The organism is Halorhodospira halophila, assembly GCF_016653405.1.
Taxonomy (GTDB): Bacteria; Pseudomonadota; Gammaproteobacteria; order Nitrococcales; family Halorhodospiraceae; genus Halorhodospira; species Halorhodospira halophila_A.
Genome location: NZ_NHSN01000008.1, coordinates 1 through 109,452 on the forward strand (window position 1 = coordinate 1; position 109,452 = coordinate 109,452).

Consider the following 109,452-nt stretch of genomic DNA (forward strand, 5'->3'; position numbering starts at 1 on the left):
GCAAACCCTTGCGAATGATGTTTGGCACTACAGCCTCTCACGGTGTGGCGCGCAATAAGTCTCTGACGCGCAAAGAGAGCCGCCGCTAGTACCCGGGCTCAACCGGCCGTTACCTGTTTAACTTGGGGGGGCAGGACATGCTCGATGGTAAGAATGCTGGGCTCGTAGGAGGCAGCCCCGTCGGAAAGGAAGGAATCAAGACGGAGAAGCAAATAATTCCGCCGGCGTGCGGTCAACCTATAGATTTCACCATTCAGAGCCCATCGCATGCTGGCCTTTTCATAATCTGTCAGTTCCACTGCCTGCACCGGATTTCTGGGCCCGTGCTCCCCTTCCAACGCGGCAAGGAGCTCTGCATAGCGTTCGATCCGCTGGTTAATATTGCGGGCACAAATGTGCATGTAGGCAGCCAAGCGCTCCAGCCGCTGAAAGAACCACAGCGCATATTCGGGTTCGTGCCGAAATCGGGAAAGGAACAGGATGGCGGGCGGGACCCAATCAGAGTTGTCGATGCGGTTGAGCCATCGAAGATAGGTATTCACCCCTTCCGCATTGCTTTCCGCCGAATAATTGCAATGCCGAGTGATGAACTGGGCCTCGGAGTAGGGCTCCAGAACGTCTTCAATGAGCTTAGACGGAGAACTCATCTGACTCTGAACCTGGTCCCGGAACTCCTCAAGCAAGGTCTTCTTGGCCTTGCTCTTGGCAAAAATCATCCGGGTATAGGCAAAAAGGTCATTGAAACCAGCCCGGCCGACCTTGGCCTCCATTGCCTCCCAGCGATCCGTGTAGTCCGCCTGCTCCGCTTCCGGCAGCTGGCCAATTATCTGGGCCTTGACGATATCCGTTGGCTGCAGATCCAGCCCCCGGTTGTTCATGACTGAAAAGACACGGAAGGCCGATTTTTGGTTTGGCGTGGAAACCGCCACTAAATAGCAACGCTGAAGTAAGAAACTAGCAAATTGTTTCAGGGATTCGGAGCCCTCACCAAACCGAATCTCCAGACGCCTCAATAACAACCGGCTATTGACCTGAATGTTCTGCTGGGCTTCATTATCCAGGGAGGTTTGGTCCAAACTCTCCAGACCTTCGAAATCTAATTGCTGCACATATTTGCCAAAAAACGCCTGATCCCGCGGTCGCAAGCTGAGCCTGGGCTTGGGCTCAAGCCCCTCCAGAGGATTGCCCGGTTCCTGGATATATTGGAGAACGGTTGACCGTAGCTCACCCGAAATCTTCGAAGCGATAGCGGCCAGGAGGATTGTGAGGGTAGTCAGGCGCTGCTGGCCGTCGATAACCTGGGCTTGGGGTTCGGCCTCCTGCTTGATCAGCACAATGCTGCCCAGGAAATAGTCGTCTTCTGCTTCGGTCCGATGGAACTCGTAAAGGTCGTCGAAAAGCTCCAGGGTTTCGTCGTCAGTCCAGGCATAGGGGCGCTGGTACGCCGGGATCTCGTACTGGAACTCGGCGCTGAAAATTTTCGCAAGTGGGTACTCCGCCCCACTGATCTTTTTGCTCATACGAACCTGCCCTTCGGTATCAGTAGGTTCGGTTATTCCTGCCCGCTATTGGTCAGGCCGCATCCAAGCCCAGGCCTCTCGGCTACATTGCAACTTGGACTCTTCGCCGCCTTCGATCCGCTCCAGGATGTCCATCCAGTCCATAGGCACTCCCTAGAACCCGTATTTCAGGCGGCGCAGCCGAAAGGCCTCATCCCCACCATCCACGGTCCGCACAATGGCATCGCGCACTTCCGGTTCCTCGATGGCCCCGGCGCAGGCCACCCGACCGTGACTGCCGCTGGCTTCAAGCTGGATCACTTGGTCGGCATCCCCGTTCACCACGATGTTGGCGTTGTGGGTGGCCACGATGATCTGCCGCTGCCCCTTGAGGCTCCGAAGAGCCGGAAGGACATCCTCGAACAGGAAGCGGTTGTCGAGCTGATCCTCCGGCTGATCGATCACCAGGGGCCGCTCGTCGGCGGTCTTGAGCAGGAGGGAGAGGAGCACACTGACGCGGCGGCCACCCGACAGCATTTCCAGGCGACGGTATTCCCCTTCCGAGCCCTCCACTTGGTGCTCAAGGACATACCGGTCCGGATTGCGCAGAGCCTCCAGTTCCCGTTTCTTCCCTGGCGTCATCTGCTCCCGGAAGCTTTCCTGCACCGAGGAAGACATCCCCCAATCAGCCAGCCGATCTTCCGCCAAAGCCCGGACCAGCCCGTCCGGCGAAGGGCGGGCTTCCTCAGCGAGCCCATTCCACCACCGGCTAATTCCTTTTTGCTTGAGGCCCTGAAGAAACCTGTCCAATGGCTCACTGCGACCATTTTCGATCCGCCGCGCCCGGATACGGCCCTCGAAATCGATGGCAATGCGAGCCATGACCCGGTCGAAGGCCTCCCGCTGCTCGCGCACGACATCCTGGCGCTCCGCCAACAGGCTCCGGAAGCTGGCTTCCGCATTCTGGCACTTTTGCTGGACCTTCCGGAGGTTGTCCCGGTAGCTCTCCAGGAGCGAAGCCTGCCGGTTAAGGGACGTGAACTCCTGGATACGGCTGGCATTGAACCCTTGTTCGGCCAAGGCCCGTTCCACGGAGGTCCGAAGCTCCTTTTCGCGAGCCTCCAACGCCTGCACGACGTTTCCGGTTCCCTCGCGCCAGGCTTCCAGCTCCTGCCGCAGGGCATGCAGACTATGCTGGATAGCTTGCCAGCGGCGTCCGCTTTCCTGGGGATCCGCTCCCTGTTCCTGTAGGTGACGGACCAGCGCCTCGTCTGTCTCGGGCAGCTCGAGGCCTCGGGCTTCCTCCACCAGCGAGCCCAACTTGGCCTGGACGTCCTCCCCGCCTCGCAGGGCCTCCTGCCACTGCTGGCGTCGCTGGGAGACGGCATGAAGATCCTCCACCCCGGCCTCGGAAAAGGCCTCCAGTTCCTTTTGCGCCCCCTGAGCCCGCTCGAAGGCCTGCTGGGCCTCCGCCTGCTCCTCATCCAGCCCATTCAACTGGTTGGCCAGCCGCTTGGCCTCGTCGTCTATACTACGGAGGCGTTTTTCCCGCTCTCGGATGCTTTGGGCTTCCCTGGGAACCAACCGGGCCAGAATATCTTCCACAGAATCCGGCTGGTCGGCGAGGCGCTGCAGCTCGTTCTGGGTGTAGAAAACCGCCGGCCACTGCTCGTGCAGGGGACGGGTGCGATCCTGGCCCGGACAATCCAGGCTTACTTCCGCGGAGCCGGCCCGGAGACGCTGCCCACCTCCTTCCACCTGCTTACGAAGGCTTTCATAGTGCGGCAGAGGGGCATCCACATGGGCTCGCAAACCATCGAGCAGGGTGCTCTTTCCCGTCATGCTGCCGCCAATGATGCAGGTTAGGTCGGGGCTAAATTCGAAAACGGCCTCTTCGCCCTCGGCCCCGAAGAATGAGGCCGACCCGTGCACGGTGACCGAGCGCAGCCACGGTCGTTCGCTCGTCGTCACATCAGGGGGATTGGCAAGGGGGCGAAGCTCGCCGGATTCATCCCGCTCGAAGCCGATCCGGACGCGGGATTCACTGGCGATAAACGCCTGGCGCAGGGCCTCAATCGTCGGGGAGGCCAGCTTTAGCCAGGTATGGCGTTCCCCGATTCGGTCGACCGTATAGGCGTCGCTGTTGTGGCAGAAGGCTTGGCGATGGTCCTCCATTCCCTGTACCAGCCAGTGCCTACCATCCACGGTTTCTTGGGGAAGTTTATTGTCCCCAAGCTCAAGGCCCCGAACCTCTTCGTGCTCAAAGAGTTTTAAAATCTCTCCCTTCTTAGCACCTAGCAAACCCGTTTCGTTATCGATATGGGGGGCAAGGACCAGATAATGCCAGAGATATGAACCATCCTCCCGCTGACCACATTCCCGCTCAACAAAATCTCTAAGGTTGTTGAAGCCGTCCTTCGCTGTATTGCTAGAAACCCGCAGGCTAGTCCCGTCCCACGGGGAGGCACCCCCCATCAGGACATCAAACAGCCTCAGATACCGATCGCGCCCGATTTCCGGGTCGAACAAGAACAGAAGATGCAACCCCTTTTTTCCGTCCTTGAAGCTCGGCTCGAAACCTGGAAAAACAGCATAGATTTTGTCGCGGAAAGCTACGCCGTCATCATCGGAGCCGGATCCCCACTCCTCCAAGATCCGCCACACGGCGCTCGCATCCGAGCCACTACCCGCTCGGGGGGAATGCGGCGTAACCCCCAGTACATGAATCTTGTTGGCAATGGCCGCTTGCAGATAACGGCGGGCATAAGCCTGGAGGGCTTCCGGATTACCGGGATCCGCGTTCAGCCCATCTGGCCATTTCGCGAGCCCACCCGGATGGTCATCAATGGTATGCAGGTGGAGGTCGGCCTTGAACCAGCGGGCCCCGGGGACCTCCTGGTGCCAACGACTGTCCGCGTTTCGGTAACCGCTCATGTCGCTTCCCCCTTTTCCGCCTGTTTTCGGGCCGCCTGCTTGTCGGCCAGGCTCAGGTGGTGGTCGTTGATGCGGTCACCCTCTTTGCCCCCGTATTGCGGTCCCAAGTGGTACCAGGGGGCGGACTCCACGTCCCGGCCCCGGTCCTTTTTCCAGTTGATGTTGGGCTTATCACGCAGGATGCCGGCGCCCTTTTTCCGGACATCTTCCACTGTCATGAAGGGTCGGATGTTGAGGCGAACGCCATCGTTGAGGTCCGGATTCCAGCCGATGGGCTGCTCTCCGAGCGGCTTCCAGCGGACGAAGATGTCGTAGGGGGCTTCGCCTTCCAGAATCAGCTCCAGGCGCTTCTGGAGCTGCTCCGCCGCCGCAAGGCGCTCTCCGGCCCCATCAACGCCCTGATCCTGATCCTGCTTTTGGCGGGCGATCCAGTCGCCCAGGTAGGTGTAGGTCAGTGTCTCGAGGTTCTTGTAGCCGAGCTTGTGGTAGTTTACCAGGACGGAGAAGCCGTCTTTGAGGCCGTCCCAGAGGTGCCAGATGAAGGGACGCTGCTGGAAAAGCTTGCAGTGCTGGGCGAAGAACTTGTCCCGCAACCAGGATTCCAGGGTTTTGCCGCCGTGGTCGACGCTCTGGAGGAGCCGGCTTAGGACATCGTTGGACCAGTCGTCGCCGTAGGCGGCGGCGAGCAAGTTCAAGAGCCGGTCCCCGGCCGCGGCCTCACCGCCCACCGGGGGAATGCAGACGATGCCGTCGTTATCGGTATAGGGGCGGAGCGCCTCGCAAGCCGCCACCCACTCCCGCTGCTCCGGCGCCAGCTCCATGTCCGGATCATATTCGGCTGGCCACCGGTAGCCCAGGAGGCGGGCGACGGCCACCTGGAGAACCGTATCGTCGGTGCGCTTGTCCCCGTAAGCAGTCCACTTGGCTTCCTCGTCCCAGACCACCGAGCCGCAAGGGTGGCCGTGGAAGATCCATTGGGTGGGATCGTTAGAGTAAGGGTACGGAAGGCCTTTAGGGTATTGTTCTTCGGCGACTTTGGTCCAGTAGTCAAGGTCGAAGGGGACCTTTACCAAGGTAGGGTATGTCACCTTTAAGGTTTGATCTAAAGCTCGAACTGCTCGATTATACTCCGGGGACGAGCAGAAACACCATAATGGCAATAAGTGTTTAGACTCCTTTGGGACCAAAACTGCCGTATTATCATCAAAGGCGTTGCCCGTATATATAGTAACAGGCAAATGTCGCATCTGCGTTACTGCTATACCGCATTTTTCCCAAGCTTCGAGCCCGGTAATAACCACCGGTGCCTTAGTCTGTTGGCGGGCCTTTAGGGCCCCTCTGCCTTCTTCCCATAAAAGAATATTATTCTTGCCTGAAAAATGTTTGGTTTCTCGAATTGTCGTCTGCTGATAAACCCATTTTCGGGTTTTAGCAGGAAGTTCCCAATAGCACTTTCCGAAGTAGGCATAATCAGTAGTGGAGATCCCATGGTATGGATAAGCAATTACTGAAAGGAACTCTGTATGTTCATATTCAACAAATTGAACTGCAGCATCTGGATTGCCCAACTGCTCCCTCTGCTCGACCTCCTTCACCTCATCCGCAACCAACTCCGCTGCTTTGTCCCGTGCGGTAGGCGCTTCGGCCACATCCAACCCACGAATCAAGTTCCCGCTGGCTTCCTCGCCAAAAAGCCCTTCTACATCCTGTGATTCGGTACTACCCCGCCCCAAAGTCAGCAGTATCCCCTTGACCACCTCACCACTGATGGTCTCAAACGCCCCTGCCCCCAACCGTGCCACTAAAAGCCAGCGTTCCTGCTTCAGCAGCTTCTCCCGGAGCTTCTTATAGCTCGTCAGGAACAACCAGTTCTGCGGCAGCACGAGGCTAGTGGTGCCCTCCTCCCCGCAGAACGCCAAGCACCGCTCCAGGAAGACGGTGGCCAAGTCGTTCTTGGCCGCCGGATAGTTGCTCCCGCAAAAGTCCCGCAGCCGTTCCGACTGCTTACCCCTTTGCAGGTAAGGCACATTGGTAATCACCCAGTGGTATTGCCCCGCCAGCAGCGTGGCCGCCCTCGCCACCCCCTGGGCCGCCACGCCCGCCTCGAACTCCTCGTCACTATGCCCATTGGCCGCCAAAGCCTCTTGCAGGGTCTGCTCCAGCTCGGACCACTCCACCACCTTGGCGGCATCGCTGCGGGCCGGGTCGATGAGGCTGCCGAGCACCGGGGCGTTGCTGAAGGTTTCGTGGAGCCAGTCCATGCCGATGCGCAGGTTCCGGCGGTCCGGGGCGAGCTGCTTCCATTCCTCCTTGGCCACGCCCACGGAGAGGCCGCTGCAGGCGAGGTTTAGCTCGGGGAGGGACCGATAGCCGCCCGCTTCGGGATAACGCCAGGCGGTCAGCGCCAGGGCAAAGGCGGCCAACTCCACGCAGCGCTGGTCGATCTCCAGGCCGTGCAGGTTCTCGGCCAGCACCCGATCCACGGCCTGGCGGGCCTCCAGGCCCTCCAGCTCCATGCGCATGGGTACCAGCATGAAGAAGGCGGCCACCAGGAAGTGGCCGGAGCCGCAGCAGGGGTCCATGACTCGAAATTCGGCCAGGTTCTCCGGCCATTGGTCGAAGGTGCCCGCAGCAGGCGTCCAAGTACCGTCCTCCTGCTGGACGAAGCGCAGGTAGGTCAGCGGTACGCCGGGCAGAGCCGCCTTGTTTCGCAGCTCCTGCTCACTGGCCGCAGTTCGGAAGTCGTCCTCACCCAGGCGCCGCGCCGCCCACCAAGCACCCAGGCCGTTGTCGAGCTGGAAGGCCACCATGTAGGGCTCGGTGAACAGCTGGGTAACGGCGGGCAGCTCCCGCTCGCCGATCTTGACCTCGGCCGCATTAATTTCGTCTTTCCGGGCGGACTGCCAGAACTGGTAGACCCAGCCCAGGGCGTCGGAGGCGGTGAATACGGCCTGGGGCAGCTCGGCGATCAGCCGTTCCAGCCGCTGTTCGTGCTCCGGCGGCAAGGCCAGCTCCAGCGCAGGGGAGTCGGCGCGGAAGATCTGCGGCAGCATGCCGGAGGCGTAGCGGGCGGCCAGCTCCCAGCCGTTGCGGGCCCCCTCGTCGGCGGCCAGGTCCTCGCACTCCTCGAGGGTGATGGCCACCGGTTCGTCGGGATCCGGGTACATGAGTAGGTCGTTCTCGGCCAAGAAGCGGGCGAAGAGCATGCGATGCCAGTGCTCGTAGGCCACCTCCTCCACCAGGCGCTCGATCTCCTGGGTTTCCTTCTGCGGATGGCGGTGATCCCCGAGCTGGCGACCGTGGGCACGAAGCCGCCGGCGGCGTTCGCGCTCCGCCTCGCTGAGGTGCGGGAACGGGGCCGCCTCCCCTACGCCGAGCTGCTCCAGGGCGGCTTGACCCCCCGTCTCGGCGGTCTCCCGTGCCTGTATGATGGTCTTTTCCAGCTGGCTGCGTAGATCTCGATCCAGGGGTTGCATCCACTTCCTCTCGGGGCGTTTTCCGTCGTCGTCAGCCATGGTCACTTGAACCGAAGGAGGCGGTGCCTATCGGGGTCGGATGGGCCCGCGGGCCAGGGCTTCCACCAAACGGCTACGCACCTCCTGGAGCCACTGGTCCACTTCCGCCTCACTCTGCAGCGTGCGCCTGGGCGTAGCCACCTCTTGCACTTCCGGCTGCAGGAGTTCGGCGGCCTCCTGGGCAACCTCCTCGAAACGGGCCGGTAGGGCCGCGACCCGCTCGCTCAGGGCATCTAGGGGCTGGCGCCTCAAGGTCTCCAGGATCTCGTCTGTCGAGCCCACCTGGATCGCCGGCCAATCCGCATTGGTAAGGCGCTGCTGGGCCAGAAGCTGATTGCGCTGCTCCGGCTGCAGCTGTTGCCAGCTCTCGTCCTGCTCGAGCCGCTCCATGCCGGCCTGGTGGCGCTGGGTGAACTGCTCGGCGAGTTGATTGAGCCGCTCGCGCAAGGCCTGGCTGAACCGGTCGATCAACGGCTCGACGGGATCGGGATCGGTCAATAAACGGCGGTGGTCGCGGATGGCCTGGACCTGGCTGAGCAGGGCCTCGCCATCCGGCAGCTCACTAGCCGGCTGGGCCAACTTCTCCAAGGTCTGCCAACGGGGGAGGCGCTCCTCAATCGCTTCACCCCGCTGCCGCCAGTCCTCGATGGCCTGCTTGATCTCGTCCCGCCGGTTATAGATGGCAAGGAGTTGCTCGTTGCCAGCGCTCAGGCGGATCTCCTCGAGGAACGCCGTATCGGGCCTTTCGGGTGACGGCGGCTCGCCACCGGCCCTGTCGGCCAGGTTGTTCAGCCGCTGGATGAACTCTCCGGCGACGCTGCCTTCGGCACCTTGGGCCACCGACATCCCCAACTTCTGGAACACCTGCCGGATCTGAAGTCGCTGGCTGGTGGATATGGTGGTCGCCTCCACCTTAAAACGCGTCTTACCGATCGCTTGGCTATTCAGCTCCGCGGGCTCGACAGCACGGCCGTTTTCGTCTTCTGCGCGGATATCGCCGGACACCAGCAGCGCCTGGAGGGCGCCGTGCACGGCGTCGCGGGGCCAACCGTAAGGGGGCGCCTCAAAGTGCGCCCGGATCTCGGCCCCCTTCTTGCCCGCGGCGATATAGGCAACCACCTCCTTGCACACCGGATTCTTGGCCACTTCGCCCTCGTACCCCACGGCCTGCAAGGCATCCGGGACCCCTTTGCGAGCCTTGTCATAGACCTTATCCCACCCCTTGTGGTCGGCCAGGTGGAATTTGGGATAGAGCCGTTGAAGGGCATTACGAGCAGCCTCTTCCACCGCCGCAGCTAGATTGTTCCCGAGCACCTCGTTGCCGCCTCCCTGGAAGACCCGACCCCCGGAAAGGGCCTCATCGAGGAGCTCGCTGATGCGAGTCTCAGCTTGGTTGCGTGTAGTCTCCATGGCCGCCTTGGCCTCGGTACCAGCTGGCCCTTCCGGCGTTCCCCGCTTGTCGAGCGTAGCCTGGGCGGCCTTGTAGTCGATGAGCTGGTTATGCAAATCGTCCACAGACCGCTTGGGGATAAATACAAAGACGGTCGGAGACTGGCTCCCCGCCTGGCGCGCATCAGCCAGGACGGAATTCTCATCCGTCACCCATCCGCTACGGACCCAGATACAGACCTTTTCTTGGCTGTCCTTGGGCAGATCCGATTCGAAAATGGGGTGGAGGACGCGAGGAACCTTGGCCTCACCCTGATTCAGCGAAGATCGCCCTACGGCCTCCTGGAAACGTCGGCGGAGGCGATCGTCCCGCTCAGCATGGATGCGATGAGCCTGGCTGTTCAGGTCGCCACGCTGCCTTAGAAACTCATCCTGCCAAGCCTGGCTCTCCTCTGTCTGGATACGATATTCGTCCCCGACACGCAGCAGGAGCTCGCAATCGTCCATGAGCGCCGGTAGCTTGGCGCGAAGGGAACCGCTCCCTTCCCCGAGCTCTTCCACCATTAGGTCAGCGACAGTATCCACATCTGCCCGCAAATTGGTTTCTTGGCCCTCAGAAGCAACTTTGTTGATCAAGAATACCAGGGCACAGGCTCTCGCCTTGAGCTGCTCGTCTTCAGAACCGTAATACCAAGACAGGGTCTGATCATGGACGTTCCGGGGCAGGATGCGGGCCTGGAGGAGCCGGTCGGCGGTATCAAAGTAGAGGTAATCCCCGGCCACCACGGTGCCCAGTGGTTCATCCAGATTGGTCTGAATAGCCTTATGGACCATACTCAGCTGGTTGCGAAGCTGGCTCTCGGTACCGGTCTGGTCGAGCACCCGGAGGGCTCGCTCCCAGAAGCGGCGCCGTACCGGCAGGATGGGGTAATCGGCCGTGAAGACCTCCTTATCCGATTGCCGATGCTCGAATTCGGTACCGGCCAGGTGCCGAGAGATCTCTCCCAGGTTCGTCTCCAAAGTTTGCTGGATCGCTTCCTGGGCCTCGGGTCTCTTAGCGAGTATGACCTGCCGGATAACCGCGTCCACGTCCGTATCCGAAAGCTCAATGCGGACGGTGAAACGGCCCTCTAACTTCTTCAGGTTGCTCGTACCCGTAATGGCAGTTTGACCTGTGCCGACGAACATCAGCTTCCCGCCGAACTGCTTGGAACACGCTTCTACTGCCTCCTGCACCTCGATGGAGCGCTCGGTGTCCCCGCCGATATATTGCTGGATCTCATCGAGGACGATGAGGGTCAGAGGAAATTTTCCATCCCCAGCCAAGGCCTGCCTGATGGACTTAACCATCTCGTCGCTAGAGACATCATCGACATTAGGATAGAGATGGAGCAGGACCTCTGCGCAGCTTTCCGCTTGAGGAAAGATGTTGGGCTTCACCTGAACCAGCGTTTCATGCAGGTCCTCGGATACATAGAGATTGTCCAACTCTTCCTGCCAGTCCAGCCCAGCACCCTCGATCCGGCGGCGGACTTCCTCGTAGATGCCCTCCGACTTCAGCCACATGACGAAACGGGCCTGGGGGTACTGGGGCGGCAAACCGGCCGCACGGAAAATAACCGCGAGCAGAGCCAACCGCACGCTCTTGTCCCGCGAGCTGGCCCCCAAGGTCCCGGACGCGGCAAACAAGCCTCCGTGGCGTTTACCCTCATTGTTCAATTCGGTGAATAGATCGGCGACCCCTTGAGGCAGGTTGGTAACGCCCCGCGCCGCTGCCCCGTCGGGGAAGCTTTGGTCCACCCAAAGGGTACGCAGCACCTTGACCAAGTGAGATTTGCCGGATCCGAAAAAGCCACTGACCCAGACGGCAGGCTGCTCCGCTTTATCAATATTCTTCAGGAAGGTGTCCAGGATATGGGCCATGCCCTCCCGGTATTGGCCGTCGCAAACAAAGGTCTCCAGCTCATAGCGGAGTACCGAAAGCGCCTCGGAGGTGGTGGCGTCGTTAACATTGGCGACGCCTTCGTTGGCTAGCTTGCGCTCGGCGGGATCGGTTAAATAGATGTCCCGGTTTTTCATCACCATGAATCGCCCTTATCTGCCTTGGTCCGGGGTAATCGGGGTGGCGTGGTAGTTCCAGCCGTCGTAACCGTCCAGCAGCCGGTAGTTATTCTCTTCATAGCCCCCCGGGAAGAACACCAATAACCGCCCCGCGACTTTTGGGGCCAAGATATCCACCACTTCTTTTACCTTCAGGAAACCAAACAAGCTGCCTACGCCCTTGAGGGCGATAACCGCATTTTCGTCAGCCAGATCTTCGCTAAGCAACTCTTCGAAACGTCCTACGATATAAGACCGGTATCTCGGTAGCAGCATGGACAAAAGGTGAGGGGACCGGAAGTACTTTTCCTTGTGCCGTTGCGAGGCCATCCACTGCGGAAAAGTATCGGTCAGGTCGAATTCAGCCCATCCATGACCAGCCTCTCGTGTGGCCAGCTCAAACTCACCGATTTTAGCCCGCAGCCTTAGCTCTTCCTGCTCCGGATAGACGCAAAACATAACCCGCTGGACAGCGGCTGTGTCATCCCGCCACGGGAGCTCGATAAAGGACCGGTAGGACTGGATCAGGCGCTGGGTCTTGCTCATGGAGTTCCTCTTAATCGCCCTGATGCAGAATCTTGGGAAAGCCCACCTCGATCACCTGACCGATGCGCTTGAACACCATCCACCCGCGCCGGGAAGCCTGCTCCGCCAGATCCATTATCTTTTCCGTATCGCAATCAAGGAGTTGGGCGTACTCCGTTTCCAGAAGCAATTCGCCACGCACACCCATTAAATGACCGATAAAAAGGGCATAAGCAGCAGATCCGGGTGTAGGGGCCGGCTTTGATCGAATCTTCCGATACCGACCCTGCAAAAGGCCGGCCTTGGTAAAAGTGGCATTAATATTCTGAGCGACCGACTTGCGCGTCGCCTCACTGAATCGATCGGGGTAATTATCAGATAAAAAGCCTTGAAGATCCTCTGTAGTAATCCGTTCACCCTGTTTCTGGCGAAGAATAAAGGGAGCGCCCGCCCGTAAGACCTCATCGCGGGCAAAGGCACACAACAAAGCTAACAACCGGTGCCCGTCCGGATCCAGTTGCCAGAAAAATTGAAGACCCCGGAAAAGCGGCACCGATGAATCCAGGGCATATAACTCAACCAAGTGACGGCAGGTAAGGATACGGCTCCTACCGGACCTTTTGCCTAAGCAATTCTCTTCCTCGATGGCGTAACGGTAGGCTTCAGGAGGAACCTCGCGCTCAGGGAATTTAGCCAGTAATTGCTCAAGTTCCGTCAGCATCATAGAGCGCGCCCCGTGAGCACCACCGGTGCTGACGCGAAACCCCTGCGACTCCAACTCGCTCATCATCGTATGCTTTCCCGTAACGGTTCCGAAGGGCCATGGGGCCGCTTCATTCGGAGTCGCACAATGATATTGCACTATCACCCCATCCGAAACTCCACCGCCCCCAGCGACAGATAGTCCATGGGCCGGCAGGTGAGCACCAGGACCTGGTGCCGCTGGGCCGAGCGGGCGAGGAGGTGCTTCATGGTGTCGAAGCGCTCCTGGTCGGCGTAGACCAGGGCGTCGTCGAGGATCACTGGGGGCGCCTCGCCGCCGGCCTCGGCGAGCAGGTCCGCGAAGGCCAGGCGGGTGAGCACCGCCACCTGCTCCCGGGCGCCGATGCTGAGCTGGGTGAAGGCCTCCGCCTGGCCGCCCCGCTGCAGCCCCTCCACGGCCAGGGTGTCGCTCAGCACGGGCTCGGCACCGGGGAACAGGTAGCGCAGGTACGGGACCAGGTAGCGGTTCAGGGGGGCGAGGTAGGCCTGCCGGGCCTCCCGCGCGGCCTCCTCCAGGGCCCCGGCGGCCCGCCAGACGGCCGCCGCCTCCCGCTCCACGGCGGCGGCCTGCCGCTCGGCGGCCTCCTCCTCGCGGGCCAGCTCGGCCACCTGCTCGCTGAGGCCCTCGTCGCCCGTCTCGCGCAGGGCCCGGCGCAGGCCGTCGGCCTCCCGCTCGAGCTCCTGCTCGCGCTCCTTGGCCTTGGTCACGGCGGCCCGGGCGTGGGTCACCTCTGTCTCGATGGCCTCCGGGTCCAGGGCGTCGAGGGCCTCCCGCGCCTCCCGGGCCGCCACCGTGGCCGCCTCCTCCTGGCCCTGCTTGTCGCTCAGGGCGCGGGCGAGGGTCTCGTCGTCGGCCTCGGCGCGGGCCTCGTTGAGCTGGCGCTGGTGCCGCGCCCGGTTGCGCTGGATCTCCTCCAGGCGGGTGCGGGCCTGGGTCAGGCGGTTGTCCGCCGCCTGGACGGTCTGCTGCTGAGCGTCGAGGGCCTGGCGCGCCTGGTTCCGGGCGGTCTCCGCGCCCTCGCGCTCTTGGCGGGCCTGCTCGCAGGCCGCCGCTAGCGCCTCGCCCTCGGGGTCATCCTCAGCGGGCGTGGGCAGGCCGGCCAGCTCGGCGTCGAGCTGGTCCAGGCGCTCCCGGAGGCCCGCCAGACCGCCCGTCTCCTCCGGGGCCAGGGCGGCGAGGCGCTGGGCCTGGTTGCTGGCCTCCTGCTCGTGGGCCTGCTTGCGGGCGAGCTGGTCCTCGGCCTCGGCCAGGGTGGCCACGCCCAGCGCATCGAGAGCCGCATCCCGCTCCCGCCGGGCGCGGCGGGCCTGCTCCTTCTGCTCGGGCAGCTCGGCGCCGCCGGCCTGCACCTGGATCCGCCCGACCCCGTCCAGCATCACCTCGGCCTCGCCGGTGATGCGGTAGCCGGTGCCGTCGCCCTGGGCCTCGCCGGTCACCTGGTAGGCCACGTTGACGGCCAGCTCCATCTGGGTGGCCGCGCCCTGCAGGCGGGCCTCGGCCTCGCCGAGGGCCTGCTCCTGGCCGCGCAGGGCCTGGAGGGCCTGGTCGGTGACGGCCAGGGCGTTGGCGGCCTTGCGGGCCTCCCGCGCCGCGGCCTCCGCCGCGGCGGCCTTGGCCAGGGTGTCGGCGACCCGGTTACGCTCGGCCTGCACCGTCTGGCGGCGCCGCAGGCCCTCGAGGTGGCGCTCCCGGGCGCGGTGGCGGTCCAGGGCCGTCTCCGCCGCCTCCAGGGCCCGGGCCAGGCGGTCCCGCTCGGCACCGGCCTGCTCGGCCTCCCCCTGGCGGGCGGTGACGGTCTCCTCGGACTCGGCCTCCTGCTCCGCCAGCTCGGCCACGGCGTCGCGCAGGGTCTGCCGGCCCTGCCAGCGCTCCTGGGCCTGGGCCCGCTCGGTAGCGGCGAGCTTGGCCTGCTGCTCGGCGTCGTCAACGGCCCGACGGCGCTGATCCAGCTCCTGCTGGCGCGCCTCGGCCGCCTGCTGGCGCGTTTCCATCTGCGCCACCACGCCCTCCGCGCGCATGCGTGCGCGCTCCTGCTCCACCCGCTCCAGCCGCTCGCGGCGCTCGGCCTCCTCGTGGAGCCGCTGCTCGGCCGCCTCCCGGGCCGCCCGGGCCCGCTCCTGGGCCGCTCGGGCCTCCTTCAGCTCGCCCCGCGGCTTGCCGGCCTTGGTCCAGAACCGGTCGCGCTCCGTGGCGAACTCCTGGAGCAGACGGGGGCCGACATCACCTCCGAGGACCTCGCCCACCTCCGTGTCGAGGACGCCCGCGAGCGAGTCGCGGGCCGTGGCATTGGGAACGACGGGCTCGAAGGTCTCGCCCTGGGATACCCACAGCAGGCCCCACAGGCCGTGGTGCTCGAGCTTGCTAGCCCCCTTGCCGGGGCGCTGGAAGCCGAGCAGGGCCTGGAGCTGGTCCTCGGCCGCGTCGTCGGCCCAGGCCTGCCCGCCCCCGCGCAGCTCGGCGGCGGGCTTGCTCACGAAGCGCTTCCAGAGGCGGTATTCCGTGCCGTCCACGGTGAAATCCAGCTCCACCTCGGGCGCCACGGCGGCGCCCAGCGGCTGCATGGCGCGGGCGGCTTCCCCCATCAGGCCGTGCTTCTCGAACAGTGCGGCGCGGATGGCCTCGAGGAGGGTCGACTTGCCCTCCTCGTTGCCGCCGCCGATGACCGCGAGGCCAGACGGCAGCTCGGCGATCTCCACGGGCCCCATGAGCTTGCGGAAGTTGGTGACGCGGACGCGCTGAAGCTGCACGGCTCAGCCTCCCCCTTGGCGGCGGTAGGCGGCCAGGAGCATCTCCAGGGCCGTGGCATCCGCGGGCTCGCCGGCCTCGGCCCCCTGCCGCAGGCGCTCCGCGGCGGTGGCGACGAAGCCGGCGCCGTCCAGGGCGGCGAGATCGGCCTCCGAGGCGCGAGTGGTCAGCTCGGTATCGTCCACGCGCAGGTGCCGCAGACGCCCCCGCCAGGCGGCGAGAAGCTCGTCGAGGTCGGCCTTGTCGGCCAGGGTCAGGGCGCCGCGAAGGGTCAGGTCCACGACCTGGTCGGTGGTGGGCTCGCCCAGGCTGGCCAAGCGATCGCCCAAGGCGACCACGTCGTCGGCCTCGTGCAGCGGCTGGCTCAGGCGGTGCCAGCGGTAGCGGGTGGTGGCCCGGGTCTCCACCGCGGGGGAGCCGCCGTCGCCGGGCAGGGTCACGAGCAGGGCGCTACTGGGATGGCTGCTGGTGAAGCGGTCGGTCTCCGGTGTACCGGCGTACCAGGTGCGCTCGTCCACTTGCAGGGTGCCGTGCCAATCGCCCAGGGCGAGGTAGGCCAGGTTGGCTGTGGCGGCGCGATCCGGGGCGATGGGATTGGCCGCCTCCGCCTCGGCGGGCAGGAAGCCGGTGACGCTGCCGTGGGCCAGGCCCACCGGCGTATAGCCAGCGGGGATCTCGGCCGCGTCGAGCCAGGCGGTCACATCGGCGGGCTCGTGGCGCCGCTGCAAGGGGGCCGGCAGGACGGCCAGGCCGGCCTCCTCCAGCAGGATGGGAGCGGGTTCGGTGGCGAGGTAGACGTGCTCCGGCACCGCGCCGAGCCGGCGGGCCCGATCCCAGACACTCTCGGCCACGGCGGCGTCGTGGTTGCCGGGCAGCAGGATCCAGGGCCCCGGGAAGGCACGGAGCCGCTCGAAGACCTGCCGGATGGTGCGGTCCGAGACGGACTGGGCATCGAAGACGTCTCCGGCCACCAGGACGGCATCCACCTCCTCCGTGCGGGCCAGCTCCGCCAGGGTGGTCACGGTCTCCAGGCGCTGGTTGCGCAAGGCGGCGCCGTCGTCGCCGGGGATCGGGCCGAAGCCCTTGCCGATCTGCCAGTCGGCGGTGTGGAGGAGATAGATGGTCATGACGCTCCTGCGTCGGTCACTCTGTAGGCCAGTCGTGGCCGATCCGCTCAGCCGATCAGCACGCGCGCCTACAAGCCGTCCGGGCACGTTGAAGTTATCTTACCAACGAGATGACCGGGCCAGCAGCCTGCTGGTGACTCCCCACAAGTTGTGTGGACGTGATTAGAGGGGGGTCGCTTCTCGCCGAGCGCTGCTGCCCGGAACCTTTGGTAGACCCGGGCGATATCATCGATGAGTTGGAGTCCGCGCCAGATGGTTTGGGCACCCGGCTCGCGCTTGTGGCGTAGACTCAATCTCTAAGCGCAACACCGGCCCCGGAAATCCTCGCTCGCCGGCAGGCCATCTACGCGGAAGCTAAGGCCCGTAACCCAGGCCGCTGGGGTGAGCGCCCGACCCGTAACTGGCGGCCGATTGGAGCCGTGTGGCTAAACCCGGAGCGCTCACCCGACGACGCCATCACTGAGGAGTCGTCGTGAATCACGTTCGAAGCGACATCAAGCTTGACAAACACCGCACCGGCGTCATGTCCAAATAGCGCATGCCCGCCTCGTAGGCGAAGGCGCGCACCTTCGCCCGCGTCACCGCCGGCTCGCTGGCGGTCTGCTCCAGCATCCCCTCGATGGCCGCCGGGACGCCGCCGCTGTCCTGCACCACGGCCCGGAGGAAGGCGGCCTGGACGCGGGGCGGCTCGAAGCGCACCGGGTTCGGGGATGGCCAGAGGTGCCAGGCGCCCTCGCCTCGCCGGTAGAGATAACCAACGGCGGGTCGAGTCAGTCCTCGACCTGGAAGAGACGCAGGAAGTTGGTACGTTCCAGTATCTGGGACGCCCCGTGGCAGCAGTGGCGGATGACCACCTCGCCGCCCCGCTCGATAGCGAACTCGTTCAGCAGGAGCAGCATCCCGAGCGCCGAGCTGTCCAGGTACTCCGTCTCGTGCAGATCGACCACGAAGCGCCGCACACCCTCGGCCCCCTCGTATGCCGCCCGGAAGGCCTCATGCACGCTGAAATCGAAGTAAGAAGGCACCCTCAGCACGAGGCTCTCGCCGCCTTCCTCATAGCTCGCGCGGACCGGCATCCCTTATCCCTGGCGCTAAGCGCGTGGTTCCCTCCCAACGCTATAACCTTAAAGCTACCAAGGGACTGATCGCTTCGTCATCCCCTACGAACCCAGGTATTGAGACGGCGCTCGCCCGCACCCCCGTGGGCCATCCGGCGCCGGGCGCGGTACTTGCGCTGGCGCTATCTGCTGGACTTCGCCACCGTCAGCCCTCCCCCAGACGAGCATCCTCCGGCGCTGGTCGGTAGAAGATCCGGGCGGGCCCGCCCGCCCCCGGCCGAAGCACCCCGATCTGGCGCCACGCCGGGCTCTCCTCGAAGGCACGGCGACGGGCATCCAGCCCGGCGCTATAGCGATCTAGCTCGACGATCAGCTTCGCCTCGGGAACGCGGCTGCCGTCGACGCTGCCGTCGATGACGCTGAAGACAAAGTGCAGCATCTGCCACGCCTGGAGGTCCTCCTCGCGCAGTCGGCAAAGCTCCCTCTCCAGCAGCGGCTTGTTCATCAGGGCGTGCTCCCGCGGCCAGTAGGGCGTGCGGCCGAGCACATCCGGAGCCACCTTCCCCAGGTCGTGGAGCAGCGCGCCGAGCAGCACGCACTGCCGAGTCAAGTCGTCGCAGTCTTGGATGATCAGCCGGAGCTTCTCCACCAGCTCCAGGGAGTGCCGGAGCAGACCGCCCGGCTCGGTGTGGTGGCAGTCCCGGCTCGCCGCGCGCCTGACGAACGCCCGCGCCCGCCTAGGCTCGGCGAAGACCCGGTCCAGGAATCGCCACAGGGCCGGACGCTCGACCTCACTGCGCATCACGCAGTACAGCCGGCAGAGCAGCCCAGGCTCCGGGCAGAGGCGGTGGGGCAGCAGCTGGAGCGTCGAGTACGTCTCGATCGGCTCGAGCGCCTCCACGCGGTTGTACCACCCGCCGTGGGCGGCCTGGGCGCGGGTCACCGTGACCCGCACCACATCCCGCTTCTGGGGCGGCCTGGATGTCGTACCCCCACCCGTCGGCGCCCGGTATAGGACCTCGATCCGCCCCGAGCAGTCCTCCAGGTCGATCGCATGCAGGCCGGGGAGCGCGACCCGGGGCACCACCCAGGCGACGCGGTACTTGCCCGTCCAGGTGACGTAGGGCCCGGTGGGCGCACTGAGGACCAGGGTCACGTCACCGACTCCACCCGGCGCTGCAGCCGGTCCACGAGCAGCCGGAACAGGGCCTCCGCGACGGCCCGGTCCTCCAGGTCGAGCTGCCGGAGCAGCCAGTCCTCAACGGCGGCCTGCAGCGGCTGCCCCGGTCGCGCCTCTACGACTTCCCGCAAGCGCTCCGCATCCTCGCCGGCGAAAGTGTCGAGCAGGATCTGCGCCATCTGCTCGATCACCTCCGGCACCACATAGGCCTCGTACCCCGGGGCCTGGAGCTGAGTCATCCGCATCAGGCCTCCTCCTCATCGTCGTCGCCCAGGACCATGCCGGCCGTCTCGGCCGGCCCCAGCTCCGCGGCGAGCAGCCGCTCGATCGCCGAGCCGTCGCGCCGGGTCAGGTTCGGCACGTAGCGCGAGTACACGGTGAAGAGCATCTTCGTGTCGCTATGCCCCATCTGCCGGGCGATCCACTCCGGCGACTCGCCCGAGGCGAGCCAGAGCGTGGCGGCGGTATGCCGGGTCTGGTACGGCCGGCGCCGGCGCAGGCCCACCGCCTCGAGGGTGGGATACCAGACGCGGTTGGAGAGGTTGTTGTACTGGATCGGCCCGCCCTTGGGGGACTGGAAGACGAAGGCCCGCTCGTCACCGCCGGTGCGCTCGTACTGCTTGCGCAGGGCGGCCTCGACCTGGCTGCTCATGTCGATGTAGCGCTCCGAGGCCGTCGTCTTGGTGGACTCGGCGTGCCGCCCCTTCACCAGGGTCTCGCGGACATGGATCTGCTTGCGCTCCAAGTCGACGTAGCGCCAACGCAGGCCGTCGATCTCCGAGGTCCGCAGACCGGTGAAGAAGCGCACCAGGAAGTACTCCCGGTAGGTGGCGTCGACCGTCTCGAGGAAGCGCTTCACCTCCTCGAGCGACAGCGGATCGATCTCGGTCCGCCCCTGGCGCAACGGCTTGATCGCCTCAGCAGGATTGGTAACTTCGTAACGGTCGGCGGCTTCCGCAAGGATCTGTCGCAAGAGCGCCATGACCTGGTTCACGCGACTCGGCGACAGGGCCCTCCTCTGGCTATCGCTTGGTGCTTTGGCGAGCTTGGCGCGATAGTCGAGGAGCTCTCCCTTCGTGAAGTCGCCGACCCTCTTCTGCCCGAAGGCCGGCAGCAGGTGCTTGTTGAGGATGTCCCGGACCTTGTCCTGATAGGACGGCTTCCAGGTCACCTCATACTGGTGCAGCCACTCCTCAACGAAGGTCGAGAAGGTCGGCGTCTCCTCTCCAGCCTCAGCAGTCCGCCCGGCGGTGACGGCCTGCACCGAGGAAGCACTCTCCTGCGACGCCGCCGCGAACTTGTTGGCTCGGGGGCTGCTCGGGAAGTACGCCGCGTAGTCGAACGTCCCTAGCTCGATCTCCGCCTCGATCTTGCGCAGGACCTGCTCCATGCGCTTGCGGTTGGCGCGGGTATCCTTGAGCCGGGTGTACTCGCGACACCGCACCCCCTTGTACCTGAAGTCGAAGAACAGGTAGCCCTTGCGCTCTCTCACGCTAGCCATGGCAAATCCCCCCCAGACACCATCGGAATCCCCTGCTGTGCGACCTGGCTCGGGCCCAGCATCAGCTCCTCGATCGGCTCCCACAGGTACACCACGCGACGCCCGTTGAAGGGGCGGATGTAGTGAACCCCCTCAATGAACTCGCGATCCCTCAGGACCTCGTTGATGTAGCGCGCGCAGTAGGGGATGCGCTCGGATAGCTGCCTTGCCGAGAGGTAGGTATACTGCTGCATCGTCTTAGCCCTCGTTTGTGCCTACAGGGAACACCTTACTACGCCTTTGGTGCCTGTCAAGCACTAAAGAGTCATACAAGCACACCGGGAGAGGGACTGTGATCAGGTTCCGACTGCGGGAAAGGATCTCGGACCGAGAGTTCGAGCTAGGGCGCCGGATAACCTTGAGCGAGATCGCCACAAAGACAGGGATCAATAGGACCGTGCTGTCCAAGATGTCTGGCCCACGGGGCTACAACACCACGACCGATGTCCTGGAGCGGCTATGCCGCTACTTCGGCTGCCAGGTGGGAGACCTTGTGGAGTACGTGCCGGACGACCCGGAGGCCTCGGAAGAGGACGAGGGCCCTTCTTAAGGTGGTGCTCACAGTTTCAGTCGCCCTAGCCGGCCGGCCTAAGGCCCAGGGCTCAGCTCGGGCCCATTTTGGGCCCCAGATGGGCCCAACCCCACTAAAAGAAAGGTTTTTGGGGGCTACGTGACCTAGACCGCCCCCTTTGCCCCTATGCCTACGCAGTGCTCAGGGCAACAAAAGGATCCTTTAAGTTCAGATAGTTGCACGATCTGTTGACATGCGTCCGGGAGCCTGTAGAATGCCCAAGCGTAGTCAACAGGCGCGTAGCTCAGCTGGTTAGAGCGCCACCTTGACATGGTGGAGGTCGGTGGTTCGAGTCCACTCGCGCCTACCAGATACGCTGCACTGCGCCCGGTCGCGACCCCTGACTGCAGGGATATCGCGCCGGGCGCAGTCATTCATGCACGTGGCCCCTCGTATCGGTCACCACTGTGGAGGCTCAGCCATGCCCGCCATCACCCTCCCCGACGGCTCCGTCAAGCAGTTCGATCACCCGGTCACCACCCGCGAGATCGCCGAGTCCATCGGCCGCAAGCTGGCCAAGGACGCCATCGTCGGCCGTGTCGACGGTGAACTGGTCGATCTCGACCGCCCCATCGAGCACGATGCGCGCGTGGAGATCGTCACCGCCAACGACCCGGACGGGCTCGACGTGATCCGCCACTCCACCGCCCACCTGATGGCCCAGGCGGTGAAGCAGATCCACCCCGAGATGCAGGTGACCATCGGGCCGACGGTGGACAACGGCTTCTACTACGACTTCGCCGGTGAGCACTCCCTCTCGGAAGACGAGCTGGAAGCGATCGAACAGCGCATGAGCGAGCTGGCTGAGGCCGACCAGCCCGTGGAGCGCGAGGTCTGGGACCGGGCGGCTGCCCGGCAGTTTTTCCTTGAGCAGGGCGAGACGTACAAGGCCCAGATCATCGACGACCTGCCCGAGAGCGAGACCATCACGGTCTATCGCCAGGGCGATTTCGCCGATCTGTGCCGCGGCCCCCATGTGCCGAGCACCGGCCGGCTGAAGGCGTTCAAGCTGACCAAGGTGGCCGGCGCCTACTGGCGCGGCGACCAGAACAACGAGATGCTCCAGCGCGTTTACGGCACCGCCTGGCCGGACCGCAAGCAGCTCAAGGCCTACCTGGACCGCCTGGCCGAGGCCGAGCGGCGCGACCACCGGCGGCTGGGCCGGACCCAGGATCTCTTCCACGTCCAAGAGGAGTCGCCGGGGATGGTGTTCTGGCACCCGCGCGGCTGGCGCCTCTACTTGGAGGTCCAAGAGTACATCCGCCAGCTGATGCGCGAGAACGGCTACCAGGAGATCCACACCCCGATGCTGGTGGACCGCAGCCTGTGGGAGCGCTCCGGCCACTGGGCGATGTTCGCCGACAACATGTTCGTCACCGAGTCCGAATCGCGGCACTACGCGGTCAAGCCGATGAACTGCCCGTGCCACGTGGAGGTCTTCAAGCAGGGCCTGAAGAGCTACCGGGACCTGCCGCTGCGCCTGGCGGAGTTCGGCTCCTGCCACCGCAACGAGCCCTCGGGCACGCTGCACGGGCTCATGCGGGTACGCGGCTTCGTCCAGGACGATGCCCACATCTTCTGCACCGAGAACCAGATCCAGGAGGAGGTCCGCACCTTCATCGATCTGGTCTACCGCGCCTACCGGGACTTCGGTTTCGACGATGTGCTCATCGCCCTCTCCACCCGCCCGGACGAGCGGGTCGGCGACGATGCGCTCTGGGACAAGGCCGAGTCGGCGCTGGCCACGGCGCTGGAAACGCACGGGCTCGACTATACCCTGCAGCCCGGCGAAGGGGCCTTCTACGGGCCGAAGATCGAGTTCTCGCTGCGCGACTGCCTGGAGCGCGTCTGGCAACTGGGCACCATCCAGGTGGACTTCTCCATGCCGGGCCGGCTGGGGGCACAGTTCGTCGATGACGACGGCGAGCGGCGTACGCCGGTGATGCTCCACCGGGCCATCCTCGGCTCCCTGGAGCGGTTCATCGGCATCCTCATCGAGCACTACGGGGGCGCCCTACCCACCTGGCTGGCTCCAGTCCAGGCGGTGGTGCTCAACATCACCGACCGCCAGGGCGATTACGCCCGCGATGTGGAGAGACGGCTGCTCGAAGCCGGTTTCCGCGCCGAGGCCGACTTGAGGAACGAGAAGATCGGCTATAAAATCCGCGAGCATACGTTGCAGAAGGTTCCCTACATGCTGGTTCTTGGGGACCGGGAGCTGGAAAGCGGTACGGTGGCCGTCCGCCACCGCGACGGCACCGACCTCGGCTCCATGGAACTGGAAGAGCTCGTATCGCGGCTTGGTAACGATATCGCGGGTCACGGGCGCGAACAGGAGGATTAGAGGATCGCAACGAGACCGAAACGCGGGCGTGGCGGCGGCGGCGACAACCGCCGGATCAACGAGCAGATCACGGTACCGCAGGTGCGGTTGATCGGTTCGGACGGCGAACAGGTCGGCGTGCTGCCCACCGAAGACGCCCTTGCGCAAGCCGAAAACGAGGGACTCGATCTTGTGGAAATCGATGGCAACGCGGACCCGCCGGTCTGCCGTGCCATGGACTACGGCAAGTTCAAGTTCGAGCAGAGTAAGAAGCAGCAGGCGGCGCGCAAGAAGCAAAAGCAGATTCAGGTCAAGGAGGTCAAGTTCCGTCCGGGCACGGACGAGGGCGACTTCCAGGTCAAGCTTCGCAACCTGCGCCGGTTCCTCGAGGAAGGCGACAAGGCGAAGGTGACGATCCGCTTCCGCGGCCGGGAGATGGCGCACCAAGAGCTCGGCAAGCGCCTGCTGGACCGGCTCGAGGAAGAGCTCAGCGATGTCGGTACCGTGGACCAGCGGCCGCGAATGGAAGGGCGGCTGATGGTCATGATGATGAGCCCGCGCAAGGGCAAGTAAGGTGTCGAACCACGCTGCGGGCGCGTACCGCTAGTCAGGCGGCGCGCTCGCTTCTTTTTGTGATGAGGGGGAGGCAGTCATGCCCAAGCTCAAGACCAACCGTGGCGCAGCGAAGCGCTTCAAGGTGAAGGCCTCCGGCCGGATCACCCGCGCGCGCTCCAACCACAGCCACATCCTGACCAAGAAGGACCCGAAGCGGAAGCGCCGTCTGCGCGAGCTGACTGAGGTCCACGCGAGCGATGCGCCGATGGTCCGGCGCATGGTCGCCAAGTAAACACGGGAGCGTTCTTCCATGTCACGAGTCAAGCGGGGCGTCACCAACCGCGCCAAGCACAAGAAGGTTCTCAAGGCTGCCAAGGGCTACTACGGCATGCGGGGCAGCGCCTTCCGCATCGCCCGCCAGCAGGTGATCAAGTCCGGGCAGTACGCGTACGCCCACCGCCGCCTGCGCAAGCGCGAGTTCCGCAGCCTGTGGATCCAGCGCATCAATGCGGCAGCGCGTCAGCACGGCCTGTCCTACAGCCGCCTGATGAACGGCCTGCAGCAGGCCGGCATCGAGGTCGACCGCAAGCAGCTGGCTGACCTGGCCGTCCACGAGCCGCAGTCCTTCGCGGCGCTGGCCGAGCGTGCCCAGGGCGCCCTCAGCAACTGAGGGCGGCTCGCCAGGGCATGGGTGCCGACTACCAGGACGAACTCAACGCGCTGACCCGGGAGGCAGAGGACGCCGTAGACGGCGCCTCTGACCTGGCGGGTCTGGATCAGGTTCGGGTCGCCTATCTCGGCAAGAAAGGCAGGCTGACCGCCCTGCTCAAGGGTCTCGGTCAACTGCCCGCTGAGCAGCGGCCCGAGGCCGGTGCGGCCATCAATGCCGCCAAGGAGCGCGTCAGTCAGCGTATCGAGGCCCGGCGCGCCGAACTTGAGCGAGCCGCTCTCGAGCAGCGTCTGGCCGCCGAGCGGATCGATGTCACCCTACCCGGCCGCGGCACCGAGCGCGGCGGCTTCCATCCGGTCACCCGCACCCTCGAGCGTATCTCCGCGATCTTCGCCGGTGCCGGTTTCCACGCCGCCGACGGGCCGGAGGTCGAGGACGACCGGCACAACTTCGAGGCGCTGAACATCCCCGCTCACCATCCGGCGCGGGCGATGCATGACACGTTCTACTTCGACGCCACACGGCTGCTGCGCACGCACACCTCCCCGGTGCAGATTCGCGTGATGGAGCGCGACGGCGTGCCCATCCGCGTCGTAGCCCCGGGACGGGTCTACCGCTGCGACTCCGATCTCACCCACACCCCGATGTTCCACCAGGTCGAGGGGCTGCTGGTCGATCGCGATGTCAGCCTGGCGGATCTCAAGGGCGTCCTCCACGAGTTCCTCAACGCCTTCTTCGAGCGCCCGGTCGCCGTGCGCTTTCGGCCATCGTACTTCCCGTTCACCGAACCCTCGGCCGAGGTCGACGTCGAGTGCGTGATCTGCGGCGGCGATGGCTGCCGGGTGTGCAAGCACTCCGGCTGGCTGGAGGTGCTCGGCTGCGGCATGGTTCATCCGGCGGTCTTCGAGCACGCCGGCATCGACGCCGAGCAGTGGACCGGGTACGCCTTCGGCATGGGCGTCGAGCGCCTGGCCATGCTCCGCTACGGCGTGGACGATCTGCGCCTGTTCTTCGACAACGATCTGCGCTTCCTCGGGCAATTCCGGTGAACCATGCGTGTAAGTGAGCAGTGGCTGCGCGAGTGGGTGAACCCGTCGCTCTCGACCGAGGCGCTGGCCGAGGCACTGACCATGGCCGGCCTCGAGGTGGATGCCATCGAGCCCGCCGCCCCGGCCTTCACTGGTGTGGTGGTCGGCTCGATCGTCGACTGCCGGCCCCACCCCGAGGCCGACCGCCTCCAAGTCTGCGACGTGGACGCCGGCGGCGAGCGCCTGGAGGTCGTCTGCGGTGCCCCGAACGCGCGCCCCGGCCTGAGCGCGCCGCTGGCGCGTGCCGGCGCGGAGCTCCCGGGCGGCCTGCAGGTCCAGGCCGCCGAGGTGCGCGGCGTAGCCTCGGCGGGCATGCTCTGCTCGGCCAGCGAGTTGGGCCTGAGCGACGAGGCCGACGGGCTGCTGGAGCTGCCCGAGAGCCTCGCCCCCGGGAGCGATCTGCGCCAGGCCCTGGCGCTGGATGACACCGTCCTCGAGATCGACCTCACACCGAACCGCGCGGATTGCCTGGGCATGATCGGTATCGCGCGGGACGTGGCGGCACGCACCGGGGCCGAGATGCACACCGCCGAGCCGCAGGCCGTGCCGGCGGCCTGCGACGAGCAACTGCCGATCACCCTGGAGGCCGAGGCGGACTGCCCGCGCTACACCGGCCGGGTGATCCGCGATGTCGATCCGCAGGCGCCCACACCGATCTGGATGCGCGAGCGTCTGCGCCGCGCCGGGATCCGGAGCGTCTCGGCGCTGGTGGATATCACCAACTACGTCATGCTCGAGTACGGTCAGCCGTTGCACGCCTTCGACCTCGACCGCCTGAGCCCGCCGGTGACCGCCCGTCGCGCGCGCGCCGGCGAGACGCTGACGCTGCTCGGCGGCGAGCAGGTGGAGCTCGACGAAGGCGTGCTTGTCATCGCCGATGCTTCCGGCCCCGTGGCCTTCGCCGGCGTGATGGGTGGCGAGCCCACCGCCGTGGGCGACGCGACCACAGGCATCTTCCTCGAAGCAGCCCATTTCCATCCGGCCACCATCGCCGGTCGGGCCCGACGCTACGGCCTGCATACGGACTCCTCCCACCGGTTCGAGCGCGGCGTGGACTTCGAGACGCCCCGTGCCGCCAGCGAGCGCGCCACGCAGCTGGTGCTGAGCATCTGTGGCGGCCGCCCAGGGCCGATCAACGAGGTCGTGGCCGCCGACGCCCTGCCCCGCCGCGCGCCCATCGAACTGCGCCGCGAGCGCCTTGAAGGCCTGCTCGGCTGGTCCATCGAAGAGCAACAGGTCAGCGGCATGCTCCAGCGCCTGGGCACGCGCCCGGAATCCACTGAGGCTGGCTGGCGCGTCCAGCCGCCGAGCTGGCGCTTCGACATGGAGCGCGAGGTGGACCTCATTGAGGAGGTGGCCCGCCTCTACGGCTTCGACAACGTCCCCGAACGCCCCCTGCGCGCGCCGCTGCACGTAGCCGCGGCCCCAGAGCAGCAGCTCGACGACCGGCCCCTGCGCACGACGCTGGTCGAGCGTGGCTACTTCGAGGCCATTAATTACGCCTTCGTCGATCCGCAGCTCCAGCAGCGCCTCGATCCCGAGGCCGAGGGGCTGCCGCTGGCCAACCCGCTGTCGGCAGAGCTGGCGGTGATGCGCACCTCGCTCTGGCCCGGCCTGCTGATGGCTGCGCAGCGCAATCAGCACCGCCAACACGAACGGGTCCGGCTGTTCGAGTGCGGGCGCACCTTCCGCGGCCACCTCGACGACCTGGCCCAGACACCGATGCTCGCCGGCGTGGCCGCCGGCCCCCGTTACGCCGAGCAGTGGGATGCACCGCGGCGGTCGGTGGATTTCTTCGACGTCAAGGCGGACCTCGAGGCACTGATCGCCCAGACCGGCGAGCCCGCCTCGTTCACCTTCGAGCCGGCACAGCACGTGGCCCTGCATCCGGGTCAGTGCGCGCGGATCCTGCGTGACGACAGCCCGGTCGGCTGGCTCGGGACCCTGCACCCGGAGCACGCCGACGCCTTGGAGCTCCACGGCGCCCCCGTGCTCTTCGAGATCACGCTTGAGGCGCTCAGCCGCGCCGCGCTGCCGCGTTTCCAGCCCATCTCGCGGTATCCGTCGATCCGGCGTGACCTGGCGGTACTCGTCGACGATAACGTGCCTGCCGGGGCGTTGCTTCGCACCGCCCGCGATGCGGCCGGGACGTACGCCGTCGGCAGCCGACTGTTCGACGTCTACCGGGGCAAAGGGGTCCCTGAAGGCCAGAAAAGCGTTGCCATGGGCTTGATTTTACAGGATTATTCGCGCACGCTTACGGATCGCGACGTCGATGACGTCATGGCGGGGGTGGTTTCCCGCCTGCAGCAACAGTTCGGAGCGAGCCTGAGAGGGGAGTAAGATGTCGCTGACCAAGGCGGATATGGCCGAGCGGCTCTTCGAAGAGGTCGGCCTGAACAAGCGGGAGGCCAAGGAGCTGGTCGAACTCTTCTTCGAGGAGATCCGCACCGCCCTCGAAAACGGCGAGCCGGTCAAGCTCTCGAGCTTCGGCAACTTCGAGCTGCGCGACAAGAACGAGCGGCCTGGCCGCAACCCCAAGACCGGGGAAGAGATCCCCATTTCCGCCCGGCGCGTGGTGACCTTCCGCCCCGGCCAGAAGCTCAAGAGCCGCGTCGAGAGCTATGCCGGAACCCGAGAAGAGCAGTGATGGCGAACTGCCGCCGATCCCGTCGAAGCGGTACTTCACCATCGGCGAGGTTAGCCAGCTGTGTGCGGTCAAGCCCCACGTCCTGCGCTACTGGGAGCAGGAGTTTCCCCAGCTGAGACCGGTCAAGCGCCGCGGTAACCGGCGCTACTACCAGCGTCACGATGTCATACTGATCCGCCGCATCCGCGCCCTGCTCTACGAGGAGGGTTTCACCATCGGCGGTGCCCGCCAAAAGCTCGAGAGCGGCGAAGAGCGCGAGGACGTGGCCCAGAGCCAGCAGATCATCCGGCAGATGCGCATCGAGCTCGAGGGCGTGCTCAACATCCTCAAGCGCTGATCCCTTGTGCGACGCGGTCTCGATCCGTATACTTTGCGGCCTAAGTCGGGGCGTGGCGCAGTCTGGTAGCGCACCTGCATGGGGTGCAGGGGGTCGCAGGTTCAAATCCTGCCGCCCCGACCATATATTCAAGCACTTACCGGACCCGCGACCAGGGCGGGTCAAAACTGGGACAAAACCGGGACAAAACGGCCGGACGTCAGGGAAGACGCCTATGATTGACGAAACCTACCTGCTCAACCTCCTGCGCGAGCTTCGGGTCACCGGAGGGTATCAGGGCATGGGCTCAACGGATCTGGCTGACAGGCTGGGCGCTTTTGAGTACGAGCCGGAAGACGGAGAAGAAGAGCCCCACAAGTTCCGATACCACATAGAATCCGCTCTTCAGGCAGGCCTCATAACGACCGGGGATGGAAGCACGAACTGGGGGCTGAAGGTCGGAGCGGACGGTCATTGGCAAGTGGCTAACAAAACGCTCTGGCTTTCTCCCCACGGCGACCATGCTCTTCGGCAGCTTGAAACGCCACAAGGGATGCAGGCTTTTCGTGACGGTGTTGCGAAGGGCGGGGCAGCCGCTGGGTCCGAAGCTATCCGTCAAGCTGTGTCTTACATGGCGCGCGTCGTAACCGGATAACTGAAGCGAAGGGAGTTGGTCGCTCCCGCGGCCCGTTTCCATGGCGCGCCAGCCTATGTAAAGGTGATGGCTCTAGCCTTTGCAGAAGGACCTGCCGATGAAGAGACTTCTCGCCCTCGCGCCCATTGCCCTGGTTTCCATGTCGGCGCACGCAGGGCATGGGATGTTTTCCCTACAGTACTCCGCGCTCTCCTATACGGACGAATGGTCCGGCCAGGAGCTGAACCCCGACGCGGCAGTGGTTCGAGCAGGGCACCTGCCTACCGAGCACGTCGGGATCGAAGGCCGGCTCGGGATCGGACTCAGAGACGAGACAGTCGGCGCCGCCGAGGTAGGGCTTTCCCATCTTCTCGGGGTCTACGGGCAGGCGCGCGCGCCCTTTGATCCCGTCACACCGTACTTCGTGGCCGGGCTTACGAGAGCCCAGGCCGAGTTTTCGGATCCAGGCGGGTCAATGACGGAGGCGGACTCCGGCTTCTCTTTCGGGGTAGGAGTCGATATCGTCCCAGACGATCTCGGCCTCAACCTTGAGTACATGCAGTACCTGGACGAAACTGGGTACGAGTTCGAGGCCTTTTCCGCCGGGCTGGTCGTCATATGGTGAGCGGATGAGCGATCTCTGGTTCGCGGCATCTATCATTACCCTGGTGATCGCCCTCGGCGTCATCTCAACCCTGGGCTATGACCGCGTCGCGGCGTGGGCCGAGCGCCCGAACACCTGGGCGAAGCGGGCCGGGCGAGGCCTCGTTTCCGCCGGGTACAGTGTCGCGGCCGTGGCCGTCATCACTGCATCGGTCGCCGGCGCCATCCACCTCCAGACCGAAAGCCAGGAGCAGGACGACATCCAGGAGATCAAGGATTTCCTCGACGAGGAGCCGACGCCCATACCGCTTGAGGCCGTCCCATCGTGAACGAGAACAGCGGCGAACTGGCTGATATCACCCGGGCGCTGCCGTACATCATCGCCGCCCCGTTTCTTTGGGGCGCGGCCATGTCGGCCTGGTTGTGGGTGATCCGTCTCGGCGGAGAGTATCTGCCGGGATTCCTGCAGTGGGCGTGGGCGATCGTAGCGGTGGCCGGCATGCTCGCCATTGCCGTGATGCCGATCTTCTTGGTGCCAGCGCGGCACGACCCCAGGGGAACGATTGGCGGCGTCCTGTTTGTCGCCTGCCCCCTGCTGGTCGTGCCGGTGGCCCTCTCCTTCTACTGAGGTCGGAGCAGACCCTGCCTCATCATGCGAAGGCGGCGCTCGCCCTCGCCCATGGGCTCGTCGCCACGCTCGTGCTCCCAGTCCTGGCGCATCTCCTGCAACGGGTCATCTTCCGGCATGAGGCCGGCCTGCTGCGCAGCCTCCCGGAACCGCTCGTCGGTTTGCCGGATGCGCTGGTAGGCCTCCGGGCCGACCCGGCCCTCCACCCAGCGCAGGAAGTCCCGGCGCTCGGCGTCAGAAGGTGATTCGATGACCCGGGCCGGCTGATACGCCCGGACCGAGGCCTGGATGGCGCGCATCGTGCGGTCGAAGTCGTTGCGCGTCTCCGCCTGCTCCAGGCGCTCTACCGCGATCTCCCGCGCCGCCTCGGCGTTGCCGAGCAGGAGCTCCTTGTTGATCCGGCGCGTGATCGGCGTCATCTCGGAGTGAGCAATCCGATCCGGGGCTCTGCGTCGGCGCTCGATGTTGGCCTCGTCGGCGTACCGGCGGACCATCTTGCGCACGTACGAGCGATCCCGCTGCACGGATTCCCACTCGGCCTGGCGCCAGTCGGTGACCTGGTTAAGCGCGATGAGCGCGGCCCGGTTGCCCGTGCGGTACTGAGAGCTAACCCCTTCCAGGAAGTCGTGCGCATCCCGCCAGTCGAGATATCCGCCCTGCTCGAAGAACCGCATGCCCATATCCACGGTCTCAGTGACCGGGGACAGGCCGGGCGGGTCCAGCGGGCTCTTCACGCGCTGGCGATCAGCCACGTCGTGGAAGAACTGCGCGTAGTTGCCGAAGAAGCCCAGGCTGCCCACGGCCATGTTGGAGTGCCAGAAGCGCCAGGCGCCCAGCACCGCGGCCTCGGCCCACTCGCCGCTGGCGAGCTGCTTCTCGATTTCCTCCCACTCCGGCCCTGGGTCCTGGTAACCGAACGCGCCCTCTCGGATCATCGCGAGGATCGACCCGCCAACAGCGCCTACCATGAAGAACCGGATCAGCGGCGTGATCGTGCGGACCCGCTTCTGGTGCATCTCGCCACCGATCTCGACGTCGACGATCTCACCGCCTTGGAACAGGCTATCGATCGCCGGCTTGAGGTGGTGGCGCCAGAACATCCGGGAGAGCTGGGTGCCGAACTTCTGGTACTTGAACAGGAAGCGCCCGGCCGGCGTGTCCGTGAACACGGGCACCTGGTTGACCCGGTACGACCCCTGCGTCAGGTTCACGCCCTTGCGCAGGAACCGGTCGGTCTCCGGCCCCTCCCCGTTCTCCTCGAGCAGGCGCCGGTAGTCGAACCCTTCGCGCTGGAAGAACGCGATATGGCGCAGGCTGCGCTTGCTGCTCGGGTTTCTGTTCCACAGCGCCAACGACTGGTCCAGGAATGCCTTGGCCGTGAGCATCGCGTGACTGCGGATGAACACCTCTGCCGGCGTGTACCCGCCGAGCTTGAGCATGGTGGAGGTGAACTTCGATAGCCGCTCGGGCACGCCCTGCTGCTGAGCGTCATGGAGCACGGTCAGAAAGTCATGGACAAGGATCCCCTTCTGCGTGCCCATGTCCAGCGTCTGCCCGAAGCGCGACACCTCGTGGGCGAGGGCCTTGATGCCCGGCCAGGCCCCGTAGAGCTGGAAGTTCAGCCCAGAGCCGCCGATCAGGTTGAGCACCGCCGTCGCCGGGTTGCCGAGCATCGCACCCGTGGCGAAGGTGTTGGTCACGCCCATGAACTGGGTCAGCATCGACGTGTCGATGTTGTTGTAGACCCGCTGCTGGACCTGATCGATATACCCCTGCGTGTGGTGGTCCGTGGTCAGCTTCTTGGCCTTGTCGAAGATATCGCCCTCGGGGTCGACCTCGGCCTGGCCGAAGAACTCCACCTGGCTGATCCGGTCCGCCCAGCGGTCCTTGTAGATCATCGCCGCGTCCCAGGAGTAGTCGTAGAACCACTCGGGCAACGGCTCCTTGCGGGCTTTCTCGATGCCGGCGAAGTAGTCCGAGCCCCGCTCCCGGGCGAAGTGGTTGTTGATGTAGCGCTCGGCCTCGCGCGGGTGCTGGATGTAGCCTGCCGCGAGCAGCTCTTCCTGGATGCGCGCCCAGGTCTCCGGCTGCCCCTTCGGGTGCATGAGCGCCTGCTGAACCTCCTTCTTGAGGACACGGGGGAAGAAGTCGCGGGCCTGGCCGATATCGCGCCACCCGCCCTTTCTCGGCAGATCCGGGTGCGAGTGCAGGAGCTCCGACTGGGGGTTCTGCCGGCGCACCAGCTCAGCCCACTTGGCCGGCTGCTGCTTCCGCGGCACGCCGCGCAGCTGCCGCTCGCCCGCTGGGCCAACCCGCTCGCGCACGGCGTTCCAGTCGATCATGTTGTCGTCCCAGACCTTCACGCCGACCTCGCGGTTCTGGTCGCCGGTCAGTCGCGCCACCTTCTCCCAAGCGTGAATCAGCCCGCGCACTGCCTCCGGCCCCTCCTCGCGGATCTGCCGGGCCTCTTCCTTGCGGCCGTTCTCCTTCGCTGCCTGGTAGCGCTCGAAGAGGCGGAACGTCTCCCGGTACGCGCGGCGGTTCAGGCGGCTCGGGACCTGCTGCATGGCCGGGCGGATGATCGAGTTCACCTCGCCGAGCCGGCGGCGGCTGGCATCGAAGTAGCCGTCGATCGCATCCGCCAGGTGGCGCAGCTGGGGCTGCCGGCGGAGCACGTCCGCAGCTCCTTCCCAGAACCCCCGGAGCCGGGCCAGCTCCGCGTACCGGTTTTCGATCGCCGGCATGTCGTCGAACTGAGGCTCCGCCGGGTCGGTCGTCTGGCCGCGGCCAATCTGCCTGCGCTCAGGCATGGCGTACCGGATCACGCTCATCCGGGACGGCTGACGCGGGGCCATGTCCATGCCGCCCTGCTCCACCGCCTGCCGGGCCCGCTGCAGGATCTCCGCCAACTCTGAGTCGGTCAGGTTGACCCGCATACCGGCGCGACGAGCCCAGTTGCGGACAGCCTGGATGAAGCGGCGGACGATGCCCTGGCGCTCGCCCAGGCGATCGCCCATCTCGGCCATCCGGGCTAGCTTTTCCTCGGCGACGAGGTGCCGGTGCTCCCGGTTGTCTGGGTTGAAGTCACCCTGCGGGAAGTAGGTGTCGATGACATCCTGCAGCCCGGTGCGGCCGTACGACGCCCAGACCTGGTTGAGCAGCGGGTTCAGCTCCTGGCCGAGCATGCGCCGTAAGCCATAGTGACCGATGCTCTCGTGCAGCAGCGTCCTCTCGAGGTCCTGGATCGTCCGGTGGCGACTGGCGACCAGGTAGACCTCGCCCTGGTGGTAGACGCCTCGAACATCCGCAAGCGCTCCCTCCTCGAACGCCTGCCGGGCGACTGCGGCCGGAAGGTCCAGACCCGTCTCCACCACGCGGATGGCCGGGGCGTCCGCCCAGTTGGCCGTCACCTGGTCGACGTGCGCCTGGCCCTCGCTTGCGCTCATCTGCGACGGGGATTCCGCCAGGTGCGCCGGGGCGCGGTGCTCAGTGCCGCGGAACACCACGATGGCATCGGCGTCACCGACGTCCTGGGTCTGCTCCGGCGCAGTCTCGGCCCGCTCGTCTGCGCTCATATGCTGGCGATGCTGGACGTTGCGGGCCTCCACCTCACCGTAAAGGGCTCGGTACAGGCGCTCGGCCTCGCTCCGGCTCACGCCTTGCTCCAGGCGCTTGCGCTCCTGGTCGAGCAGGTTGGCGCGCTGCAGCCGCTTAGTGTCCTGCCGAGACAGCCGGCGCCGGGCGTTGCGCGCCCGGTTCTTGATCTCGTTGCGGCTGTACTGCTCCAGGATGGAGCGCACATCGGGGCCAGCTTCCCTTTGCATCTGGCCAGCCAGGAACGCGCCCACGTCCTGAGCCCATTGCAGGCGGCCACGCTTCGGCGGCTCGCCCGCATGGTCGTGCGCGGCGGACTTGTTCTCCTGGTAGACCTCGCTGCGGAGAACCTGGCGCGGCTGCTTCACGTTGCGCAGATCCGAGATGGTCTCGGCCTGCGTCCAGACGCCCATCTCATGGATCGCGCTGGCATGCTCGCGCAGGGCTTGGTACGCGCCGGTGTCAGCCATCTCACGGCCGATCTGCCGGCTGATCTGGCGAGGTGCTTGGTCCGAGTTGCCACCCTCTGCAAAGCCTTCTCGCACCTGGATGGCGTGCTGGACTTCGTGCAGGATCGTTGAGAGAATGCGGCGCTCGATCCCCTGCTGCCCGGCCACTTCCCCGGATTCAAGCTGAGCGCGCAGGCGGCTCAGCTCGAGGTCACGGAACCGACGCTGATGTTTGATGGCGTCTTCGACGGTTGCATACGGCGACCCATAGGGGTTGTCGACCTGCTTCGACAGCTCGAAGTTCTCGCGACCCTCGGCCTCCACGTCTTGGTTTTCCAGCTTCTCAATCCGTTCACGCAGAAACTTGAACGCATCGCCGTCCTCGGCGTAGCTGTCGATCTTCCGGCGGAGGTCGTCCGAAAGGCTGATCATGTCCACTGCCGGCGAGTACGAGCTGTCCCTGGAGCGCGAGGTCGCCACATCCATGTCCGCCAGACCGGGGTAGGCCGCGAACAGCTGCGGATGATCCAGCAGGTCGCCCAGACGTGCCTGCCGCTGCCAGCCGCCCTCGAACCTTTCCAGCGCCTCCAGGTTCACGCTCGCCTGGCTGTCATCGATCTCGAACCGCCACCGCTCATCCGGGCCACGGTGCCAGCCGGTCTCCCGGCGCACGGTCTCGGCATTCTCCCCGGCCTCGAGGCGGCGCACCGCGTCGGCGAGACTGTGATGATCGGCCGTCTCGGCGCGCTCGCCGCCAAAGGCGTGGCGCGACCCCTCTGTCTGGGCCGATCTAAAAACCTCTTCATCAACAACAACATCGTTGTCGGCGATTACCGACGCGCCATCATCAAGCGCCGCTTGTAAGTCGAAAGTGTCGGCGTGCTCTGGATCGATTTGCAGCCTATCCCTGGGCACCTCCACCTCAAAGACCACACCCTCGGCGTCTGGGTCGTTTGCATCCGCGAACTCTTGTGCCACATCACGCCTCGGCGTCAATGAGACGCCGCGAACCCCCATGTATGGTCCGCCCGACTTAATATCCCCGGAAGCGCGAATGGCGTCCGCCCCCTCTTGGTCTGTACCGTGATACAGGGTTACTAGATCCTCCCCTTGGCCGGAGACTATCGGATCGCCACGTCCCTCTCTCGTTTCTAACGAGTGCCGCGGAGCTTCCGCGCGCTCTGCCGGGGTTGTCGTGTCCCCCGATTCCAGCCACGCCTTGAAGTCGTCCAGGGAGAGCTCGCGGATCCCGCCCAGGCCCTGCCAGCCGTCCTCGTAGTTGGCCAGATACCCGTCGCGCGCGGCCTGCTCGTCCGGGTATCCGAGCATGACCTTGTGCTCATCGAACGCGCCGCTCTCGGGGTCAACCTGGTCGACCACGAACACCGGGAGGTCAGGGTCGTGCGCCTGCTCGCCCAGGAATACATCGACGTGGTCACCGTCGGCACCCTCGCTTCGCCGGATATAGCCGTAGTGGTCAGCCATCGTGGTTTCCCACGAGGTGCCGTCCGGCGCCGTTCCGCTGCGCGTCGAGCCCCTGGGGTTCTCGATGCTGATATCAAGGCCGTGCAGGGACAGTCGGCCCTTGCGGTAGTTGCCCGCCTCGGCCTGGGCCTCGGTCGGGTCGGTGTCAGTCTCCGCCGCCGCCTGATCGATGCGGCCCTGGGCTTTCCCAGCTTCTGTGCGTGATGGATCCGCGTCGGTGTCGTGACGCACGATGTCCTGATCGATGACGACCACTTCCTCGCCGGTCGGCGTGATAGCGGCATCGTAGCCAGCCTCTCTTAGCTCTCGAGCGATAACGCTATCGCTGCCGGCAAGCGCGTCGTCGGATTTCACGATCAGGGGGCTTGACGGGGTGATGCGGTACGGAGCCGCTTCTGTCCTCCCCATGGTCTCAGCGTACTCGCGGCTTGCGCTAAAGTAGGCCGGCTGTTCGTCATTGGCCGTAGGGACAACCCCTTCTTGCGACGCCATTCCGCTGTGGTAGTAAATCTGACGGCCTAATGCGTCCGCGAGGGCCTGGTAGTCCGCGTCCGGAATTTTGAGGCGGATTTGCTCTGTCCAGCCGCCCTCATCCTCCATCGCCTCGATAGCATCGAGGTTATTGTTTTCGTACTCGAAGTACGCCTCCTCGTTGAAAACGACGGAGCCATCATCTCTCTGCGTGAAGAAGCGGGAATCGTCTCCACGGTCGGGCCGGGTCGCGGGGCCCGTCGTGCGCTCTCGGGCGAACATGGGACGGCCAGCATCCGCGCCCGAGCCTGCACCTTCGACAAACTCGGGGCGACGAACTTCTTGCTGCAGGCCTGACTGCTCGGCAAAACCTCGCCCGCCCTCGTAAACCGCCAGGACACCCTGGTCGGACCGCATCACAACGGCGTTGGAGTCACTAATCTGCGGAGCGATTTCCGACAGCAGTTCGTGGGCAATGCCTGCCTGGCGGCGCCGATCATCCGGATCAAGCTGCTCATCCAGTCGGACGACGGTCACAGCCCCGTCATCTGCGTAGTTCTGGCGCTGAACCTTTTGCGGCCTCACGCCCTCGCCTCTGAGGAGACGCCCCAGCGGCGCGGTGTAGCGGCCTCGCTTATCCGCGCTGATCGTTCTTTGCGGATCAGCGGCTGGTTGAGCGGCCTCGGTCTCCGGGGCTTCGCCCCTATCTGCTGTGCGCCCCTCTCGGGCAACCCCCGGCCGGCCGGCAACGTCCTCGACGTCCATCTGCGCCTGGCTGCCGTCGAACAGGCCGCCCGGCCCTTCACCCGGGTCTACGGCGTCGCGATCTCGCCCGGCCAGGCGGTCATCCACGGTGCGCTCGGCGTCCGCGCGCTGCTGCGCCTGCTGATCCACGGGGCCAAGCAGGTCCTCCTGGCCGGCCTCCGCCTCCTCCGTGGTGGGCTCAGCCACCGGGTCGACACCTGGCTCCGGCGCCACATCATCCCCGAGCTCGCGCCGGATCTCGGCGACCAGTTCCGGGTCCGTCTGCCAGTTTGCCCAGCGCTCACGCTCTTGCTGCAGCTGCTCGATGCGCTGGTTCACGGCCTCGGGGTCGCTGACGTCGACACCCTCGGATCGCGCCACATCCGGGCGCCGGGCGGCACCGCGGATGGCGGAGAGGCGCCGGCCGATCTCCGACTGCCGGCGAGAGGCCACCCGGGACATATCGCGAGCCCGCTCCATGGCGGACTCGTCGAGGCCGAACATGTCGCCCTGCTGGGGGTCGGCGCGCTCACCCATGGACTGGACGGCGCGTATGGTGTTGGCCGCCTGCTGGATGCTTCGGCCATCACGGAGCTCGGCCAGGCCGAGCGCCTGGAGGGAGTCGTCGCCGGGGGCGGCGTTGGCGATCTGCGCAGCCGCCTCGTCGGTTACTTGGTCGGCCGCGTGCGCTTCAGCCAGTACGTCGCTACCTCGCTCGGCGATCTCGAACCCGCGGCGCCCTTTTGCCCGCGCTGTGAGGCCTTCTTGGTCCGCTTGCTCGCGCGGGATGTTGTGCGACCGGAAGAATTGGACATAGTCCTTCACCTCGCCCTGTCCGTCTCGGATGTTGAGGATAGCATCGAGCGCCCGGGCGTCCTCCGCCGTGAAGCCCTCATCCTCGCGGTGGATCTGCGCAGGGATGGTCTCCTCGCCCGAGCGCCGGGCCAGGTCCAGGCGATGCCGGCCGGTGACCACCTCCTGAGAGCCGTCGCTGCGCTCCCAGATCTGGATCGGCGCAACGCCCCGCCGGTCGAACTCGCCGCCGAGGGGATCCACGACGCCGGTGTCTTCATCGGCGCCCGCCTTGAACTGCGGCACCTCGTCGGAAAGGCGCAGCCGCTCGACGGGAACCTCCTGGACCGGCAGGCCGTCGGTGACGCCCTGGTCGGCCGGGGCCGTTTCCTGGGCGGGGCCTTCCTCTACGCCAGGCGCATCGACGTCCGCGGCCTCCACAGGGGCGGCCGCCGGGTCTGCTACATCGGGGGCACCCATAGCCTCCGGCTCTCCCGGGGCCTCAGCTGCCGGGGCCTCGGCAGGCATTGCCGCATCCGGGCGGCGCAGCACCCAGCCGTCTGCGGCCTGGGCCGGCTCGTAACCCTCGAGGCGGCGGCCGCGGGCGGCCAGGCGGGCGGCGGTCTCCGTCGGGTAGGCCGTGCCGTCAGTGCGGCGCACCTCGTCGCCTTCAGCTGGATCCGCGGGCATGGACTCCGGCTGCGCCTCCGGGTCGGCCAGGTGCTCCCGGGTCATCCGGTCGACCTCAATGTCCGGGGCGCTCTCCGCCTCCGGGGTCTGCGCGGCGATGCCTTCCGGCTGCTCGGCCTCAATGCGCTGCCCGGCTTGGTCCGGGGTCGGGTCGGTCGCCTGCGTGACCTCCATGAGATCGAGGATGGTATCGGCGGCCTCGTCCGGGCCGAGCTTAGACAGGCCGTCCCGAGCGCGCTGCAGCTCCGGGTCAGACTCGACCACGCTGTCGAGCTCACGCTCGAAGTCGGTCGGGTCGCCCTCCCAGAGGCCGCGGCCACGCTCCACTGCAGCACGGCCCGCCTGGGTGATCCCCGCCGAGCCCGCACCAATGCCGGCCCGGTAGAGCACGTCGTCGAACAGCTCCTGCTGCTCGTCGTAGCTCATCTGGCCCCAGTTCTGGACCAGCGCGCCCGCGCCCTCGACCCCGGCCTCATTGGCCATGGAGCTGACAATCTGGCCGCCCGCGCGGTCGAACAGCTTGCGGCGCGCCTCCTGCGGCATGCTCCTGAGTAGGAAGCCAATGTTCGCCACCTGGACCGCGCCGCCGCCGAGGCCAAACTGCCGGGCCACCGACTGCGCCTCCTCGTCGTCGAGGCCATGGGCCTTGGCGCGCTCGAACGCCTCATCTGCGCCGGCAGCGGCAGCCGTGGGCACGGTGGCGCCGTACTGGCCGCCCGTGGTCGCCCAGCGCTGCCCACGCTGACCGGCGCCGGCAACCCGGGAGAGACCGCGAGCAGCCGCGCCGCCCCCGCCGCCGAGCGGGAGGAACATCGCCATGGAGCCGACGCCGCGGCCCAGGTCTGTGGCGGGGTCCGCCTCGTACATCGGGTCGATGTCGATATCCTCGGCCCGGTCGATCAGGGCCTGGCCGGTTTCCGCCAGGCGCCCCTCGCCAAGATCCTCGGGCGATGAAATGGCCCGGTCTGCGCCGCGCAGGGCGCCGCCGGCAGCGCCAAGGAGGCCCTGCGGGACGCCTTGCCCGAAAGCCTTGGCGCGGCCCGCGGCCGTGCGCTCGGGGGCTTCATCCCCGCGAGCGAACGACGCGATCTCTTCGTCCTCGAAGGCATCGGGCTGAGAGGCGGGAACAGACGGGGTCTGCTGCTCACCCTCCTGGGCGAAACCCAGAATCTCATGGTCGATGTCGTCCAGGCGCTGCTCGCCGCCCTCCTGGGGAGCCCCTTCTGCAGAGGCCTGGTCGCCCTCGGCCGCAAAGTCGAGGATCTCGCGGTCCAGCTCGTCCATCGGTTACCTCGCCTGCTGCTCTTGGGCGTAACGGCGCGCCCAGTCGCGCACCACGCTCTCGGCTTCGGGCGCGAGAAGCCCCTCGCGGGCCGCCCGAACGGCCTCTGCCAGTTCGCCGCGCTCAGGGCGCTCCCCTTGAGCGACCTTGTCGAAAAACGGTTTGGCCCGGCGCAGCTCGCCGCGCATCTGAGCGCTCGAGCCAACGCCAAAACCCCACATGCCGCGCTGGGTGACGCGGGCATCTTGGTCGGCGAACCGCGGCACCTCGATGCCACCCTCGGTCTCTCGCATGCCCTGAAGATCCTCGGGGAGAGTAGGACGCCCAGTGCTCGCCGGCCCCGCTTGCGGCTGCTCCCGGCGAGGCTGTTGCGCGGGCTGCCCGGCGCGCAGGCCTCGCTCATGACCCAACTGGGCCGCCGCGTACTGCGTCGCGTGCGCCGGATCGTCGTCCGGCAAGTTCTGCATGTAGGGTGATCGCTCACGCATGCCGGAAAGGTCCAGACCTCCACTCTGCGGATGACCTTGGGGCTGCCCTTGCGTCTGCGGTTGCCCCTGGGGCTGCCCCTGCATTTGGGGCCGCATATCCCGGACAAACACGCCGGTCGAGGGATCGACGCCGTACTCCTCGGTAGCGAACTCCCGCAGCGTGGGCACACCCTCGCCGGCGCGCTCGCGTAGATACCGGTCACCAGCCTCTTCGCCCTGCGTCTGGTAGACGGCCATGAGCTCATCGCCGTCAATGCCGTACCGGTTGGAGTAGTCGCTGCGCATCTGCGCCCAGACCGAATTGGGGGCCTCGGTCCCCGGGGCCCCGGGAGCGCCACCCCCGCCCTGCGCGGCCGGCCCCTCGGCGTCGATCGAGTGCCACTGCCCGTCCGGGCCTACCTGGCCATACCCGAGCTCCGGGTGCATGTGAGGGTCGCTGTACCGGTCCGACCCCGCAAGCTGCTCCTGAAGAAGCTCCGGATTCCGGGCGATCGACATCTGGGCGCCAAGCTCCTCCACGTCGAACTCTTCCTGGTTCCCCTCTTGGTCGCGGAGGCGAAGGATCTCGCGGCCGTCTTCGGTGCGCTCGATGCCCCCTTCGACGATGGGTGGCTCCTCGGTGTTGACCTCGTTGTGCCACCCGATGAGGCCGTCAACATCCCGCTGCGCCAGGGCCCTCAGACCCTGGTCGTACATCTGCTGGCGCCTCGCCTCCTCGACCTCCATGCGCGAGGCATCAACCTTGAGCCCGGTCTGCTCGCGCTCCATCGGGCGCATCGTCTCCCGGTGGGCCATCTCGTTCCGAGTCTGCTCAAGACCCAGCTCCCCCTGATCCATCTGCAATCCATGAGCCTGCTCGGCGCGCTTGTTCTGCTGGCGCTGCATGCGCCGCTGCTGGCCCGCCTGCAACCCCTGAGCGAAACCCTGTCCCATCTGTGGCATGCGTCACCCCACGTTGCTTTGCGGCATTTGCCCGAACCCGAACCGGGTATCGCTCCGGGATGAAGGGGAATGCAGCCCCCAGCCCGGCTGCGCTCCCTGTGATTGCCCAGAAGCGTCGTCCTGGCCGGTAAACAGGTTCCAGCTGGGCAGCCCGTCGTCGTCGTCCAACGCGGACGAGAAGTGATCGACCGCCATCCCGTACATCTGTCCGGCGCCCTGGGAGTGCTGGGCGGCCAGCCCGCCGTGCACCTGGGCCTGCTGGCCTCGCATATTGCTCAGGTTTTGGTGGGCCTGGGACCTAAGGCCTTCTGCGGCCTGGCGCTCCTGTTGGCCGACCTGGAACACCGATCCGCGTAGGGCGTCAGTGCGCTCCGCAGCGCTACGCCTGGCCTCGCCACGCGCCTGAGTCCGGGCCGTCGCTTCTTGCAGGCCCGCCATGCGGTCCTGCCCCTGAAACTGGCCGCTCGTAGGGTCGACGCCCCGGCGCTCCATCTCTCGGCGATGCTGGTCGCGCTCCCTTCCGGCCGCCAGCGCCACGTCAGTGTCGGCGCGGGCGAGGTGGCCCTCGGCCCGGGGGTCAATGCCCTGCTCGGCCTGCGACACCATCTGGTCGCGCAGGCCGCCGTACGTCTGCTCGTAGTCACGCCACCGCTCGCGCGCGAAGTCGAGCTGATCCTGGCCCAGCTGAGTCTGCTCCTTCATGGCCTCGACCATGTCCTCCCGGGCATCCGCCGCCTGCTCTTGCTGACGGTGCCCGAGATACCCTGATACGCCGGCAACCACCAATGTGCCCAGCATTACGCAGACCTCCCGATATCGCGCATTTTCTTTTCGTAGAGCCGCTCCCATTCGCTAAACGAGTCCGGCTCGTCGTACAGGTATTGCTTCACCCTTTGGATGGTTCCGCCTTTGATGGTTGCTCCATAGCAGGTCTTGTACTTGCCCCGGCGCGGCGGAAGTCCGAACTGGTCCTCGATCTCCCGAGGGGGGCCTACGAAGTAGATGTCCTTGAAGGCCATTATGCCTTGTGGCGCCGGCCTACCCCACTCCTCATCATTGATGGACTCGGCAATAACCGTCGCCTTGTTTGGAACCCATCGAGGGATGTCGCGGGGAAGGCGATAGATCCTCGCATAGGAAGTCTTGCTTTCGATGCAAAACTTCCTCGCAAAACACATGACGTCGGGGCTGAAAAAGTTTTTCAGAGCGATACCTGGAAGCAGGGCGGTGATGACCTCCTCATTCAGAATGGCATGGCGGGACGGCATCGACAGCGCGACATACTGCCCTGTTCGCTCTCTCGGAAAATGCCGGCGAAGCACATCTGCGGCTTCTTGGAAACCCGGGCTACCAAAAGCGTACGACGCTCGAAACCCATCTCGAGTCGCCTGGACTTCCGTCATTCGATCCACTCCGCCGATCGTAGGCGCGCCGCGAGCTCCTGCTCGATATCGACATTATCCGGAAGATCGATCGTTGCCGTTAGCTTCTTGGCGCGCCCGCTTCCCGGTCCGTCGATTGGCCCTTCGACCCACACCACCCGGTAACACACGCACACGTACCCTTTCCCCAGGTTTCGGACGCGAACAATCTGGAACGAGGAAATCACCGGTATCTCTCCAGAGGCGTCCGCAGGATGGGCACATCGAAGGTGTTGAGGGTTTCGTCTGTGTACGGGGGGAGACCTTGCTGAACCCTGTACGAGTAATCATCGAAGTCAGCGCGGAGGCCGCCGATTCCAAACGTCGTCTCTTCTTCGTAGTCGCTTACACAGCCGAAATCCACGGTGATCCATCCCGCTTCCAGGTAGTCACCGTTCCTACGGATGCCGCTTCGGTAGAATGCCCAGTACACGGACACCCAGGCTTCATAGACCATGCGGCCTACGCATTCGCCGTAAGCGTCGATGTCTTCGCAGTACTCGTCCTCGTCCTCGAACATGCCCTCGCGGTAGGTCTGGGCCATGCTCGAGAAGAAGTAGGCCGGCTCGGACTCGACTTCGGGGGACCAGTATCGGTTTTGCTCCGTGGGTTGCAGCTGATTCCCGGCAGACGAGTTGGAGGACCGGCAGTGCTTGGCGCTCAGCCCACTGATCGCGCTCCCCAGAACACCCGACGGGGGCGATGCCATTGTGGTGTCGGTGATAATTAAAGGCTGCAGGCGGGAGTCGAACGTCTGCCCCCCGTCTTCGTCGTACACCACCATTCCCCAGCCCTCATCGGGCTCGGCAAATGCCCGCACGTCAGCAAAGGCATGGACCTCGGGGCGCGCGGACCCTGTGCCGGAGCGGATGATCTCCACATGCCAGATCCCGCTCGACGACTCGCGGATCGACGCAATGCCGTAGTAGTCCGACGTCGGCATAGTGAAAAACGGCATCGGCGCCACGGGAGAGCGGACCTCGTAACCGAATCGGCGGTATCCGCCGTGGGTGTTGAAGCCGCTCATCTGGCCGAGGTAAGTCGCTTCGCCCAAGTGGTGCAGCGTCCGAGAGTCCGACGACACTAGCACCTGACCAGCATCGTTGACGGCCGTGAACCCGAAGCTCATCGCATCAGCACCAGAATCAGCTCGTCTTCGCTCCCCCCGCCGATATCAACCTGACCACTGGATGAGTCGACGCTCACATCGTGAGCCACGGCCTTGCGGTCCGTCGGTGGTGGGTTAATGAAGACCTGCGCGACCCTGACTTCCCGGCCGATGAGGACCGGTCTCGTGATTGACTGCGACGCCCCTCCGGGAACCGTCAGGAGAGCCACTTGGTTCCAGGTCACGTCCTGGGTCGAGTAGGCGAGCACCCCGCCCTCTCTCCGCGTCTCCAGGCCGAACATCACAGCCTCCCGATGCGCACGCGCAGCGTGCCGTTGCCGTCGTAGACGCTGATCCGGTCGTTGCTCACCGACATCGCGCCATCGTCCCGACTCCGGGTGATGGTGACGTTCCCGTTCGGGTCCACCTGGAATCTGCCGTCGCCGATGTCGATCTGACCGGCTGTGATCGAGCCCAGGTTGGCGCTGATCGCGCTCAGGGCGTCGGCGGTGATCTTGTCGGCGGCCACGCTTCCGATCTTCGCGTTCTCAATCGAGGCGTCGGCGATGTAGGCGACGTTGATAACCACTGCCTCCTCGCCGTCGACCTCACCAATCAGGAACGGGACGCTATCCTTCGCCGGGACCGTGAGCCAGGTCACGGAACCATCCTCGACCTCCAGGCCGGGATCGCTCGGCCATTCCGGCTCGACAGGCCCGCTGACCCCGGGCGCGATGCACCGGAGCATCACGTCGCCCTCATCCGGCGCGACATAGTTGAAAGCGCGGTACTGGTGATCGGGGCGCCATCGTTCAGCGAGCAGGTTCTCCATGATGTTCTCGGGCGAGCGCGACGTCTCCCCGGTCACGGATTCGCTGACCGGACCCTCGACGCCGGCGTCGCTGACATGCTGGACCCAGTAGCGATGCACAGCGTTTTGACCGACCGCGTTGGAGTACAGGACGCCGGTGCTGGAGCCGATCCGAACCGCCTGGCCAAAGTCCTCACCCTCTCCGGCGCGGTAGATGACCGTGCGGCTGTGGTTTGCATACCCGGGCTGGTCCCAAGAAAGGATGATGGTGCCGAACGCTCCATCCGCTTCAACGCCGCTCGGCTGCGGCGGAGTGGTGACCGTGTCCAGCTGTCCGCGCGGGATCAGGAGGTCAGTTGCTGACATGCCGGCCCGGCGGGCCGCCACCTCTCGGACGCTGGCCAGATCCAAGTCCGCCGCCTCCCGGAGCGTCAGCGATTTGTCGAGCGGGTCACCGCGGTCACCGCGGGACACCTCGACCGTCTCCTTGACGGCTTCCAGGAACTCGCGAACCTGGGGCGAGGCATCTTTCGGGACTGCCGGCATCTTGCCGGTGCGCGTCTTCTGACTCATCCCTGGACCGCCTCCACCGCCTCAGCGATCAGCACCTGCTGGACATGATCCGTGCCCTCCAGCTCGATCTCGGCGTCAATGGCCACGTATCCCGACGGGAGCGGGAAAAGGCGGTTGGTGTCCACGCTCTTGTCCGCGCGCAGCTGCCCGCCGGCATACAGGCGAAAGCTCAGATCGTTGTAGCTGACGGCTTCCACCCGAGCCATTGATAGGTTGATGGGGCGCCGCCAGGAATAGAGCTTGGAGCGCCACCTGTAGCGCATCGGCGCACCCCCTTTGTCCCACTCGAGCAGGGCGCCTGTGTCGGTGAGCAGATATAGCGTGTCGTCGAGGTGGTCCCGGTGCCCGGCCACGATGCCGTCGACCTCAATCTCAACCAGGCCGCTACGCTCATCCCGGGGGTCGAGAAAGAACGCGCCCCCGTCATAGAAAGCCAGATACCCGCCGCGCCACTCGTACGCATGGATGGTGTCCGGCTTGTACTCCGCCCAGTCCCGGGGCGCGAGCAGGCCCTCAGTGATGACGCGCGCCCCACTCGAGCGGTCCACCATCACCAGGCCGTCCGGTGCGGGATAAACGACCGCATAGCCCAGGGACACGATCCCGCGCTTTGATAGGCAGCCCTGATTTACTTCCAGGCGAGTCTGCTGCATGCCACGGGGGTCGGATCCGGTCAGCAGAACCGGCTCGTTCTCCGTGCACACCACGACGTGCTGGTCGAACACGCCCAGCCCCACCACCCTGTCGGACACGGTGACCTGATAGCTGCCGGGCCAGGCGTGAGGCATGTACGCCTCACTGACCCACACCCCTTGCCCCTCAAAGCCGGCGAGCATGCCGTTCGGCAGATTCACGAGACCCTGCAGCCCCTCGGGCGGCGGATCCCACTCGACGCTTGGCAGGGGCTCCCCCAGGGCGCCGCTGTCCACCGTGTCTTCGTACTCCGTGACCGACGCGTCGATCTCGTCCACGAAGAAGAACTCCGCCTGGCTGGTGCCGGCCTCCGTGCGGTAGATGCGGATGCGCTCGATCAGCCGATCCGACCCCGCGCTGCTGTCGACGTGGATGTCACCCACCGTGACGCCCTGCCCCGGGGCCGCCGGAGCATTCCCACTGGGCGGGCTCGGCGGACCTTCCTCGCCAAGGGCGGTGACGTAGGTGTAGACGTAGAAATGGTCGCGCAGATCTGCTTCCTCGGCGTCCTCATCGGGCTCCATGGGCTCCGCCGTAGGCGCGGCGCTCGGAGCCGGAACGCCCAAGGCATAGCTCGTCACCGGATACTCATCGGCTCCGCCTTCATAGACCGCGGGGGTGTAGCTCATCCGCGGCCCGCCATACCGCTCATCGCCCGTCCAGTACACGCGCCGTCGCGCGTCCTCATTCAGGGGCGAGGTGGCAACGTCCACATCGCCCGGGAAGCGCAGCCAGTAGGAATCGTCCCCGGCCCTCCACAGGGCGAACGAGCCGACGCTATAGCCGGGCAGTTCCAGCGAGCCAGCCTCCCGTGGCTTTCGGAACGGCCTCAGCTCTCCAGAGTCGAGCAGGCAGTTGACCGCCTTCTGCGCCTGGTATGCTTCCAGCAGGCGGGGCCCTACCCGCGGCGCCATCCCGCCGAAAACGCGCACCGCGCGATGCTCCATCAGGCCGCCTCCCTTATGAGGACAACGTCGTCGATAACGGATTGAGTGACTCGGGCTGCGTCGCAGTGCTGGGTATGCCCCACAAAGCTGGCAACCCGCTGGCGCACCTCCTCAAGGCTCATGCGCCCCTCTCCGTACAGCCGGGCTGCTCGCTGCAGGCGGCGCCGGGCCGCCACGATGTTTTTCCGTCGAGGCAACATGTGCGTCGACCAAGTTCGGTATCCGGCCCAGTCGACGCCCTGGGTGGTGGGGTAGACCAGGGCCTTGCTGAGCTTGAGCCCGAGCTCGTCGCGGAGCAGATCCTCGAGCAACCGCTTTGTCCGCCACGCCTCGTCCTTGCTCGTCAGCAGCAGAACGGCATCGTCCATGTACCTGGCGTACCCCTTGACCCCCATCTCGTCCTTGACCATGTGATCGAGCCAGTCTAGGTAGATGTTGCCGCTGAGCTGGCTGGTCAGCGCGCCGATGGGCAGCCCCACGTCGCGGCCAGCGCCCCGGATGATGCGCTCCCAGATGGTCAGCACGCGCCGGTCGGAAATCGTGCGGGCGATCTGCTCCAGGAGACGGTCGTGCTGGATGCTCGGGAAGTACTTGCTGATGTCAATCTGGAGCGCGTAGACCCGGCCCCAGCGCGCCTCCGCCCTACGCAGATGGCGCTGCATATCGGCAGCGGCCCGGTGCGTTCCTCCGCCCTTTCGGCACGCATAGCTGTGGCGGATGAAGCGCCGCTCGAAGTGCGGCTCTACGGCGGCCACCAGTGCGTGGTGGACGATTCGATCCCGGAAAGTCGGGGCTTCGATAATCCGGTATTTCGGCTCGTAGACCGGGAAACTGGTAAACGGATCCGGTTGCCACGTTCCGGATACGAGATGCTGCTGTATCTCAACCAGACGTTCTTCCCAGCGGGCGTGGAAATGCACCGCCTTCGGCTGATCCCGCTTCCCTTTTCGACACCGCTCATATGCAGAAGTCAGTGCAGGCCATGAGGCGACCTGCGGCCACAGTCCCGTGACCGTCCTGGGCATCCCGCTCCCTTTCTTCCGGTGGGTAAAAGGCCCGCCGCCACTTTCCCCGGACAGGTACTCGCCGCGACGGGGTGTTCATCTTTCCGCTTCCCTGCGGCGGTACGCAGCCCCGATTCTCTGGAATCGCCGCGGAGCGAGCCGTAGCCCCACCCCGTCGAGGTGACTTTGCCACCAGGCGACCCTGGAGGGTCGCAGGCGCAGCGCAGCCCGACATTGCTATTCACATTCCACGGGTTATTGCGATTGACATACCGGGCGCCGGCCTCGTCCGTGTTGGACCAATTGCCGCCGGCATTGAGCACTCGCCTACGGCTGCGCACCTTGGGCAATTCGCGCCTGCAGGCCGCCTATCATCTTGCCAATCTCCATGAGGAGCTTCGTCGCGTGCCTGTGGGAGCGCTGGCTCAGCATTCGCCGAGAAGCTGCGATCCTCAGGCGCAGGCGAAGGAACTCCAGCTCCTCGTCGAGCGCCATCACGGCGCCCGCTTTGCGCTTCGGTATCCGCCGAGGCGTTTTCTGGACGCGGATCGCGTTCCATTGGAGCCGGTACACGCTTCGCTTTATCTCCAGCGCTGCTGCCCACTTCTCAGCGCGCGGGAAGGAATCGAGGCGCGGCATGACCCACGCCTCGAAGTCCTCCAGGCGCTGGAGTAGCTTGAACTCCTCCACGACAGGGACCCAGGGATCAGATCACAGAGAATCGCAGGCGCAGCGCAGCCCGACACTGCTAGCCACACGCCACGGGTAAGCGCGAAGGACACACCGGGCGCCGGCCTCGTCCGTGTGGGACCAATAGCCGCCGGCACCGAGCACTCGCAGGTCGGTGCCATACGCCTGGCCGTGGTCCTCGCTCTCGTCCTTGCCGGCGTTAACACTGTCCGTGTAGTTGTTCGCCTCGGCCTCCAGGAACAACTCGGCAAGCGTCTGGCGCAGATTCCCGGAGGGCTGGTCGAGGTTAAGGCAGCTGACCGCCTCGAACCCGTAATCGCTGTGCTCGCCTGTGCTGACCCTTCCTCCGGCGTCGGTCGATCCCTGCGGCACCCCATACGCGGCGGCGTGCCACTCCTGTGCCGTAGGCAAACGCTTACCGGCGTTACGCGCGAGCCTGAGATAGTCGTAGAACAGCGCATACCCCTCGGAACCGCTCAACGGCGTTGCACCGTAAGCGGACAGCGGAACCGTGTCCGGCCAGCCCTGCCCGTCCTCGCTGGCGAGGTAGATGTCCAGCCAGAGCCGATCCGGGATGATCTCGACCATGCCCGTCGGGTCGCAGGTTGGGCGATGCCGGAGGTCCCAGGCCGAGTTCGGGATGATCTTCTGATCCAGGGTGGTACTGGAGTCGTAGGCCTGGTCCAGCGTGCGGACTCGGCCGTAGTGGAAGCCGCCGATGCGCCGGCTCTCGGTCGTGCCGTGCCCGTCGGGAGCCGTCTTGTTTTTGCTCGCCACCAGCTTGGCGATGCCGGAGTCCTGTGCGACGGCGTAGATGTAGACGCTATCCCCGAGGCTCATCTCGCCGCCCAGGGTGCCGTCCTCGTTCTCGTGCGGCTCCCAGTCAAGAGTCTCTCGGATGATGAACCCCTGCCCGTGGCCGCCGATGTTGAGCGCCATGTCAGGGACGTCGACCCTGGTGTCGCCGGACGTCTCCATCCTCCCCATGATCTCGGCGACGGCAGGCATCTTCGCTGCTTCGATGCTACGCATCAGCTCAGCTCCTTGATCTTGTTCTCGACCTCATCGACGCTGAACCCAAGGCGATGGATCAGCGCGCGGTCATCCTCGACGCGGATGTGCTGGACGCGCCCTTCTTCCTCGTCCTCGATGACGCGATACTCCGGCTCCTCACCGTCCGGCTCCTCACCGTCGCCGAGAACACGGTCACGGTCATAGCGCCAGCGGCCATCCAGTAGCGCCTGCCAGTACCGATGCAGTCGATCGATATCCCGCGGGCGCAGCTCCCCGTCGAGCGCCATCTGGTGGACGCGCTCGTAGTCAGAGCGCGTAGCCAGGGCGGGGCTAGGGATCCCCTTCATGGTCAATTCTCCTCCGTGGCCAGGTATCCATCGATGATCACCAGCCTGTACTGGTTGCCGGTCTCTCGGTCCTTGCCACCGTCAGCTACCCAGCCGATCAGATCCGAGTTCAGGCGAAGCTCCACCGCGGTCCCGGATGGCCAGTTGCGCAGCGTGGTGTCGTAGGCCGCGCGCTCGACGTGGAGGGTGTTCCCGTCGCGCTTGGTGACGCGGCAGGTCTCCCAGTCCACCTCCCGGCCCTTGACCCGGTGCGGAAGGGTGATGTCGAAGAACTCCTCACCCTCCATCGGATCGGGGAAGACGCTGCCGTCGTCGACCTCGATGGTGTCGTCGCCGGTCTCGGCGTACACCGCAAGCCGGGTCACCGCGTTATCGGCTACCAGTCGTTTCATCGTTCACGAACCCTCATGCGAAAATCGATCTGCTTGATGCGCCCGGCGCTGGTGTCCACCGTCACGCTGATGTTGTAGGTGGTCCGGTCCTTACCGCCCTCGAGCCAGAGCTTGACGTACTCGTCGTAGACCGCCTTGCTCTGTAACTGCAGGCCGCCCGATTCGTCCGGGCTTATGTCCACATGCACCTGCTGGATGCCGTCGCTGGTCTCGGCCAGCCAAGGCCGGAGATCGACGTCGTAGTCCAGGACGTCCGACGGCTGCTTGGTGAACGTCTCCATCTACATCTCCACTCGGATGACACGAGGCTCTTCCGGAACGACCACCTGGCGCGGTTCTCGCGCCACAAAGGCCCGGCGGCGGCCCGGGGCCATATGCTCTGCGTTGATCCGAAGAACCGCCTCGATGCTGGGCGAGGAGCGGACGCCCCCCTGGACAAAGACCTGGACGAGCACCACTGCGGAAATTCTGGCCGGCACCAGTGCGCTTGCGCCGGGAGAAGCCACCGGCTTGGTCATGTACGAAGCAGACACCGTCGGCGCCGCGTCGACCTGGGCCTCCGGCCACGCCCTCAATCCGGGCCTTCCTACCAGGTGCAGTCGATGGGAGAACTCACCGCCGGAGAACCTGCGCCTGTCTCCTTTCCCGGTCGTGTACAGCCGGGACGACGGCCGGACCCCGCCTTCAACGGCCCGCTTTGCCGTGGCCGGCGACGCTTCGACTCGGGGCCTCGGGCCGACATGCGCCGAGGCCGTCATCCGCCGGGACGCGCCGGCGGCGACCCATAGCTCAGGCGCCACCTCTCCGGCGTGGGTGACCGGCGGCGGGATGTAAATGAACCGGATTGCGGGCGGGGCTACCGACCCCGCGGCGTACACGCGGCGGATCCCGTCTTCGCGCGTGACGGTTTCAAGCGCGCGGATCGCTGGTTCCGTGTGGATCGAGACGCTTTCGTTCCGGCGGATTCCGCCGACGCCGGCGACCGACACGTCCGGCCGAACGTCAGTGCTCGGCCTGCGATCAACCCACGGCTCGCCCTGCACCTCCACCCTCGCCCGACTCCATGAACGCGGGGTCGGGAGGTGGCGCGCCGCGATTCCGGCCCACACGGCGCCGCGCCCTTCATGGCGCGCCCGCTGGCGCACCAGCCAGCGCGACATGTTGAACCTGACCGTGGTAGCCAGGCGCAGCTGGGCAGGCTTAAACCTCAGCGCACGACCGTAGGTGTTGACCACCAAGAACGAGAACCGGATCTGGCGCGCCTGAACCCAGGCCTGCGCATGCCTGGCGTTGGCTCCGATGGCCGTCCGCCCGATGATGCTGCCGAAGCCATTGAGGGCCGCTGACGCGTGCTCGCTGGACCACAGGTCTGCCAGGCGCGCAATCCGGGGCTGACTCGGGTCCGGCCACAGGCGAGTTAGCGGAGAGGTGAGCCCCAGGGGCTTCGCATGGCGGACGGCATCTCCAGAGACCCGCGTCCAGGTCGCGCGGACTGGGCCCGGGATCGCGTCTCGGATCAGGTTAACGACCCGCCCAAGGTCAGTGACTCGCGCCGGAACATCCAGCCACACCCGGACGCGGGTGTACCGGATGGGGTTGGCGTGGATCCGGGTGCCGTAGTGGTGGCGGGCACGCGCTACGGCAAACCGGATCGGGTCACCTGTTACGCGCGGACGGCCCCAGACGGCTGAGGTCGGCTTGGCCAGGCGAACACCGTTTCCGGACATCGCTGGATTCGCGTCGACCTGGGCCTGGGGCTTGGCGTAGCGGATCGGGTCACCATGAACCTGGAGCTGCGGGGCCGGACCAGAGAAATCGTCCCCGACATTCCCGTTGATCGCTCCAGCGTTGACCGCAGAGCCGAGGGCGCCATGGGAACGCCCCATACCGCCGAGGTACACCTCGGAGAACGGTCGAGCCTTCCGCACCGCACTCCCGCTTATCGAACCCGAAGGGGACGCGGCACTGCGTGGCGGGTGGGCGTTATTGATGGCCTCTCCGGACAGGGCGCCGGCCGTGCGGACCCCCGCATTCGGCTTCGCTCGGCGAACCGCGTCGCCCATGAGCCTGCCCGGCGCGGGCACCGTGGCCGTGGGTCTGCGGACCACATACGGGGATCCGCTGATATCGACCGCAACAGCGCGCCCCGAGAAGGACGCGTCGTTGACGGCCGCGCCATTGACGGCCGGCCCGTTGAGCGCCCCATCGGCCCGGAACGCCCCTGTAATAGCGCCAGCCGCCTCAGGCACGGGTCACCTATCAGCCGTTGTCGATCTTGGACACGACGACCGAGCCCTGGTCCCAGGTCAGTACGTCGCCCGGCTCCAGGGTGCGGGACGAGTAGAGCGGCGCGGCGAACATCAGCACATCGTCGTCCGAGCTCTCACCGTAGCGCCCGAAGATACCGAAGTGCGTAACCGTGACCTCGCCGTCCTCGATCGGGTTGAACTCGATCGACTTGGCGTTCTGGGTCTCGCCCTCCTCGGGCGAATCGAAGGCGTCGGAGACCGGATACCCTTCGTGAGCGGCATCCTTGCGCACATAGTTGCTGTCGCTGAGCTCTACGTTCAGGTCGGCACCGGGGCCAGGGTCGTCCGTAAAGAGCCCGATCATCACGCGATCCGGCGGGTCCTCGCTGGCGCCCCGGAGCAGCATGTTCAGGACCATGTTCGCGGTTTCGTGGGTATAGTAGCCAGTCGCCATCAGTCTTCCCTCATGTAGTTACACGAATCTGCGGGGCTGCACCCGGAGGTTTTTCTCGGTGTGCCCCTTTGCCCGTCGTGAGCGCGCCTCAACGACGCCCCTCCGGAACCGGTTGCTGAAGTATTCCGCCCCGTCGAACGAGCTCCACGGCTTGCCCGGGATCTCCATGACGCGAGCCAGAGCCCCGTCCTGGATATACGTCCCCCAATGACTCCACACCTCCTCGGGGATCCCGCGGGACCGGGATGCCGGCTTCAGTGCAGCGCGCACATAGACGTCGTCGCCGTCTTTGTCGATATCGGAGGCCACTGCTTCCGCTGGTGGGCGGAAGGTAACCTCCAGCAGTTTCCCTTCCTGCTTGGCCTCGGATACGGCAATCACCTCCGCGCTCGAGGTCGGCGGGTAAAGAAACAGGACACCATCCGGCTCCGGTGGAATGGGGTCCAGCTCCTCGACCCAGGCGTGACTCTCCAGAAAGAACCGCTCGGCCGCCCTTTGAAGCTGCTGCTTGACCGTCCCCTTGGGCGCGCCCGGGACGTGTGGCATGACGCCTGGAAGCATGTCGCTCCACCGGACCATCAGTCGTCCTCGCTCTTACGCCGGTACTGCCGATAGGGCCTCGGGCCGACCAGCGCCTCAGCCCGGACCTTGGTCTCTCCGAGCGCGTGGTAGAACGCCTCGTAGTAGTGGCCCATGCGAGATGGCGCGGCCTCGCTCGTGTTGAGGCTGTGCGCGAGGTAGAGCATCCAGTCGCGGACCGGGCCGATGTAGACGGGGTCCAGGTCGAAATCCGGCCAGCTGCCGTTGCCCTCTGGAGGCTTGATCGGCTCCGGGGCCTTCGCGTAGACGAGCTCGACCTTCTGGCCTTCCGCGGCCGGCGGCGTCACGTAGAACTCCCGCGGCCTGCGGTCATCCCAGGTGTAGTGGTCGATGGGCTCATCATCGTCGGGCGACTCGGAATGCCACCCTTCGACCGACGCATCCAGCGTCTCCCTGTCGATCTGCGTCACCGGCTCACCGCCCGGGAGATTGCGGACCACGTCGATCAGCTGCAGGCCGCCACGGGGGATTGTCTGCAGCGTCCCTTTTTTCAGCTCGACCGGCTTGGTGACCGCGTTGGCGTCCGGCCTGACCAGGACAACGGCGCGGCGGGCATCGTTGTAAAACCCAACCAGCTGAGACAGGCCCCAGCGATCATGGCCGGGGTCATTGAGGATGCCGGCCGCCTGGTCGACCACGTCCCGAGCATTCACCGCTTACGAGCCTCCCTGGTCCTCCAGAGCGCGCACCTGCTCACGCAGCGTGTCCACGCTCTGACGCTTGTCCAGATCTGTGTCGTGGTGCTTCTTCGCGTACTCCGCGAGCTCGTCCTTGGTCATGGAGTCGATGGCGGGGTCGTCTTTCTCGCCCTCCGGTGAGGCCTTGAAGTCGGGCTTGGTGCCGTGCTGGGGCTTGTCGATGTGCACCACCTCCATGTCCGCCCGGGTGGCCAGCTGCTCTGCATACGGGAACACGCGGTCCGTGCCCTTTTTGCGAAGGGCCTTGATCTGCTCAGCCATGATTCCTCCTTAGGGGGTAGCCCCGGGGCCGGAGCCCCAGGGCAGCGCCGGTTACTTGGCCACGGCGTAGAAGTGGCCGATCGCCTCGGGGTTGGTGACCTTGAACCCGTAGACGTTGAGGCCACGAACAAACTCGCCGAAGTACTGCTCCGACTTGATCCGCTCCGTCTTGGCGATCTGGCTCGCGTAGGTCAGGCCAGCGCTGTGACCGAACACGCAGTTGAACGCCTTGGAGCCGGTCTCATCGGAGTCGGCCAGGTTGTTGCTGCTGTAGACCTCGAACCGGTCGATCTGGCCGATGCGGCCATTGCGCATGATCGACGTGCCGTCACCGGCCAGGGAGGCGTCCTTCAGGTCGGACTTCTTGATCTTGCCCGCGAGCTTGGGCGGGAGCACCAGCCACCGGCCCTGCTGCGGGATCGACTGCTCGTCGAGCACGGTGCCCATGTCGACGATGTAGTCGAGGATGTTGTCCTTGTCGACCTCCACCGGGGCGCCGGCCTCGCCGAGATTGATGCCGCCCGACCTCTTGCCCGCATCGGCGCCGGTATTGTCCTCGTGGGCATCGCCGTAGATCTCGCCGAGGATCTCCGAGTCGATGCTGATCTGCATCTGCTCGGTGGCGTCGTCCGTGAATTCATCCATGAGCTCGATATCGCTCTGGACCTCGTCCACGTTGTCGACCAGGACGTTGAAGTAGTCGCCACGGTCGATGGTCAGCTCGACGTGGTTGCCCTCGGGCACCTCCGGGTCGAGCTTCTCGCCGCGCTTGTACTTCTTGATGGTGATGTCCGGGCGCATCCGGATCATCACCTTGGACCCCTGGTCGGAGATCTCCCCTTCCCAGTCGGTGTTGGCAATGGAGCCGAAGATGGTTGTCTCGTAGAACTTCGTGTTGAGCTTCGCGCTCCACACCTCCGGGATGAAGTTGCCCTGATAGTCAGGGTGCCCACTGGCTCGATCCACCATGGGTATTACCTCCTTCGATGGTTATCGCCCGCAGACACCCCGACACGGCTGCTGTGTCATGGCGTTATCCGTGAAGTGCCTGCAGGATCTCTCGCTCTTTCGCCTTCGCTTCGTCCTCTTTGCCGCGCCACTTGCCCCGGCGGATTTCTTCCTGCAGAGCGGTGTAGTCCTCCACCGTGTAGCGAGGACGCGACGACGCCGGCTCCGGATTGCGTGACTTGCCCGGAGCGACCTGGGACTGAAGCTCCTCTTGCCGCGATTGCTTCTGCTGGCGACGGGCACCGTCGACCTGCTCGACGAAGGCGTTGAAGATCTCGGCTACGCGCGCGGCGTCCAGGCTCTGGTGGGCGCTGTCCAGGAGCTGCTGTCGGGTCTGCCCGGTCAGCCGGTCGACCTCGCCGAGCCACTGCAGCCAGTCCTGGCGCTGGTTGATCGTCTCCCACTGCGGGCAGAGGGCAGACAGCTCCCGCCAGAACCGCTGCTGGTCGTTCTCCTGCAGGCGCTGCTCCAGGCGCTGGACGTCCTCCTGGACCTTGCTGGATTCGTCCTGCTGGGCCGGGCCGATCTCCTGCTTGGCGACCAGCTTCACGGCCTCGAGGAAGTCCTCGCCAAAGTCCTGGCGGATCTTCTCCAGGCGCTCATCCGAGATGCCCGAATCGTTCCCCTTGCTGTCCTGGCCGGACTGCTCGCTGCGGGCCTGCTCCAGCTGCTCACGCAGGCGGTCGCGCTCCTCGGTAGCCTCGCGGAGCTCCCGCTGCAGGCGGGGCACCTCGCTGTTGTACTTGCCGCGGAGCGTGTCGTGCGCCTGTCGCAGCCGGTCGTACTCGGCCTGCAAGTCGCTGCTGCCAGCGGTGTCACCCTCGCCCTGGGAATGCCCTTCAGGCTCGGTGGCCGCGTCGGCTTGGGGGTGATTCTGTGCACCTTCGCCGCCGGTCTCGCCGGCGGTCTCGTCGCTCTCGGGGGCCGTAGCGGTATCGTCACCGGTATCCCCGTTGTCGTCGCCGCGGAGCCCTGCCATCAGCTCCTCGGCCTTCCGTTCCTGCTCGCGTACAGGCCTCGGCTTGCGTGCCATGCGGCCCTCCTGGGTGTCGCATGTGGATGTCGTCCTGCCGGACACGAAAAAGCCGCCCGGAGGCGGCTACACGGAATCGCTGACGGCCCGCTGGGGTGTCGTCAGCGCTGGCCCCGCTTGAGTGATTCGCGGGCGCCTTGCGTGTGCTCGATGAGCTCGTCGAGGGCCTGCGCCGCCCCTTGAGTCTGGCGCAGCTCCGCCTCGTCGCGCTCTTGAATGGCCGCGTTGACCTGGCGCTGCCGGCTGTCCTGCAGCCACCCGATCACGCGATCGAAGTCTGGGTTGCCGTCGAGCCGGGCCAAGGCCTGCAGGACCTCTCGCCCCGGGCGATCCATGCGCCTCATCCGCGCATCTCCCCGGCCGGGGCGCCGTCGAGCTCGGCCTCACGCGGCGCCGGCTGTTGCTGTGCCTGCTGCTGCGCCTGCTGTTGCTGCTCCTGCTGGATGCGCTGCTCCAGGGTATCCTGGTCCGGCACCACGTCCTCGCTCGGCACGTCGAGGTCCTGGGCAATCCGAGCCAGCAGTGCGCGCCGGCCCTCGAGGCCGACGATTTGCGAGTCCATAGGGTTCGCCGTGTGCTGCAGGAACTCCAGCCGGCGCATCTGCAGCTGCTCCTTGGCCACTAAGGCCATGGCGCCGCGGGCCACTACCTGGGCGTCGCCCTTGATATCCGAGCTCGGGTGATAGCGCATGACCCAGTAGAAGTACCGCCGGACCGTCGGCACGATGATGCCCTGGTCGATGTGGCTGACCACGTTCTTGATCGCCTTCGACGCTGCGTTCATCAGCATCGACAGGCCGCTGGCCGTGCGGCCGCCGCCGCCCACGTCGCTTGAGCCGTAGGTGTAGGCCGGGATGCCGCTGTGCTCGTCGGCGATCTTCGAGTATTTGTCGTAGACGGCCATCAGCGCGTCGGTCATGGGGTTGGGCTGGAAGAAGTGCAGCGGCACCTGCTTCCCGCCCTGGCCGCCCGTGGGGAACTGCATCTGCCAGATCTTCCACGGGTAGATCTGCGTCACGTCCTCCCCGGCCGGGAGAGAATCCACGTCGATGGCCACCTGGGGGCCGGACGCGATGCCCATGTTGTTCACCATGGCCCGGGCTGCGGCGTTGCAGATGTCCTGGCAGTCCGAGATCAGGTCCGGAACGCCGCGCCCCCAGAAGCTGCCCGGCACCTTCTCAAAGCTGGCCTTGCTGTAGGGCTTGCGGCCGAGCGGATCCGGGTTAAGTTGGACCTTGATCACATGCCTGCCGATGAGCCATGCGCAGACAGAGACGTCGCGGTCCGGGTCGCCCACCTCGCTCTCCGGCATGCCCCAGTCGATGAGCTTGCTGCCGGGAACCTCGCCCCAGTACTCCAGGGCGTCGATCCAGTCCTCGTTGAGCGTTGCGGTATCGTCGTCGTTGGCCCGCGCCTCGGCGTCGTCCAGGGTCTGCGCCAGCCACTCGGTCAGGCCGCCGTCCCGGTGCTCGCGCAGCACCTCGCGAATGGCCTCCTCGTCGTACCCAGGCACGCCGATCAGGCCGTACAGGTCGGAGCGCGTCAGCCGGTGGCGCTGGATGACGTAGCCGTCGTCGACGTCCTCGGCGCCCGGGGCCGGGTAGATATCGAACGGAGAGACACGCTCGACGGTGGGGATCAGGTCGGCGTAAACCGCGGCGTCGCCCGTCTCGCTCCAAGTCAGGCGCTCCTGCTGCCGGACGACCGGCCCCTTAAGGATCGCGGCTGGAAAGTCGACCAGGTCGGAGATGACGGCATCGAACTCCCGCGACCAGCCGCCCTCATCCAACAAGCCCTCGATGGTCTCGGCCATGCGCTCGGCGCGCTTCTCCGCCTTTTTCCGGATGCCCTCTCTAAGATTGTCCCGCAGATCTGAGGTCACCTTGCGGATTTGGTCTGGCGCCACCGGGTGGCCGTGAGCCATGGCCTGCTCGGCGTCCGACATCACCCGCTCGACGAGGCGCTGCTCCACCTCCGGCGGGAGGTCTGGCTCGCTGGTCGGTTGCAGATCCCAAGGGCGATCCCCGGCGGGCATGAGCACGTCGCGGATCCATGATTTCGCCGCCCGGCACTTCACGGCTGTCAGCATCATGTAGATCTCGCTGCCGCCCTGCTGCCGGATCGCGGCGAGCTTGTCCGGGTCGTACTCCCCGTTGCGCTGGCGCAGGTTGGAGAGCATGCGCCGCTCGGCCCGCTGCTTGGCGCGGTGCGCGCGCTGCCAGGCGTGGCGGATATGGCCCACCAGCTGGCTCTCGATCGACTCCTGCCGGCTCCGCGCCTCCGCCTCGCTGCGGTGCTGCTGCTCAATGTCGTCGTTGCTGAGGACGACTACCAGTCCGCGTCCGCTAGGCATGGGTCACACCGTAAGTGGGGAGGATGATGCGGCTGCTGCGCTGCTCCTCGGCGCGCTTGCGCTCGAGGTCGATCATCAGGTGGTCCATCATCTCGTCGATGTAGCGCTTGCTCGTCGAGTTGATGTCGTAGTCGATGTCGATCCGGTGCTCATCTGCGGTGACCAACCGGAAGCGGACGATGCCGTTGCGCTTGCGCGAATAGAGCACGGCCACGCCCAGGTCGTCGCGATACCCCCAGAGCTCCTTGGTCAGCCTTCGGGACGCCAGGCGCGACAGCGTCTTGCCTACCGCCTCGATGATCTCACCCACCGCCTGGTGGCCGCGCACAGCCTCAGCCATCGGAGCCTCCAGGCTCTCGATCCACCTCGCCAGCCTTCCGCGCCAGTTCTCGGATCATGGCGTTCTGGTTTTCGATAACGCTCAGAAGACGGTCTACGCGCTGGCGCTCGGCCTTGAGGTCCTGGTTCGCCTCGGCCGCTTTGCCCTCGCGTTCTGCTGGCCTGCCCTGCTGGGCCCGCTTCGGACGAATACCCTGAGCCCAGAGCGAATCGACCAGCTCCTGAGCTGCGTCAACGTCCACCCGAAACCTTGATGCCTCCGGGTCCAGTTGCATCCCTTTCTGGTAGTCGCTCCACACCATTTCTAGGCCGGAGCAATAGCCGGTGATCTCTCCGTTTTCGGTAACCACCGGATAAATCAGAACAGAGTGGGTGTGCCGGTCGTAATAGACTCGGAACTCCAGGTTTTGCATGTTCACGTCCACCCCTTGCTGCCGACCCTCCGCACCGGGCGCGCGGTGCGCCCGCCGGTCAGGCCGGTCTGGATCGCTTCGTCGACCATGGTCGTCACCAGCGCCTCGGCGGCGTCCGGCGACGCATGCCCGCGCCGCTTGATCATGTCCTTGGATTCGATCTGCAGGCGCAGCTTGTTGTCGTAGCCGTACTGAGGCGCGAGCAGGTCCTGCTCGAGTTCATCCGAGTCGGCCAAGTCGCACTCGCCCTGGATCCACTCTCGGGTGCGCCACCAGGCCTGAGCCCGGAGGTTCACGAACTGGCGCGGATCGGATGCCTGGGCTGCGAACTGCACATCCACCACAGGGATGCCGATCTCTCGCAGCCGATCCACCACTCCGGCGCCGACACCGGTGCCATCGACCGTGACCACGTCGGCATTCCACTCCCGGTATTGCTCGGCGACGTGGCCGGCGAGCTCCATGGTGTCGATCTCGCGGTAGATCTTCGGCAGCCACGACTTCGGGCCGCGGCGCGCGATGATCACGCTCCGGTCGTCGCCGAATCGCGCCGGGTCGACGCCAAGGATGAGCGGGTAGCGGTTGTAGACATCAGGCCCGAGCTCGAGCCGCCGGGCTGCTACGATCGCTTCCGGCTCGATCAGCTGAGACGCCGAGACCCTGGGGAACTCCCCTCGCACGCGGACGCGGATGAAGTCGCTATCCTCGCCGTGGTCCTCAACCCAGCGGTCGATCTCCTCCCGGTTGACCATCTTGGCCGAGCGGCTGTCGACCTTCCGGGTGTTCCAGCGGTGCTGGTCCGCGCCGAAGCAGCGCGCGAACCGGCCATCGGTGCGCGTCGGGTTCCCGTAGGCCATCCAGAACGCTCCGGGCGTCGTCATCGCGCCCTCGGAGACATCCCAGATGCTGTCGGCGATCGCCGATGCCTCGTCGTAGATCACCAGCACGTCGTCAGCGTGTAGGCCGGCGAACGCCTCGGGGTTGTTCTCGCTCCAGGGGATCGCATCGATGCCCCAGGTTTCCGGGGCCTCGATCGCGAAGAACCGCGTCGCGGTCCACTTGAACCAGTGGGCGTTGAGCGCGCGCTTGTGCCAGATCGACAGCTCGCGCCAGGTCTTGCTCTTGAGCTGGCTCTGGGTGTTGGCCGTGACCACCCCGGCGCAGTGCGGCCGGGTCGACATGAACCACAGGATCAGCCAGGCGGTCTCGGCCGTCTTCCCGATGCCATGGCCTGAGCTCGTCGCGTCGCGGTAGCTGATCTGTCTCCCGGCCTGAATGTGGTCGCGCACGTCGCGCAGCTGCGCCGCCTGCCACTCGTCCGGCCCGTCCTGGTCTGCCAGGGGTGTGCCGGGCTCGCCCCACGGGAACGCCAGCATCACGTACCGAAGCGGATCATCCCAGCACGCCGCGATCTCTTGGACCAGGTCCGACTCAGCTGTCGTCATCCTGCTCGATCTGCCGCGCTCGCCGCCGTGCCTTGGACAGTGCCTCAGCCAGGCCGCCGGCTTCGTCGCCGGAGTCGTCGTCGATACTGTAGGCCTGGCGCTCCAGGTTGATCAGTCGCTGCATGGACTGCGAGAGGTCGCGCATCACGCCGGCGCGCCCGGGCAGCGACACCGCCTTGCGGATCGTCTGTGCCTCACGCTGACTGGCGCCGCTCTCTTCGATGTGTTGCTCTGCCATGTCGGACAAGCCGGGCATCTTGCACTCGGCCCGGAGCTCGTCGAGCATCATCTCGACCGTCTCTCGACCGGTGCGGATATCGCGTCGATGGAGCGTCACCACCCCGACGACGCGATCCGCGTTCTCCTCGACAGCGCGCTCCTCGTCGACCCGCGTTGCCGTTGCGTCCCCGGTTGCGTCCTGCGCCCCGGACGCGTCCTCGCCGCTTCGTGACAGCTTCTCCTGGGCTCGCGTCTTGACCTTCTGGGTGAGGTCGCGCTCCCAGCCCTTTTCCTTTGCCTTGCGCCGGATCGGCCCTTCCGTGATCCCGTAGCGACGGGCGATCTCACGGACCGAGAGGACGCCGGCGCGGTACTCTCGCTCGATCGCTTCCCAGTCAGCCTTGCTCTTTGCCACGGGGATCCCTCCTGGCCCCGCCCGGAGGCGGGGCATCTGCTGTTACCGGCCCGGCTTCACGGCCCTGCCGACCTCGGTCGCGGACTCTTCGCCGCTGCGCCGGGACTGGCCTGCCGAGCCGAAGCTGGCACTGCGGTCGCCACCGCGGGATCGGGAGTCATTGCGCTCGGCCTTGCCGGTCTCCTGGTGGCCGGACTCGCCGGAGCGCCGGGAGTGCTCGGCGCGGCCGGAGCGCTGCTCCATCTGCTGCGCTTCTTTGTCGTAGCGTTCCATGGGGTGCCTCCTGGGTTGGTTCAGCGTCGATGCTTTTTGGCCGCCTGCTCGATCTGCCGGCGGTCGGTAGCCCGGTGTCCGCACCGATCGCATGCCGCGTACCGGCAGCCGATTGCCTCCGCCCGGCCGGAGAGGGTTGCCCGGATGACGCTCTCGCGCGGCTCCATCGTGCCTTGGCCGCAGATCGGGCAACGCTCATACATCACCGACCTCCTGGTCGACCTGCCGCCTGTAGGCGACGGCGTCCGCCTTGTTCTCTCGCGCCTGCTCGGGCGTGGTCACTTCTGAGCCGCACGCTTGGCACTCCGAGTAAAGCGATGGTCTAAGTGCCGCGCGCCACCGGTGCACGATCAAGCAATTCCCTGTCCGGGCCACGAGCGGGCCGCCATCGCATACCGGGCAGCGCTCGCACACAGCTACTCCACCCGCTCCTCGATAGCCTCACCGGCCGAATCGAACGGCCCGACCTCAGCTTGCGCCATCGTCCAGATGCCGCCGCCGACCAGCGATCCGATCAAGCTCGCAATCAGAACCACCGCAGCCCAAAACCCGGCGCCGCGATCAAGCCGGCGCGCGACCTCATGGACCGCGTTTCGGATACCAGAGAGCTCCTGCAGGATCCGGTGCTGACTCTGCTCGACAGCGCTGAGGCGGCCGTCGAGTTGGCCGACGCGCTCCCAAATTTCCTTGTTCGATTCGCCCGTCATTCGCCGGCCTCGTCGGTTGTCCATTCGCGGATCGCGGCCATCTGAACCCTGCACGTCGCCAGCGCCGTCTCTAGGCGCAGCGTGTAGTCGAGCAGGTCGCGGTTGGTGTCCATGGGTGCCGGCTGTACGGCCGGGCATGTCATCCATTGCGCGGGCGGCGTGACCACCTCAGTCCTCGTCACCGTCACCGGGTCCGGCGTCCCTGTGCAGGATGCCGCGGACACGCTCAGGCAGCTCACGATCAGCCCATTGCGCAGTCTCGTCGTCATCGCTGATCGCCTGCTCTAGCTCGTCCCGGGATTCGCGCAGCGCCTCCAGCCGCTCCAGCCTTTGCTCGGCCACGTCGCTGATCTGCTCACGGCGCTCGCGCTCGCGCTGCAGTTCGGCCTCCGACTCGCGCAGCTCCTGGCGCAGCTCCTCGCCGATCACAGCCTGACGGGCGGCCTCCTGAATCGCGTCGCGCCATGCCCAGCCGGCGGCGATGATCGCGGCCACGACAGCGACAGCGATGGCCGCCTTGATTCGACGGGTCACCGCCTCACCTCCGGCCCGCGCCACCCGGCGCGCAGGTATCGGCCCTGATACCGCAGCATCACCTCGCGCACGTAGTCGCGGTTTTCTTCTTGAGCCGCATCGCCTCGCGTCTGAACGCCCTCAACGCTGCACCACCACCGGGCCGGATCATCGGCCTGCGCGCGATCCCTTTGCAGCCAGCCGATGCCGCCGTTGTACGCCGAGAGCGTCATCGCCCACCTGTCGGCGGCGTCGATCTGCCCGTGCAACCACGCGGTGTATGCGCTCATTGCGCGGATTGCCTGGCGCGGGTCGAGCGGGTCTACCGGCTCGCCGACCAGCTCGCCGATGTGCTCTGCCGTCTGCGGCATGATCTGCGCTAGGCCCTGAGCACCGACCGGGCTCTCGGCATCCGGCCGCCACCGGCTTTCCTGATGAATCAGCGCGCCGTGAAGCGCCACCGGCCCGGACAGGCCATGCTCGGCTTGGACCGCCCGGGTCACTTCCCGCTGCCACTGCCCGGCCTGCTCAGGGATCTCAGCCCGCGCCGGCAACGTCAGCAGCGCGAGCACGACAGCGCCGACCAGCCACGCCAGTCGGTCGCGGCGGTCGAGTCGCTTGTCGCGCATGGCTACAGGCCGATGGTTGCGCCGAGACAGCCGGCAGCGATCAGACCGGCCCGGCGGTAGCGAGCGTGGCGGGCCTCAACGGCGTCGCCATCCACGTCACCGGGCCGCGCATGAGGGAACAGGGCGCGGTCGATCCAATAGCCAGCCATCGCGCCGACGGCCAGCTGCGTCACGATCCAAGCCAGGACCGACAGCTGATGCGGGGCGATCCACGCGAGCACGCCGACACCGGCCGCCGAGGCGATCCACCATTGCCAGCCTTCAGCGACGGATTCGACGCGCATCAAAAAATCCTCTCTACCCTGTTGACCTATCCCACATAGTGGGATACTCTATAGGTGACGGTTAAGGAAACACAGCAAAGAGGACGCAGCCATGAACTACACCACGACCGACGACGCCAAAACCGCCCTCGACAACAGCGGTGTTGTCGAACTCTTCGACGACGAGATCCGAGACGAGGCGATCCGCTGGATGTGGAGCAACAACGCCACACCCGAGCAAGCCGCCAAATTCTTCGGGCTCACTGACGATGACGCCTGACGGCCTCAAGCGGTGGCGCCGCTCGCTGGGCCTGTCCCAGCGTGCCGCCGCCGAAGCGCTGCGGGTGCCCACGCGCACCCTCCAGAGCTGGGAGGCCGGCGAGCGCAACCCGTCCGGCTGTCTCGCCCTAGCCTGCGCCGCAGTATCCGAAGGCCTAGAGCCCTGGCAACAACACGAGACCGAGGAGATCGACCAATGACCGACTGTCGCTACCGCGTCGTGCGCCCGAACGCCGGGATCGTCAGCAACCACCGCAAGCTCGACCGCGCTCTGGAATCACTGGAGCGTCAGCGCCGCGGCGCCCGTCAGCAGGGCGGCTACTGCGACGACTACATCGAGCGCTGGGACGATACCGCTGGACGCTGGGCCACTTGGCACGAGCCGGCCGATGTTGACCCGCAGCGCGAAGCTCGCTCGCCTGTTTGGGACTGGTAAGAAACAAAGGCCCGACCGCAATGGCCGGGCCTTCTATCCTGGATCGCAGCTCCAGTTAGCCGGCTCCCAAAGGAGTCTCACTAGCCCATGACGGGGAACGCGCCATCTGGCCGGAGCCGACTGCCGCGGTTGCCATCAGCGGGATCGGTGCTGACGGGTTTCAGCCGACTCCCCGGATGGGCCTGTCATTAAGCGACAGGTTTCTAATTTCCATATTAGGCAATCAGGTCTTGATAGTCAAGACGCTGACTGCAATACATTTCTCAGCATCGCAGCCACCGCGCCGCGACCCTCCCGGTCCCAATCGTCGATGATGCCTTTCGCCGCGTCTGCATATTCGCGATAGTGCCGCGACCACGATTCGCGCGGAATCCCAATCGCCCGGGTATAGTCGCCGGGTTTCAATGCCCGGTCGCCGTCATTCAGCGTGCGCCTTTTGTCATTCAGGGCCGTCCGCAACAGCTCGGCTTCGCGCTGATCGCTGATGTTCGCGCCGCACCGCTCACGCCACTCCGCACGCAGCGCCAAATGAACGCGCTCCAGCATGGCGTAAGTAATCCACTCCCACGGCGGCTCGGCATACGCGATATAGAGCCAGCTGCGCACGGGCTCGCGCTGCCGATCCACCTCGGCAAGAATCTCGCCGGCACAAATGCCGTGGGCAATACTCCCGGCGGTGTTCGCCGCCCGGGTTTTTTGAATCTTGTGGCCGTACCTGATCTGATCGTCCTCGGCCGATTCGTGCCCGAGCATCGTCGCCCGGATGATTGCGATTCGCGCGCTGCCCGTGTCGATCATTCGCTCATGTCCTCCACTCGCACCTGCCACCTGCCCTTTGAGTCGCGCGCCCAGCCCCAGACCTCGATCCGCCACCCGGCCTCACGGATCAGCGGCAACGCATCGCTTTCACGGATCTTGCTGATTCGCGCCGCCACATTGCTCCGGCTCGTCGCCTGCACGGCCAGGGTTTCGCCGCCACGCAGCGCCAAAACATCGACGACGCCAAACAGATCCCTGCGCCGCCGCGCCTGCGGTATCCACCGCTCGACGACCTCAGCCGTCCAGCCCTCGCGCCGGAGCCGCTGCAGCGTCCGCTCGGTCGGCCCGGCTGCCATCACCAGCGCATCCTCTGGGCCGCCTCTTGACACTCGACGCAGAGCTGCACCCCCGGCACCGCCTATCGCCGACCCTCAGGGATCGGCTCATCGCACTGCTGGCAGTGCTCAGCGCTCTCGCCGGTGTACTGGGTTCGCCCGTCCAGAGCCCGCTGGTTCATGCCTTCCTGGAGCTCTGCCGCATGGTCTGCCTGGTCCACAATCCATCCTCCATTTCGCAAGCCTTCCGCAATCGCTACATCCACGTCGCACCCCCGCTGCCCGGCCGCCTCCTGGCGCAGCCGTCGCACCTCAATGACCAGCCCCACATGGCCCATGGCTTACCCCTCCCGGATCACGCCCTCTTCCCACAGCCGGCGCCAGGTTCGGGCGAGCCCCCGATGGAAGGCCTCGCGCTTCTCGGAATCCGGTGCCGGCCCCTCGTCGAGCCAGCGGTGGCAGGCCGAACAGGCCCGGGCGTGGAAGATGTCGTCTGCTTTCTGGCCGGCGGCCTTGCCGTGCTCGCCCCAGTTGCTGTGAGCGGCCACGGTCGTCTCGGTCCCGCCTTGGCACACCCCGGGCACGCGCAGCTCGCAGGGGCGCCCCCGGGCCGACTCCAGGAGCCGGCGGCTGCGGATGGCCTGGCGCTTAAGGCCCATCGCTACAGCTGCCCGGTGATCCGGATGCCGAACTCGAGGGGCTCGTCCTGGGTGGTGTCCCAGACCAGGCCCCAGAGCCATGAAAGCGGGTCGTCCAGGAGCTCGGTAGGCGCCCACCGGTGCACCACCAGCGGCGCCTCGGTGCCGAGGTCGCCGACATAGACGGGCAAGAGCCCAAAAAGGAGCCCGGTGTGCGTGAGCTCGTTCTCGCGTGCCCACTGCTTGGTTCTGTAGCCGATCAGGTTCATGTCGCCTCCGCTTCTGGTTCCGGCCACCCGTAGGTGGCCGCGTGCTCCCCGGCCGTCGGCAGGTGCACGCCTTGCTCGGCGGCCATGGCCGAGATCATCTCGAGGTACTGGTTGAACTCTGCTGTGGTAAGGCCCGTGGTCGTCGGCTCGCCCTCGCGCAGGATCTCGCCGGTGAACGGGTCGACCACCAGCACGGGCTCCAGGAACTGCCACTTGAGGTAGCGGTGCATCTCCATCGGGGCGACGCCGCAGTGGTCCGCCAGCGGGCGCACGTAGGCCGCCCAGTAGAGCCGGTTCTGCTCGAGGGAGCGCTGGCGCCGGTACTCCCCGATGACCACCTCCACCGGGGCGCCGCCGTCACGCTTGAGCCGCTCGCAGGCCTGACGCAGCGCCCGGGCGCAGCGCTCGGCCACCGGCCAGCCGGACTCCGCATCTTCAGGCCGGATGACGTAGCGGCGCTTTTCTCCCATCGCTACCGATTCCAGGGCTTGAAGGACGCCAGGCCGGCCGGATCCGGGAATGAGCCGGTGAAAGTCACCGCGCGGTCATCCAGCTGCACGATGGCGGGGACCTTGTGTTTCGGCCAACGGATTTGGCGTACGAGCCAGCGGCCCGCGTAATCCGCTTCAACCTCAAGAGGGTCCATTCCGAAGGGATACCCTGCTTGGGCCCATCGGTCTAAGCTCTTGGATTCACGCAAAAAGTCCATCGCCGCTACGCGCGCAATCCACCGCTTCATCGCCCGTCGACCACCAAACTGGTGGCTCCGGGACGAGTGGATCGCAACCTCGAGGCCTTCGGAGAGGCACGCCAGAAGGAAATCGATCGCACCATCAACAGGCCCGTCGGGAATCGTGCGCGGGCCCTTCCAGCCGCTCTCGTATCTATGCAGCACGCCGTCAAAGTCGATCAGCACTGTCGGTTTCATCGGGCTACTCCTATCCCAGCGGGCACCAGTAGACGCCGACGGCCAGGCCGACGCCGATGAGCACCGCGGCCACCGCCACGGCCGACGCGGCAGCAACGACCACTTCCCGGCGCGTGATCACGTCATCCAGCATTGGCCGCCCTTCCTTTTCGCTCGCTCCAGATTTGCTCGACGAGCCGCCGGACCCGGCCGGCCGCCTCCTCTCCGCGGTCACCGTGGATTTTGGCCAGAGCCCGGCGACGTTCTCTGCGATCCGTCATCCGGCAGATGCGCTCCGCATCGAGGCAGTCCCGACGGTGGTGATCCTGTGTGTACTCTGCCGGCCACCAGGACACCCCGAGGCGCCCCGTCTCCGGGTCGCGAACCTGGGTGCCACGGATCACGGCCCCGGCTGTCTCGCACTCCGGGAGGCGCCGGCCTAGGGTGTGGCGGTCGATGCCGCTGCGCCGGGCCAGCTCCGAAGAGGTCACCCCCGGGTTCTGGCGCACCGCCTCGGCCGCCTGCCGCTGCTGGGCCGCCCGGGCCCCGCTTCCGGTGATTTCGCGCTCGGCGTGATGGCTGCTCGCCGGATCGTGTTTGCGGGTAGCTGGAGTCTGGACTTCACAGGTCATCGAATGCCCCTCCTGACTGCTGCTTGCCTGAGCCTTCCTGCTGCGCCGTCCAGAACTGGGCCTTGGCGTCAGGATCCAGCGAGTCGAAGCGAGAGACTTCGCCGCGCCACTTGAGCGGCACTGTGCCGGTCGCGCCTTGGCGCTGCTTGGCGATGATCAGCTCTGCCACCCCCGGCGTGCGACTGGGCGAGTGGTAGACCTCGTCGCGATACAGGAACCCGATCAGGTCTGCGTCCTGCTCCAGGGATCCGCTCTCGCGCAGGTCGGACATCATGGGGCGCTTGTTCTGGCGCTGCTCCAGCGCGCGGTTGAGCTGCGAGAGAAGCAGCACAGGGACGTCCAGCTCCTTCGCCAGCTGCTTGAGCTGACCCGTGATCAGCGCGAGCTCCCGCGCCCGACTCTCAGCTTTCGGCGGGGTCATCAGCTGCAGGTAGTCGATGACGACCAACCCCAGGCCCTCACGGCGCTGGAGCCTGCGGCAGCGGGATGCGATCTCCGGAGCAGATAGCGCGGCCTGTTCGTCGATCCACAGAGGCGCCGGCGCGATCTGCTCCTGAGCGCGACTGATACGCGACCAGTCCCCGTCTTCCAGCGTCCCGCGACGTACGCGATCAAGCGGGACACCGCTCAGGCTGGCCGCGGAGCGGTCGAGCAATGACTCGGTGTCCATCTCCAGGCTGAAAGCCGCCGTCGACTTGCCATCGCGCACAGCGGCATACTCGGCCACGTTGAGCGCGAAGGTCGTCTTGCCCATGGAAGGCCGGGCGGCAAGGATGATCAGGTCACCGCCCTGGAGCCCGGCGGTCATGGCGTCGACGTCCGCGTAGCCGGTCGGCAACCCGGTGATGGTGGACCCGCGCTGGTATCGGGCATCGAGCCGATCCATCCAGGCGCCGAGCTTATCTCCAGCCCGTGCGGGGCCGCCCTGCCCTCGGTCACCGATCGCGAGCATCGCGGACTGGGCTTGATCGAGGGCCGCCACCGGGTCCTCCGCCTCCATGACATCCTTCGACGCCTGCGAAGCGATGGAGGCGGCCTCGCGGCGCAGCCCCTGCCTGCGGACGATCTCGGCATACTGCCGGACGTTGGCCGCTGACGGTACGGACCTGGACAGCGATCCGATGTACTGCATGCCCCCGGCCCGGTCCAACTCGCCCCGCTCTCGGAGCCGGGAGCTCAGCGTGACGATGTCCGCGTGCTGCCCGGTGGCCGCGAGGTCCGCCGCGGCTCTCCACATGGCGCGGTGCGCATCGTTGTTGAAGTCGGTGTCCCGGATCAGCCCGGAGATGTCGTCGAACGCCTCCGGGTCCAGCATTACCGCACCCAGGACGGACTGCTCTGCCTCAGCCGTTATCGACATAGCGGCCCTCCAGGATCTTGACGAAGTTCTTGGGGCTGACGATCCACTCGAGGTCGGCCTGGAAGGGCCGGCGCCCCGGGGGCGGTTCAGACTGGCCGATCAGGAACGGGCACGTCTGACGGATCCGGCGGAAGAGCTTGCGCCACCAGTCCACGTTCTGGCGCTTCTCGTCTTCTCTCCAGCGAGCGCGGAGCTTGGCCGCCCTCTCCCCCTTCCACAGCTCTGGACGAACCTGGGGGCACATCGGCAGCTCGTCGTGGTAGGCCTGGATAATCTCTCGATGAGGGCAATCCGGTGCGGTGCTGGAGGGAGTGGACGGCGCCTGCGAAGCGGCGTCGTCGACAAGCACCTCGTCAGAGGTGCTTATATACCCCGGACCCCCTGACCTCTTGCGGTTGTGCCCTTGCGGCTCATTTGCGGTTCCCCTTGCGGTCCAGTGGTCCTCAAGGCGCACCACGTCTGCACTCTCGCCTGCGGTTGTGCTTGCGGTTCGGCCCTTGCGGTTCTCTTGCGGTCCAGATTTTGGGCACACCTCTGCGTAGGGGGCCGCCAGGCACCTGTATTGCGGCCTCCCGAAACGATCTTCCTTGGGGATCTTCTCGATCAGCTCGGCCCGCTCCAGCTCCGCAATGCGGGCCCGAATGTAGTGATTGGAAATGCTCTCGACCCGGCGCTCCTGGATGCGACTCTTCGGATCGGGGATGGTCTCGATCTTCTGCCTGAGCAAGGCCAGGCCGATCTCGGCGATGCCCGTCTCGAAGTCCATGGAACGGCGAAAACCGCGCATGTATAGCACCTGGGCATCCGCGGTCAGCCCTTGCAGGCGCTGATCCTCTTCATCGGTTATGAGCCAGCGCATGGCCCTCCCCTCAGCGCGGCCTTGCACTTCTGCGCCCACGCCCGAACGGACCGACGCTTGCCGGCGCTGGTCGCACACCGGCTGATCCTTCGGGCCTGCTCCATCGCCTTTTGCCATTGAGGGCTTCTTGGTTTGCATGGCATCATTGCCTCCACGTGGTGAAGCGTGATTGCCCCGGTACGGCCTGCCCGCCTGCCGGGGCTTTTAATTGATCTCTGTCCTGCCGGGCTTTGAGCCCCATCTAGGCCCCATCTCCTCCGCTTACCCGGTCGGCCTTCTGTGTCGTGATGGGGCCATGACCGTAGAGATGCGCCATCACGAGATCGCGGAGGTACGCATCGGGCGTCGACCCCGACACCAGGGCCAGCGCACCCAGCGCATCCCGGGCCCGGCTCGGAAGCTCGGTGGTCAGCTGGGCGTCGTTGTCACCGCTGGGCACTTCGTGCCGAGCGCCCGTGATGCGCTCGAGCTCACCGGCGTAGCGCTGAGCGAGGATCTGCTCCCTCAGGAGCTCCGCCTTGTCCACGCCGCGCAAGGCCGCTTCCGCTGCCAGCGCGTCGTAGAAGCGCTCCGGAATTCGCGCTTTCAGCTCCTCGAAGCACTTGCCCCAGCTGCTCCTCACTCCTTTCGCGTACCGCATTGGCTTCTCCAGGTTCATGCGTGGAAAACGCGCCGGGCGGAATCGAACCGATGCCGGCGAAAGAGGCCGCAGCGGCCCCAGGAGGAGAGTTCAGGCGGCGTCTTCGGGCTTGAGCTCGCCGAAGACGTCTGGACGCAGCTCCGCGCGCGTCACGGCGCCCTTCGTCGCCAGCTCAATGGCCGCGCAGCGCTCGGCCGGGACACGACCGCGCATAAACCAGTTCGATACGGTCGACTGCCTAACGCCGATCGACTGAGCCAGCTCCGTTACCGACCCGACCGCATCTGCCGCTCTCTTGAGTGAGTTCATTTCGCCCATGCGCTTAGAAAATCACGTTACGTGTTTCAGGTCAACACGCTTCGTTGCCATACCGCATCACGCGGAGTGTTGTACTGGGCTCATGTCCATCGGGAAGCGGATCAAGGAAGCGCGTGAGCACCTCTCCGACACGATAGGGAGCAAGGTGACCCAGCGTGGCCTGGCCAAGATGTGCGGCTGGGAAGAATCGCAGTCCCGGATCGGCAACTACGAGCGTGACGCACGAACGCCGTCATATAAGGACATATTGACGATCGCGACAGTGACCGGCGTTCGCCCCGAGTGGCTCCAGTTCGGCACCGGCGACCGAGAGCCCACGTCTGCCCTGGGTGGCCAGGAGCACGAGAACGTCTGCCCGGGCCCGGACCCGGTGCGTGCGATCCCCGAGATCAGCTGGGTGCAGGCCGGCCACTGGCACGAGGCTGTCGACCCCCTGCACCCAGGCGAGGCCGAAGAATGGCACTGGACCCACAAGAACGTAGACCCACGCGCGTTCCTGCTGCGAGTCCAGGGCGACTCCATGACCGCGCCCCACGGCCGGAGCTACCCGCCCGGCTGCCTAATCCTGGTGGACCCTGGCGCATCACCTGACCCTGGTAAGCGGGTGGTTGCACGGCACAAGGAAACGTCCGAAGTTACGTTCAAGGAGTTGGCCTATGACGTCGGAAGGTATTACCTGAAGCCCCTTAATCCTAGATACGACATGATCGAAATCGACGGGGAGTGGGAAGTCATCGGCGTAGTCCGACAGGCGATCATGGAAGAGGAGTGACTTAATGCGAAAACTAGGAAAGCACGATCGCCTCCGTCACATTCAGCAAAATCGCCGCAAGCTTCAAAAACGCCTCCGGCGCGAGCGCCGTGATCTTAGCAAGACACGCACCTTAACTCCGAACCGAGACACACAAAAAAACAGCACCGGCGCAATAGCATGCCCCACCCCAATAAGCCTTTATAGCAATGGTCACTACAAAAGAACTTTGCGCTTTCTTTCACGACTCGAGCAATCTATTTTAGCTCCACGGCCAACCCGTATTGATTTTTCGGAGACCGATCGAGTCTCCGCCGACGGGATGCTTTTATTCACCGCTCGGCTAATGAAACTACAGCATTCCGGACACCTGAGAAACGTAAGGTCGTCACCATCACGCACACACAAAGTCCGCCAGGTTTTTACGCAACTGGAATTAAATGATCTTCTTGGCCTCCGTAATGGGCGCTCTGAGCCAATTGATGACGATGTCATATACTGGATGCAAGCGTCGGGCAATGAAGTAAGCCTTGAGCATCCGGTATCCATAATCGATAAACTCAAAGAGACCGACCAGCTTGACGAGATTTCGGCGCGATACCTTTTTGCGGGTGTAAGTGAAGCCATTGACAACAGTATCTACCACGCGTACGACGATCCCTCATCACCGCCCCAAGAATCGAAAAGTCCAAAATGGTGGGTATTCTCTCGCGTCGAAAACGGTTGGTTGCATTTTCTCCAATGCGACCTAGGCATTGGGATACCTGTATCACTTCCCAAGAAACACTCGTATACCCTTATCGACTCCATAAAAAGGAAGTTTGGTTTGGGTAATGACGATGGGCACGCGATAAAAGCTGCCATGGAAATTGCTACTACGCGAACCGGCCAACCAGCCCGTGGGCGGGGCATGCCACAAATGAAACAAATCATCGAGTCTGAGCAACAGGGGCGCCTTGTCATCTATAGCAACCGCGGATGGTACATGTACAACGCTCGCACCGGGCGCGACTCTTTCGGCGGCAGGCGGAAGTCCATCGAAGGCACTATCATTGTTTGGCAGGTGCCGCTATACTGATCACATGAATGTACAGCTTGTACTTATGGCGGCATAAATATGGGTGAAAAAATAATTTCTATTTCCAAGGATTTTAGTCGCTTCCCTGCTGGCCGCTTCAGGAGACACGGGCCTTACACGGGAGAGGCATTCAGAGAGGATATACTCGCCCCTGCGATACGAGAACACGATAAAGTTACTGTCGATCTTGATGGAACCGCTGGCTTCGGGTCCTCGTTCCTAGAAGAAGCGTTTGGTGGGCTAACTAGGATGCCCGAATTCTCGTCGGTTGACCTAAGAGACCGGGTAGCGATTACCGGCGGGACAAGAGCGGATCGTGCCGAGGTTAAGAAATACCTTAACACAGGTAACGCAGGTCAGTGAGCGAAGAAGTCGTCGCCTGGGCGATCAAGGAAGATTACGTAACGTGGGCGCTGATAGCCGTGAGCATTGGCGTTGCGGCTTACGGCGTTCGACAGACCAAGGCTTACCAAGAAAAGTCTCTAGAGAAAAACTCTAGAAGCAAAATAATCGACCGGTGCTTCTCTCTTGTTGAGGACATAGAAACCCTATCGATTGAATACTGGCACCTTGAAAGACAAACACCCCTGGAAGACACACAGATAGCCTCTAAAATAAAGGCAAAGACTAATAACTTAAACACGGAGGTCGACGCATTAGGCGCCCCCGAAGAGCTGATCGACGCGGTTGTCAAACTGCGCATGACCGCAACCTATCATGACGACTTCATGAATCCATCAAGACGGATTTCTTCAAATCAAGCAGAAAAAATATCTTCCGACGTGGTGCAGGCTTCGAGCGAAGTAAGAACAATCCTCCAGAATCTTTATTAGGCGCACATCTCACCCACCATAGCGCGACGCCTAGTCGGTCTGTATGCCGGATACTACTGCCCCAGGAAATCAGGCTTCAATCTAACTCTTCAATGTTGGGGCGCATAAAAAATAAAGAAGCTCACCACTTTTTGCTAAGCGGTTTTAACAATGGCGCAGCGCAAATTTGAAGACAGAGCCCGATGACTCGGGAGAGCACCCCCTGAAGCACCCCTTCTGCTGCCCGTCAACTCCATCCTCACGGCTGCCCACCACCGGGGCGCCGAAGTAGCCGCCGATCCCCTTAGTTCCAAGGCCACCCTGGCCCCGCGCTCACCGGGCGCCAGTGGTCGGTGCTCGCTCGAGCCCTCCTCTGCGTGCTTCCGGCCCCGGCCAACTCCGGGCGCGGGCGGGCGGCGGGCTGACCGTCGGGCCCGGAGCTTGGGTAACACGCCCCCTCATGGTCCGCGATTTTTAATCACGTTTCGTGTTGACATTAAAACACGTGGCGTGATTAGCTGTGCTTGAAGCTTTGCAACCAGGCGAGCACACGGAGGGCACCACCGATGGCCTACCCAAGCATCAACGCCGGCTACAACCCGATCGCCGACGCCGAAATCCGGCGCGAGCGTGAGGCCGACATGCGCGAGCAGCGCGAGGCCCTGATCGCTCAATGGCTCCGCGAGGGCGAGTTCTCGATCTCTGACGACGACGCCGCGGAAACCCTGGGCGACATGGATGGCGAGGAAATCATCTCGGCTATCCGACAAGCCTGCGAGCACGGCAACACCGCCGCCCTGCATCAGCTCTGGGAGCGGCTGGTGGAGCGCACCTCGGAGCGCCTGGCGTGATCCGCGACGCCATGCAAGCCGCCGCGGCAGTCGCGGCACTGGTTCTGATGATGGGGCTCGAGCGGGCCCTGGGAGGGTGAGATGGACGAGAAAACAGCAGACGAGGTGATCGACCGGATCTTCGGGGCCCGCATGGCCTTGGCCCGTGCCGATCTGGACGAGTGGACGCAGGTGCTGGCGTCGGTGATCGGGGGCCTGAAATCGGATCTCGCCACGGTGGCGACAGCGCCCAACCCACAAGGCGCGCTTCTCAGCATCGCCCACCGCTTGGAAGCACGCGCGGCAGAGATGGAGGCCAACCATGGCTGACTTGATCGACTTCGCGGCAGCAGCCGCCCAGCGCGGCCAGGAGCTCGCCACCGACGGACGAGGAGGAATCACCACGCGACCGATGCGCGGCGACGCTCGCAGCCGGGAGCAGACCGCGGTGATTCACCTGCACCAGCACATGCGCCGGTCCGGCACACCCGGCTGGCTCCGAGCCCGCGCCGAGGAAGCGGCTCGGCAAGCCGCCCGCGACGGCGCCGACAGCTACGACGCCCTGCACCAGGGCCTCGCCGTTATCGCAGATCACGACGAACGCGGCCCGGGCGCCGCGTAGGAGGGAAGACATGGACAGCCTGACCATCGACGACCACCGGCCGGCGGCCCACGCCGCCGAACTCGAGGAACACCAGGGCGAGGTCGACCGGCTCCGCGAGGTGCTCGTCGCCTACCACGCGCTGGCCGCGCCGGGAGCGCACCGGGACACCCGGATGACCACGGCGGCCGCGACTCTGGCCGAGGTCACCGACGAAGCGTTGCGCACGTCGGGGAGCATCCAGGAGGCGCGCACGAAGTTGCGCCGGGCCCGGCAAAGCGTCGTCACCCAGATTCGACAGATCCGAGAGCACTGAGGGCAGCAGCCATGACCGAGAGCAACGTGACACCGATCCGCGGCGGGCAGACCTTCTCGCTGACGCCGCAGAACCTCGACGAGGCGATGAAATACGCCGACATCATCGCCAAGAGCAAAGTCATCCCGAAGGACTACCAGGGCAACCCGGGCGACGTTCTGGTGGCCATGCAGTGGGGCCTCGAGCTGGGCCTGCCGCCTCTCCAGGCGCTGCAGAACATCGCCGTTATCAACGGGCGCCCGGCGGTCTGGGGTGACGCGATGCTGGCCATCGTGCGCTCGCACCCGTCCTGCGAGTACGTCTCTGAGGAGTTCGACGACTCCCGCTGGGTCGCCACTTGTCGAGCCAAGCGACGGGGCGAGCAGGAGCAGATCCGCCAGTTCAGCCACGACGATGCTCAGCGGGCCGGCCTGGCCGGCAAGCAGGGCCCCTGGCAGTCGTACCCCAAGCGCATGATCCAGATGCGCGCCAGGGCGTTCGCTCTGCGCGACGTGTTCCCGGACGCCCTGCGCGGCATCGCCGTCGCTGAGGAGGTCCGGGACATCCCCGAAAAGGACGTCACCCCGGAGCCGGCCCCGGCCGCCAGCGAGCCCGAGCAGCTGCCGCCCTACCCCGATGACCGGTTCGCGGAGAACCTGCCGAAGTGGCGCCAGGCCATCCAGGGCGGGCGCATCAGTGCCGAGGAGGTCATCGCCAAGGCCTCCAGTTCCTACCAGATGACGGATGAACAGGCTGAACAGATCCGCCAGTGCCAGCCGATTGAAGGGGGTGAGTGATGGAGGTTCTCGATCTTGTGCAGGGCAGCCCGGAATGGAACCGCTTGAGGGCAAGCCACTACAACGCCAGCGAGGCCCCGGCCGTGATGGGGGTAGGGCCGATCCCCAGGTCGGACCTGCTCAGCCACAAGGCGTCCGGAACCGAGCAGGAGTTCAGCGAATGGGCTCAGAAGAACCTGCTCGATAAGGGGCACGCCGACGAAGAAGCGGCCCGGCCGATTGCCGAGAAGATCATTGGTGACGAGCTCTTCCGGGCGACGGTTCGGAAGCACATTGAGGGCCTGCCGCTGCTGGCCAGCTGCGATGGCCTGACGATGCTCAACGACGTGGTCTGGGAGCACAAATCCTGGAACCAGGCCAAGGCAGAGCAGGTGCGGGAAGGCCAGGTGCCGGATGAGCACGTCTGGCAGCTCGAGCAGCAGCTGATGATCACCAAAGCCGAGCGGGCCCTGTTCATGCTCTCCGACGGGACTGAGGGTAACTGCGTCTCGTGCTGGTACGAGCCGAACCCGGAAAAGCAGCGGCGCCTGGTGCGCGCCTGGCAGCAGTTCGACGAGGATCTGCGGTCCTACCAGCCGCGCACGGACGCCCCCGAGGTGACCGGCTCCGCGCCCGGCGAACTGCCGGCGCTGCACATCCAGATCACCGGGGGCGTTACCGCGTCGAACCTGGACGAGTTCAAAGCGAGAGCCCTCGACGTGTTCCAGGGCATCAAGACGGACCTGGCCACGGATCAGGACTTCGCGGATGCCGCCGAGACTGCCAAGTGGTGCAAGGAGATCGAGAAGCGCCTCGACGCCGCCAAGGAGCACGCGCTGTCCCAGACGCAGAGCATCGACGCGCTGTTCAAGGCCATCGACGAGATCCGGGAGCAGGCGCGCAAGACCCGCCTGGACCTCGACAAGAAGGTCGAGCACCGCAAGAAGGCCATCCGGCAGGAGGTGATCGCCGAGTGCCAGAACGCCCTGGCCGAGTCCGCCCGCGGGCACGAGGAAGAGCTCGGGCTGCGCATCGACCCGCAGGCTGACTTCCCTGGGGCGATCAAGGGCAAGAAGACGGTCAAGACCGTGCGCGACGCCGCCGAGCAGGAGCTGGCCGACGCCCGGCTGCGCTTGGCCGAAGAGGCCGAGCGCCTGCGCGCGAATCTGACCAAGTTCCGCGACCTCACCGAGGACCACCCCACCCTGTTCCCGGACTGGGCCGACCTGGTGCGCAAGGACGCGGCCGACATGGAGGCCGCCATCAAGGCCCGGATCGCCGAGCACCAGGAGCAGGAGCGCCGGCGCCAGGAGGCTGAGCAGGAGCGGGCCCGACAGGCGGAGCAGCAGCAGGCGGAGCAGGAGGTGCAGCGCGAGGCCGCACCGCCCGCCCACCAAGAGCCCGACGTCAGCGACACCGGTGAAACCACCGAGGCCGGCTGGGACGTGCCGCCGGAGCCCGTCGCTGACGACGGCGCAAGGATGACCCTGGGCAACATCAACGACGCCATCGCGCCGCTGTCGATCAGCGCCGCGGGCCTCTCCGAGCTCGGCATCGAGCCGGTCGGCCGCGAGAAAGCCGCGAAGCTCTATCGGGCGGCGGACTTCCCCCGGATCTGCGAGGTGCTCGCACAGCACCTTCGGGAGGCAGCCAAGGAAGCGAAGGAGGCGGCGTGATGAACATGGACGACCTCAGGGAGATGGAGAGCGGCATCCGCCTCGCCAAAGACAGGGCGTCGGGCCTAGAGCGAGGCGCACATAGGATCGCGCAGCTACGCCGCGGAGGGGATAGCGGGAAGACAGTCGCCCAAGCGCTGCTCAGGTATCACCCCACTGAAATCGGCGCCATCGAGGAGGCCTGGAACGAGCTCGGCCCCGACCTGCTCCGGGTTGCCGAGATGCGCCTCCAGGCTCGGGCCCGCCAAGAGCGGGCCAGGGCGCGCCAGCTGGAAAGCCAGCTCAACTGCGCGCTCGAGGCGGCTGGCGAGGTTGCCGGAGAAGCCCGGAGAACCGACGAGGAGGCGGCGGCCTGAGGCCGCCCAAGGAGAGGACGCCATGTGGTTCCGCAACCTGGTCCCATACCGACTGGCCGAGAAGGTCGACTACGACGCCGAGGCGGCCGCGGCCCGACTGGAGGCGCTTGCCTTCACGCCCTGCGGAGCGATGGAGCTGAGCCGCAGCGGGTTCGTCCCGCCGCTCGGCCCGGGAGCGCCGCTAGTGCACGCCGCCGCCGGCAGCCTGCTCCTGTGCCTGCAGGAGGAGACCAAGCTGTTGCCCGCGTCGGTGCTCCGGGACGCGATCGACGACCGCATCAGCGCCCTGGAGGCAGCCGAGCATCGCAAAGTCCGCAAGCGTGAGCGCGACCGAATCCGCGACGAGGTGGTGACGGACCTGCTGCCGCAAGCGTTCAGCCGCTACAAGAAGACCTGGGCCTGCCTAGACATCGAGTCCGGCTTCTTGGTGGTCGACGCCAGCTCCGACAAGCAGGTCGAGCACTTCGTCGATCAGCTGTGCGAGGCATGGGACGGGCTTGCCTTGGTCCCGCCCGAGACCGAGCTGTCGCCAGGGTCCGTGATGACCCAATGGCTGGCTCAACAGCAGCTGCCCGGCGACCTGGAACTGGGCGAAGAAGCGGTGCTCGAGGATCCCAATGCCGAGGGCTGCGAGGCCCGCGTAAAGCGACAGGATCTGACCTCCGAGGAGATCAGTGCCCACATCGACGCCGGCAAGCGAGTCCGCCGCCTGGCCGTGACCTACTCCGAGCGGATCAGCGGCGTGCTGGACGCCAAACTGTCGCTGCGTCGCGCCAGGTTCCACGACGAGATCCGCGAGCAGGCCGGGGATCTGGAGCCGGAGAGCGAGGCCGAGCGAATCGACGCTGACTTTTCCCTCATGGCCTTGGAGCTGCGGAGCCTGGTCCCGCGCATGCTTGAGTGGTTCGGCGGGGAACGAACAGGGAGGCAGGCGGCATGAGCGCGATCCCTCCCTTCCTGTACGCCGACGCGAACCAGGCCCGCCGTGCGTTCGCCGAGGCCTGGCTCACCGGCGACGGTCTGCGCGACAGCGCTGAGGTGGGCCGGGCTATCGAGAACCTGGAGGACACGGCGGAAGAGATCGCCACCGCTGCCAGCTGTCTCGGTGACCGGCACCAAGCGGCGACGACTCCGGAACAGTGGCAGCCGATCATCTGTGAGGCCGCCCTGCAGTACTGGCACGAGTGGAGGAGCGCATGAACATCGCATTCGTGGGCCGCAAGCACAGCGGCAAGAGCACAGCGGCCCTGATGGCCGCCAGCGAGTTGTGCCGGCGTGGAACGCCCGCCGATGTGTACTCGTTCGCCTACCCGATCAAGCAGATGAGAGAGGCGTTGCTGGGGTCCGCCGGTATTCTCACTCCTGAGAGCAAGGAGGAGCCGATCACCGCCCTCCCCGGCCAGCCGTCGCAGCGCAAGATCGAGCAGGTGCTCGGCACCGAGGCGGCTCGGGATCATTGGCACCCCGACTTCTGGCTCGGCCACATGGCGCTTCGCCTCGCCCGCCGGCCTGCATCCACAGCGGCACTGATCGACGATGTGCGCTTTCCCAACGAGCTCTACTGGGTGCGCGATCAGGGATTCCACGTCGTCTGGATCAACCGCCCGGGCAACGACTTCGACACGCACCTCAGCGAGCAGGCCCTGTCCGGCTACCGCCGGGCTACAAACGAGTGGGCCCTGGCCAGCGACGGCACGTTTGCCGAGCTGGCCGACCGCGTCGAGCACCTTATCGACCAGATGAGCATGCAGCGCGCCATTGACCACAGCAGGAGGGAAACACCTTGACCAATCAGCCCAGCCACCTGATCGAGACCCGGATCCTGGACCCGCGACTGGGCACCGAGTGGCCCGAGCCGGATTACCTCACCGCGGGCGCCGCGGGCATCGACCTGCGGGCCTGCATCGAAAAGCCGCTGATCCTGGAGCCGGGCGAGTGCCAGATGATCGGCACTGGCTTCGCGGTCCACATCTCCGACCCCGGTGCCGCCGGCGTGGTCCTGCCCCGCTCCGGCCTGGGCCACAGGCACGGCATTGTGCTGGGTAACGGCACCGGCCTGATCGACTCCGACTACCAGGGCGAGATCAAGGTCTCGGCGTGGAACCGCAACCCGCCGGTGGACACCTACGGCGCGAGGTGGAGCGACGAGCCATACATCAGCGAGCCCTACATGATCGAGCCCGGAGAACGTATCGCCCAGCTCGTGTTCATGCCTGTGATCCAGGCGCGGCTGGTTCAGGTGTCTGAGTTCACCCCGACGGAGCGCGGGGCCGGCGGCTTCGGGCACACCGGGAGGTGAGCATGGCGAAGAAGACCACGGTCGAGATTATCGAGGAGGCCGCTGGCCGGTCGCTGCAGGAGGTGGTGTTCGCAGCTGCTGACGAGGGCCTTACCTGCTCTGAGCTCGCGGCGGGGTACGGGGTCAAGGTCGGGCCGCTGCGAAGTGCCATCAACTGGCGCGGCCTGTCCGGGCTGCTGGCGAACCCGTATGCACCCCGCTTGGACGCCGAGGACGCCGAACTCATTCAGCAGCTGTGGGCCGAGCACCAGAGGCACAAGGCGGAAGCGACCCGCTTAAAGCGTGAGGCCAGGGAAATGCTGGCCCGCGCCGATGACGAGGAGGAGAAGGCCAGGAGCATTAACGCCACGGCGATCGCCGACAAGATGGGCTGCGGCCTCAATATGGTCTACCGGGTCATCAACGGCGACCAAGGCTCGGTCGGCGACAGCGAGGCGGCCGCGTGAAGCCCGGCTGCCACAGCGACCGCACGCCCCGGCGCCGCCTGCCCTACTGGTCGGTGTCGACGGGGTGCGGGGCCTACGCCTCGCCGGAGAACTACCCCGGCCGAGAGCACTGCGAGAGCTGCCGGTGGCGGGAGCGGATCCCGCGGGAGTCGCGGATCCGGTACTGGTGGCGGGAGAAGCGAACGAAAATGACGAGGTGGTTATGAGCGGAAACCCCGGAACAAACAAACTCGATCTTTGCAAAAAACTATACCGGGCTCTGCGCGTTGCCCAGCGTCACATGCCGTCTGAGCACTCAGCTGAACACGGCTCCGATGAATGGCTTGACCGCAAGATGGCAAACCAGGCTGTGAGCGAAGCATTGCGCGAGGCGGGCATGCTCTTAGGGGAAGGCAAGCGATGACCGTGAACGAGCACGAGTACCTGTCCCTGTTGCGGCTCGCCATGGACCGCGGCCACCACAAGGCCGACCGCACTGGCACCGGCACGCTGTCGGTGTTCGGCCACCAGATGCGGTTCGACCTGACAGCCGGGTTCCCGTTGCTGACCACGAAGCGGGTTTTTTGGCGCGGCGTGGTCGAGGAGCTGCTGTGGATGCTCCGCGGCAGCACCGACGCGACCGAGCTGCAGGAGCGCGGCGTGCATATCTGGGACGAGTGGGCCGGCCCGCACGGCGAGCTAGGCCCGGTGTACGGCGCGCAGTGGCGGAACTGGCAGCCCAGCTACATCGAATCCGTCGGCACCCACTCACGCGACGCCGTGGACCAGATCGCCGAGGTGCTGGACAGCCTGGCCACCGACCCGGATTCACGCCGGCACATCGTCAGCGCCTGGAATCCGGGCGAGCTGCACCTTATGCACCTGCCGCCGTGCCACATCCTCGTGCAGTTTTACGTGGCCGACGGGCGGCTCTCCTGCCAGCTCTACCAGCGCAGCGCCGACCTGTTCCTGGGCGTGCCGTTCAACATCGCCTCCTACAGCCTACTCACCCACCTGGTGGCCCGCCACGTGGGCCTGGGCGTGGGCGATTTCATCTGGACCGGAGGCGACTGCCACCTGTACCTGAACCACCTGGAACAGGCCCGCGAGCAGATAAGCCGGGAGCCGCGGGAGGCGCCGAGGCTGCAGTGGCAGACGAGCGAGACCGACCTGTTCAAGCTCGCGCGGATGCGCCAGGAGGACGTGGTGGGGCTGCACGGATATGACCCGCACCCGGCGATCCCGGCGCCTGTCGCGGTGTAGGAGGGGCCATGAGGTTGATCACTGTAGACCAGTTCCGGCAGCGCTACTTCGCTGACGGGTCCCGGCCGGACCGGCGGACCGTCCGATCCTGGATCGAGTCCGGCGAGATCCCGGGGCGCGCAGTGGGCAAGCGCCATTACGTCGACGAGGAGGCCTGGCTGGCCGACTCCGAACATGAGCTCGTCGAGCACGTCTTGAGGGATACCGCATGAGCCCGAGACCACGGAAGCCCGGGAGCCGAGATCTGCCCGCGCACCTCTACGCGAAGCGCCAGCGCGGGAAGACCTACTATCGCTACCGTCACCCGGTCACCGGGAAGTGGTACGGGATGGGCCAGAACAAGGCCAGGGCGGTGAAGGCGGCGCAGATCCTGAACAGTCGCCTGATGGAGCCCATGGACGCCGAGCGGCTGGCGGCATCGGTGACGGCCGAGCGGGAGACCGCCGGCGAGGTGCTGTCGCAGTACCTTGATGAGGTCCTGCCGAAGCAGCGCAACCGGCACGGGCGAACGATCAGCCCGAAGACCCTCGAGGAGCAACAGCGCGCGATCCGTGACGCCGTCCGAGACCTTGGCGCAACGCCCGTCCAGGAGGTCACCCGGCGCCGGATCGGTAAGCACCTCGGCCAGTACCCGGGACGGTCGGCCAATGCGCGGCGCTCGACCCTGCGAAAGGCCTGGGCATGGATCGTCGCCAGCGGCTACCGCGACGACAACCCCGTCGAGGGGACGCTGCGTGCGGATGAGCACGTCCAGCGCCGGCGGCTGACCCTGGAGGAGTTCCGGCGCATCCGGTCGGCTGCCGAGCCCTGGCTGCAGAATGCGCTCGACCTCGCGCTGCAGACGCTCCAGCGCCGCGGGGACTTGGTGCGCATGCGCTTCGACGACATCGCCGATGGCTGCTTGTACGTCCGGCAGCGCAAGACCGCGGGAGAGGAGTCAGCGAACCTCCGGATCCGGATCTCGCCGGAGCTCCAGGAAGTGATCGCCCGGTGCCGGGACGACGTGGTGAGCCCATTCCTGATCCACCGGCCTCCGGCCAAGCGCCGGCGCGAGTACATGGAGAGCCGAGACCATTGGACCCAGGTCGATGAGCGATATCTCACCCGGGCGTTCGCCGCGGTTCGGGACGAACTCGGCATCGCCTCGGATCTGCCCACCGGACAGCGCCCGTCATTGCACGAGGTGCGCGCCCTGGGCGGCCGGCTGTACCGGGAGGCTGGCTGGTCAGAGGAAGCGGTGCAGCGGCTGATGGGCCACTCGTCCGCGGCGATGACGCGGCACTACCTCAGCCGCCATGGCGAGACCTGGGTGGACTGCGAAAGCGGCCTGGATGCGGGTCAAAACCCCGGTTCAGCGCGGGACAAAACTGGTGTGTAAGTGATTGATCCGTATTGCACCGAAACGGCCTCACATGACCTCGCCCACAGACCCCGATTTCCCTTTTGGATCAGCCTCTTACACGGTATCGAAGACCTATATGGGGTGCAGGGGGTCGCAGGTTCAAATCCTGCCGCCCCGACCAAACACCGAAAGGGCCGCGGAACGGGGACGTTCCGCGGCCCTTTTTTGTGGGGAGGCCCCGATTGTTCCAGCACCCCCTCACCGGGCTCCGGCCTGCCTAGTTCGCCGGTGTACCCTCCGGCCGATTGCCTTCCCGGGCTTCTTCGGCCCGCTCCCGGCCCTCACGGGCGTCGTCTTGGACCGAACGGCCCTGCTCCCGGGCCTCTTCAGCCTGCTGGCGTGCCTGCTCAGCCTGTTCCCTAGCGGCTTCACGGGCCTCCTCGCCTCGCTCCTGGCCGGCTGCACGGGCTTGCTCCCCGCGCTCCTGTCCCTGACTGCGGGCCTCCTCGGCGCGTTCCTGGCCGAACTCCCGGCCGCCTTCGCGCGCCTCATTGGCCGTCTCCAGGCCTTCGGCCGCACGCTCCCGGGCCCGGTCGGCCGCCTGCTCCGGCAACTCGATCTCCTGCGCCACCTCCTCCTCGGTCGCGTCGTCGTCGAGCCGGCGCATGGTGGCATCCCGTAGCGTCTCGCCCTCGGACACGGTCTCCCCGGCGTCAGCGGCGACCTCATCCTGGGCCTCGACCTCCTCGGCGGCCACCGGCACGCTCAGCGAGGCGATCAACAGCCCCACCGGCACAAGCAAGTAGCCTAACCGGCGACTCGCGTTTCTCGGCTTGGTCCTCATCGTTGCCTCCTCCTTCAGCTCAACTCGTCCAGTCTTGGGTGACGCATTTCAGGACTCGCGCTCATGTGGTTGGACGAGGGTGACCGGCAGGCGCAGCTCCTGGGACCGACCCTCGTGCTCGATGCGGGTCACCAACTCTCCCTGCTCGACCTCGGCCCCCGGTATACCGCGCACCGGCAGCGTCAGACGGTTGGCGCCCGGTTCCAGATCACCTTCCCAGCTGACCCGTCGCTGCGACGGATGGCCTTCCAGCTCGAATCCCTCAGGAACCTCGACCTGGAACCGTACCCCCTCCAGTCTTCGTTCGGCGTCGATCGCCAACCGGAACTCCTGAACCTCGCCGTTTTCCGGGCCGGTCACCGGCGGATCCGTTTGTGCGGGCCGCCAGTCGTAGAGCGCCAACCCGCCGCCAACGAGGATCCCCACCGCCGCGACACCGGCGACCAGGCGTTGACGCACCGTGGGCACCCCAGAACCGCTCCGCGCCCGCCGCAGTTGCGTCGCCACCCAGCCGGGCGAGACCGCCTCCTGGCCACCGATTTCTGCCAGTTGCCGACGCAGCCGTAGACCGTCCTGGTACCAGGCCCGACAGGCCGGACAGACGGCCAGGTGCGCATAGCACGCCTCGGCCTGTGCACTATCCAGTTCGTCCGCCTCCAGTTCCAGGAGCGCTTCGCGGCAGCCCAGGCAGTCCATCGTTCGCTCCGTCATCGATCGGTCCCCTTGTCCGCCTCACACGCACCGGCCCCGACATCGGTTCCATCCATCAGGACCTGGCGAAGCCGGTCACGGGCCCGCGCCAACCGCGACTTCAGGGTCCCCTTGCCCACCCCGGTGAGCTCGGCCACCTCGTCCAGCGACAACCCCTCGATGTAATGCAGAAGCACGACCTGGCGCTGCGCCTCGGGCAAGGCGCCCAGGGCACGCTGCAACCGCTCGCGCGTCAGCGCCTGCTCGACCAGCTCGGCGGGGCCGTCGCCCGGCTCGGCAAGGGTGTACGGGACGTCCGGATCGTCCTGAGACTGGTCGTCCCAGGGTGGGCGGGCCTGAGTGCGGCGATGGCGATCGATCCATAGGTTGTAAAGCGAACGCGCTAGCCAGGGATAGGGCCGGTCGAGGGCGGCAATCTCGTCACCACGGGGGTAGAGCCTACTCAGCAGTTCCTGGATGAGGTCTTCGGCCTCGGCATCGTCGCCGCAGAGCCGGCGCGCGAAACCGTAGAGGCTACCCAAGTGGTGGCCGATGACGGTCTCGAACGCGCCCCGCCGGCCACGGCGGCTCCAGAGGTTCAATAGCGTACCCATGCCCTCTCCCACGCACGGAACGCCCCAGTGGTTCCGCCTAAAAGCTGCGATCGACCAACAGACTCACCTCGGTGCGCCGCGCGGTGTAGGTCTCCAGCTCACGCTCTTGCCAGTCGATCCGCAGATCGTCGATAGACTCGAACCGCAGCTGCACCCCAAGCCGCCAAGCCCGCCCGGCAGGCTGATGAATAGCCGTCAGATCGAGGCGATAGCGGGTGTCGTCTCGGCGCTGACGATCGTCATCGACCACGTGGCGATCCCGGTACTCGGCATAGACCCACTCCGGACGCACGGTCAGTGACCAGGACGGCACACCCTGCCAGGTCACCCGGGCACCGAGACGCTGACGCAGCGGCGAGTAGCTGATGAAGGCGTTCTCGTCCGACCAGTCGTCGCGGTCGTGATGCTCGATCTGGTAATACGCCATCCAGCGCAGTGCACCGGCCCGATCCTGGAAGCCCAGCCTCAACCGATGCTCCACCCCATCGAGATAGTCCCGGCCATTACCACCTCGGTGGGCGCGCAGGCGGTAGCGCGCCAGGAGCCAGCCCCGACCCGGGCTGTGCCAGCGCCCCTGGAGCTGCCCCTCCGCGCGTCCATCGACGCCGCCGATACCCCGGCTCAGAGCTCCGACACCGAGACCGTAGCCGAGCTGGGAGCGCCGGACGGTCCGTTCCGCCAGCACGTCCAGGGCAACGTCGGTGAAGTCGAAATCCCCCTCGCTGGCGTAGCCACGGTGATAGAGACTGCCCTGGGCCGACACCCCGTCGCCCCGGCTCCCGCGGGCCTGCCACGCGGCGTGACCAAACAGATCGAGGAACGAATCACCGTCGCCGCTGAAGGCCCTGGCGTTATCCAGTGTCAGGTTGGAGTCGTACCCGATCCCGGCCTGCAGATAGCCGGTCAGGGCCGGCCGGCCCTGCTGGAGCTCGTCCAGACGCGTGGCGATCAGCCGCTGGAGGCGCTCGGCGCGCGCCTGCCGCTGCGCCAAGCGCCACCAGTGCTCCGCCGCGGCCCAATCCCCGCGCTGGCGCGCGGCGCGCCCGAGATTGAACGCGGCCAGTGCGCCGAGTTCCGGATCGCCGATGACCGTCGCGAACGCGCGCTCGGCGGCGCGGTAATCACCGGCCTCGTAGAGGGCCACCCCCTGATTGAAGGCCTCGGTCGGGCGCTCCTCCGCCCCAGCCGGCACGCCGACCGCCGCCGCCACGACCAACAGCAGGATCGCGAACACTCGGTCGAAGAACACGCCGCGCCGAAGGCTCAAGTTATCCGCCGCGAAGCCGATAACTCGGTTAGGCCGCAGTGAATCGCGTTTCACGTCCGCTCTCCAGTCAGGACCGATCGATGAGCATTGTCAGTGGTGTCGGCACGGTAGCCGGTCTGTTCGGTGCCTACCAGGGGTACCAGGCACAGCAGCGTGCTCAGGAGACGCGTGAGGATCAGACCAACCTCCTGCGCGAGCAGCTGGAGGTTGCCCACGAGAAAAAGCATGAATATGCCGATGCCCTGCGCGCCGTCGAGAAGGCGCTCGAGCAGGTCAGCGACAACGGCGTCATCGAGCCGGAGCAGCTCGATGCCCTCGAGCGCAAGGGCATCAACATCGACGAGCAGGCCTGAGCGTGATTACCCGCCACAGCTCCCGCCCTGGCACCCCGGTTTTCCGATCGTTTACAGTCGGGTTGCAGTCTTTACTGCACTGTTCTCCGGTGACCCGCCCGGTCGCCGGGTGAGAGTTGGATCGACAGAGGAAGCGATCAACCATGATGAAAAAGTACGTCGCAACTGCCATGTTCGCTGGTGCGCTCGGCATGGCGGGCACTGCTCAGGCTGACAACACCGGCTGCGGGCTCGGTACCGTCCTGTTCGACGGCCAGTCCGGCATGGGACAGGACATCCTGGCGGTGACCACCAACGGCATCTCCTGGAACCAGCACTTCGGCATCACCTCCGGCACCCTGGGCTGCGAGGAAGGCGCCGTCATCACCGCCGAGGCCTCCCAGTTCATGTCCGAGAACATGGACCAAGTGGCCCAGGACGCCTCCAATGGCGGTGGCGAGGCGCTCTCCACGCTCGCCTCCCTGCTGGAGATCGACGAGGCAGATCACGATGCCTTCTTCTCCCACACCCAGAAGAACTTCGGGGAGATCTTCCCGTCCGCCGACGTTACCGCCGGCGAGGCCCTGGAAAACCTCGAAGCCACCATGGCCGGACACGACACCCTGAGCCGTTACACGGCGTAAGGACGTCCGTCCGCTAACCGGCCCCCGGCCCCGGCCGGGGACCGGTTAGCCGGCGCGCCTTCCCGACCCCTGCCCATGACTGAACGCCCGATGCGTCTAGCTCTGGCGCTGTGCTGCGCCGTACTGCTCAGCGGTGTGCTCTGCCTGCCCCGAGCCGTCGCCGCCCCGATCCACGCCGGCGCGCTGGCTGAGATCCTGGAGCTGGCCGACGATCCCCGCTGGTTGCGACTGCTCGGCTATGAGCATCGAGCCTTTCGGACCGGACGCGAGGGGATGGTGCGCACGCCCGGGTTCTATTTCCACGAGCACGGTCACGAAGATCCGCGCGCCGAGCTGCGCGCCACACTGAAGGCGCTGTACGCCCCGGTGGTACCCGGCGCCGAGGACAGCCACGCCGCCTGCCGCTTTCCGGCGCGCCGCCAGCTGCTGGTCGAAGCCCTCGGGCTGGAAGCCCGCGGTTACCCACTGCCCGATCCGGATTGCGCGGCTTACGAGGCCTGGCGCGAACGGATCGCCACTGAGCGCGTCATGCTCATCTTTGCCGACGCTTACATGGGCAATCCCGCCTCCATGTTCGGACATACTCTGCTCCGCCTCGACGGCGAAGAGGACCTGCAGCGGCCGTTGACCGCCTTCGCCGTCAACCACGCAGCACAGACCGGTGAGGATCAGGGCGTCGTCTTTGCCATGCGCGGGGTGCTGGGGAGCTATCCCGGCAGCTACACGGTCATGCCCTATTACTACAAGGTCAACGAGTACACCCAGCTCGAGCAGCGGGACCTCTGGGAGTACGAACTAGACCTGGACGAGGACGCCATAGACCGGCTCCTGAGCCATCTCTGGGAGCTGGATGGGGTGGGTATGCCGTATTATTTCTTCCTGCAGAACTGCTCCTACCGCCTGCTGTCGCTGCTCGAGATCGCCGACCCCACCCTGAGCCTGCGCGATGACTTTCGCTTCTGGGCCATCCCCAGCGATACCATCCGCGCCGTGACCGAAGAACCGGGGCTGTTACGCGATGTTCACTACCGGCCATCCCGGCGACGTACCCTCGATCATATGCTCGCCGGACTGGAGGACGAGCACACCGATTGGGTCCGCGAGCTTGCCCACGGTGACCGTGAGACCAGCGATGAGGCCATCCAGGCCCTCCCGGAAGCGGACCGAGCACGGGTCCTGGAAGCCGCATCGGCCTATCTCGACCAGCTCGCTCACGTTGAGCCCATCGGTGACGAGGGACGCGAACGACGCCACCGGTTGCTCAGCGAACGAGCGCGCACCGACGGCCCCCGTGCCGAACCACCCCCCCGACCCGACCAGCGACCCGACGAGGGCCACCGCACCGGACGGCTCGGTGTGGGAATCGGTTCCCATTCCCGGGTCGGCTACGGTGAGCTGCAGTGGCGCGCCGCTTACCACGATTTACTCGACCCGGCGGCCGGCTACCTCCGCGGCGCCCAGGTCACCTTCCTGGAGGTGATTGCGCGCATGTACGAGAATCGCTCGCCACGCCAGGGACGCAAACCGGACGGTGGGCTTGAGGTTGAACGCCTGACACTGATGGAGCTGCGCTCCATGGAGCCACGCAACCGCACCTTCCCCGGCTGGGCGTGGGGCGGCAAACTCGGCATCGAGCGAATCCGCGCCGATGACGGCCGCCGACCACTGGCCGCCGTGATCGACGCCGATTTCGGTTCGGCGTGGGCCTGGCTGGACGACCGGTTACGCCTCTACGGCGGCGGAGCCGTTACCCTGCGCGCCTCCCGCGGGCTCGGTGATTCGGCAAGACTGGGCGGCGGTCTGCGCGGCGACGCCGTCTACCAGGGAGGTGACTGGCGCGCCCACCTGACCGGCTCCGGCCTCCGCTTCACCGACAACGAGAACGCCTGGACCCTCTCTGCGGAGATCGGCCGCGACCTGGGCGAGCAAACCGCGCTGCGGCTCGGACTGCATCGCGAGGAGGACTTTGGCATACGCAGCGATCGGGTCCAGCTGACCCTTCACCACTACCTGTAGACCGGAGCCACCATGCTGTCGCGAAGCCTGGCCCCGTGTGTCCTGCTGCTGGTAACCCTGGGCCTGGTCGCTGGCTGCCAGCGGGCATTCTTCTTCCCGAGCGAGACCCACTACTGGGACCCCGCTGAAGCCGGTCTGCAGTACGAAGACGTGACCTTCACAGCCGCTGACGGCACCGAGCTGCACGGCTGGTTTCTGCCTGCCCGGACCGACGAGGTCGAGGGCACGGTCATCCACTTCCACGGGAACGCACAGAATGTCAGCACCCACGTGGCCGCGGTCTGGTGGCTGCCCCGCCACGGCTTTCAGGTCTTTACCTTCGACTACCGCGGTTACGGTCACTCGGAGGGATCGCCCAGCTTCTCGGGCGTTCACCAGGACGCCGAGGCCGCGCTGAGCACGCTCATCCAACGCGACGATGTCGACCCCGAGCGTGTGTTGGTGCTCGGCCAAAGCCTTGGGGCGAGCATCGCGATCACCGCCGTCGCGCGGTGGGACGGCGAACCGCCGGCCGGCGTGGTCGCCGAGAGCCCATTCGACAGCTACCGCGGCATCACCCGCGAGAAACTGGGCAACTTCTGGCTGACCTGGCCCCTCCAGCACCCCCTATCCTGGCTGGTCAGTGATGCCTACGCGCCGGTCGATCACATCGCCGAACTGTCTCCCACACCGCTGCTGCTCGTCGTCGCCGGGGACGACCGGACCATCCCGCCGATCCACGGCGAAAGGCTCTACCAGGCGGCCGGATCCCCGCGCCACCTTTGGACCATTGAAGGAGCCACCCACAACGCCCCTCTGGCCGACGACAGGGTCCGCCACCGCCTGCTACAGACCTTCCGGGGCTGGCTGCAGGGGAAGGCAGAGGCTGCCTCCGAAGAACCACAGGGCCCCTGGCGCCGCGATCCGCCACGCCCTTAAAAGCGCGCGCAGGCCGTCGCGAATCCGCCCTGCGCTAACCGGTCGCCAGCGCCTGCACCACCGCCGCCAGGCCGGCCACGGCCGACACGCCGAGCACGGCGCCACGCAGCCAGCGCCGGTCCAGGGCACGAGCCGTGTACCCGGACAGCCAGAAACCAATGGCGATACCGGGTAACAAGCTCAGGCCGAGGAGCAACTCCGTGGCCCCGAAGCGACCGATCCACGCCAGCGCCCCCAGCGAGCCGAACGCTCCGACTACGAACACCGCCGAGAGCGAAGCGCGCAACCGCGCTCCGCTCACCCCCTGATAGGCCAGGGCCAGCGGCGGCCCGCCGATCGAGGTGGCGGTAGCCATAAAACCGGAGAGGGTGCCGCCGGCGAGCAGGCGTCTCCCGGTGGGCCGGGGCGCCCCCGCCACCAGACTCAGCCCTACGGCGAGCAGAACCAGGGTGCCGAAGATTAAAGAAAGGTGGGATTCGTCGACCCGCGCGAGCACCACGCCGGCAAGCCCGGCACCGGAAAGCTGCCCGGGAATGGCCCAGCGGATGCCGGCGACGTCCAGATCGCGACGTTCCCGAATCAAGATCATCAGCGGTGTCACCATGCCGACGACCAGCATCGGCCCGGGCACCAGAACAGGGTCAATCCAGTAGAGAACGGGCGCGCCCAAAAGGGCCACGCCGAAACCGATGGAACCCTGAACGACCGTGCCCACGATCAGCACAAGGGTTGCGAGAACCCACTCACCGAGCTCGATCACGGGCAGCCCTGTCGTCCAGGGTATTCATCCGTGTAATGGTTCTGAAAACCCGCGAAACCGGAGCCTTCAGGCGTCTGGAATACGCAGCTCTTCGATATCCCGGCCCAGCTCTTCTTCCCAGTGGACGACCCACTTCGGCTTGCGGCCGCGGCCGGTCCAGGTGCGATCCGGATCCTCGGGGTGACGGAACTTCGGCGGGACCTTGCCGCCCTTGGAGGCCTTGCTGCCGCCGGTGCCCTTGCTGACGCCCGAGACAATCTCGTCGAGATCCAGCCCGTATTTCTGGGCGACCTGTTTCATTTCCTGCTGGGCCTGCTTGCGGGCCTCTTTCTCGCGGCGCTTCTGCTCTTTCTCGATCATCCGCGAGGCTTTCTCCAGATCCACGAGATCGAGCTCTTCCGCTGCCTGGCGGATCGTTTCGAGGGCTTCATCGCTCGTCGTCATTTTCCGCTTCCTCCACTTGGAATACCGCTGTACAGCGAGAAATTATCGAAAAAGAGAGGAATTGTAAACGGAGAAGGTTCCGCCGGAGGGACAAAAGGATTCCCCCACCGGGTTTTGCCCTGGGAATCCCCCCCTCAAGAATACCCGGCCTGCTAGAAACCGAGGACGCGCGGGGCGAGTAGGAAGGCGGCGAGCGTGGCGACCCCGGCACCGGCGAAGGTCAGCAGTACACCGGCGCGAACCATGTCGGGCACGGTAATGCGGTCGCTGCCGAAGACAATGGCGTTGGGCGGCGTCGCCACCGGCAGCATAAAGGCCGCCGAGGCGGCCAGTGCGACCGGTACGCCGAGCAGCAGCGGATGGATCCCGATGGTCAGCGCCAGCGAGGTCACCAGCGGCAGCAGGGTCGCTGCCGTGGCCGTGTTGCTGGTCACGTGGCTCATCAGCGCCGCCAGCACGGCCACCGAGAGCACAAGCAGCGGCGCCGGCCAGTCGCCCATGCCGCTGAGCAGGGTGGCAATCGCCCCGGCCAGGCCGCTCTCATCGATGGCCACGCCCAGCGCCAGGCCGCCGCCAACCAGCACCAGAACCCCCCACGGCAGCCCCCGGGTATCCTCCCAGTCGAGCAGGAACTTCAGGCGGCGAACATCGGCGGGGACCAGGAACAGGGCCAGGGCGCCGACGAGGGCGATGCCGGCGTCGCTGATCGCCACTGCCCCGGGCAGAATGCTTTCCAGCCATGGACGCATCACCCAGGCCAGGGCGGTGAGCACGAAGACCACGGCCACCCGTCGCTCGGTCCGCTGCATGGGGCCGATCTGCCGACGCTCCTGCTCGATCAGTTCGCCGACGCCGGCGATCGCCTGCCCCGGCAGCGGGAAGGCCCAGCGGGTCAGGACCCACCACGCCAGGACCAGCATGGTGGCGGAGACCGGCACCCCGACCGCCATCCACTGCGCGAAGCCGATCTGCATCTCGAAACGGTCGCCGATGTAGCCGGCCAGAAAGGCATTCGGCGGGGTGCCGATCAGGGTGCCGAGGCCGCCAATATTCGCCCCGAAGGCGATCCCCAGCAGCAGCGCCAGGGTGAAGTGGCGGTCCGTCTTGCCGCTGCTGCTCTCCACTAGGCCGATGACCGACAGGCCGATGGGCAGCATCATCGCGGCGGTGGCGGTGTTGCTAACCCACATGGAGAGCAGCGCCGTGGCCCCCATGAACCCGGCCACCAGGAGGTCGTCCCGCCCCCCTGTGGCCGACAGGATGAGCAGCGCGATGCGTCGGTGCAGCCCCCAACGCTGGATCGCCATGGCGATCAGAAAGCCGCCGAGGAAGAGGAAGATCATCGGGTTGGCGTAGGCGGCCATGGTCTGCTCGGGGCTGGACACCCCGAGCAGCGGCAGCGCCGCGGCCGGCAGCAGGGCGGTCGCGGCAATGGGCAGGGCCTCGCTCACCCACCAGGTGGCCATGAGCACGGTGAGCGCCGCCACGAACCAAGCGTCCTGCCCCAGGCCGGCAGGCGGCCCGGCCAGCAGCATGCCACCGGCGGCCAGCGGGCCGCCGATCAGACCGATCCAGCGTCTGCGCGTTGCGCCCGGGTTCGTGCTCTTGCTCAAACCTTGAATTGCTCGACGAGTTTGCGCAGGTCGCGGGCGAGCACCTCGAGCTCGTCACCGGCCTGCTTGGTCTCCTGGCTCTCCTGGGCGGTGGTCTCCGCCGCGTCGTTGATGGAGGTGACGTTGCGGTTGATCTCCTCGACCACCTGGCTCTGCTCCTCGGCGGCGCTGGCGATCTGGGTATTCACCTCGCTGATGGTGGAGACCGACTCCTGGATGTCGCCAAGCACGGTATCCGCCTCGGAGGCCTGACTGACCGTCTCCTGGGTCTGGGAGTGGCCCTGCTCCATCGCCGCCTGGGCGCTCTTGGTCTCCTCCTGCAGGGCGCTGATCATGTCCTGGATCTGCTGCGTGGACTCGTGGGTGCGCGTGGCCAGCTTGCCCACCTCATCAGCGACCACGGCGAAGCCCCGGCCCTGCTCGCCGGCGCGCGCCGCCTCGATGGCGGCGTTGAGGGCGAGCAGGTTGGTCTGCTCGGCGATCTCGCGGATCAGATCGATCACCGTGCCGATCTGCTCGCTGTCGTCGGCCAGCTTCTGGATCGCCCCGGCGGCGCGGGAGACGTCATCGGCGAGCTGGTTGATACCGCTGACCGTCTGCTGGACCACCTGCTTGCCCCGCTGGGCGGCCTCCTCGCCGCTCTGCGTGGCCTCGGCAGCGTGCTGGGCGTTGCGGGCGACCTCCTGGGCGGTGGAGGTCATCTCGTTCATCGCCGTGGCCACCTGCTCGATCTCCGAGCGCTGACGATCGATCCGATCGTTGCTCCGGTCCGTGACCTCGGAGACCTGCTGCGCCGAGCGATCGAGCCGCTCGGCCATGTCCACCACCCGGGCGATCAGGTCGTGGAAGACGGCCATGGAACGGTTGAAGGCGTTGGCCGCCTGGCCGATCTCGTCGCCGCTGTGGACATCGAGCCGGCGGGTCAGGTCGCCTCCGCCGCTGGCGATGGCGTTCAGGTTCTCGGTCATATCGTTGATCGGCCGCGTGACCGAGCGCTGGATGAACAGGTAGACCACCAGCAGGAACGGCAGGCTGAGCAGCACGGCGATCCCGAAGATGGTCGTGCCGAAACCGATCACTGCCTGGTTCACATCCTCCAGGGAGATCTCCATGGTCACGGCGCCGAGGACCTCGCCCTCGTTGTCCGGGCCGTGGCACTGGACGCAGGACTTCCCCAGAAAGTCTGTCTCGTTGAAGTTGGGGATGACCGCGCGCAGGGCCTGCCCGCCGTCGATCTGGGCGATGTAGGGCTCGCCGGTCTCCAGCACCCGCTCCTCGATCTCGTCCCGCGGCTGCTCGCCCTCCTCGCCGGGGCCGTACCACGCCTCGGTGAGTTCTGCGCGCAGCACCCGCAGTCCGGAGACATTGGGCAGCTCCTCGATCTGGTCCAGGAACTCGTGGCGCTGGTCCATGGTGTTGGTCCACATCATGGCAGTGAGACCGGCCATGGTCATCTGGTTCATCGTGTCCGTGAACTCGATGGCCTGGTCCACCGCCACATTGCGCTGTTCCCACGCCGCGTACACGATCATGCTCGTCCAGGCCAGGACCAGCATCAGCCAGATACCGACGAGCAGGCGGATCCAGATGCGGACGTCGTGGATGCGGCGCAGCAGCTTCATGGTGATCTCCTGTTGCAACCGGCCGGATGGCGCGGCCCTGCCCGGGTTATCGGCGCGAATCTAACAGACCTTATGGGGGTTCACGCCGCGCGTGCGCCCTAGCGCCCCATCCCCGGCGGCAGTCCACCGGGACCGGCCGGGCCGCCCGGCCCGCCGGAGCCACCACCCATGAGCTGCTGGAACATCCGCTGCGCACCACCCTTTTTCTTCACCTGCTTCATCATCTTCTGCATCTGCTTGAACTGCTTGAGCAGGCGATTGAGGTCCTGGACCTGGACTCCAGAGCCGGTGGCGATCCGCTTCTTGCGCGAGCCGTTGATGATATCCGGCTTGGCGCGCTCGGCCGGGGTCATGGAGTTGATCATGGCCAGCTGACGGCGGACGATGCGGTCATCGAGCTGGTCCTTGACCTTGTCGAACTGCTTGCCCATGCCCGGCATCTTGTCCATCACCCCGCCGAGGCCGCCGAGCTTATCGATCTGCTGCATCTGCTCCTTGAAGTCGTTGAGATCGAACCCCTTGCCGCCCTTCTTGAGCTTCTTCTCAAGCTTCTTGGCCTTCTCCTGGTCAACGCTGCGCTCGACCTCCTCGACCAGGCTGACCACGTCGCCCTTGCCGAGGATCCGCGAGGCGACCCGCTCGGGATGGAAAGGCTCAAGGGCGTCGGTCTTCTCGCCGATGCCGAGGAACTTGATCGGCGCGCCCGTGACGTGGCGGACCGACAGCGCGGCACCACCGCGGGCGTCACCGTCGGTCTTGGTCAGCACCACGCCGGTCAGGGGCAGGGCCTCGCCGAAGGCCTGGGCCGTCTTGGCCGCATCCTGACCGGTCATGGCGTCGACCACGAAGAGGGTCTCGGCCGGGGTCACCGCCTTATGCAGGCGCTTGACCTCGTCCATCATCGCCTCGTCGACGGTCAGCCGGCCGGCGGTATCGACGAGGAGCACGTCGTAGTAGTGGCGCTTGGCGTGGTCGATCGCGTCCCTGGCGATCCGCTCGGGCTTGTCGCCAGAGCTTGACGGGAAGAAGTCCACTTCGACCTGGCCGGCGAGGGTCTCGAGCTGGTCGATGGCCGCCGGCCGGTAGACGTCGCAGCTGACCACCAGGACCTTCTTCTTCTCACGCTCGCGCAGGTAACGGGCCAGCTTGCCGATGGAGGTGGTCTTGCCCGAACCCTGCAGGCCGGCGACCAGTACCACCGCCGGCGGCTGAACATTGAGGTTGAGCGGCACCGCCTCCTCGCCCATGACGCGGACCAGCTCGTCCTGGACGATCTTGATGAAGGCCTGCCCCGGGGTCAGGCTCTTGGCCACCTCGGCACCCTCGGCGCGCTTCTTGACCTCTTCGGTAAAGCTGCGCACCACTGGCAGGGCCACGTCGGCCTCGAGCAGCGCCTTGCGCACCTCACGGACGGTCTCCTGGATGTTTTCATCGGTGATCCGGCCCCGCCCGCTCATGCGCTGCGTGACGGAGTCGAAGCGTCCGGTGAGATTCTCAAACATGGTCCGGCCTATTCGTTCGGCAACCTGAAAACGGGCCGTATTATACGGGTCCGCCGCGCCCGCGTGCGAATCCAATGTACCGTCGCGGCTTGTCGCAGGGTGGTTCCCGGGTGGCACGGTTTATGCCATCATCCCGTGCATTATGGTTATCACTGCCCTGACCCTCGTCACCGTCCTGCTCTATCTGGCCGCCACGGTCGCCCTCGGCGCACGGCTGCTGCTGCACGAGGAACGCAGCCCGGCGCGCTCGACCGCGCTGGCGTTGGCCGCCGCGGCGGTCGGCACGCACGTGGTCGTGGTCGGTGACACCACCTGGGTGGACGACGGGCTGAACCTGAGCATCTTCAGCGCCCTGTCGCTGGTCTCCTGGATCACCAGCACCGGGCTGGTCATCGTCAGCCTGCGCCAGCGGGTCGAGCATCTGGGCATCCTGCTCTGGCCGCTTTCGGCCATGGCGGTCATGCTGACCCTGTTCGCGGCCCCGGAGGCCACCCTGGATCGCGAGCTGGCGGTACAGATCCACATCGTGATCTCCATGACCGCTTACGCCACCCTACTGGCGGCGGTGCTGCAGGCGCTGATCCTCGGCGCCCTCGACTATCGGCTGCGCCACCGGCGGGCCACCGGATTCGTGCGGCAGCTGCCGGCGCTGCGCACCATGGAGAAGCAGCTGTTCTGGCTGATTACCGTGGGCTTTGTCGCGCTGACCGTGGCCCTCGGTTCCGGTTTTCTGTTCTTCCTGGATCGGCTCCTTGAGGGGATAATGATCCACAAGACCTCGCTGTCCATGGCCTCGTGGTTGGCCTTCGCCACACTGCTGATCGGCCATGCCGTGTGGGGGTGGCGAGGACAGACGGCGATCCGCTGGACCCTCGTCGGTTTCCTCGCCCTGATGTTCGGCTACTTCGGCAGTAAGTTCGTACTGGAGCTCATCCTCCAGCAGTGAAGTAGTCGGGCTCATTGCCCTCGCGCCACTTGATGTTGCAGCCGATGCTCGGGTACTGCGGGTCGGGCGGCGCCTCGCCCTGCAACAGCGCATCCACCGCCCCGCGCAGGTCGGCCCCGGTGATCGGACGGTCGTTGCGCGGCGTGCTGTCGTCAAACCGCCCCCGGTAGAAGAGCTTCAGTTCAGCATCGAAGAGGTAGAAATCCGGCGTGCAGGCAGCCCGGTAGGCCTTGGCCACGGACTGATCCGGATCGAACAGATAAGGGAACGTGTACCCGGCAGCCGCCTTCTCCTCGGCCATGCGCTCAGGGCCGTCGTCGGGATGGGTCTCGGGGCTGTTGGCGCTGATCGCCGCCACCGCGATCCCGCGCTCCTGGCACTCCCGGCCGAAATGGGCCAGGTGGTCGCGCAGGTGCTTGACGAACGGGCAGTGGTTGCAGATGAAGGCGATCAGCACCCCTTCGCCGCCGGCCAGATCCCCGTGCAGGGAGACGCTGCGGCCGTCGGTATCGGCAAGGGTGAAGTCCGGAGCCGGGGTGCCGATGGGCAGCATGGTGGATTCGGTGCGTACCATCCTGGTTCTCCTCCTGGCGTACTGCTTGAGGGGGTGGGTCTTCGGTGCGCCGCGACGGGGGCTCAGTCTCCGCCGTGCTCCGCCTCGGCGCGCTCGAGGGCATCGAGCAACCGGGCGAGGATCCGCTCGGCGTCCGGCCCGCCTCGCGCCGTATAGAGCGCCCGCAAGGGGCGGGCCGGATCGGCGAGGGCCTCGCGCTCGGCTGCGTCGAGTTCCTCCACGGCAATATCCTCCGCCTGCCGGATCTGTGCAAGCCGTTGTTCGTTGAGCGCCTGCTGCATCTCATGGGCCCAGTCCACCAGCTCCTCGCCGATCTCGCGCAGCATTCGGCGCTGGCCGCGCGACAGGCGCTGGTAGAAGATATCGCTGGCGACGAAGGCGGATACGTGGGGCGCAGCCCGGGGCGCCGTCCAGTGACGGGTGTGCTCGTAGAGCCCGAGGGCGTCGAGGATATAGATCGGCTGCGCGGTGGCGTCTACCCGGCCATCGGCCAGGGCCGCATGGAGTTCGCCGTATTCGACGTGCTCGGCCTGCGCCCCGTAGGCACGGTAGCTCTCGCGCAGCAGCGGGCTGTCGGCCACCCCCAGGCGCACGTCGCGGAAATCAGCCGGGGCACGCAGCGGCCGGTCCGCGGCCCACACCCGCCAGCCGGTGGGCACCAGCGCCAGCGGGCGCAGCCGCGCGTCTCGGTAAGCGCCCTGCAGCGCGTCGCTATGCAGCAGTTCAGGATCGTTGAGCGCCCGGGCGTTGACGTAGGCGTCGTCGCTGTAAATGAAGTGCAGGCCGAAGACCTGACTCTCGGGGACCGCCCCGGCCAGATCGCCGGAACCGAAGGCGAAGTGCACCGCGTTGCGGCGCACCTGCTGATGGACCGTTTCGGTATCGCCGATGGCGCCGTACGGGTAGATCCGCACCTCCACGGCGCCGTCGGTGCGCTCCTCAACCTCCTCGGCGAAGCGGGCGGCGTACTCGTACTGCACGCCGCCCGCCTTCTCCTCCAGGGCGATTCGCCACTGCTCCGGGGGCTCGTCGCCACAGCCCGCCGCCAGGGCGGCGGCGACAACGATGGCGCTCAGGCGGTGGCGCATGCCCCGGCTCCTGCCGCCGTCAGGAGTCGCCGTAGGCGCCCTCGGCCTGCTCGACCGCCTCGAGCAGCCGCTCCAGTGCCTGCTCGCCGCGGGCGCCGACCTCGTCGATATACGTCTCTCGGGTGGGTAGGGCGCGCTCGCGGAAGGCGGCACGCTCATCCTCGTCCAGGGCAATGACCTGGATGTCCGAGCCAGCCTTCATGTCGGCCAGGCGCTCGTCATTGACCGCCTGCTGCATGTCGTGGGCCCAGTCCACCATGTCGGCGGTGATCTCGCGGATCATCTCCTGTCGCTCGGCCGGTAACCCGTCAAAGAACCGGGAACTGGCCATGAAGCCGGCGATAAACTGCGCCTGACGCGCCTCGATGAAGTAGTCCTGGACCTCGTAGAAGCCCATCTCCTGGTGTGCGAAGTACGGCTGGATGTTGCCGTCGATCACGCCCTGCTCCAGCCCGCCGTAAACCTCGCCGTAGGCCATGGGCGTTGGGTCGGCGCCGTACTGGCGGTAGGTCTCGCGCAGCAGGCGATTGTCCATGGTGCGGATCTGCACCCCGTCGAAATCCTCGGGGGTGCGGATCGGCTCATTGGCGCTCCACACCTGCCAGCCCTCGGGCAGGACCGAGACCAACTCCATGCCCCGCTCGCCGAAGGCCTGCTGGACCGGATCGCTGCGTAGGAAGTGGGGATCGTTCAGCGCGCGGGTATTCACGTACTCGTCATCGCTGAGGATGAAGTTGACGCTAAACAACTGACTCTCCGGTACGGTCCCGCCCAACGCCCCGGAGCCGAAAGCGAACTGCACAACGTTGGCCTGCAGCTGCTCGTAGATATCCTCCATCTCGCCGATGGTGCCGTAGGGGAACAGATCGACCTGTACCTCACCGTCAGTGCGCGCCTCCACCTCCTCGGCGAAGCGCTCGGCGTACTGGTACTGGATGCTGCCCTCCACCTCCTCTAGGGCGATCCGCCACTGATCGGCGTGGGCGGCTCCGGCGAAGGCGACGCTGCCAAGCAGCACGGTGGCGATGGCGTAACGGTGCATGGGGATGATCTCCCGTCAGCATGGTGATCGCCCCGAACCCTAGCACAAGCCGCTGCACTGTACGCATCCCCCCGAGGTTCGATATGTTCACCTCAACGATTCGGTTGGGATCCCCGCATGGGCACACGGAAGCGGACCTGGCTCGAGCGGCTCGACGGCGGTATCGCCCGTGTCGAGGCGTTCCTGCTCGCCGGCGGCGTCCTGCTGCTGGCGGGCCTCTCCATAGCTAATACCCTCTCGCGCAACCTCACCGGCAACACCGTGCCGGGCACCTTCGAACTCACCGAGATCCTCATGATCTGGATCACCTTCGGCGGGCTCGCCTACGGCGTGCGCCGAGCGCGGCACATCTGCATGAATGCCGTCTACGACCAGCTGCGCGGCCTGGCGCGCAAGGGGCTGCTGGTCTTCACCCATGTGGGCACCGCCGGGCTGCTGTTCTACATGGCGTGGCACGCCGGCCACTACGTCTGGGAGGTCCACCAGGGCGGGCGCACCAGCACGGCGCTGGGCATCCCCATGGGGCTGGCCTATTCGATCGTACCCGTGGGCCTGTTCGCCGGCGGCGTGCAGTACGCCCTCAGCGCCTGGAAAAACCTCACCCGCCGGGCGATCTACCGCTCCTACAGCGAGCGCGAGGCCTACGAGTCCGGCGAGGATCCGGCCGGGGATGCGCGACTATGACAGCGCTGGTGATCACGGCGATGCTGCTCCTGCTGCTGCTCGGCTTCCCGCTGATGGTGCCACTGCTCGCCGGCGCACTGCTGATCATCCTCATCGAGCTGCCGTTTATCGGCGCCGACGCCCTGATCCGGCAGATGATTACCGGGATCCAGCCCGTGGTGCTCTCGGCGGTGCCGCTATTTATCCTCGCCGCCGACATCATGACCCGGGGGCGCACCGCCAACACCCTGCTCGACCTAGTGGCGACGACCATCGGCCACATCCGCGGCGGCCTGCCCATCACCACGGCGCTCAGCTGCGCGCTCTTTGGCGCCGTCTCGGGCTCGACCCAGGCCACCGTGGTGGCCATGGGCACGCCGCTGCGCCCGCGCCTGCAGCAGGCGGGGTACAAGGACAGCTTCAACCTGGCGCTGATCGTCAACGCCAGCGACGTGGCGCTACTGATCCCGCCGAGCATCGGCATGATCATCTACGGCGTGGTGGCCCAGACCTCGCCGGCGCAGCTGTTCATCGCCGGTATCGGCCCTGGGCTGCTGATCCTGTTGCTGATCAGCCTGTGGTGCTACATCTACACTCGCTGGCAGGGGATCGGGGGCGCCGAACGGGCCGGCTGGGGAGCGCGCGGCCGCGCCCTGCTGCGCGCGCTGCCGGCGCTGGGCTTCCCGGTGATCATCGTCGGCGGCATCTACAGCGGCGTCTTTACGCCCACCGAGGCGGCGGCCATCTCGGTGCTCTACGCCGCCATCCTCGAGTTCGGGGTCTACCGCAGCCTGGGCGGGCGGGATCTACTGGAAGTGGCCCGCTCCACGGGGCTGATCACGGCAGTGGTCTTCATCCTGGTCGGCGCCGGGCAGGCCTTCGCCTACAGCATTTCGTTCGCGCAGATCCCCCAAGAACTCGTGGGACCGCTGATCGATGCCGTGGCCCACGACCCGACCCTTGCGCTGCTAGCCATTGCGCTGATCTATTTCATCGGCTGCATGTTCGTCGACCCGATCGTGGTGATCCTAGTCTTCACACCGATCCTGGCACCGCTGGTCGAAGCCGCTCAGCTCGACCCGGTCCTGGTGGGTACGCTGGTGGTCCTGCAGGCAGCCATCGGTTCGGCAACCCCGCCCTTCGGGGTCGACCTGTTCACCGCCATCGCCGTCTTCCGACGGCCGTACCTGGAGGTGATCCGCGGCACGCCGCCGTTCATCGCCATCATGATCCTGGCCACGCTGCTGGTGATCTTCTTCCCTGAGATCGCCCTGTTCCTGCGCGACCTCGCTTTCGATTAAGGCGTCGCAAGGGCTTCAGCGCAGCCGGAAGTCGATGGTCACATTCAGCTCCAGGCGCTCGAAGGACTCGTCTTCGGGGATCTCGGGCATCCGCACCGACTGGATCATGCGCTCGACCTCTTCATCGAAGAGTTCGTGCTCTGACGGCTCGGCGATCTCCCACTCGAGGACGTTGCCGTCGGCATCGAGAACGAAGGTCAACCCCACCGTGCCTTCCAGGCGCCGGCGCTCGGCCGAACGGGGATAGCGCTGCTCCGACTGCAGGGCGCGGTGGACATCGGCCAGGAAAGAGTCCGAAACGTCCGATTCGGTGCCGACCTCCGCCTCCTGCGGCGGCCCCTCGTCGGGGTCATCGTCCTCTTCCTCCACCTCGTCCTCTTCCGGCTTGGGCTCCGGTTCGGGGTCCGGTTCGGGTTCGGGTTCGGGTTCCGGCTCGGGTTCCGGTTCCGGCTCGGGCTCCGGCTCGGGTTCCGGTTCCGGTTCCGGTTCCGGCTCCGGCTCGGGTTCCGGCTCGGGCTCCGGCTCCTCAGGCTCCGGTTCGTCCTCTTCCGGCTCTTCGACCACCTCCTCCTCCGGCTGCGGCGGGGCGGCGGAGAGCTGCACCTCCACCCCTTCCGGGGCATGGCGCTCCTCGATCTGCTCTTCGGCGTCCCGGGGCACCCAGGCCAGGATGGCGGCGTGCGCGCCGAAGGCCACAGTGCCCGCAACCACCCAGTGGATCCAGCGCGGCTCCATCTCAGTGCTCCCGCCGGGTCATCAGCTGCATCCGCTCGGCCCCGACCTCGCGCAGGTCGTCCATGACGTCGAGAAGCCGTGCCGAATCGGCATCGGCGTCGGCCTTGACCTCCACCGGGCGCTCGGGCGCCTCTGCCAGCGCAACCTTCAGCCGCTCGCGGAGCTGCTCGCGATCATCGACGACGTCCTGATCCACGGCCATCTGCCCCTCGGCGTCAATCAACACCCGCAGGGGATCTCCCGCCAGCTCCGCCCCCCGCTCGCTCTCCGCCGGATCCACGGAAAGCGGCGAGTGCGGCTCAAGCGTTCCGGCCACCATGAAGAAGATCAACAACAGGAAGACGATGTTGATCATCGGGATGACGTTCTCTTCCGGCTCTCGGCGCGGCGGCTCGGGCAGCTTCATTCCGGTGCCTCCTCACGCAGTACGCCGACATCCTCCAGCCCGGCGGCCGCAGCACTGTCCAGGGCAAGGATCACGGCCCGCACCGGTGCCCCTGCGGCCGGAATGACCAAAAGCCGGCGTTCGGCGTCATCCCTACCGACCTCCTCAAGGCGGCTGCGCAGGGCATCCGGGCCCACCGACTCGTCCCCCAGGCGGTATCCGTCGTTGGTGACGTAGAGCCGCAGCGGCTCCTCGTCCTGCGCTTCCTCGGCGGCCCCGTCGGCCGGCGCATCGACCCCGAAGGCCTGCCACTCGACGAAGGTCGAGGCGAGCATGAAGAAGATCAGCAGGATAAAGACGACGTCGATCAGCGGCGTCAGGCTCACCAGCCGCCGGCGGCGCGGCGCCTCCTCAATCCGCATGGCGCAGCGGCGGCGGCGCCGTGGTAAAGACCTGGGTGACCGAATCCTCGACACGGTGACGGAAGCGCTCGACGATGCGCTCGAGCCAGGTGAGCGCGGCCACCGCGGGGATCGCCAGCGCCAGCCCGGCTGCCGTGGTCAGCAGGGCCTCCCAGATGCCGCCGGAAAGCATGGAGGGATCCACCTGACTACCGGCTGCCTCCAGTTGGCGGAACGCCTCGATCATGCCGAGCACGGTGCCGAGCAGCCCCAGCAGCGGGCTGAGCACCCCGATGGCCTCCAACCCGCGCAGGTAGGCGCGCAGCTGTTCCAGCCGACCGCTGGCCAGCCGTGTCACCTCTTCGCGGATCCGTTCCTGGTCATCGGGCGACTCCAGCCGTCCGCGCATGGCCACGGCCAACGGCTCGGCACCCAGGTGCTTGCTCGCCTCCAGCCGCTGCAGGGCCTCCTGGGTCTGTCCGGCCCGCCAGGCGGCCAGTGCCTCGTTGAGCGTGCGCCGGTCGTAGAGCCGCGCCGCCGTGAACTGCCAGAGCTTGATCAGGATCAGGGCCAGGGTGAACACCGACAGGATGGCCAACAGGGTCAGCACGGGCCCGCCGTCGTCGAGGAGGGCCATCAGCCGCTCGATCAGGCTCCCGTCGGCGAAGGGGCCGGCCGTGTCGCTCTCACTCATGGGGCATTACTCGTGGGGGTTGTCGATAACCGGGATAGGTTAATGCTATTGCGAATCGTTTTCAATGTCGCGGCGGGGCGGCCGGGCCGCCTTGCCGGGACGCCCCCTACTCGCCGTCGGCGGCGTAGGCGAGCAGCTCCCAGCTCAGCTCACCGGCGTCGCTGAGTTCGTAGGCGAGCAGCGCCGAGCCGCCGCCGGTCTCGGTCTCGACGGTGGCGAAGACCCAGTGGTCCGAGAGCACGGCGCTGCGCTCCGTATCGATCACCAGTGGTCCCTTCAGGCGCGCGGCCTGATCGGCCAACCACTCGTCCCGCTCCTGCAGATCCTCAAGCAGGTACTGCTCCGGCGGGGCTTCGATGCCGGCCACCTCGAAGCGACGTACCGCCTCGGTGCTCAGGCCGAACCGGGTCAGCAGCCCCTCGCGGTCCTCGTGGGCGGCCAACTCGGCCTCCAGCTCGTCGGCCCGCTCCTGGGCATCGAAGGCCACGAAGCTCAGCCAGCCGGTGATCGCCAGCAGCATCACCACCGCGGCGCGCCAGACCAGGCGCTCGCGAATCTGCTGCGGATCCCTGGGGTTGTTCGCCGAGCTGCGCTTGTCGTTCACGTCTCACCCTCCAGCAGTCGAAGCAGGTCCTTCTGGGTGGCCACTTGGCGTACCCCCCGGGAAAGCACCCGGTTGACCAGCTCCTCATTCTTCGCCTCACCCGGCCCGAACAGCGCCCGGGTCTCGGTGCTCACCCGGGCCTCTGAACTGTAGCGTTCGCCGTCGACCATGCCGCTGACCATCCACGCGCTCTTCAGGCTGGCCCGGCGGTTGAGGAAGCCACCCGAGCGCTCGTAATCGAAGGTGTAGATCTCCACCTCCAGGCGCCGCTCGGCCTCGCCGTCCCACTCGGTTACCGCAATGCCCTGCCGCTCGAAGGCCGTGGCCAGGCCGTCGCGGACGGCTTCGGCCAGCGCGGGCTCGCCGGCCAGCGTCACGCCGCCGGCCTCGTCCCGGTAACCAAAGATCTCGCGGGGCCGCCGGTCGATCACGCGCAGCGCCAGCCCGGCCGGCTCGGCCCGCTCGCGTTCCTCGATCTGCTCCGTCTCCGGAGCCAGCTTCACGGTCTGCGCGCCGGGGGCGCACCCGCTCAGGGCCAGGGCCGCGGCGCACCCCAGCATCAGCATGACTGCCACTGCTCTCATCGCTCTCGCCTCGCTCGCTGCCGCCGGCGGACGCCGGTGCGGCGTCATCCTACCTGATTGCCGGAGCCTTTTTGGAACAGATCCTGAATGGAGGGGAGCATCCGCTCGACCATGGCCTCGCCGATGCTGATCGCCTCCTCGGCGCGGTGGAACTCGAGCAGGCCGATGTGGGCCAGGCGGGGGGCAAGCATCAGCTCGGGCGGATCGCCGGCCATACGGCTGCGGGTGATGCGGTCCTGCATGATGTTCAGCGACCCGGCGAGAACCTCGAAGACCCCCGGTGCCTCGCTGCGCTCGGCATCCCGCGCCCCGGTCCAGTCGCCCCACAGCCCCACCAGGGTCTTGGCGCGGCTGCGCACGCCGGCGGGCAATTGCTGCAGCCAGCGTTCCGGATCCACACCCGCACCGGCGTGGTGGGCGCTCTCGCGCAGGTGCCGTCCGACCAGATCGCCGTTGAGGTTGACGGCGATGACCACATCGGCGTCGAGGGCCCGACAGACGCTGACCGGGACGGGGTTGACCAGCCCGCCGTCAACGAGCCAGTCGCCGCCTCGACGCACCGGGCTGAACACCCCCGGCAACGCACTCGAGGCGCGCACGGCGTCGGCCAGATCCCCCTCGCGCAGCCAAACCTCGGTACCGCGGCCGAGGGTCGTGGCCACAGCAGCATAGGGCATAGCCAGCCCCTCGATGGCCGCGCCCGAGAGGTGTTCCTGGTAAAAATCGTAGAGCCGGCGCCCCTCGATCAGTCCGCCGGTGGTACGCAGGGTCGGGTCGAGCATGCCCAGCACATCGCGCCGGGTCAGCTTGCGCACCCACGGCTCGAGCTCGTCGAGCTTGCCGGCGGCGTAGAAGGCCCCGACCAGCGCCCCGATGGATGTACCAACCACCACCTGCGGGCGCACGCCGGCCCTTTCCAGGGCGCGGATGATGCCGATGTGCGCCCAGCCCCGCGCCGAGCCACTGCCCAGCGCCAGGGCCACCCGCGGAGTCTCCCGGTTCTGGTTCACCATGCCTGTCTCTGCTGATGTTCCCTCTCCAGTTCACGCAGCATGGCGGGACTTGGCGGCGCATTCCAGAGCTGCAGGGGCGGAAAGCACAACCCGGGCCAACCGGCCACCGCTCGGCGGGGCGTGCTGCCGCCACGCAGCCGGCGGGCCGCCCGCAGCCACACCCCCGGCGAACTCCTCAGCCGCACTTCGACTCCCCGCAGTTGAGGCAGGTCAGACACCCTTCCATCTGCACCATCGCCTTGGTATGACACTTTTCGCACAGCTGCGCCCCCTCCGGGAAGGCACCGGACTCGCCATCACCGTTGTTCGCGGCCGGACCGCCGCCCTCAACCTCAGCCCGTTTCTGCTCGATGAAGCGCCGCTGGTGCTCGTCGAGACCCTCCGGCTCCATCATGCCGATCTCACGCAGGTGGGTCTCGATGACGTCGCCGATCTCGGCCACCAGCGAGGGCATGAACCGCCCGCCACGCTTGAAGTATCCGCCCCGCGGGTCGAAGACCGAGCGCAGCTCTTCGGCGAGGAAGGTGCAATCGCCGCCCTTGCGGAAGACCGCCGAGATGATCCGCGTCAGGGCTACGATCCACTGGAAGTGGTCCATGTTCTTCGAGTTGATGAAGATCTCGAAGGGGCGGCGGATCTCGTGCTCGGTCCCCGGATTAAGGATGACGTCGTTGATGGTGACGTACAGGGCGTGCTCCGAGAGCGGCGTCTTGATCTTGTAGGTCGAGCCGTGGAGCGCTTCAGGGCGCTCGATGTGCTCGTGCATGTGCTGGATATCGGCCTCCGGCTGCCCACCGGCGGCCTCCTGACCCTGCTCCGGCGCATCCGGCTCGTTGCGGACCACCTCGTAGTCGACGATGCTCGTCTCGATTTTCTTGGCCATTGCGTTGCTCCCCCCGCTTCGGGGCTGCGGTTCGGTTTCCGGGCTTAGGCAGTCTGCGGGTACCCGGCGTTGCGCACCGGACGGAGACAACCCCGTCCGGGCGTAGCGCGCCAGGGTACGGCGACTCAGAACTTGCCGTAGTACCCCTCCTTCAGCGCCTCGTAGAGGTTGGCGGCACTGTGGGTTTCGCCGTCGTACTCGATCTCCTCGTCACCCTGCGCCTCGATCACGGTGCCGTCCTCCAGATGGAAGCGATAGGTGGTCTCGGAGAGGTCCTTCTCCTTGACCAGCACGCCCTGAAAGACTTCCGGGTTGAAGCGGAAGGTCGTGCACCCCTTCAGTCCCTGCTGGTAGGCGTAGCGGTAGATGTCCTTGAAATCCTCGTAGGGGTAGTCCGTGGGCACGTTGGCCGTCTTGGAGATGGACGAATCCACCCAGCGCTGCGCGGCCGCCTGGATGTCCACGTGCTGCTTCGGCGTCACCTGGTCGGCGCTGATGAAGTAATCCGGCAGCTTGCCCGCTCCCTCTTCACCGCCCTCGGGTAGCGCGTCGCCGTCGACGAAGTGGCGGTAGGCAAGCAGTTCAAAGGAGAAGACGTCTACCGGCTCCTTGGTCTTGCGCCCCTCGCGGATGACGTTGCGCACGTAGTGGTGGGCGAAGGACGGCTCGATGCCGTTGCTGGCGTTGTTGGCCAACGACAGGGAGATGGTGCCCGTGGGCGCGATGGAGCTGTGGTGGGTGAAGCGCGCCCCCACTTGGGCGAGCTCATCGACCAGTTGCGGATCTTCCGCGGAAATCCGCTGCATGTAGCGCGAGTAGCGGCCCCACAGGACACGGCCCGGGACCTGCTCCCCGACTTCGTAGCCGTCCTCGCGCAGTTCGGGGCGCTTGCGCATCAGCTCCGGGGTCAGCTCGAAGAGCTCCTCCATGATCGGCGCCGGCCCCTTCTCCTGCGCCAGTTCGAGACCGGTGCGCCACCCCGTCAGCGCCATCTGCTTGGCCACTTCCTCGGTGAACGCCACCGAATCGGCGTCGCCGTATTTCATGCGCAGCATCGTCACCGTCGACCCGAGCCCCAAAAAGCCCATGCCGTGGCGGCGCTTGCGCTCGATCTC

At 66.1% G+C, this 109,452-nt stretch carries 125 protein-coding genes and 2 tRNA genes (1 of these 127 only partly in view); 46 read left to right on the top strand and 81 right to left on the bottom strand.

Features of this window, described 5'->3' with window-relative positions; translation table 11 throughout:
* Positions 1-98: 98 nt before the first annotated feature.
* The 14 genes from CCR79_RS02120 to CCR79_RS02185 form a co-directional block, all read right to left on the bottom strand.
* Positions 99-1,520, bottom strand: coding sequence for a DUF262 domain-containing protein (locus CCR79_RS02120; RefSeq protein ID WP_201168220.1), 1,422 nt, complete (start codon positions 1,518-1,520; stop codon positions 99-101).
* Positions 1,521-1,673: 153 nt separating this feature from the next.
* Entirely contained in the window at positions 1,674-4,433 is a 2,760-nt protein-coding gene (locus CCR79_RS02125) for a TrlF family AAA-like ATPase (RefSeq protein WP_201168222.1), read from the bottom strand.
* Positions 4,430-7,948 carry a BREX-1 system adenine-specific DNA-methyltransferase PglX gene (locus CCR79_RS02130; RefSeq protein ID WP_242510794.1) on the bottom strand — a complete coding sequence of 1,173 codons (3,519 nt, stop codon included), beginning with the start codon at positions 7,946-7,948 and terminating at the stop codon, positions 4,430-4,432. Before CCR79_RS02130 ends, CCR79_RS02125 begins: the two co-directional genes overlap by 4 nt.
* A gap of 27 nt (positions 7,949-7,975) precedes the next feature.
* On the bottom strand, positions 7,976-11,422 hold the full coding sequence (gene brxC / locus CCR79_RS02135) for a BREX system P-loop protein BrxC (RefSeq protein WP_242510795.1): 3,447 nt from the start codon (positions 11,420-11,422) through the stop codon (positions 7,976-7,978).
* A 9-nt stretch (positions 11,423-11,431) separates the two neighbouring features.
* Complete coding sequence (locus CCR79_RS02140) at positions 11,432-11,983, bottom strand: BREX protein BrxB domain-containing protein (protein ID WP_201168223.1); 552 nt, start codon at positions 11,981-11,983, stop codon at positions 11,432-11,434.
* Between the two features lie 10 nt (positions 11,984-11,993).
* The gene (locus CCR79_RS02145; protein ID WP_201168225.1) at positions 11,994-12,749 is read right to left on the bottom strand and encodes a hypothetical protein; all 756 of its coding nucleotides are present in this window, start codon (positions 12,747-12,749) and stop codon (positions 11,994-11,996) included.
* 77 nt (positions 12,750-12,826) lie between these two features.
* On the bottom strand, positions 12,827-15,472 hold the full coding sequence (locus CCR79_RS13785; protein WP_201168227.1) for an AAA family ATPase: 2,646 nt from the start codon (positions 15,470-15,472) through the stop codon (positions 12,827-12,829).
* Between the two features lie 3 nt (positions 15,473-15,475).
* Positions 15,476-16,597, bottom strand: coding sequence for a metallophosphoesterase family protein (locus tag CCR79_RS02155; protein WP_207190274.1), 1,122 nt, complete (start codon positions 16,595-16,597; stop codon positions 15,476-15,478).
* Positions 16,598-17,074: 477 nt separating this feature from the next.
* Positions 17,075-17,296 carry a hypothetical protein gene (locus CCR79_RS02160; RefSeq protein WP_201168230.1) on the bottom strand — a complete coding sequence of 74 codons (222 nt, stop codon included), beginning with the start codon at positions 17,294-17,296 and terminating at the stop codon, positions 17,075-17,077.
* Between the two features lie 71 nt (positions 17,297-17,367).
* Positions 17,368-17,673 (bottom strand): STAS domain-containing protein, encoded by a 306-nt coding sequence (locus tag CCR79_RS02165; RefSeq protein WP_201168232.1) that lies wholly within the window; start codon positions 17,671-17,673, stop codon positions 17,368-17,370.
* Between the two features lie 187 nt (positions 17,674-17,860).
* The gene (locus CCR79_RS02170; RefSeq protein ID WP_201168234.1) at positions 17,861-18,811 is read right to left on the bottom strand and encodes an HD domain-containing protein; all 951 of its coding nucleotides are present in this window, start codon (positions 18,809-18,811) and stop codon (positions 17,861-17,863) included.
* Complete coding sequence (locus CCR79_RS02175) at positions 18,808-19,080, bottom strand: hypothetical protein (RefSeq protein WP_207190275.1); 273 nt, start codon at positions 19,078-19,080, stop codon at positions 18,808-18,810. Before CCR79_RS02175 ends, CCR79_RS02170 begins: the two co-directional genes overlap by 4 nt.
* Positions 19,080-20,336, bottom strand: coding sequence for a site-specific integrase (locus CCR79_RS02180; protein ID WP_201168238.1), 1,257 nt, complete (start codon positions 20,334-20,336; stop codon positions 19,080-19,082). The genes CCR79_RS02175 and CCR79_RS02180 overlap by 1 nt, the downstream gene beginning before the upstream one ends.
* On the bottom strand, positions 20,324-20,569 hold the full coding sequence (locus CCR79_RS02185; RefSeq protein ID WP_201168240.1) for a hypothetical protein: 246 nt from the start codon (positions 20,567-20,569) through the stop codon (positions 20,324-20,326). The genes CCR79_RS02180 and CCR79_RS02185 overlap by 13 nt, the downstream gene beginning before the upstream one ends.
* Positions 20,570-20,667: 98 nt before the next feature.
* Between CCR79_RS02185 and CCR79_RS02190 the strand changes: the two genes are divergently transcribed.
* The 15 genes from CCR79_RS02190 to CCR79_RS02260 all read left to right on the top strand — a co-directional run bounded on the left by CCR79_RS02190 (position 20,668) and on the right by CCR79_RS02260 (position 30,413).
* Positions 20,668-20,925 carry a helix-turn-helix domain-containing protein gene (locus CCR79_RS02190; protein WP_201168241.1) on the top strand — a complete coding sequence of 86 codons (258 nt, stop codon included), beginning with the start codon at positions 20,668-20,670 and terminating at the stop codon, positions 20,923-20,925.
* 254 nt (positions 20,926-21,179) lie between these two features.
* Positions 21,180-21,256, top strand: a tRNA-Val gene (locus tag CCR79_RS02195).
* Positions 21,257-21,367: 111 nt separating this feature from the next.
* A complete protein-coding gene (gene thrS, locus CCR79_RS02200) occupies positions 21,368-23,290 on the top strand; it encodes a threonine--tRNA ligase (protein ID WP_201168242.1) in 1,923 nt (640 codons plus the stop codon).
* Between the two features lie 54 nt (positions 23,291-23,344).
* Positions 23,345-23,842: a translation initiation factor IF-3 gene (gene infC / locus CCR79_RS02205; protein WP_201168453.1), complete on the top strand. Its 498-nt coding sequence runs from the start codon at positions 23,345-23,347 to the stop codon at positions 23,840-23,842.
* A 79-nt stretch (positions 23,843-23,921) separates the two neighbouring features.
* A complete protein-coding gene (gene rpmI / locus CCR79_RS02210) occupies positions 23,922-24,116 on the top strand; it encodes a 50S ribosomal protein L35 (protein ID WP_201168244.1) in 195 nt (64 codons plus the stop codon).
* An 18-nt stretch (positions 24,117-24,134) separates the two neighbouring features.
* Positions 24,135-24,494 (top strand): 50S ribosomal protein L20, encoded by a 360-nt coding sequence (rplT, locus tag CCR79_RS02215; RefSeq protein WP_011813241.1) that lies wholly within the window; start codon positions 24,135-24,137, stop codon positions 24,492-24,494.
* Between the two features lie 17 nt (positions 24,495-24,511).
* Positions 24,512-25,543, top strand: a complete 1,032-nt coding sequence (gene pheS, locus CCR79_RS02220; RefSeq protein WP_201168246.1) for a phenylalanine--tRNA ligase subunit alpha — start codon at positions 24,512-24,514, stop codon at positions 25,541-25,543.
* A 3-nt stretch (positions 25,544-25,546) separates the two neighbouring features.
* A complete protein-coding gene (gene pheT, locus CCR79_RS02225) occupies positions 25,547-27,925 on the top strand; it encodes a phenylalanine--tRNA ligase subunit beta (protein ID WP_201168248.1) in 2,379 nt (792 codons plus the stop codon).
* Between the two features lies 1 nt (position 27,926).
* On the top strand, positions 27,927-28,232 hold the full coding sequence (ihfA, locus tag CCR79_RS02230; RefSeq protein WP_011813244.1) for an integration host factor subunit alpha: 306 nt from the start codon (positions 27,927-27,929) through the stop codon (positions 28,230-28,232).
* Positions 28,207-28,569 (top strand): MerR family transcriptional regulator, encoded by a 363-nt coding sequence (locus tag CCR79_RS02235; protein ID WP_201168250.1) that lies wholly within the window; start codon positions 28,207-28,209, stop codon positions 28,567-28,569. Before ihfA ends, CCR79_RS02235 begins: the two co-directional genes overlap by 26 nt.
* 46 nt (positions 28,570-28,615) lie before the next feature.
* A tRNA-Pro gene (locus CCR79_RS02240) sits at positions 28,616-28,692 on the top strand.
* A 91-nt stretch (positions 28,693-28,783) separates the two neighbouring features.
* Positions 28,784-29,203, top strand: coding sequence for a hypothetical protein (locus CCR79_RS02245; RefSeq protein WP_201168253.1), 420 nt, complete (start codon positions 28,784-28,786; stop codon positions 29,201-29,203).
* A 97-nt stretch (positions 29,204-29,300) separates the two neighbouring features.
* On the top strand, positions 29,301-29,807 hold the full coding sequence (locus CCR79_RS02250) for an outer membrane beta-barrel protein (RefSeq protein ID WP_201168255.1): 507 nt from the start codon (positions 29,301-29,303) through the stop codon (positions 29,805-29,807).
* Positions 29,808-29,811: 4 nt separating this feature from the next.
* Positions 29,812-30,114, top strand: a complete 303-nt coding sequence (locus CCR79_RS02255; protein WP_201168258.1) for a hypothetical protein — start codon at positions 29,812-29,814, stop codon at positions 30,112-30,114.
* Positions 30,111-30,413 (top strand): hypothetical protein, encoded by a 303-nt coding sequence (locus tag CCR79_RS02260; RefSeq protein WP_201168260.1) that lies wholly within the window; start codon positions 30,111-30,113, stop codon positions 30,411-30,413. Before CCR79_RS02255 ends, CCR79_RS02260 begins: the two co-directional genes overlap by 4 nt.
* On the opposite strand, the gene CCR79_RS02265 is transcribed toward CCR79_RS02260, so the two are convergent.
* The 9 genes from CCR79_RS02265 to CCR79_RS02305 all read right to left on the bottom strand — a co-directional run bounded on the left by CCR79_RS02265 (position 30,407) and on the right by CCR79_RS02305 (position 47,658).
* Positions 30,407-39,922 (bottom strand): LPD23 domain-containing protein, encoded by a 9,516-nt coding sequence (locus CCR79_RS02265; protein WP_201168262.1) that lies wholly within the window; start codon positions 39,920-39,922, stop codon positions 30,407-30,409. The two genes, CCR79_RS02260 and CCR79_RS02265, sit on opposite strands and share 7 nt — an antisense overlap.
* Positions 39,923-39,925: 3 nt before the next feature.
* Positions 39,926-41,341, bottom strand: a complete 1,416-nt coding sequence (locus CCR79_RS02270) for a hypothetical protein (protein WP_201168264.1) — start codon at positions 41,339-41,341, stop codon at positions 39,926-39,928.
* Positions 41,342-41,353: 12 nt separating this feature from the next.
* Positions 41,354-42,148 carry a hypothetical protein gene (locus tag CCR79_RS02275; protein ID WP_201168265.1) on the bottom strand — a complete coding sequence of 265 codons (795 nt, stop codon included), beginning with the start codon at positions 42,146-42,148 and terminating at the stop codon, positions 41,354-41,356.
* Positions 42,148-42,753: a hypothetical protein gene (locus tag CCR79_RS02280; protein ID WP_201168266.1), complete on the bottom strand. Its 606-nt coding sequence runs from the start codon at positions 42,751-42,753 to the stop codon at positions 42,148-42,150. The genes CCR79_RS02275 and CCR79_RS02280 overlap by 1 nt, the downstream gene beginning before the upstream one ends.
* Positions 42,754-42,955: 202 nt before the next feature.
* Positions 42,956-43,900 carry a hypothetical protein gene (locus tag CCR79_RS02285; protein WP_201168268.1) on the bottom strand — a complete coding sequence of 315 codons (945 nt, stop codon included), beginning with the start codon at positions 43,898-43,900 and terminating at the stop codon, positions 42,956-42,958.
* The gene (locus tag CCR79_RS02290) at positions 43,897-44,181 is read right to left on the bottom strand and encodes a hypothetical protein (RefSeq protein ID WP_201168270.1); all 285 of its coding nucleotides are present in this window, start codon (positions 44,179-44,181) and stop codon (positions 43,897-43,899) included. The genes CCR79_RS02285 and CCR79_RS02290 overlap by 4 nt, the downstream gene beginning before the upstream one ends.
* Positions 44,181-45,263 (bottom strand): hypothetical protein, encoded by a 1,083-nt coding sequence (locus CCR79_RS02295; RefSeq protein ID WP_201168271.1) that lies wholly within the window; start codon positions 45,261-45,263, stop codon positions 44,181-44,183. Before CCR79_RS02295 ends, CCR79_RS02290 begins: the two co-directional genes overlap by 1 nt.
* Entirely contained in the window at positions 45,260-46,903 is a 1,644-nt protein-coding gene (locus CCR79_RS02300) for a hypothetical protein (protein WP_201168273.1), read from the bottom strand. Before CCR79_RS02300 ends, CCR79_RS02295 begins: the two co-directional genes overlap by 4 nt.
* Complete coding sequence (locus CCR79_RS02305) at positions 46,903-47,658, bottom strand: reverse transcriptase domain-containing protein (protein ID WP_345941477.1); 756 nt, start codon at positions 47,656-47,658, stop codon at positions 46,903-46,905. Before CCR79_RS02305 ends, CCR79_RS02300 begins: the two co-directional genes overlap by 1 nt.
* Here CCR79_RS02305 and CCR79_RS13600 point away from each other — a divergent pair.
* Positions 47,554-47,889: a hypothetical protein gene (locus CCR79_RS13600; protein ID WP_242510802.1), complete on the top strand. Its 336-nt coding sequence runs from the start codon at positions 47,554-47,556 to the stop codon at positions 47,887-47,889. The genes CCR79_RS02305 and CCR79_RS13600 overlap by 105 nt on opposite strands.
* Positions 47,890-48,234: 345 nt before the next feature.
* On the opposite strand, the gene CCR79_RS02310 is transcribed toward CCR79_RS13600, so the two are convergent.
* The 24 genes from CCR79_RS02310 to CCR79_RS02420 all read right to left on the bottom strand — a co-directional run bounded on the left by CCR79_RS02310 (position 48,235) and on the right by CCR79_RS02420 (position 64,243).
* Positions 48,235-48,597, bottom strand: coding sequence for a hypothetical protein (locus tag CCR79_RS02310; protein WP_201168277.1), 363 nt, complete (start codon positions 48,595-48,597; stop codon positions 48,235-48,237).
* Between the two features lie 21 nt (positions 48,598-48,618).
* The gene (locus CCR79_RS02315; protein WP_201168279.1) at positions 48,619-49,629 is read right to left on the bottom strand and encodes a hypothetical protein; all 1,011 of its coding nucleotides are present in this window, start codon (positions 49,627-49,629) and stop codon (positions 48,619-48,621) included.
* A complete protein-coding gene (locus CCR79_RS02320; RefSeq protein WP_201168281.1) occupies positions 49,629-49,958 on the bottom strand; it encodes a hypothetical protein in 330 nt (109 codons plus the stop codon). The genes CCR79_RS02315 and CCR79_RS02320 overlap by 1 nt, the downstream gene beginning before the upstream one ends.
* Positions 49,959-49,960: 2 nt before the next feature.
* Complete coding sequence (locus tag CCR79_RS02325) at positions 49,961-50,350, bottom strand: hypothetical protein (protein WP_201168284.1); 390 nt, start codon at positions 50,348-50,350, stop codon at positions 49,961-49,963.
* Entirely contained in the window at positions 50,347-50,631 is a 285-nt protein-coding gene (locus CCR79_RS02330; RefSeq protein WP_201168287.1) for a hypothetical protein, read from the bottom strand. The genes CCR79_RS02325 and CCR79_RS02330 overlap by 4 nt, the downstream gene beginning before the upstream one ends.
* The gene (locus CCR79_RS02335; RefSeq protein ID WP_201168290.1) at positions 50,632-52,599 is read right to left on the bottom strand and encodes a hypothetical protein; all 1,968 of its coding nucleotides are present in this window, start codon (positions 52,597-52,599) and stop codon (positions 50,632-50,634) included.
* Positions 52,600-52,609: 10 nt separating this feature from the next.
* Positions 52,610-53,053, bottom strand: a complete 444-nt coding sequence (locus CCR79_RS02340; RefSeq protein WP_201168292.1) for a phage tail fiber protein — start codon at positions 53,051-53,053, stop codon at positions 52,610-52,612.
* An 18-nt stretch (positions 53,054-53,071) separates the two neighbouring features.
* The gene (locus tag CCR79_RS02345; RefSeq protein ID WP_201168293.1) at positions 53,072-53,632 is read right to left on the bottom strand and encodes a hypothetical protein; all 561 of its coding nucleotides are present in this window, start codon (positions 53,630-53,632) and stop codon (positions 53,072-53,074) included.
* A complete protein-coding gene (locus CCR79_RS02350; protein ID WP_201168295.1) occupies positions 53,632-54,306 on the bottom strand; it encodes a DUF6682 family protein in 675 nt (224 codons plus the stop codon). Before CCR79_RS02350 ends, CCR79_RS02345 begins: the two co-directional genes overlap by 1 nt.
* A 3-nt stretch (positions 54,307-54,309) precedes the next feature.
* Positions 54,310-54,612: a hypothetical protein gene (locus CCR79_RS02355; RefSeq protein WP_201168297.1), complete on the bottom strand. Its 303-nt coding sequence runs from the start codon at positions 54,610-54,612 to the stop codon at positions 54,310-54,312.
* Positions 54,613-54,663: 51 nt separating this feature from the next.
* Positions 54,664-55,581, bottom strand: coding sequence for a hypothetical protein (locus CCR79_RS02360; RefSeq protein WP_201168299.1), 918 nt, complete (start codon positions 55,579-55,581; stop codon positions 54,664-54,666).
* A 64-nt stretch (positions 55,582-55,645) separates the two neighbouring features.
* Positions 55,646-56,653, bottom strand: coding sequence for a hypothetical protein (locus CCR79_RS02365; protein ID WP_201168300.1), 1,008 nt, complete (start codon positions 56,651-56,653; stop codon positions 55,646-55,648).
* Between the two features lie 101 nt (positions 56,654-56,754).
* Entirely contained in the window at positions 56,755-56,997 is a 243-nt protein-coding gene (locus CCR79_RS02370) for a hypothetical protein (protein WP_201168302.1), read from the bottom strand.
* Positions 56,994-59,006, bottom strand: coding sequence for a portal protein (locus CCR79_RS02375; protein ID WP_201168304.1), 2,013 nt, complete (start codon positions 59,004-59,006; stop codon positions 56,994-56,996). Before CCR79_RS02375 ends, CCR79_RS02370 begins: the two co-directional genes overlap by 4 nt.
* Positions 58,999-59,346 carry a hypothetical protein gene (locus CCR79_RS02380; protein ID WP_201168306.1) on the bottom strand — a complete coding sequence of 116 codons (348 nt, stop codon included), beginning with the start codon at positions 59,344-59,346 and terminating at the stop codon, positions 58,999-59,001. The genes CCR79_RS02375 and CCR79_RS02380 overlap by 8 nt, the downstream gene beginning before the upstream one ends.
* Positions 59,339-59,764, bottom strand: coding sequence for a cell envelope integrity protein TolA (locus CCR79_RS02385; RefSeq protein ID WP_201168307.1), 426 nt, complete (start codon positions 59,762-59,764; stop codon positions 59,339-59,341). Before CCR79_RS02385 ends, CCR79_RS02380 begins: the two co-directional genes overlap by 8 nt.
* Positions 59,761-61,203, bottom strand: a complete 1,443-nt coding sequence (locus CCR79_RS02390; RefSeq protein ID WP_201168308.1) for a hypothetical protein — start codon at positions 61,201-61,203, stop codon at positions 59,761-59,763. The genes CCR79_RS02385 and CCR79_RS02390 overlap by 4 nt, the downstream gene beginning before the upstream one ends.
* Positions 61,190-61,837 (bottom strand): hypothetical protein, encoded by a 648-nt coding sequence (locus tag CCR79_RS02395; protein ID WP_201168309.1) that lies wholly within the window; start codon positions 61,835-61,837, stop codon positions 61,190-61,192. Before CCR79_RS02395 ends, CCR79_RS02390 begins: the two co-directional genes overlap by 14 nt.
* A 42-nt stretch (positions 61,838-61,879) precedes the next feature.
* Positions 61,880-62,110, bottom strand: coding sequence for a hypothetical protein (locus CCR79_RS02400; RefSeq protein WP_201168311.1), 231 nt, complete (start codon positions 62,108-62,110; stop codon positions 61,880-61,882).
* A gap of 416 nt (positions 62,111-62,526) precedes the next feature.
* Positions 62,527-62,817: a hypothetical protein gene (locus CCR79_RS02405; RefSeq protein WP_201168313.1), complete on the bottom strand. Its 291-nt coding sequence runs from the start codon at positions 62,815-62,817 to the stop codon at positions 62,527-62,529.
* A complete protein-coding gene (gene lysC / locus CCR79_RS13605) occupies positions 62,814-63,086 on the bottom strand; it encodes an Rz1-like lysis system protein LysC (protein WP_242510796.1) in 273 nt (90 codons plus the stop codon). The genes CCR79_RS02405 and lysC overlap by 4 nt, the downstream gene beginning before the upstream one ends.
* The gene (locus CCR79_RS02410; protein ID WP_201168315.1) at positions 62,986-63,351 is read right to left on the bottom strand and encodes a hypothetical protein; all 366 of its coding nucleotides are present in this window, start codon (positions 63,349-63,351) and stop codon (positions 62,986-62,988) included. The genes lysC and CCR79_RS02410 overlap by 101 nt, the downstream gene beginning before the upstream one ends.
* Positions 63,348-63,959, bottom strand: a complete 612-nt coding sequence (locus CCR79_RS02415; protein ID WP_201168317.1) for a transglycosylase SLT domain-containing protein — start codon at positions 63,957-63,959, stop codon at positions 63,348-63,350. Before CCR79_RS02415 ends, CCR79_RS02410 begins: the two co-directional genes overlap by 4 nt.
* Before the next feature lie 2 nt (positions 63,960-63,961).
* A complete protein-coding gene (locus CCR79_RS02420) occupies positions 63,962-64,243 on the bottom strand; it encodes a putative holin (protein ID WP_201168320.1) in 282 nt (93 codons plus the stop codon).
* Between the two features lie 91 nt (positions 64,244-64,334).
* On the opposite strand from CCR79_RS02420, the gene CCR79_RS02425 reads away from it, so the two are divergent.
* From CCR79_RS02425 to CCR79_RS02435, 3 genes are read left to right on the top strand one after another with little or no spacing between them, the layout of a single operon-like run.
* Complete coding sequence (locus CCR79_RS02425) at positions 64,335-64,502, top strand: hypothetical protein (RefSeq protein ID WP_201168322.1); 168 nt, start codon at positions 64,335-64,337, stop codon at positions 64,500-64,502.
* Positions 64,492-64,701 (top strand): helix-turn-helix domain-containing protein, encoded by a 210-nt coding sequence (locus CCR79_RS02430; protein ID WP_201168324.1) that lies wholly within the window; start codon positions 64,492-64,494, stop codon positions 64,699-64,701. The genes CCR79_RS02425 and CCR79_RS02430 overlap by 11 nt, the downstream gene beginning before the upstream one ends.
* Positions 64,698-64,937, top strand: a complete 240-nt coding sequence (locus CCR79_RS02435) for a hypothetical protein (RefSeq protein WP_201168326.1) — start codon at positions 64,698-64,700, stop codon at positions 64,935-64,937. The genes CCR79_RS02430 and CCR79_RS02435 overlap by 4 nt, the downstream gene beginning before the upstream one ends.
* Positions 64,938-65,174: 237 nt before the next feature.
* Here the strand turns inward: CCR79_RS02435 and CCR79_RS02440 are convergent, their stop codons facing one another.
* The 13 genes from CCR79_RS02440 to CCR79_RS02495 all read right to left on the bottom strand — a co-directional run bounded on the left by CCR79_RS02440 (position 65,175) and on the right by CCR79_RS02495 (position 71,654).
* Positions 65,175-65,735, bottom strand: coding sequence for a hypothetical protein (locus CCR79_RS02440; RefSeq protein ID WP_201168328.1), 561 nt, complete (start codon positions 65,733-65,735; stop codon positions 65,175-65,177).
* The gene (locus CCR79_RS02445; protein ID WP_201168330.1) at positions 65,732-66,052 is read right to left on the bottom strand and encodes a hypothetical protein; all 321 of its coding nucleotides are present in this window, start codon (positions 66,050-66,052) and stop codon (positions 65,732-65,734) included. Before CCR79_RS02445 ends, CCR79_RS02440 begins: the two co-directional genes overlap by 4 nt.
* 62 nt (positions 66,053-66,114) lie before the next feature.
* Positions 66,115-66,369: a hypothetical protein gene (locus CCR79_RS02450; protein WP_201168331.1), complete on the bottom strand. Its 255-nt coding sequence runs from the start codon at positions 66,367-66,369 to the stop codon at positions 66,115-66,117.
* 3 nt (positions 66,370-66,372) lie between these two features.
* A complete protein-coding gene (locus CCR79_RS02455; RefSeq protein WP_201168333.1) occupies positions 66,373-66,690 on the bottom strand; it encodes a nuclease domain-containing protein in 318 nt (105 codons plus the stop codon).
* Positions 66,691-66,692: 2 nt separating this feature from the next.
* Positions 66,693-66,938 (bottom strand): hypothetical protein, encoded by a 246-nt coding sequence (locus CCR79_RS02460; RefSeq protein ID WP_201168335.1) that lies wholly within the window; start codon positions 66,936-66,938, stop codon positions 66,693-66,695.
* A complete protein-coding gene (locus CCR79_RS02465) occupies positions 66,935-67,408 on the bottom strand; it encodes a hypothetical protein (RefSeq protein ID WP_201168337.1) in 474 nt (157 codons plus the stop codon). Before CCR79_RS02465 ends, CCR79_RS02460 begins: the two co-directional genes overlap by 4 nt.
* Before the next feature lie 2 nt (positions 67,409-67,410).
* Entirely contained in the window at positions 67,411-67,866 is a 456-nt protein-coding gene (locus CCR79_RS02470; protein ID WP_201168339.1) for a hypothetical protein, read from the bottom strand.
* A gap of 10 nt (positions 67,867-67,876) precedes the next feature.
* Positions 67,877-67,999 (bottom strand): hypothetical protein, encoded by a 123-nt coding sequence (locus CCR79_RS13790; RefSeq protein WP_274601221.1) that lies wholly within the window; start codon positions 67,997-67,999, stop codon positions 67,877-67,879.
* Positions 67,989-68,477, bottom strand: coding sequence for a MarR family transcriptional regulator (locus CCR79_RS02475; protein ID WP_201168342.1), 489 nt, complete (start codon positions 68,475-68,477; stop codon positions 67,989-67,991). Before CCR79_RS02475 ends, CCR79_RS13790 begins: the two co-directional genes overlap by 11 nt.
* Positions 68,467-69,837: a replicative DNA helicase gene (dnaB, locus tag CCR79_RS02480; protein WP_201168343.1), complete on the bottom strand. Its 1,371-nt coding sequence runs from the start codon at positions 69,835-69,837 to the stop codon at positions 68,467-68,469. Before dnaB ends, CCR79_RS02475 begins: the two co-directional genes overlap by 11 nt.
* The gene (locus tag CCR79_RS02485; RefSeq protein WP_201168344.1) at positions 69,821-70,834 is read right to left on the bottom strand and encodes a hypothetical protein; all 1,014 of its coding nucleotides are present in this window, start codon (positions 70,832-70,834) and stop codon (positions 69,821-69,823) included. The genes dnaB and CCR79_RS02485 overlap by 17 nt, the downstream gene beginning before the upstream one ends.
* 103 nt (positions 70,835-70,937) lie before the next feature.
* Positions 70,938-71,354, bottom strand: a complete 417-nt coding sequence (locus CCR79_RS02490) for a hypothetical protein (RefSeq protein ID WP_201168345.1) — start codon at positions 71,352-71,354, stop codon at positions 70,938-70,940.
* Between the two features lie 72 nt (positions 71,355-71,426).
* Positions 71,427-71,654 (bottom strand): transcriptional regulator, encoded by a 228-nt coding sequence (locus CCR79_RS02495; protein WP_242510797.1) that lies wholly within the window; start codon positions 71,652-71,654, stop codon positions 71,427-71,429.
* Positions 71,655-71,736: 82 nt separating this feature from the next.
* Between CCR79_RS02495 and CCR79_RS02500 the strand changes: the two genes are divergently transcribed.
* The 20 genes from CCR79_RS02500 (at position 71,737) to CCR79_RS02595 (ending at position 84,194) form a co-directional block, all read left to right on the top strand.
* Positions 71,737-72,426, top strand: a complete 690-nt coding sequence (locus CCR79_RS02500; RefSeq protein WP_201168346.1) for a helix-turn-helix domain-containing protein — start codon at positions 71,737-71,739, stop codon at positions 72,424-72,426.
* A gap of 4 nt (positions 72,427-72,430) precedes the next feature.
* On the top strand, positions 72,431-73,483 hold the full coding sequence (locus CCR79_RS02505) for a hypothetical protein (protein WP_201168347.1): 1,053 nt from the start codon (positions 72,431-72,433) through the stop codon (positions 73,481-73,483).
* A gap of 39 nt (positions 73,484-73,522) precedes the next feature.
* Complete coding sequence (locus CCR79_RS13940) at positions 73,523-73,846, top strand: STAS-like domain-containing protein (protein ID WP_201168348.1); 324 nt, start codon at positions 73,523-73,525, stop codon at positions 73,844-73,846.
* The gene (locus CCR79_RS02515) at positions 73,843-74,316 is read left to right on the top strand and encodes a hypothetical protein (protein WP_201168350.1); all 474 of its coding nucleotides are present in this window, start codon (positions 73,843-73,845) and stop codon (positions 74,314-74,316) included. Before CCR79_RS13940 ends, CCR79_RS02515 begins: the two co-directional genes overlap by 4 nt.
* A gap of 545 nt (positions 74,317-74,861) precedes the next feature.
* Positions 74,862-75,146, top strand: a complete 285-nt coding sequence (locus CCR79_RS02520) for a hypothetical protein (protein WP_201168352.1) — start codon at positions 74,862-74,864, stop codon at positions 75,144-75,146.
* An 81-nt stretch (positions 75,147-75,227) separates the two neighbouring features.
* Positions 75,228-75,455: a hypothetical protein gene (locus CCR79_RS02525; protein ID WP_201168354.1), complete on the top strand. Its 228-nt coding sequence runs from the start codon at positions 75,228-75,230 to the stop codon at positions 75,453-75,455.
* The gene (locus CCR79_RS02530; RefSeq protein ID WP_201168356.1) at positions 75,448-75,747 is read left to right on the top strand and encodes a hypothetical protein; all 300 of its coding nucleotides are present in this window, start codon (positions 75,448-75,450) and stop codon (positions 75,745-75,747) included. The genes CCR79_RS02525 and CCR79_RS02530 overlap by 8 nt, the downstream gene beginning before the upstream one ends.
* Positions 75,748-75,757: 10 nt before the next feature.
* Complete coding sequence (locus CCR79_RS02535) at positions 75,758-76,042, top strand: hypothetical protein (protein ID WP_201168357.1); 285 nt, start codon at positions 75,758-75,760, stop codon at positions 76,040-76,042.
* A gap of 11 nt (positions 76,043-76,053) precedes the next feature.
* Positions 76,054-76,818, top strand: a complete 765-nt coding sequence (locus tag CCR79_RS02540; protein ID WP_201168358.1) for a recombinase RecT — start codon at positions 76,054-76,056, stop codon at positions 76,816-76,818.
* Complete coding sequence (locus CCR79_RS02545) at positions 76,818-78,473, top strand: YqaJ viral recombinase family protein (protein ID WP_201168359.1); 1,656 nt, start codon at positions 76,818-76,820, stop codon at positions 78,471-78,473. The genes CCR79_RS02540 and CCR79_RS02545 overlap by 1 nt, the downstream gene beginning before the upstream one ends.
* Positions 78,473-78,829: a hypothetical protein gene (locus CCR79_RS02550; RefSeq protein ID WP_201168360.1), complete on the top strand. Its 357-nt coding sequence runs from the start codon at positions 78,473-78,475 to the stop codon at positions 78,827-78,829. Before CCR79_RS02545 ends, CCR79_RS02550 begins: the two co-directional genes overlap by 1 nt.
* Positions 78,830-78,851: 22 nt before the next feature.
* Complete coding sequence (locus tag CCR79_RS02555) at positions 78,852-79,769, top strand: recombination-associated protein RdgC (RefSeq protein WP_201168361.1); 918 nt, start codon at positions 78,852-78,854, stop codon at positions 79,767-79,769.
* Complete coding sequence (locus CCR79_RS02560; RefSeq protein WP_201168363.1) at positions 79,766-80,029, top strand: hypothetical protein; 264 nt, start codon at positions 79,766-79,768, stop codon at positions 80,027-80,029. Before CCR79_RS02555 ends, CCR79_RS02560 begins: the two co-directional genes overlap by 4 nt.
* Positions 80,026-80,616 carry a hypothetical protein gene (locus CCR79_RS02565; RefSeq protein WP_201168366.1) on the top strand — a complete coding sequence of 197 codons (591 nt, stop codon included), beginning with the start codon at positions 80,026-80,028 and terminating at the stop codon, positions 80,614-80,616. The genes CCR79_RS02560 and CCR79_RS02565 overlap by 4 nt, the downstream gene beginning before the upstream one ends.
* Complete coding sequence (dut, locus tag CCR79_RS02570; RefSeq protein WP_242510798.1) at positions 80,613-81,128, top strand: dUTP diphosphatase; 516 nt, start codon at positions 80,613-80,615, stop codon at positions 81,126-81,128. Before CCR79_RS02565 ends, dut begins: the two co-directional genes overlap by 4 nt.
* A gap of 2 nt (positions 81,129-81,130) precedes the next feature.
* On the top strand, positions 81,131-81,574 hold the full coding sequence (locus CCR79_RS02575; RefSeq protein ID WP_201168368.1) for a hypothetical protein: 444 nt from the start codon (positions 81,131-81,133) through the stop codon (positions 81,572-81,574).
* Positions 81,575-81,740: 166 nt separating this feature from the next.
* Positions 81,741-81,977 carry a hypothetical protein gene (locus tag CCR79_RS02580; protein ID WP_201168370.1) on the top strand — a complete coding sequence of 79 codons (237 nt, stop codon included), beginning with the start codon at positions 81,741-81,743 and terminating at the stop codon, positions 81,975-81,977.
* A complete protein-coding gene (locus CCR79_RS02585; protein WP_201168372.1) occupies positions 81,974-82,816 on the top strand; it encodes a thymidylate synthase in 843 nt (280 codons plus the stop codon). The genes CCR79_RS02580 and CCR79_RS02585 overlap by 4 nt, the downstream gene beginning before the upstream one ends.
* An 8-nt stretch (positions 82,817-82,824) precedes the next feature.
* Positions 82,825-83,028 carry a hypothetical protein gene (locus CCR79_RS02590; protein WP_201168374.1) on the top strand — a complete coding sequence of 68 codons (204 nt, stop codon included), beginning with the start codon at positions 82,825-82,827 and terminating at the stop codon, positions 83,026-83,028.
* Positions 83,025-84,194 carry a phage integrase Arm DNA-binding domain-containing protein gene (locus tag CCR79_RS02595; protein ID WP_201168376.1) on the top strand — a complete coding sequence of 390 codons (1,170 nt, stop codon included), beginning with the start codon at positions 83,025-83,027 and terminating at the stop codon, positions 84,192-84,194. Before CCR79_RS02590 ends, CCR79_RS02595 begins: the two co-directional genes overlap by 4 nt.
* 241 nt (positions 84,195-84,435) lie before the next feature.
* On the opposite strand, the gene CCR79_RS02600 is transcribed toward CCR79_RS02595, so the two are convergent.
* The 4 genes from CCR79_RS02600 to CCR79_RS02615 are packed head-to-tail and all read right to left on the bottom strand — an operon-like array spanning position 84,436 to position 87,573.
* Positions 84,436-85,002 carry a hypothetical protein gene (locus tag CCR79_RS02600; protein ID WP_201168378.1) on the bottom strand — a complete coding sequence of 189 codons (567 nt, stop codon included), beginning with the start codon at positions 85,000-85,002 and terminating at the stop codon, positions 84,436-84,438.
* Between the two features lie 48 nt (positions 85,003-85,050).
* Positions 85,051-85,713: a hypothetical protein gene (locus tag CCR79_RS02605; RefSeq protein WP_201168380.1), complete on the bottom strand. Its 663-nt coding sequence runs from the start codon at positions 85,711-85,713 to the stop codon at positions 85,051-85,053.
* Complete coding sequence (locus CCR79_RS02610) at positions 85,710-86,306, bottom strand: RNA polymerase sigma factor (protein ID WP_201168382.1); 597 nt, start codon at positions 86,304-86,306, stop codon at positions 85,710-85,712. Before CCR79_RS02610 ends, CCR79_RS02605 begins: the two co-directional genes overlap by 4 nt.
* Positions 86,307-86,343: 37 nt before the next feature.
* Positions 86,344-87,573, bottom strand: a complete 1,230-nt coding sequence (locus tag CCR79_RS02615; RefSeq protein WP_201168384.1) for a tetratricopeptide repeat protein — start codon at positions 87,571-87,573, stop codon at positions 86,344-86,346.
* Positions 87,574-87,653: 80 nt separating this feature from the next.
* Between CCR79_RS02615 and CCR79_RS02620 the strand changes: the two genes are divergently transcribed.
* The 4 genes from CCR79_RS02620 to CCR79_RS02635 all read left to right on the top strand — a co-directional run bounded on the left by CCR79_RS02620 (position 87,654) and on the right by CCR79_RS02635 (position 91,483).
* A complete protein-coding gene (locus tag CCR79_RS02620; RefSeq protein WP_201168385.1) occupies positions 87,654-87,926 on the top strand; it encodes a hypothetical protein in 273 nt (90 codons plus the stop codon).
* A 170-nt stretch (positions 87,927-88,096) separates the two neighbouring features.
* Entirely contained in the window at positions 88,097-88,549 is a 453-nt protein-coding gene (locus CCR79_RS02625) for a DUF3015 family protein (protein WP_201168386.1), read from the top strand.
* Positions 88,550-88,624: 75 nt separating this feature from the next.
* The gene (locus CCR79_RS02630; protein WP_201168387.1) at positions 88,625-90,565 is read left to right on the top strand and encodes a DUF4105 domain-containing protein; all 1,941 of its coding nucleotides are present in this window, start codon (positions 88,625-88,627) and stop codon (positions 90,563-90,565) included.
* A 12-nt stretch (positions 90,566-90,577) separates the two neighbouring features.
* Positions 90,578-91,483, top strand: coding sequence for an alpha/beta hydrolase (locus CCR79_RS02635; RefSeq protein ID WP_201168388.1), 906 nt, complete (start codon positions 90,578-90,580; stop codon positions 91,481-91,483).
* A gap of 34 nt (positions 91,484-91,517) precedes the next feature.
* On the opposite strand, the gene CCR79_RS02640 is transcribed toward CCR79_RS02635, so the two are convergent.
* The 5 genes from CCR79_RS02640 to ffh form a co-directional block, all read right to left on the bottom strand.
* The gene (locus tag CCR79_RS02640) at positions 91,518-92,243 is read right to left on the bottom strand and encodes a TSUP family transporter (RefSeq protein WP_201168389.1); all 726 of its coding nucleotides are present in this window, start codon (positions 92,241-92,243) and stop codon (positions 91,518-91,520) included.
* A gap of 66 nt (positions 92,244-92,309) precedes the next feature.
* On the bottom strand, positions 92,310-92,687 hold the full coding sequence (locus CCR79_RS02645; protein ID WP_201168392.1) for an H-NS family nucleoid-associated regulatory protein: 378 nt from the start codon (positions 92,685-92,687) through the stop codon (positions 92,310-92,312).
* Between the two features lie 152 nt (positions 92,688-92,839).
* A complete protein-coding gene (locus tag CCR79_RS02650) occupies positions 92,840-94,300 on the bottom strand; it encodes an SLC13 family permease (RefSeq protein ID WP_201168394.1) in 1,461 nt (486 codons plus the stop codon).
* Positions 94,297-95,922, bottom strand: a complete 1,626-nt coding sequence (locus CCR79_RS02655; RefSeq protein WP_201168396.1) for a methyl-accepting chemotaxis protein — start codon at positions 95,920-95,922, stop codon at positions 94,297-94,299. Before CCR79_RS02655 ends, CCR79_RS02650 begins: the two co-directional genes overlap by 4 nt.
* 98 nt (positions 95,923-96,020) lie before the next feature.
* Positions 96,021-97,424 carry a signal recognition particle protein gene (gene ffh, locus CCR79_RS02660; protein WP_201168399.1) on the bottom strand — a complete coding sequence of 468 codons (1,404 nt, stop codon included), beginning with the start codon at positions 97,422-97,424 and terminating at the stop codon, positions 96,021-96,023.
* Between the two features lie 142 nt (positions 97,425-97,566).
* On the opposite strand from ffh, the gene CCR79_RS02665 reads away from it, so the two are divergent.
* Positions 97,567-98,370 carry a cytochrome C assembly family protein gene (locus CCR79_RS02665; protein ID WP_201168409.1) on the top strand — a complete coding sequence of 268 codons (804 nt, stop codon included), beginning with the start codon at positions 97,567-97,569 and terminating at the stop codon, positions 98,368-98,370.
* Here the strand turns inward: CCR79_RS02665 and CCR79_RS02670 are convergent.
* The 3 genes from CCR79_RS02670 to dctP (CCR79_RS02680) form a co-directional block, all read right to left on the bottom strand.
* On the bottom strand, positions 98,354-98,944 hold the full coding sequence (locus CCR79_RS02670) for a thioredoxin family protein (protein WP_201168411.1): 591 nt from the start codon (positions 98,942-98,944) through the stop codon (positions 98,354-98,356). The two genes, CCR79_RS02665 and CCR79_RS02670, sit on opposite strands and share 17 nt — an antisense overlap.
* A 62-nt stretch (positions 98,945-99,006) precedes the next feature.
* A complete protein-coding gene (gene dctP / locus CCR79_RS02675) occupies positions 99,007-100,032 on the bottom strand; it encodes a TRAP transporter substrate-binding protein DctP (RefSeq protein WP_201168413.1) in 1,026 nt (341 codons plus the stop codon).
* Between the two features lie 19 nt (positions 100,033-100,051).
* A complete protein-coding gene (gene dctP / locus CCR79_RS02680) occupies positions 100,052-101,074 on the bottom strand; it encodes a TRAP transporter substrate-binding protein DctP (RefSeq protein WP_201168415.1) in 1,023 nt (340 codons plus the stop codon).
* Between the two features lie 117 nt (positions 101,075-101,191).
* Here dctP (CCR79_RS02680) and CCR79_RS02685 point away from each other — a divergent pair, with 117 nt between their 5' ends.
* Together CCR79_RS02685 and CCR79_RS02690 are read left to right on the top strand one after the other, a co-directional pair.
* Positions 101,192-101,758, top strand: a complete 567-nt coding sequence (locus CCR79_RS02685) for a TRAP transporter small permease (protein WP_201168417.1) — start codon at positions 101,192-101,194, stop codon at positions 101,756-101,758.
* Complete coding sequence (locus CCR79_RS02690) at positions 101,755-103,038, top strand: TRAP transporter large permease (protein ID WP_201168419.1); 1,284 nt, start codon at positions 101,755-101,757, stop codon at positions 103,036-103,038. The genes CCR79_RS02685 and CCR79_RS02690 overlap by 4 nt, the downstream gene beginning before the upstream one ends.
* A 15-nt stretch (positions 103,039-103,053) precedes the next feature.
* Here CCR79_RS02690 and CCR79_RS02695 read toward each other — a convergent pair whose 3' ends face one another.
* From CCR79_RS02695 to CCR79_RS02735, 9 genes are all read right to left on the bottom strand, one after another.
* Complete coding sequence (locus tag CCR79_RS02695; RefSeq protein WP_201168421.1) at positions 103,054-103,773, bottom strand: energy transducer TonB; 720 nt, start codon at positions 103,771-103,773, stop codon at positions 103,054-103,056.
* Position 103,774: 1 nt separating this feature from the next.
* Positions 103,775-104,179, bottom strand: a complete 405-nt coding sequence (locus CCR79_RS02700) for an ExbD/TolR family protein (RefSeq protein ID WP_201168424.1) — start codon at positions 104,177-104,179, stop codon at positions 103,775-103,777.
* Entirely contained in the window at positions 104,176-104,580 is a 405-nt protein-coding gene (locus CCR79_RS02705) for an ExbD/TolR family protein (RefSeq protein ID WP_201168425.1), read from the bottom strand. Before CCR79_RS02705 ends, CCR79_RS02700 begins: the two co-directional genes overlap by 4 nt.
* Positions 104,570-105,253, bottom strand: coding sequence for a MotA/TolQ/ExbB proton channel family protein (locus CCR79_RS02710; RefSeq protein ID WP_201168426.1), 684 nt, complete (start codon positions 105,251-105,253; stop codon positions 104,570-104,572). Before CCR79_RS02710 ends, CCR79_RS02705 begins: the two co-directional genes overlap by 11 nt.
* Before the next feature lie 106 nt (positions 105,254-105,359).
* Positions 105,360-105,857: a hypothetical protein gene (locus CCR79_RS02715; RefSeq protein WP_201168427.1), complete on the bottom strand. Its 498-nt coding sequence runs from the start codon at positions 105,855-105,857 to the stop codon at positions 105,360-105,362.
* Positions 105,854-106,441 (bottom strand): YajG family lipoprotein, encoded by a 588-nt coding sequence (locus tag CCR79_RS02720; protein WP_201168428.1) that lies wholly within the window; start codon positions 106,439-106,441, stop codon positions 105,854-105,856. Before CCR79_RS02720 ends, CCR79_RS02715 begins: the two co-directional genes overlap by 4 nt.
* A gap of 44 nt (positions 106,442-106,485) precedes the next feature.
* Positions 106,486-107,454, bottom strand: coding sequence for a patatin-like phospholipase family protein (locus tag CCR79_RS02725; protein ID WP_201168429.1), 969 nt, complete (start codon positions 107,452-107,454; stop codon positions 106,486-106,488).
* Positions 107,455-107,629: 175 nt separating this feature from the next.
* A complete protein-coding gene (locus CCR79_RS02730) occupies positions 107,630-108,337 on the bottom strand; it encodes an NrdJb (protein ID WP_201168431.1) in 708 nt (235 codons plus the stop codon).
* A gap of 125 nt (positions 108,338-108,462) precedes the next feature.
* On the bottom strand, positions 108,463-109,452 hold the final stretch of the coding sequence (locus CCR79_RS02735; protein ID WP_201168432.1) for an LAGLIDADG family homing endonuclease. The gene runs 2,301 nt beyond the window's last position; 990 of the gene's 3,291 nt are visible here — the last part of the coding sequence; its start codon lies beyond the right edge, outside the window; its stop codon occupies positions 108,463-108,465.

Coding starts and splice junctions, on each gene's coding strand:
- CCR79_RS02120 (WP_201168220.1), bottom strand. CDS start 1,520: ATGAGCAAAAAGATCAGTGGGGCGGAGTACCCACTTGCGAAAATTTTC.
- CCR79_RS02125 (WP_201168222.1), bottom strand. CDS start 4,433: ATGAGCGGTTACCGAAACGCGGACAGTCGTTGGCACCAGGAGGTCCCC.
- CCR79_RS02130 (WP_242510794.1), bottom strand. CDS start 7,948: ATGGCTGACGACGACGGAAAACGCCCCGAGAGGAAGTGGATGCAACCC.
- brxC (WP_242510795.1), bottom strand. CDS start 11,422: ATGGTGATGAAAAACCGGGACATCTATTTAACCGATCCCGCCGAGCGC.
- CCR79_RS02140 (WP_201168223.1), bottom strand. CDS start 11,983: ATGAGCAAGACCCAGCGCCTGATCCAGTCCTACCGGTCCTTTATCGAG.
- CCR79_RS02145 (WP_201168225.1), bottom strand. CDS start 12,749: ATGAGCGAGTTGGAGTCGCAGGGGTTTCGCGTCAGCACCGGTGGTGCT.
- CCR79_RS02155 (WP_207190274.1), bottom strand. CDS start 16,597: ATGACCATCTATCTCCTCCACACCGCCGACTGGCAGATCGGCAAGGGC.
- CCR79_RS02165 (WP_201168232.1), bottom strand. CDS start 17,673: ATGCCGGTCCGCGCGAGCTATGAGGAAGGCGGCGAGAGCCTCGTGCTG.
- CCR79_RS02175 (WP_207190275.1), bottom strand. CDS start 19,080: ATGCGGATGACTCAGCTCCAGGCCCCGGGGTACGAGGCCTATGTGGTG.
- CCR79_RS02180 (WP_201168238.1), bottom strand. CDS start 20,336: ATGGCTAGCGTGAGAGAGCGCAAGGGCTACCTGTTCTTCGACTTCAGG.
- CCR79_RS02185 (WP_201168240.1), bottom strand. CDS start 20,569: ATGCAGCAGTATACCTACCTCTCGGCAAGGCAGCTATCCGAGCGCATC.
- thrS (WP_201168242.1), top strand. CDS start 21,368: ATGCCCGCCATCACCCTCCCCGACGGCTCCGTCAAGCAGTTCGATCAC.
- rpmI (WP_201168244.1), top strand. CDS start 23,922: ATGCCCAAGCTCAAGACCAACCGTGGCGCAGCGAAGCGCTTCAAGGTG.
- rplT (WP_011813241.1), top strand. CDS start 24,135: ATGTCACGAGTCAAGCGGGGCGTCACCAACCGCGCCAAGCACAAGAAG.
- pheS (WP_201168246.1), top strand. CDS start 24,512: ATGGGTGCCGACTACCAGGACGAACTCAACGCGCTGACCCGGGAGGCA.
- pheT (WP_201168248.1), top strand. CDS start 25,547: ATGCGTGTAAGTGAGCAGTGGCTGCGCGAGTGGGTGAACCCGTCGCTC.
- ihfA (WP_011813244.1), top strand. CDS start 27,927: ATGTCGCTGACCAAGGCGGATATGGCCGAGCGGCTCTTCGAAGAGGTC.
- CCR79_RS02235 (WP_201168250.1), top strand. CDS start 28,207: ATGCCGGAACCCGAGAAGAGCAGTGATGGCGAACTGCCGCCGATCCCG.
- CCR79_RS02245 (WP_201168253.1), top strand. CDS start 28,784: ATGATTGACGAAACCTACCTGCTCAACCTCCTGCGCGAGCTTCGGGTC.
- CCR79_RS02250 (WP_201168255.1), top strand. CDS start 29,301: ATGAAGAGACTTCTCGCCCTCGCGCCCATTGCCCTGGTTTCCATGTCG.
- CCR79_RS02255 (WP_201168258.1), top strand. CDS start 29,812: ATGAGCGATCTCTGGTTCGCGGCATCTATCATTACCCTGGTGATCGCC.
- CCR79_RS02265 (WP_201168262.1), bottom strand. CDS start 39,922: ATGGACGAGCTGGACCGCGAGATCCTCGACTTTGCGGCCGAGGGCGAC.
- CCR79_RS02270 (WP_201168264.1), bottom strand. CDS start 41,341: ATGGGACAGGGTTTCGCTCAGGGGTTGCAGGCGGGCCAGCAGCGGCGC.
- CCR79_RS02275 (WP_201168265.1), bottom strand. CDS start 42,148: ATGCTGGGCACATTGGTGGTTGCCGGCGTATCAGGGTATCTCGGGCAC.
- CCR79_RS02280 (WP_201168266.1), bottom strand. CDS start 42,753: ATGACGGAAGTCCAGGCGACTCGAGATGGGTTTCGAGCGTCGTACGCT.
- CCR79_RS02285 (WP_201168268.1), bottom strand. CDS start 43,900: ATGAGCTTCGGGTTCACGGCCGTCAACGATGCTGGTCAGGTGCTAGTG.
- CCR79_RS02290 (WP_201168270.1), bottom strand. CDS start 44,181: ATGTTCGGCCTGGAGACGCGGAGAGAGGGCGGGGTGCTCGCCTACTCG.
- CCR79_RS02295 (WP_201168271.1), bottom strand. CDS start 45,263: ATGAGTCAGAAGACGCGCACCGGCAAGATGCCGGCAGTCCCGAAAGAT.
- CCR79_RS02300 (WP_201168273.1), bottom strand. CDS start 46,903: ATGGAGCATCGCGCGGTGCGCGTTTTCGGCGGGATGGCGCCGCGGGTA.
- CCR79_RS13600 (WP_242510802.1), top strand. CDS start 47,554: ATGGCGCTGCATATCGGCAGCGGCCCGGTGCGTTCCTCCGCCCTTTCG.
- CCR79_RS02315 (WP_201168279.1), bottom strand. CDS start 49,629: ATGCGTAGCATCGAAGCAGCGAAGATGCCTGCCGTCGCCGAGATCATG.
- CCR79_RS02320 (WP_201168281.1), bottom strand. CDS start 49,958: ATGAAGGGGATCCCTAGCCCCGCCCTGGCTACGCGCTCTGACTACGAG.
- CCR79_RS02325 (WP_201168284.1), bottom strand. CDS start 50,350: ATGAAACGACTGGTAGCCGATAACGCGGTGACCCGGCTTGCGGTGTAC.
- CCR79_RS02330 (WP_201168287.1), bottom strand. CDS start 50,631: ATGGAGACGTTCACCAAGCAGCCGTCGGACGTCCTGGACTACGACGTC.
- CCR79_RS02340 (WP_201168292.1), bottom strand. CDS start 53,053: ATGGCGACTGGCTACTATACCCACGAAACCGCGAACATGGTCCTGAAC.
- CCR79_RS02345 (WP_201168293.1), bottom strand. CDS start 53,632: ATGGTCCGGTGGAGCGACATGCTTCCAGGCGTCATGCCACACGTCCCG.
- CCR79_RS02355 (WP_201168297.1), bottom strand. CDS start 54,612: ATGGCTGAGCAGATCAAGGCCCTTCGCAAAAAGGGCACGGACCGCGTG.
- CCR79_RS02360 (WP_201168299.1), bottom strand. CDS start 55,581: ATGGTGGATCGAGCCAGTGGGCACCCTGACTATCAGGGCAACTTCATC.
- CCR79_RS02365 (WP_201168300.1), bottom strand. CDS start 56,653: ATGGCACGCAAGCCGAGGCCTGTACGCGAGCAGGAACGGAAGGCCGAG.
- CCR79_RS02370 (WP_201168302.1), bottom strand. CDS start 56,997: ATGAGGCGCATGGATCGCCCGGGGCGAGAGGTCCTGCAGGCCTTGGCC.
- CCR79_RS02375 (WP_201168304.1), bottom strand. CDS start 59,006: ATGCCTAGCGGACGCGGACTGGTAGTCGTCCTCAGCAACGACGACATT.
- CCR79_RS02380 (WP_201168306.1), bottom strand. CDS start 59,346: ATGGCTGAGGCTGTGCGCGGCCACCAGGCGGTGGGTGAGATCATCGAG.
- CCR79_RS02390 (WP_201168308.1), bottom strand. CDS start 61,203: ATGACGACAGCTGAGTCGGACCTGGTCCAAGAGATCGCGGCGTGCTGG.
- CCR79_RS02400 (WP_201168311.1), bottom strand. CDS start 62,110: ATGGAACGCTACGACAAAGAAGCGCAGCAGATGGAGCAGCGCTCCGGC.
- CCR79_RS02405 (WP_201168313.1), bottom strand. CDS start 62,817: ATGACGGGCGAATCGAACAAGGAAATTTGGGAGCGCGTCGGCCAACTC.
- lysC (WP_242510796.1), bottom strand. CDS start 63,086: ATGACGACGAGACTGCGCAATGGGCTGATCGTGAGCTGCCTGAGCGTG.
- CCR79_RS02415 (WP_201168317.1), bottom strand. CDS start 63,959: ATGCGCGACAAGCGACTCGACCGCCGCGACCGACTGGCGTGGCTGGTC.
- CCR79_RS02420 (WP_201168320.1), bottom strand. CDS start 64,243: ATGCGCGTCGAATCCGTCGCTGAAGGCTGGCAATGGTGGATCGCCTCG.
- CCR79_RS02425 (WP_201168322.1), top strand. CDS start 64,335: ATGAACTACACCACGACCGACGACGCCAAAACCGCCCTCGACAACAGC.
- CCR79_RS02430 (WP_201168324.1), top strand. CDS start 64,492: ATGACGCCTGACGGCCTCAAGCGGTGGCGCCGCTCGCTGGGCCTGTCC.
- CCR79_RS02435 (WP_201168326.1), top strand. CDS start 64,698: ATGACCGACTGTCGCTACCGCGTCGTGCGCCCGAACGCCGGGATCGTC.
- CCR79_RS02440 (WP_201168328.1), bottom strand. CDS start 65,735: ATGATCGACACGGGCAGCGCGCGAATCGCAATCATCCGGGCGACGATG.
- CCR79_RS02445 (WP_201168330.1), bottom strand. CDS start 66,052: ATGGCAGCCGGGCCGACCGAGCGGACGCTGCAGCGGCTCCGGCGCGAG.
- CCR79_RS02450 (WP_201168331.1), bottom strand. CDS start 66,369: ATGGGCCATGTGGGGCTGGTCATTGAGGTGCGACGGCTGCGCCAGGAG.
- CCR79_RS02455 (WP_201168333.1), bottom strand. CDS start 66,690: ATGGGCCTTAAGCGCCAGGCCATCCGCAGCCGCCGGCTCCTGGAGTCG.
- CCR79_RS02460 (WP_201168335.1), bottom strand. CDS start 66,938: ATGAACCTGATCGGCTACAGAACCAAGCAGTGGGCACGCGAGAACGAG.
- CCR79_RS02465 (WP_201168337.1), bottom strand. CDS start 67,408: ATGGGAGAAAAGCGCCGCTACGTCATCCGGCCTGAAGATGCGGAGTCC.
- CCR79_RS02470 (WP_201168339.1), bottom strand. CDS start 67,866: ATGAAACCGACAGTGCTGATCGACTTTGACGGCGTGCTGCATAGATAC.
- CCR79_RS13790 (WP_274601221.1), bottom strand. CDS start 67,999: ATGCTGGATGACGTGATCACGCGCCGGGAAGTGGTCGTTGCTGCCGCG.
- CCR79_RS02475 (WP_201168342.1), bottom strand. CDS start 68,477: ATGACCTGTGAAGTCCAGACTCCAGCTACCCGCAAACACGATCCGGCG.
- dnaB (WP_201168343.1), bottom strand. CDS start 69,837: ATGTCGATAACGGCTGAGGCAGAGCAGTCCGTCCTGGGTGCGGTAATG.
- CCR79_RS02485 (WP_201168344.1), bottom strand. CDS start 70,834: ATGCAAACCAAGAAGCCCTCAATGGCAAAAGGCGATGGAGCAGGCCCG.
- CCR79_RS02490 (WP_201168345.1), bottom strand. CDS start 71,354: ATGAACCTGGAGAAGCCAATGCGGTACGCGAAAGGAGTGAGGAGCAGC.
- CCR79_RS02495 (WP_242510797.1), bottom strand. CDS start 71,654: ATGGGCGAAATGAACTCACTCAAGAGAGCGGCAGATGCGGTCGGGTCG.
- CCR79_RS02500 (WP_201168346.1), top strand. CDS start 71,737: ATGTCCATCGGGAAGCGGATCAAGGAAGCGCGTGAGCACCTCTCCGAC.
- CCR79_RS02505 (WP_201168347.1), top strand. CDS start 72,431: ATGCGAAAACTAGGAAAGCACGATCGCCTCCGTCACATTCAGCAAAAT.
- CCR79_RS13940 (WP_201168348.1), top strand. CDS start 73,523: ATGGGTGAAAAAATAATTTCTATTTCCAAGGATTTTAGTCGCTTCCCT.
- CCR79_RS02520 (WP_201168352.1), top strand. CDS start 74,862: ATGGCCTACCCAAGCATCAACGCCGGCTACAACCCGATCGCCGACGCC.
- CCR79_RS02525 (WP_201168354.1), top strand. CDS start 75,228: ATGGACGAGAAAACAGCAGACGAGGTGATCGACCGGATCTTCGGGGCC.
- CCR79_RS02530 (WP_201168356.1), top strand. CDS start 75,448: ATGGCTGACTTGATCGACTTCGCGGCAGCAGCCGCCCAGCGCGGCCAG.
- CCR79_RS02535 (WP_201168357.1), top strand. CDS start 75,758: ATGGACAGCCTGACCATCGACGACCACCGGCCGGCGGCCCACGCCGCC.
- CCR79_RS02540 (WP_201168358.1), top strand. CDS start 76,054: ATGACCGAGAGCAACGTGACACCGATCCGCGGCGGGCAGACCTTCTCG.
- CCR79_RS02545 (WP_201168359.1), top strand. CDS start 76,818: ATGGAGGTTCTCGATCTTGTGCAGGGCAGCCCGGAATGGAACCGCTTG.
- CCR79_RS02550 (WP_201168360.1), top strand. CDS start 78,473: ATGAACATGGACGACCTCAGGGAGATGGAGAGCGGCATCCGCCTCGCC.
- CCR79_RS02555 (WP_201168361.1), top strand. CDS start 78,852: ATGTGGTTCCGCAACCTGGTCCCATACCGACTGGCCGAGAAGGTCGAC.
- CCR79_RS02560 (WP_201168363.1), top strand. CDS start 79,766: ATGAGCGCGATCCCTCCCTTCCTGTACGCCGACGCGAACCAGGCCCGC.
- CCR79_RS02565 (WP_201168366.1), top strand. CDS start 80,026: ATGAACATCGCATTCGTGGGCCGCAAGCACAGCGGCAAGAGCACAGCG.
- CCR79_RS02575 (WP_201168368.1), top strand. CDS start 81,131: ATGGCGAAGAAGACCACGGTCGAGATTATCGAGGAGGCCGCTGGCCGG.
- CCR79_RS02585 (WP_201168372.1), top strand. CDS start 81,974: ATGACCGTGAACGAGCACGAGTACCTGTCCCTGTTGCGGCTCGCCATG.
- CCR79_RS02590 (WP_201168374.1), top strand. CDS start 82,825: ATGAGGTTGATCACTGTAGACCAGTTCCGGCAGCGCTACTTCGCTGAC.
- CCR79_RS02595 (WP_201168376.1), top strand. CDS start 83,025: ATGAGCCCGAGACCACGGAAGCCCGGGAGCCGAGATCTGCCCGCGCAC.
- CCR79_RS02600 (WP_201168378.1), bottom strand. CDS start 85,002: ATGAGGACCAAGCCGAGAAACGCGAGTCGCCGGTTAGGCTACTTGCTT.
- CCR79_RS02605 (WP_201168380.1), bottom strand. CDS start 85,713: ATGACGGAGCGAACGATGGACTGCCTGGGCTGCCGCGAAGCGCTCCTG.
- CCR79_RS02610 (WP_201168382.1), bottom strand. CDS start 86,306: ATGGGTACGCTATTGAACCTCTGGAGCCGCCGTGGCCGGCGGGGCGCG.
- CCR79_RS02620 (WP_201168385.1), top strand. CDS start 87,654: ATGAGCATTGTCAGTGGTGTCGGCACGGTAGCCGGTCTGTTCGGTGCC.
- CCR79_RS02625 (WP_201168386.1), top strand. CDS start 88,097: ATGTTCGCTGGTGCGCTCGGCATGGCGGGCACTGCTCAGGCTGACAAC.
- CCR79_RS02630 (WP_201168387.1), top strand. CDS start 88,625: ATGACTGAACGCCCGATGCGTCTAGCTCTGGCGCTGTGCTGCGCCGTA.
- CCR79_RS02635 (WP_201168388.1), top strand. CDS start 90,578: ATGCTGTCGCGAAGCCTGGCCCCGTGTGTCCTGCTGCTGGTAACCCTG.
- CCR79_RS02645 (WP_201168392.1), bottom strand. CDS start 92,687: ATGACGACGAGCGATGAAGCCCTCGAAACGATCCGCCAGGCAGCGGAA.
- CCR79_RS02655 (WP_201168396.1), bottom strand. CDS start 95,922: ATGAAGCTGCTGCGCCGCATCCACGACGTCCGCATCTGGATCCGCCTG.
- ffh (WP_201168399.1), bottom strand. CDS start 97,424: ATGTTTGAGAATCTCACCGGACGCTTCGACTCCGTCACGCAGCGCATG.
- CCR79_RS02665 (WP_201168409.1), top strand. CDS start 97,567: ATGGTTATCACTGCCCTGACCCTCGTCACCGTCCTGCTCTATCTGGCC.
- CCR79_RS02670 (WP_201168411.1), bottom strand. CDS start 98,944: ATGGTACGCACCGAATCCACCATGCTGCCCATCGGCACCCCGGCTCCG.
- dctP (WP_201168413.1), bottom strand. CDS start 100,032: ATGCGCCACCGCCTGAGCGCCATCGTTGTCGCCGCCGCCCTGGCGGCG.
- dctP (WP_201168415.1), bottom strand. CDS start 101,074: ATGCACCGTTACGCCATCGCCACCGTGCTGCTTGGCAGCGTCGCCTTC.
- CCR79_RS02685 (WP_201168417.1), top strand. CDS start 101,192: ATGGGCACACGGAAGCGGACCTGGCTCGAGCGGCTCGACGGCGGTATC.
- CCR79_RS02690 (WP_201168419.1), top strand. CDS start 101,755: ATGACAGCGCTGGTGATCACGGCGATGCTGCTCCTGCTGCTGCTCGGC.
- CCR79_RS02695 (WP_201168421.1), bottom strand. CDS start 103,773: ATGGAGCCGCGCTGGATCCACTGGGTGGTTGCGGGCACTGTGGCCTTC.
- CCR79_RS02700 (WP_201168424.1), bottom strand. CDS start 104,179: ATGAAGCTGCCCGAGCCGCCGCGCCGAGAGCCGGAAGAGAACGTCATC.
- CCR79_RS02705 (WP_201168425.1), bottom strand. CDS start 104,580: ATGCGGATTGAGGAGGCGCCGCGCCGCCGGCGGCTGGTGAGCCTGACG.
- CCR79_RS02710 (WP_201168426.1), bottom strand. CDS start 105,253: ATGAGTGAGAGCGACACGGCCGGCCCCTTCGCCGACGGGAGCCTGATC.
- CCR79_RS02720 (WP_201168428.1), bottom strand. CDS start 106,441: ATGAGAGCAGTGGCAGTCATGCTGATGCTGGGGTGCGCCGCGGCCCTG.
- CCR79_RS02725 (WP_201168429.1), bottom strand. CDS start 107,454: ATGGTGAACCAGAACCGGGAGACTCCGCGGGTGGCCCTGGCGCTGGGC.
- CCR79_RS02730 (WP_201168431.1), bottom strand. CDS start 108,337: ATGGCCAAGAAAATCGAGACGAGCATCGTCGACTACGAGGTGGTCCGC.